Genomic DNA, 111,337 nt, shown 5'->3' with positions numbered 1-111,337 from the left:
CCCCGTCGACGAGGGCCAGCACCAGCACCGTCACCGTCACGGTGCCGCCGCCCAGCGTGACGATTCCCAATCCACCGCCGGTGCCGGCTGTGCCCGGACCCATGGGCCCCGGGCGGTAGGGAATTACGTGGGTCGGTGGCCCAGCAGCGCGCCGATGGCCTGCTCGGCCTTGCCGACCTCCAGCGGTTCGCCGGTGATGATGTCGGCGTAGAGGAACGACTCCACGATGCGGACGATGAGGAACGCGAGGTCGCGCGGGGGCAGCGGCGGGTCTAGTTGACCCGCGGCGATCTCGTCGTTGAGTAGCTCTTCGATCGCGCCGACGAGGCGGCCCTGCAACGTCCCGGCACGGGTGGCCAGAATCCGTAGGGCGCGTTCGGGTTCGCGCCGCAGGAACGCCTGGAAGAAGCCGGCTTCATCGATCACGGTGGCGAAGTGGCCGACGGCCCGCGCGATGTGCGCGGCGCCGTGCCCGGGTGCCGCGTCGATAGAGGCCTGGAGTGTCGGCTCGGCCAGCGACCACAGGATTTCCGCGATCAGTTCGTCACGCCCGCCGACCCAGCGGAACAGCGTGGCCCGGTTGATGCCGAGTTCGGTTGCCAGTTCCTGCATTTCGATGCGGCGACCCTCGATGAACCAGCGGCGCGCGATGCGGAACGCCTCGAGTGGATCGGGGCGCCGGTCTGTCGACGCGAGCATGCGACCCAACGGTGTCTCGCTGATGGCGCACCTCCTGTTCATCTCGCAGTCTCCGCATCATGGTAGCGGCTGATGTCTGAGTGAGATATATCTCGATCAGTCTCGTCTGTGCAACGTATCTGGATATGATGCACGAGTGACCCAGAGCGACGCAGCTTCGATCCTTGATCTCTTCCGTCTCGATGGCCGCGTCGCGGTAGTCGCCGGCGCCTCGAGCGGCCTCGGCGTCGGATTCGCGCAGGCATTGGCGCAGGCCGGCGCCGACGTCGTGCTCGGTGCGCGTCGAGAAGACCGGCTGGCCGAGACCAAGGCGTTGGTGGAAGCCGCCGGTCGCCGGGCCGTCGCCGTGCGCACCGACGTCACCAATCCGGACGACTGCAAGGCCCTCGTACAAGCTGCGGTCGATTCCTTCGGACGGGTCGACATTCTGGTGAACAATGCGGGAGTGGGCACGGCCGTCCCGGCGACGCGCGAAACGCCCGAGCAGTTCCGGTCCGTCATCGACCTGAACCTGAACGGGTGTTACTGGATGGCGCAAGCGTGTGCCACCCACATGCAGCCCGGCAGCTCGATCATCAACGTCAGCAGCATTCTCGGCCTGACCACCGCGGGCCTCCCGCAGGCGGCCTACGCGTCATCGAAGGCGGGCCTGATCGGCCTGACGCGCGACCTCGCCCAGCAGTGGACGGGACGCAAGGGCATCCGCGTCAATGCCCTGGCGCCGGGATTCTTCGCCTCCGAGATGACCGATCAGTATGCGGACGGCTACTTCGAAACCACCGTCCTGCCCCGGACCCTGGCCGGAAGGCTCGGGCGCACAGAGGAACTCAGCGCCGCACTGATCTTCCTGGCCAGCGACGCCAGCAGCTACGTCACCGGAATCACCCTGCCCGTCGAGGGTGGCTTGCTCACCAGCTGAGCTGGAAACCCAACAAGGAGAAGAACACTCGTGAAGCAGCTCAGCGGCATGGACGCCACCTTCCTCTACCTGGAGACGCCGACGACGTTCGGTCACGTCACCGGGCTGATGATCTTCGAGCGGCCCAGCGAGGAGTTCGACCCCTACGCGGCCGTGCACGCCAAGTACGCGTCGCTCATCGGTGAGCTCGAACCACTGCGGCGGCGACTGGTCGAGGTGCCGCTGGGTCTCGACCATCCCTACTGGGTGGACGACCCGAACTTCGATCTGGACTTCCACATCCGCGAAATCCATTTGGCCCGACCGGGAATGGTCGATCAGCTGGCAGACCAGGTGTCGCGCATCGTCGGCCGCCCGATGGACCGGAGCCGGCCGCTGTGGGAGGTCTACGTCATCGATGGCCTGGACGACGGGAACTGGGCGATGCTGACGAAGTATCACCACGCCACCATCGACGGCGCCGCCGGGCAGTTGATGCTCAACATCCTGACCGACACCGATCCGAACGCCACGCCGCCCGCTCCCGGCCGGGCGTGGGAAGCCGAGCCGCTACCCAGCGATATCGATCTGCTCCGCCGCGCCGTCATCAACCTGGCGGGCCATCCGGTCAAGGCATTGCGGTTCCAGACCCGGCTGGTCGGCCAGCTCGCCGACGCGGCCGGCATCGACAGCATCGGCAGCGCCGCCAGCAAGGCCGGTTCGGCCATCAAAGCCATTGCGCGCCTTGGCAAAGAAGACGGCCCGAAGATTCCGCTGCCCACCTCGGCGGCGCCGCCGACGCCGTGGAACAAGCCCATCACCGGGCATCGCCGGTTCGCCATGCGCACCGCGTCGCTGGAAAACGTCAAGCAACTCAAGACCGCAACCGGCGGCACGGTCAACGACATCGTCATGGCGATCTGCGCCGGCGGCCTGCGCAGCTACCTGCTCGCCCACGACGCGCTGCCCGACGGTCCGCTGCGCGCCATGGTGCCGGTGTCGATCCGTACCGGCGACGAGGAGGACCCGTGGACCAACCGGGTGTCCGCGATCTTCCCCGAACTGCCGACCGACTGCGCGGACCCGCTCGAGCGCGTGGCCCGCTGCCGCGAGGCCATGCTCGACGCCAAGCGTCTGCTGGACCTGGTGCCCGCCAGCCAACTCGGCGACATGGCGCAGGTCTCGGCACCGGTGCTGTCGACGTCCGCCATGCGGCTGGCGTCCCGCTTCGGGCTGGCGCACCGGATCGCGGCCACGCCGTTCAACCTGGTGATCTCGAACGTGCCCGGTCCGCGCAAGCCGCTGTACTTCGCAGGCGCGCAGCTGGTCCATCAGTTCCCGGTGTCGATCGTCACCGAAGGACAGGGACTGAACATCACCGTGGTGAGCTATCTGGACCGGCTGGACTTCGGCTTCATCGTCGACCGCGAGCTGGTGCCCGACGTGTGGGACCTGGCCGACATGCACATCGATGAGATCGGCCGGCTGATGGCGGCCAGTGGCGCCGAATGGGTGCAGGAGCCGCAACCCCCGGCGCCGCGGCGTGGACCGGTCCGCATCGTGCAACCCGGCGACGCCTACTGACGGGCTCTAGTGTTCAGGGCATGAGTGGATCGGACGACAACAGCTTCCTCACGGTGGTCGTCGCACTCGGTGCCAACGCCCTGATCGCGGTGGCCAAGACCGTCGCCGCCGTCGTCACGGGCAGCGCGTCGATGCTCGCCGAGTCCGCGCATTCCTGGGCGGACACCGGTAATGAGGTGTTCCTGCTCATCGGCACCCGCCAGTCGGACAAGCCGGCCGATGCCCAACATCGGCTGGGTTACGGCCGCGCGGGCTACATCTGGTCGATGTTCGCGGCTTTCGGCCTGTTCACCGTCGGCGCCGTGGTGTCGATCTGGCACGGCATCCAGTCCCTCAAGGCGAAGCCGAGGCGACGTCCTACGGCTGGGCCTATGCGGTGCTCGCGGTTTCGTTCGTGTTGGAGGGATCGTCTTTCCTGCAAGCGTTTTCGCAGACGAAGTCCGGCGCTCTCGAACGGCGGATCCATCCGTTGCGCTATATCCGCGTCACGTCGAACCCCATGCTGCGGGCCGTCTTCGCCGAGGACCTCTCGGCCCTCATCGGCATCGTGCTCGCGACGTGCGGCATCTTGGCGCACCAGCTCACCGGCAACGCGGTCTGGGACGCCATCGGCTCGATCCTGGTCGGTCTGCTGCTCGGGGGCGTGGCGCTGTTCCTCATCGAGCGCAACATGGATTTCCTGACGGGGGAGACGGTCACGCCGCTTGCGCGCAACAACGCGCTGCTGGCCCTGCTGGACCATCACGACATCGAGCGGGTCAGCTATCTGCACATGGAATGGGTTGGGGCGAACCGGATCTACCTCGTCGCCGCCGTCGACCTCGTCGGTGACGCGGCCGAATCGAACGTCGCCGCACGGCTCAACGCCATCGCCGACGCGTTGGCCGCGCGCCCCGAGATCGTGCGGGCCGTGCTGACCCTGACCCGGCCGGGGGACACCACCGATCTGCGTCCCACCGAGTTGCCCGGTTGGTACCGCTAGTCGGGCTTCATCGGCGCGCGGTGCGCCGTCGCGACCAATGCGCGCGCCAGCACCGAACCGGGTTCGGCAGCGCTGGTGACCAGCGCGACCGTCGCCGTCACCTGAGGTTCCTCCAGCGGCACCACCCGCACGCCGTCCGGCGGGCGCAACGTGTGCAGCCAGGTCTGGGGGACGATGCTCGCCCAGCGGCCACCGCTGACGTGCGCAAGCAGGGACACCACCGAGTCGGCTTCGAGCCGCGGTGTGGCCGTCAGGCTGTGCGCCGCCAGGACATCGTCGAGCAGCTGCCGGCCCCGCATCCCCGTGTTCAGCAGGCACAGCGGGAGTTCCAGGGCGTCGGACCAGGTCAGCGGATTCGGCTGGCTGGCAAGCAGTTCGGCGCCCGCGATCAGCACCTGCCGTTCTTCGTAGAGCGGTGTGACCGTCAGGCCTGTGGTGTCGACGCCGTCGGGGTAGATGATGCCCGCGTCGAGTTCGAAGCGGCGGATGCGCTCGACGATGCCCGCCGAGCGCAGGCTGCTCTCCAATTGCACTCGTACCAAGGGGTGTTCGAGGCAGAACGGATCGGTCAGCAGGGCCACCGTGCCCGACGCGGCCGGGATGACGCCGAGCCGCAGCTCGCCCGTCAGACCCGTCTGTAACGCGGTGACCTCGTGGATGAGGGCATCGTGATCGGCCAGAATCCGGCGCGCCCACAACACCAGCCGTTCACCTTCGGGCGTGAGGCCCTCGAAGCTCTGCCCGCGCCGCACCAGTGGGACCTTGAGTTCGTTCTCGAGCTTGCGGATGGCCTCGGACAACGCCGGCTGCGAGACGTAGCAGGCGGCAGCGGCGCGCGCGAAGTGCTTCTCGCGGGCGAGCGCCACGAAGTATTCGAGCTGGCGAAACAGCATGGACTATTCGACCACGGTCGATAGGCGATGCCTATCAGGCTCACGGAAATTGCCCTTGGACTCAGGCGTCGGTTTCCGAGCAGACTTATCGCATGACCGACCGGAGCATTGAGCAGCGAGTCGATACCGAGGGACACGGCGAGCCCGAGTTCCATCCCTACCACCATCCCGCGGCCGGCTGGGGCGCGGCGATCAGCGTCACGAAGTTCCTGGCGCGCGAGCGCGAACCCATCAGCGGACCGCACGCGATCATGAAGATGAACCACGAGGACGGTGGCTTCGACTGCCCGGGCTGCGCCTGGCCCGACGACATGAAGGGCCTCAAGCTCGACATCTGCGAGAACGGCATCAAGCACGTCACGTGGGAGATGACGCACAAGCGCTGCGGGCCGGAGTTCTTTGCCCAGCACACGGTTTCGGAACTCGCGGAGTGGAGTGACTTCGCGCTCGAAGACACCGGCCGGCTCACCGAACCGATGGTGTACGACGCCGAGACCGACCGCTACAAGCCCATCAGCTGGCGCGACGCCTTCGACCTCGTCGGCCGGGCGCTGGCGGAACTCGACGACCCGAACCAGGCGTCGTACTACACGTCGGGCCGGCTCGGTAACGAGGCGACGTTCCTCTATCAACTGATGGCCCGCGAGCTGGGCACCAACAATCTGCCCGACTGCTCCAACATGTGCCACGAGGCCAGTGGCCGTGCCATGCAGGCGGCCCTCGGCACCGGCAAGGGCACCGTCGACCTCGAGGATTGGGAGACCGCCGACGCGCTGTTCGTCATCGGCGTCAACGCCGCCTCGAATGCGCCCCGTATGCTCACCGCGCTGTCGGAGGCCTATCGCCGCGGCGCGCAGATCGTGCACATCAACCCACTGGTCGAGGCCGGCGCCACCAAGACCATCATCCCGCATGACTTCCTGCGGATGGCGACCTTCAAGTCCACCAAAACCAGCACGCTGAACCTGCAGCCCCGGATCGGCGGTGACATGGCCCTGATCCGTGGTATCGCCAAAGCTGTTCTGGAACAAGCAGAAACGGATCCGAAGGCGCTCGACATCGAGTTCATCGAGCGGTACACCACCGGGTTCGAGGCCTATCGGGCCGCGGTCGAGGCGACGTCGTGGGACGAGATCGTCTACAAGTCCGGGGTGTCGCAGCGCGATATCCGCAGGGCCGCCAAGATTTACCGCGACGCGGACCGCAGCATCATCAGCTGGTGCCTCGGTGTCACCCAGCACGAACACGGTGTCGACAGCGTCCGGGAAATCGTGAATCTGCTTCTGCTGCGCGGCAATTTGGGCCGTGAGGGCGCCGGACCGTCGCCCGTGCGCGGGCACAGCAACGTGCAGGGCAACCGCACGTGCGGTATCGACCACCGGCCGACCGAGGAGTTCCTGGACCGGCTGGCCGAGGTCTGCGGCATCGACCCGCCCCGCGCGCACGGGCTCGACACCGTCCACACCATCGAGGGCATGCACAGCGGTGACGTCAAGGTGTTCATCGGGATGGGCGGCAATTTCGCCAGTGCCGCACCGGATACCGCGTACACCTTCGAGGGCCTGCAGAAGTGCGACCTCACCGTCCAGGTCAGCACCAAACTCAACCGCAGCCACGTGATTCACGGCCGGCAGGCCCTGATCCTGCCGTGCCTGGGCCGCACCGAGAAGGACCATCAGAAGGAGGGCATCCAGTCCACGTCGGTCGAGGACTCGATGAGCATGGTGCACCTGTCGGTCGGCATGAAGAAGCCGGCCTCGCCGCACCTGCTGTCCGAGCCGGCGATCATCGCCGGTATCGCCGCGGCCGCGCTGCCGAACAGCCAGACGCCGTGGCACTGGTACGTCGAGGACTACGACCGCATCCGCGACACGATGGCCAAGGTGCTCAACGGTTTCGAGGACTTCAACCGCCGGGTCCGGTTGCCGCTCGGCTTCCGGATCAAGCAGCCCGCACGGGAACTGATCTTCCTGACCCCGTCGGGCCGCGCGGAGTTCTCGGCCGTCGAGCTGCCCGACGACACTGTCAGCGAAGGCACGCTCATCCTGGCGACGCTGCGCTCGCACGACCAGTGGAACACCACCGTGTACTCCGACAACGACCGGTACCGTGGCATCAAGAACCTGCGCACGCTCATCTTCATGAACGAGCGCGACATGGCCGACCGCGGCATCAAGGAGTTCGACGACGTCGACATCGTCGCCACCGCGCGCGACGGCAGCGTCCGCTCACTGCGCCGCTACAAGGCCGTGCCCTACGGCATCCCGCGCGGCAACGCGGCCGGCTACATGCCGGAGATGAATGTGCTCTGTGCCATCGGCGATTTCAGCTCGCAGAGCGACCAGCCCATCATGAAGAACGTCAAGGTGACCTTGACGAAGTCTGCCTAGTCGAACCTGAGCTTGTGTGCCAGATTCCTCGCGCGACTGGCGCACAAGCTCAGGTTCGCGCTACTCGCGGGCACCCGGTAACAGCATCGCCACCGCGATCGCCGCGGTGACGCCGATGATCGTGTCGACACCACGGGCGGTCAGCAGCACCAGCGGTTCGGTGGGCGCGGCGAGGTCGGTCATCAGCATGATCAACGGGGTGAAGAAGCCCAGCGCGACCGCGTGGTGGTGGGCCATGAACAGTTCGGTTGGGAACAACAGGACCATGACGCAGATCGCCAGCACATACTCGCTGGGCCCCGGCACGAGCAGTGCGGCTGCCACGGCCAGGCCGATGAAAGTGCCACCCAGGCGGTGGATTCCGCGCCTGATGCGACCACTGGCGTCGGCGGCCGCCAACGGTCCGGCCGCGGCCGCGATGGCCCAGTTGGCGTGGTCGACGCCCAGCGCCAGGCCGGCGGTGCCGGCGGCGGTGATGGCCAGCGCGTAGCGGCCTGCGTGGATCAGCACATCGCGCCGGTTCGGCAGGGAAAGCCGGGCGGGTGGCGTCACGGCTCGCGGCGCGTCGAGCACACCCAGCAGGACGCACAACAAAGCTGTTGCGGCGCAGAGCAATATCGCCGATGAAGGCGTGACGCGGCCGGCGGGCACCGTGGCAATGGCACCCAGCGCGAAGACACCGTAGAACGGTCCCTCTGGCTTGAGCGCGAGGTAGTCGGTCACCACCGAGCCGATGGATGCGAATGCCACGGCGGCGATGACCAGGACCGCCGGTGGCACATGGGAATTGGCGAGTGCCACGCCGATGGCCACGCCGAGGACCAGGATCACGCCGCCCTGGGTCTGATGCGCGAACCGCCGGCCGCGCGTTTCCGTGCGGCCGTACATGCCGGTGATCGCACCGAACACCGCGTAGATGATCAGGTCGGGGCGTCCCGCGGCCAGCAGCGCGACACCCGGGATGGCCAACCCGAGCGCGACCCGTAACGCGGGCCGGTGGTCTTCCGTCGGTGGGGTCATGGCCCGGCGCACGCGCAGGTAGACGGTGCGCATGGGCCCACTCCGATCGATGACGATGTCAGCCCCACCAAGGTTTCCGCAGCGGGGAACGGCCGTCAAAGTGGAAGTTCCGAGCACGTGATCGGCGGCGCCTATCGAGGACGCCGCCGCACTGCGTCAGCCCAGCACAGGGAAGCTGCGGCGCTTGGCCAGCCGGTCCATGCCGGACTGGATGGCGAACTGCACCTCGTCGTACACCTTGTCGACGTAGGCGGCATCGTTCGCGCGCTCCGGGTCGGTATCGACGTAGATGGGGTCGAGCAGCTCGGTGCGGATTTTCGCGGGCAGCGGCAGGTGCATCGGCAGCACCTCGACGGCCAGCGGGAACGGGAAGCCGGCGATGATCGGCATGTTGGCGCCGCGCAACCGCTTTCCGAGGCCGCTCCACTTGGCCAGGAACTTGCCTTCGTTCAGCACGAAGACGGTGTCGTGCCCACCGATGGTGGCCACGGGGACGATCGGCACACCGGACCGGATCGCCTGCTTCACAAAGCCTTTGCGGCCGGCGAGGATCGCCTTGTCACGGTCGCGCCAGGTGCGCATCGCGTCGAGCTCACCGCCCGGCCACACCACGACGTCGCGGCCCGCAGCCAGCGCGTTGGTCACCCCGTCGCGCGACGCGGGTATGACGCCGACGGCACGGAAGTAGTCACCGAGGCCGGGGGCACCCATCAGCACGTCGTGCGCGGTGCCGTGCAGGATGCGCTGCCCGTCGAAATGCCGGTACCAGGAGTGCACCAGGGTCCAGGCGTCCATGGTCAGGGAGCCGCCGGAGTGGATGCCGATCAGCAGCGACGGCTCGTCGGGCACCTTGTGCCAGCCGTCGATCTCGAGCCGGAAGTAGTGGTCGCACAGGAAGTTCCAGATCGGGTTCTGGACGTACCGCATGAACGTCGGGTTGGGGACGGCGGGCGGGGCGGCGGTCAGCGTGGTCATGAGTCCTCGTTTGCGGGGTCTGGCCGTCCGCGGCGCCTACCGATCGCGCGGACTATGGCGTTGATCGCGGCAAGGGTCAGAACGGGGAGCAAGGTGACGACGATGTAGGCCACACCACCGATGGCAGTCATTCGACCGGTTACCTCTCTGGTGCGGTTTGTCGAGCCTGTTATAGCAGGTAGGAACCTTGCCGCTGGGGTCGATGGCTACGCTACGGAGCTCGGGGAGGGGTTTCGACATCCCCGGCAGCCGAAGATTCGGCACGGATCCGGCGATATGTTGTCGCGAGAAGCCAACGTCCACGGCCCGGGTTGACAGGCCGGGCGAATGTTGCTGCTCGCGTTGATCGTGCGCCCAGGATCCTCGCTACTCGAACTTTGTCTGCGTGAGCGCACGCTCGACGCCCACAAGGCATTTGCTTGTCGAGTGCCCAGCGGCAGAGGCTCGCGACTGTGCCGCCAGCGCGTCTCAAGAGTGGACCTGACGATCTGTACGCACCCTCGACGCGAACCTCGCTGCCGCGCACAGGCGTAAGCCCCCAAATCCACAAAGATCTGGGGGCTTACGACTGGTCGTGCAGTAGTTAGACGATGTAGCTCGTCGCAGCCTGCAGGTGGGCGATGGCCTCGTCGGCGATCCGCGGCACCAGCTCGGCGCACGACGGCAGACTGTCGATGATGCCGGCCACCTGGCCCGAGGCCAGCACGCCCGCCTCGGTGTTGCCTTCCACCAGACCGGCTTTCAGCAGCATCGGGGTGTTGGCGGCCATGACGACCTGTGACCAGGTCAGGTCCTTGCCGTGGCGCATGGCCAGGCCGTCCTTGATCATCGACCGCCAGGTCATGCCCGACATCTTCTTGAACTTCTGCGCGTTGCCGACTGCGGCGACGAAACCGCGCACCGGAGAACCACTTTCGAGCTTCTCGACCAGACCCGTGCGCAGCACCCGGTGCGGCATGCCGTCGACGCGGGTCGACACCACGGTGCCGTCCAGTGCGGCTTCCAGGTAGCGCTGCTTGACGGCGTCCGGCACGGTCGAGTCCGAGGTCAGCAGGAACCGCGTGCCCATCGCGACGCCGGCGGCGCCGTAGGACAGCGCGGCCGCCAGGCCACGACCGTCGAAGAAACCGCCCGCGGCGATCACCGGCATACCGGTGTCCTTGACGGCGTCGAGCACCGACGGCAGCAGCAGCGTGGTGGCGATCGGGCCGGTGTGGCCACCGCCTTCGCCGCCCTGCACGATCACCGCGTCGGCACCCCAGCTCGCCACCTTCTTGGCGTGCTTGGCCAGGCCGACCGACGGGATCACCACGACGCCCGCATCTTTCAGCTTGGCGATCAGCTCGGGCTTGGGAGCCAGGGCGAAGGAGGCGACTTTGACTCCTTCGCGGATCAGGAGGTCGCAGCGGGCATCGGCATCGCCGGCGTCGGCTCGCATATTGATGCCGAAGGGCTTGTCGGTGGCCGCCTTGACCTTGGTGACGGCGGTCTGCAGCTCTTCCAGTGTCATCGTCGCCGACGCCAGAATGCCGAGACCACCGGCGTTGGAGGTGGCCGCGACCAGTCGCGCGCCGGCCACCCAGCCCATGCCGGTCTGCACGACCGGGTACTCGATGCCGACCAGTTCGGTCAGCGGTGTCCTGAGCTTGCCCATGACTTAGGCCTTGACCTCTTTGTCCCGCAACGACTTCGGGTCGATGACCTCACGCAGCAGCTGCAGTTCCTCGGCGGTCGGCAGGCGGGTCTCGCCGGCGGCGTCGAGGCCGTGCACCTCGAACGAGGTGTTGTCGGCGACCTCGTCGGCCGTCACACCCGGGTGCAGCGACACGGCGCGCATCTGGTGCTCGGGTCCGTTGAAGTCGAACACACCCAGGTTGGAGACCACCTGGTATACGTTCAGGAAGCGGTATGCCGGGTTGGCCGGATCGACCTTGTCCCAGCCGATTCCGGAGACGATGTCGACGGACTCGGCGAACACGCGCTTGGTGTGGTTACCCACGAAGTAGCTCGTGGCGTGGTTGATGCTGTTGCCGGGCGCGCCGCGGACACCGAACATCTGGCGCGTCGGCTGCTGGATCGGGCCGAAGGCCGACAGGTTCTGGTTGCCGTAGCGGTCGATCTGGTTGGCGCCCATGACCACATGGCGACGGCCCCAGGCCAGCGTCTCGAAGACGCGGTTGAACGGCATCCAGCCCTCGACGGCGAACGGGGCGCCGATCGCCGGGGTGTCGGCCAGCATGCGGGCCTCACCGTCGGTGATCACGATGTCGGGGGAGAAGGTCAGCCGGGCCAGGCGGGCGCCGATCTGCACGACGGTCGTCATGGGACTGGCCATGATTTCCCCTGCGTCACGGAACAATTCGGCACAGGCGACGGCACAGACCTCGGCGCGGGTTGCGTCACTCACTTGGCGGCCTCCTTCTGGGCTGCTTGGGCCTCGGCGAACTTACGGACCGCGGCCTGGTAGTCGGCCTCGGTTCCGGACAGGTAGGTCTTCACGAACTCGGCCCACGTCTCGTCCGAGCCGGCGGCCTCGGCGTAGTGGCGCTGGAACTTCTCGTCGCGCCGGTAGTCGGGCTCGTTGGTGGTGAAGTGGGCGCCATTGGGGGCCTCGACCACGGTGTCGACCATCATGCGGTTGATGATCTGCTGCTGCGGCACAACCGATTTCACCAGTTCTTCGGTGGAGACGATCTTCTCGACCGACAGGTGGCGGCGCTTGGCCGACATCAGGAACAGGTCGTCGAAGTAGGGATCGATGCCGGTGTAGGCGGCATTGCCCTTCACGTCACCGAGGTTCATGTGCACGAAGGCGGCGTCGAGGTTCAGCGCCGGCATGGCGATGAGTTCCTCGTGGGCACCGTCGGTCTCGTACGGCGAGGTGACGGTCTTGAGTTCGTCACCCCAGAAGGCGCGGACGTCGCTGCCCAGGCCGGCACGGATCGGCAGGAACGGAAGACGTTGTGCGGCAGCCTGCAGGCCACAGCGCAGCATGCCCTCGTCCATCTCGCGGGCCTCGATGGCGCCTTCGGTGCGGCGGCGCGCGAACCACGGGTCATAGAACGGCGGCGAGTCGAGCGACACGAAGCCGTAGTAGACGCGCTTGACCTTGCCTGCGGCACAGAGCAATCCGAGATCCGGGCCGCCGTAGGTGACGACGGTCAGGTCGGTCACGTCGGTGCGCAGCAGCGCCCGCACGAACGCCATCGGCTTGCGGCGCGAACCCCAGCCACCGATGCCGATGGTCATGCCGCTTTCGATCTCGGCTACGGCCGCATCGAGAGTTGTTGTCTTGTCTGCCATATTATTTCGACCCCTTGTTGGTCCCCGCGAACTCGTCGCGGTGCTCGTCGGACACGCCGGACAGATTCAGTTCGAAGGTGAAGCCCTGCTCCATGCGGTAGCGCGCGTTGACGGGCTGCACGTCGATGAAGTTCAGTGCCTCCTTGGCGGCGCGGATGACGCGGGTGTCCTTGCTCGCGATGTCGCGGGCGACGCGCAGCGCGGCCTCGTCGAGTTCTTCGCGCGGGACGACCTCGTGCACCGAACCGAAGTGCTGCAGCGTCGAGGCGGGCACGGTCGCGGCGGTGAAGAACAGCCGGCGCATCATGTGCTGGGGGACCAGGCGCGACAGGTGGGTCGCCGCGCCCAGGGCGCCGCGCTCGACCTCGGGGAGACCGAACTTCGCATCGTCGGACGCGACGATGACGTCGGCGTTGCCGACCAGGCCGATGCCGCCACCGACGCAGAAGCCGTTGACGGCCGCGACGACCGGGACCTGGCATTCGTACACCGCGCGGAACGCCTCGTAGCAGCCGCGGTTGGCGTCGATCAGCGCGCCGAAGCCCTCGGTGTTCTGCATTTCCTTGATGTCGACGCCGGCGTTGAAGCCGCGCCCCTCGGCCCGCAGGATCACCACGTGGGTGCTCTTGTCGCGCCCGGCGGCGGTGATCTGGTCGGCCAGCTCGAACCAACCGGCCGACGGGATGGCGTTGACCGGGGGGTAGTTCACGGTGACCGAGACGATGCCCGGTTCGACTGTCTTGGTGGTGATGGTCATCAGTCACTTCCTGGGGGACGGGTACCTAAGCAAGCACTTGCTTGGTACGCTAGCACAGTGACTGCTGGAATCAATCTGCAATTGGCCGGTCGCGTGGTGCTGGTCACCGGCGGTGTGCGCGGCGTCGGCGCCGGCATCAGCGCGGTGTTCGCCGAGCAGGGCGCCACCGTGATCACCTGCGCGCGGCGCGAGGTCGAGGGCTTGCCCTACGAGTTCCACGCCTGCGACGTTCGTGACGACGCGGCGGTCAAGGCCATGATCGACGCCATCGTCGCCAAGCACGGCCGGCTGGACGTCGTCGTCAACAACGCCGGTGGCTCGCCGTTCGCGCTGGCCGCCGACGCGTCGGCCAAGTTCAGCACCAAGATCATCGAGCTCAACCTGATTGCGCCGCTGCTGGTTTCGACGCACGCCAACGCGGTGATGCAGCAGCAGGACGCCGGCGGCGTGATCGTCAACATCTCCAGCGTCAGCGCCCACCGACCAACTCCGGGCACCGGTGCGTACGGTGCCGCCAAGGCCGGCATCGACAGCCTGACCACGACGCTCGCCGTCGAATGGTCGCCCAAGGTCCGGGTGAATTCCGTCATCGTCGGCATGGTCGAGACCGAGCAGTCCGAGCTGTTCTACGGCGACGCCGAGTCGGTCGCCGCCGTGGCCGCGACGGTGCCGCTGAAGCGGCTGGCCAAGCCCACCGACATCGGCTGGGCCGCAGCATTTTTGGCCTCCGAGGCCGCGTCGTACGTCAGCGGCGCGTCCCTGCAGGTCCACGGCGGCGGCGAGCCGCCGCACTACCTCGAAGCGTCAAGCGCCAACAAGTAAAGGGAGAGATCAAATGGGATTGCTCGACGGCCGCGTGGTCATCGTGACGGGTGCCGGTGGCGGAATCGGGCGTGAGCACGCGCTCGCGTTCGCCGCGGAAGGTGCCCGCGTCGTGGTCAACGACATCGGTGTCGGCCTGGACGGTTCGCCCGCCGGTGGCGGCAGCGCCGCGCAGAACGTGGTCGACGAGATCGTCGCCGCCGGCGGCGAGGCCGTCGCCAACGGCTCGAACGTCGCGAACTGGGCGGAGGCCGAGGCCCTGATCCAGCAGGCCGTCGACACGTACGGCACCCTCGATGTGTTGGTGAACAACGCCGGCATCGTCCGCGACCGCATGTTCGCCAACGCCACCGAAGACGAATTCGACGCCGTCACCGCGGTGCACCTCAAGGGGCATTTCGCCACCATGAAGCACGCCGCCGCGTACTGGCGGGCCAAGTCCAAGGCCGGCGAGACCGTCGATGCCCGGATCATCAACACCAGCTCGGGCGCCGGCCTGCAGGGCAGCGTCGGCCAGGCCACCTACAGCGCCTCCAAGGCCGGCATCGCGGCACTCACGCTGGTCGCCGCGACCGAGATGGGTCGCTACGGCGTCACCGCCAACGCCATCGCGCCGTCGGCCCGGACCCGCATGACCGAGACGGTCTTCGCCGACATGATGGCCACTCAGGACCAGGCCTTCGATGCCATGGCGCCCGAAAACATCTCGCCCCTGGTGGTGTGGCTGGGCAGTGTCGAGTCGCGTGACGTCACGGGCAAGGTGTTCGAGCTCGAAGGCGGCAAGATTCGCATCGCCGAGGGCTGGGCGCACGGCCCCGAGATCGACAAGGGTGCCAAGTGGGACCCGGCCGAGCTGGGCCCCGTCGTCGCGGATCTGCTGGCCAAGGCACGTCCCGCGGTGCCGGTCTACGGCTCGTAACCGCCACGATTGCTGAAGCGTCCCCGCAACCAATCATGTTGCGGGGACGCTTTTTTGGTCTGCTTCACAGCGCGGCGGCGACATCCCAGATCGGTTCGAGCGCTGCGATGCCCGTGCGGACGAGGGGACTGAGCACGACATCGGTCGCCCCTGCCGCGAAGTAGCGGCGGAGTTGAGTCGACACCTGCGCGGCAGTACCGACGGCCGCGAGATCGATGACCGAGTCGACGCCTTCGCGTTCGATCACCTTCGCGTACGACGGGATGGTCGCGTAGAACTCGAGGGCCTCCGCGGCGGTGGTCCGGCCTTCGTCGACGTCGTCGGTCACCAGGACGGGTACCGCGGCAATCACTTTGGGCGCGGGCCTGCCGGCTGCGCTGGCCGCTTCGGAGATGGTCGGCACGATGAATTCCTCGATGGTGCGCGGCCCGGCCAGATAGGGCAGCGTGCCGTCCGCCAATTCTCCTGTCACACGTAATGCCTTGGGTCCCATGGCCGCGACGTAGACCGGCAGGGGCGTGCCGCCGGCGACCGTCACCGGAAACTCTGGGGCGGCGGTGAATTCGTCGCCGTGGAAGTCGACGGTGCCGGTGTCGAGGATCGACCGGAGCACCTGCAGGTGTTCGCGCAGCCGGCCGATGGTGTTGGGCCATGCGGTGCCGAAAGCCACCTGTTCGGGGCCGTGCGCTCCCAAACCCAGACCGAGGCTGAAGTTCCCGCCGGTGGCCGCTTGGGCGGTCAGGGCCTGCGAGGCGAGCGTCAGTGGGTGGCGCGGATTGATCGGTACGACGAAGGTGCCGACGGCAAGGCCGGGTACCGCGGCGCCGACGTATCCGGCGAGCGAGATGGCGTCGTGATCGAACTGCTGGGCGATCCACACCTGGCCCACGCCGGCGTTGTAGGCGCCGCGGGCCTGGTCGATCGCGGCAGCGACATGATTGGGGGAAGTACGGTCGGGGTCCAGCACAACTCCGGTTGGCATATCAACGACAACGACCGCGGCCGAGGCACTCATTCCGTCTCGGAAAGAAAAACTCCCCCAGAACGAAACTCGTTCTGGGGGAGCCTCTTTGCTGTTGTTACTTGGCGGCCTCGGCCTTGGCGGCCTTGTCCTTCTTCTGCTTCTTCGGCTTTTCGACCTTCGGCTTTTCAGCCTTCGGCTTGTCGGCCTTGTCGGACTTGTCCTTCTTCGACTTGTCCTTCTTGACCTTGGTGCCCTGACCTTCGGTGCCCTTGTCGTCGGCTTTGGTGCCGCCCGCGGTCGCGTCGTCGGCCTTGGTGTCGCCGGCCTTGACGTCGTCAGCCTTGGTGGTGTCGGCCGGGGTGTCGTCGACCTTGGTGGTCTTGACGGTCTTGTCCTTGGCGCCAGTGGTGGCCGGCTTCAGGGCGGAGACCTGCTTGGCGAGCGTCGGCGTCACCGCAGGCTTGTCGGTGCTGTCGGATTCCTTGGCCGCGGCCGCATTCGGGGTGACGGCCTGCACCGACGAAGGCGGCGGTGCCGCCTTGAAGACGGTGCCGGTCTGGACGGACTTCACGACGCTCTTGACCATGTTGACGGGGAGGTTCACGACGGCCTTGGCGGTATCGAACACGCCGTCGCGAATGGCGTTGGCGATGTTGGAGATGTTGCCGGTCCGCAGCGCCTTCGCCACGTTGTAGAGCGCCATCTGCGGCACCTTGACGGCGTCGCGGACGTTGACGAACAGCTTGGTGGGCAGCGCCGGGTTCTGCGTGACGGCGATACCGCCCCAGTTCTCCAGGGTCCAGCCGTCTTCGGGGTTGCCGGTCACGGTGACGATCTCGGTGTTGCCCAGCGGGTGCTTCAGCATCAGCGTGAGGTCGGGGTTCTCGACGTTCATCAGCGTCCACGCCATGATCGACATGCCGTGCGCGAAGGCCACCGGGTTCTGTGCGCCGCTGTTGTAGATGTCGTCGACCGCGCCGTTGAATCGGTCCTGGAAGACCATGCCGTTGGCGTCGGGCGAACCGGGCATCGGCATCAGGAGGTTGCCGGTGGCCCACGACAGCGGGATCAGCGCGTAGAGGATGCGGGCGAAGCCGGAGTCCTGCGACTGGCCTTCGAAGATGCCGGCCTGCACTTCATGGAGACCGCTGAGCACCGTCACCGGCATGCCGGTCGCGGTGGCGTACGGCGCGGCGGTCTGCTGGGTGCGCACCATGTCCGAGGCGAAGATGGCGTCGTGCGCCAGGCCGTCGTTGGCGAGGACGCCGGCGACGGTCTGGGCCTGTGTCTGGCCCGTCGCCGTCAGGTCGGGGCCCGGAATCTTGGTGTCGATGAGGCCCGAGGCGTTGCCCGCCGATTCGCCGTGCCGGACGAACGTGATGGTGATGTTGGTTGCGGCCCAGGCCGAGAAGGCCGAGGTGAGGAACATGAACACGGCCGCGACCAGGACGGCCGCGCCTCGTGCTCCGCGTTTGAATGTCCGGCTGTGCGACAGCCCCCGACGGAACATTGATGACATAGACGGCTCCATAGTGTTGCCCTGGATGTGTGCAGGGCCACACTATGTACACATCTATGAATCTGTCTAGTCCGTTCCGTCAATTAACTGAAGAACTTTGCTGGCGCGATCGCCGGGCCTGATCGGTTCACCGCCCACGAAAAACTCCCCTGGACAACGGGCGTCCAGGGGAGTTCTTCGGTCGGTGCTCAGGCCGGATCGAGCAGGATGATCGGAATCTTCCGGTCGGTGTGCGAGCGGTAGTCGACGAAGTCCGGGTACATGGCGTCGAGCTTGGGCCAGTACTCGTCGCGTTCGGCATCGGTGGCCTCACGGGCGATCCGCTGCAGCTTCTCGCCGCGCACCTGGAACGTCACCTTCGGGTTGGCGACCAGGTTCAGGTACCACATCGGATGGGTGTCGCGACCGCCCTGCGAGGCGACGACGACGATCCGGTCGCCTTCACGCAGGTACAGCAGCGGGCTGTCGCGCGGCTCGCCGGATTTGCGGCCGATCGTGGTCAGGATCCCGACGGGCGGGGGCGTGGCGACGGGCTTGGAGCCCAGCCGCCACTTGGCGCCGATCCGGCCGTCGGTGGCCCGGAATGCCCAGGTGTTGATCCGCGACATCCACTTGAAGCCGACCTGCATTCCCTTGGAATTCAGGATCTTCAGCTGCCTGTCGCTCATTTCCCCGTCGGCCATGGCGGCGACCCTGCTCCTCGCTCTAGATGCGCTCGATGATCGTGCCGGTGGACAGCGCACCGCCGGCGCACATCGTGATCAGCGCCGTCGACTTGCCGGTCCGTTCCAGCTCGTGCAGCGCGGTCGTGATGAGCCGCGAGCCGGTGGAACCGACCGGGTGGCCCAGCGCGATGGCGCCGCCGTTGACGTTGACCCTATCCATGTCGGCTTTGTGCACCTGAGCCCAGGACAGCACGACGGATGCGAACGCCTCGTTGATCTCGACCAGGTCGATGTCGGCCATCGACATGCGCGCCTTCTCGAGCACCTTGGCGGTGGACTGCACCGGGCCGTCCAGGTGGTAGTAGGTCTCGGCGCCGACGTTGGCCTGCGCGATGATCCGGGCGCGGGGCTTGAAGCCGAGGGCCTTGGCCTTGTCCTCGTCCATCCAGAGCACCGCGGCGGCACCGTCGGAAATCTGCGACGAGGTGCCGGCGGTGTGGATGCCGCCTTCGATGACCGGCTTCAGCGCGGCCAGGCCCTCCAGGGTGGTGTCGCGCAGGCCCTGGTCCCGGCTGACCAGGTTCAGCTCGGCGGTCGGCTGCTTGTTCTCGTCGATGACCGGCGCCTCGATGGGCGAAATCTCGCGGTCGAAGCGGCCCTCGGCCCAGGCCTGCTTGGCCTTGGCCTGCGAGGCGAAGCCCAGCGCGTCGATGTCGTCGCGCGTGATGCCCCGGCGCTTGGCGATGCGCTCGGCGGCCTCGAACTGGTTGGGCAGGTCGATGTCCCACGACGCGGCGCGTGCGCCACCGCCGTTGGCGCCCAGGGGCACCCGGCTCATGGCCTCGATGCCGCAGGCGATGCCGATGTCGATGGCGCCGGTGGCGATCAGACCCGCGATGAGGTGGTTGGCCTGCTGGGCACTGCCGCACTGGCAGTCGATGGTGGTGGCGCCGACGTGCTCGGGCAATCCGGCGACCAGCCAGGACTGGCGGGTGATGTTGTTGCCCTGCTCGCCGTACTGCGTGACGCAGCCGCCGATGAGCTGCTCGACGTCGCCGGCATCCAGCCCGGCCTTCTCGACGAGAGCCTTCTGCGTGGCGCCCAGAAGTTCGGTCGCATGCAGGCCGGACAGCCAGCCTCCCCGCTTACCGATGGGGCTGCGAGTGGCTTCAACGATGACAGGATTACCCATGAGCTCAGGCTAGAACACGTTTCATTACTCTGACAAGCAATCATCGGGACGTGCCTTTTATCTGCGGTGAAGGCGTGTTTCAATGGTCGCAACGCCGAACTAGAAGGATTTGTCTCGGAACCCTGTTCTGAGGCGTTGGATTCCCCAAGGAGACACCATGCCCTGCCCCATCCCGTCCGATCTGGACCTGTTGGACGCGAACCTCAACCTGGAGCGGCTGCCTGTCGAGGAACTCGCCGCGCTGCGCAAGTCGGAGCCCATCCACTGGGTGGACGTGCCCGGCGGCACCGGCGGCTTCGGTGACAAGGGCTACTGGATCGTCACCCGCTACGACGACGTCAAAGAGGTGTCGAAGCGCAACGATATCTTCGGCAGCGCACCCGATGGCGCGATTCCGGTGTGGCCGCAGGCCATGACGCGTGAGGCCGTCGACGTGCAGCGCGCGGTGCTGCTGAACATGGACGCCCCGCAGCACACCCGCCTGCGCAAGATCATCTCCCGTGGTTTCACCCCGCGTGCCATCGGCCGGCTGCAGGCCGAGCTGAACGAGCGGGCGCAGAAGATCGCCGAGACCGCCGCCGCGTCGGGCACCGGTGACTTCGTCGAGCAGGTGTCCTGCGAGCTGCCGCTGCAGGCCATCGCCGGACTGCTCGGCGTGCCGCAGGAAGACCGCGACAAGCTCTTCAACTGGTCCAATGAGATGACCGCCGGCGAGGACCCGGAGTACGCCCACATCGACCCGGCCGCATCGTCGTTCGAGCTGATCACCTACGCCATGAACATGGCCGCCGAGCGGGCCAAGAACCCGACCGACGACATCGTCACGCAGCTGATCGAAGCCGACATCGACGGCGAGAAGCTGTCCGACGACGAGTTCGGCTTCTTCGTGGTGATGCTGGCCGTCGCCGGTAACGAGACCACCCGCAACTCGATCACGCACGGCATGATCGCCTTCTCCCAGAACCCCGATCAGTGGGAGCTCTACAAGAAGGAGCGCCCGGAGTCGGCCGCCGACGAGATCGTCCGTTGGGCCACGCCGGTCACCGCGTTCCAGCGCACCGCGCTGGAGGACACCGAGCTCGGTGGCGTGAAGATCAAGAAGGGCGAGCGGGTCGTCATGTCCTACCGTTCGGCCAACTTCGACGAAGAGGTGTTCGAGGACCCGCACACCTTCAACATCATGCGGTCGCCGAACCAGCACGTCGGCTTCGGCGGCACCGGCGCGCACTACTGCATCGGCGCGAACCTGGCGCGCATGACCATCAACCTGATGTTCAACGCCATCGCCGACCACATGCCGGACCTGACCTCGATCGGCGAGCCCGAGCGGCTCATGTCGGGCTGGCTCAACGGCATCAAGCACTGGCAGGTTGACTACACGGGTAAGTGCCCCGTCCAGCACTGACGGCGACTGACTGCAGTAGTCCGGTAACACGAATCAAGGAGGATTCGGGTGGATTTCACACCGAGCCCTGAGCAGCAGGCTGTCGCCGATGTGGTGACATCTGTGCTCGAGCGGGAAAACACTTGGGACGCACTGGTTTCCGGTGGCGTCGTGGCACTGGCAGTGCCGGACCGCTTGGGCGGTGACGGGCTGGGGCTGCCGGAGGCGGCCACCGCACTGACCGAGATCGGTCGGCGCGGCACCACGGGGCCGGCCCTCGCCACCATCGGGCTCGCCCTGGTCCCGCTGGTCGACCTGGCCACCGAAGCGCAGCAGGACCGGTACCTCGCGGGTGTCGCGCAGGGCACGGTGCTGTCCGCGGCCCTGAACGAAGCCGGGAACCAGCTGCCGGAGAAGCCGTCGACCAGCTACGCCGGCGGCAAGCTCAACGGCACCAAAATCGGTGTGCCGTATGCCGAGTCGGCGCAGTGGCTGCTGGTCACCACCGACAGCGGTGTGGTCGTCGTGTCGCCGAAGGCCGCCGGTGTGACGGTCGAGAAGACCCCGACCGCCAACGGTTCGGACGAATACGTCGTCACCTTCACCGACGTGGCAGTGGCCGACGATGACGTGCTGGCCGGCGCCACGGTGGCGCGGGTGAACGAGCTGGCGCTGGCCATGATCGGCGCGTTCGGTGCCGGTCTGGTCGCCGGTGCACTGCGGCTGACCGCCGACTACACCGCGACGCGCGAGCAGTTCGGCCGGCCGCTGTCCACCTTCCAGACGGTGGCGGCTCAGCTGTCCGAGGTCTACATCGCCTCGCGGACAATCGATCTCGTCTCCACCTCGGTGGTGTGGCGGTTGTCCGAGGGACTCGACGCATCCGAGGACCTGGCGATCCTGGGCTACTGGCTGACCTCGCAGGCCCCGCCGGCCATGCGGCTGTGCCATCACCTGCACGGCGGCATGGGCATGGACATCACCTACCCGATGGACCGCTACTACTCCTCGATCAAGGACCTGAACCGCCTGCTCGGTGGTCCGTCGCACCGTCTCGATCTGGTGGGAGCCTGATGTTTATCGACCTGACCGCGGAACAGCGCAAGCTGCAATCCGAACTGCGCGAGTACTTTTCGACGCTGATCACGCCCGAAGAGGCGGCGGCGATGGAGACCGACCGGCACAACGAGGCCTACCGCGCCGTCATCAAGCGCATGGGCAGCGACGGCAAGCTCGGTGTGGGTTGGCCCAAGGAGTACGGCGGCCTGGGCTTCGGGCCCATCGAGCAGCAGATCTTCATCAACGAGGCCAACCGCGCCGACATCCCGCTGCCGATGGTCACGCTGCAGACCGTGGGACCGACCCTGCAGCTGCTGGGCACCGAGGAGCAGAAGAAGAAGTTCCTGCCCGGAATCCTCTCCGGCGAGGTGCATTTCGCGATCGGTTACTCCGAGCCCGAGGCCGGCACCGACCTGGCATCGCTGCGGACCACCGCCGTGCGGCACGGTGACGAGTACATCGTCAACGGCCAGAAGATGTGGACCACCGGTGCCCACGACGCCGACTACGTGTGGCTGGCCTGTCGCACCGACCCGACCGCGGCGAAGCACAAGGGCATCTCGATCCTGATCGTCGACACCAAGGACCCGGGCTACTCCTGGACCCCGATCATCCTGTCCGACGGCGCCCACCACACCAACACGACGTACTACAACGATGTGCGGGTGCCCGCCGACATGCTGGTCGGCGAGGAGAACGGTGGCTGGAAGCTCATCACCACTCAGCTCAACCACGAGCGTGTCGGCCTGGGACCGGCCGGTCGCGTGGCGGGCATCTACGAGCAGGTGCACGGCTGGGCCTCCCAGCCCGGCTCCGATGGCGTTGTCCCGCTGGACAATCCGGAGGCCAAGCGGCTGCTGGGGCAGATCAAGACGATCATGCGGCTCAACGAACTGCTCAACTGGCAGGTCGCCTCGTCCGGTGAGAACATCGCCGTCGCCGATGCGGCCGCGACGAAAGTCTTTTCCACCGAGCGCATTCAGGAAGTGAGCCGGCTGGCGGAAGAGGTCGTGGGACGCTTCGGCAACCCTGCCGACCAGCACACCGCCAAGGTGCTGCAGTGGCTGGACACCATGGCCAAGCGCAACTTGGTCATCACGTTCGGTGGCGGGGTCAACGAGGTCATGCGCGAGATGATCGCCGCATCGGGCCTCAAGGTGCCGCGGGTCTCGCGGTAGGAGGGCGATCGATGACTGATCTTCAGGCCGGTATCGACGAGATCGTCGCATCCGGGCGCAGCAAGCCGACCCTGAGCCGGGATCCGGTGAACCAGCCCATGATTCACCACTGGGTCGACGCGATCGGCGACAAGAACCCGATCTACGTCGACGAGGAGGCCGCCAAGGCCGCCGGGCACCCCGGCATCGTGGCGCCGCCCGCCATGATCCAGGTCTGGACCATGATGGGCCTGGGCCGCACCCGGTCCGACGACGATCCGCTGGCCCGGATCATGAAGTTGTTCGACGACGCCGGGTACGTCGGCGTCGTCGCCACCAACTGCGACCAGACCTATCACCGCTACCTGCAGCCAGGCGAACGCGTCAGCATCAGTGCCGAGGTCACCGACGTGGTCGGTCCGAAGCAGACGGCGCTGGGCGAGGGCTACTTCGTGAACCAGAAGATCCGCTGGCATGTCGGTGACGAGGAAGTCGCCGACATGGACTGGCGCATCATGAAGTTCCTGCCGGCCAACAAGCAAGGTAAAGAAGCAGCCGAAACTGGTTCCATCCCAGCCGATCTGGACCCCGACAAGCTGATGCGCCCGTCGTCGTCGCGCGACACCCAGTTCTTCTGGGACGGCGTCAATGCGCACGAACTGCGGATTCAGAAGCGGCCCGACGGCTCGCTGCAGCACCCGCCGGTGCCCGCGATCTGGCAGGACAAGGATGCCCCGATCGACTATGTCGTCTCGTCGGGCCGGGGCACGGTGTTCAGCTACGTCGTGCACCACGCGCCGAAGGTGCCCGGCCGCAGCCTGCCGTTCATCATCGCGCTCGTCGAACTCGAAGAGGGTGTGCGCATGCTCGGTGAGCTGCGCGGCGTCGAGCATGACGACGTGAAGATCGGAATGCCGGTCAGCGCAACGTTCCTCGACTTCCCGGACAGCGATGTCAGTCCGGCCTGGAGTCTGTACGCCTGGGAGGCCGCCAAGTGACCGCCGCCGCTGTGAACACCGCCGTGGGCACCAAGCTGCCCGAACTCTCGATCTACGGCGACCCGACGTTCATCGTCTCGACGGCGATCGCCACGCGGGACTACCAGGACGTGCACCACGACCGGGACAAGGCGCAGGCCAAGGGCTCCAAGGACATCTTCGTCAACATCCTGACCGACACCGGTCTGGTGGGGCGTTACGTCACCGACTGGGCGGGCCCGAACGCCATCATCAAGTCGATCAAGCTGCGCCTCGGGGTGCCGTGGTACGCCTACGACACCATCACCTTCCGTGGTGAGGTGACCGCTGTCGAAGGCGACCTGGTGACGCTGAAAGTGGTGGGCAGCAACAGCCTTGGTGATCACGTCATCGCCACCTCCGCGCTGACGATGGGAGCCGCGCAGTGAGCATCTCCGGCAAGGCCGTCATCGCCGGTATCGGCGCGACGGACTTCTCCAAGAACTCCGGCCGCAGTGAACTGCGGCTGGCCGCCGAGGCGGTCACCGACGCACTGAACGATGCGGGCCTGTCGCCCGAGGACGTCGACGGTCTGGTGACCTTCACCATGGACTCCAACCTGGAGACCGCGGTGGCCCGCTCCACCGGCATCGGGGAGCTGAAGTTCTTCAGCCAGATCGGCTACGGCGGCGGCGCCGCGGCGGCGACCGTGCAGCAGGCCGTGCTGGCGGTGGCGTCCGGTATCGCCGAAGTCGTTGTGGCATACCGCGCTTTCAACGAGCGTTCGGAGTTCCGCTTCGGCCAGGTGATGACGGGTCTGACCGTCAACGCCGACTCCCGCGGTGTCGAGTACAGCTGGTCCTACCCGCACGGGCTGAGCACGCCGGCCGCCTCGGTGGCCATGGTCGCGCAGCGCTACATGCACGAATACGGCGCCACGAGTGCCGATTTCGGTGCTGTGTCGGTGGCCGACCGCAAGCACGCGGCGACCAATCCGAAGGCGCACTTCTACGGCAAGCCGATCACCATCGAGGACCACCAGAACTCGCGGTGGATCGCCGAGCCGCTGCGCCTGCTGGACTGCTGCCAGGAGACCGACGGCGGCGTGGCGATCGTCGTCACCACGCCCGAGCGCGCCAAGGACCTCAAGCAGCGCCCGGTCGTCGTCGAGGCGGCGGCACAGGCTGCTGGTGAGGATCAGTTCACCATGTACTCGTACTACCGTGACGAGCTCGGTCTGCCCGAGATGGGCCTGGTCGGCAAGCAGTTGTGGGGTCAGAGTGGCTTGACGCCCAATGACATTCAGACCGCGGTGATCTACGACCACTTCACCCCGTACACGCTGATCCAGCTCGAGGAGCTCGGTTTCTGCGGCAAGGGTGAGGCGAAGGACTTCATCGCGAACGGTGCGATCGAGCTCGGTGGCAAGCTGCCGATCAACACGCACGGTGGTCAGCTCGGTGAGGCCTACATCCACGGCATGAACGGCATCGCCGAGGGCGTCCGCCAGCTGCGCGGCACGTCGGTCAACCAGGTGCCCGATGTCGAGCACGTGCTCGTCACCGCCGGCACCGGTGTTCCGACGTCAGGCCTGATCCTGGGCTGAATCACCCCGCTCGCGAACTGCCCCTTTTCGACAGGAGAGGGGCAGTTCTGCGTCAATAGGGGTAGTCCTACTCATCCGAACTCGCGTGGCTCGGCGCGATGATGACCTGCATGACCGAACCGCAGCGGGCGATGGTTGCCCGGCTCTCGCAGGATGTCGCAGCGATCTCCCATCACCTGGCATGGGTCTCGGCCTGCCTCACCGAGCTCGATCGGTCGATGGCGTACCAGCAGCCGGCCGCGCAGCCCGTCGGATACGCCGCGCCGCAGCAGTATTGGCAGCCGGCTCAGGCCGCGCCGCCGCAGCCCCAGCAGCAGCCGCCGCGGCCCGAGCGCTCGGACAGCTGGATCGGCAAGGCGCTGGCGGCCGCCGGCGTCGCGGTGACGTTGATCGGCGTCGCCCTGCTGCTGGTGCTCGCCGCGCAGGCCGGGCTGTTGCGGCCCGAGTTCCGGGTCGGCGCAGGGGCGGTCCTGGCGGCCGGTCTGGTGGTCGGGGCGACTCGCCTGAAGACGCGGCCCGGCGGCACGGTGGGCGCGGTCGCCCTGGCCGCCACCGGCATCGCCGCGGCGTACATCGACGTCGTCGCGGTCACCACGATTTACGAATGGCTTTCTGCGCCGGTCGGTTTGGTGCTCGCGGCGGTGATCGGCGGCGGCGGGCTGACCCTGGCGCGGCGCTGGGATTCGCAGCAACTCGCGCTGTTGGTGCTGGTGCCGCTGGCCGTGCTGGCGCCCGTGGTGGCCGACGGCGTCTCGCTGCTGCTGATCGGGTTCATGCTGGCGCTGTCCGCGGCGTCGCTGCCGGTGCAAATCGGCAAGGATTGGGTCGCGATGTTCGTGGCCCGGACCGCCGTCTGCACCTTTCCGTTGTTGGTGGCACTGGCCTCGGCGTCATTCGGCACCCACCGGAATCCGGGTCTCGCCGGTGCCTGCGCGGCGGCAGCCGTGCTGGCCGTCGGGGGCGCGTTGACCCTGTTGCCCAAGACCGCCAACCGCTCGCTGCTGGCCCTGGCCACGGCGGGCGGCGCGGTGCCGGTGCTGTTCATCTCGGCGGTGGTCCGTCCGGTGGTCGCCGCGTCGATCATCGCCGCGGTGGCGGCCCTGTTCCTGGCCGTCGTGCTGGCCGGCAACCGACTGCCCGGCGTCGCTGATGTGGTGCGGCGGATCTGGGCGGCGACATCGGCCGTCTGCGCGCTGGTCGCGGTATTGGTGGCCTTCGACGGTAGGACCGGCGGCGCGGTGCTGCTCGCGATGTCCGTCGTGGTGGCCGTCGCCGGGCGTCGCGACGCGATCGCCCGCTGGGTGGCTGCCGGATTCGGCGCCGTCGGTGGGGCCGTCTACCTCAGCTACTCGCCGCCGGACCTGCTGTTCCGCGCGGTGGAGCTGAACACCCACAGCGCGGTGTCCACCGTCATCTCCAGCATCCTTGCGATCGCCAGTGCGGTCGCCGTCGTGTGGTCGTGGACCGGCCGGCGTGACGACGACGAGGTGCGGCTGATGTGGGCAGGCGCGGTCGTGGTCGCCGCGTACGCGTCCACCATGGCGACCGTCACCGCCGGCGCGCTGATCGGCGGCGTCAAGGGCGGGTTCTTCGCGGGTCACATGGTCGCGACCATCGGCTGGATCGCGGTCGCGGCGGCGTTGTTCGGGTACGCGGCCCGCCGGCCGAAGGCGCAGCGATCACTGCCCATCGGCGGCGGGCTGGCGCTGGTGGCCGCGGCGATGACCAAGCTGTTCTTGTTCGATCTCGGGACCCTGAACGGCATGTTCCGGGTGGCGGTGTTCATCGTCGTGGGCCTGGTGCTGCTGGCCATGGGAACCGGCTATGCCCGGTTGCTCGCCCGGCAGGATCAGCCGAATCCGGACCGTCAGTTCGCGTCGGGTGGGTAGCCGTCGGGGCGGTAGGCTCGAACCGACGCGGTATGTCTGGGGAAGGGGGCCGTGTCTATGGGGATTCAGCCGGACAGCAGTCCGTTCGGATCGCAGACGGTCACGGGGCCGGGATGGCCCAACGTCAATGAGGAACAGCTCGAAGAAGCGGCCGCCCATTACACGAAGCTGGCCACCAAGATCAGCGGATCCGTGGTGCCGCAGCAGACCAGCCAGCTGATGAATCTGACCGATCAGTGGCAGGGCGCGGCGTCGCTGGCGGCCGCGGGTGAGGCCGGCACCATCATCGGCGGTCATGAGGCCAACGGCGCGCAGGCGGCGGCCATCGCCGCCAAGCTGCAGTCCATGGTGGCCGCGGTCATCAAGACCAAGAACCTGGTCAACGCCACCGCCGAGGAAGTGCAGGCGGAGTGCATGGCCCTGTCGGCGGCGCCGTTCCCCAACGTGCAGGAGCTGATCCAGAGCCGCATCAAGATGGGCCTGTCACAGAACATCGCCGCGGTGACGGCCAGTGCCACCGAGGTGGCCAACTTCGTCGGCGCACCGCCGAGCATCCCGACGGCCGGCGTGCCGCCGCAGGTGGCGCAGACCGCGCAGAAGACCGCGGAGTCGGCGGGCAAGGGCGGCGACCAGATGGGCCAGATGATGGGCCAGATGATGCAGATGGCCGGTCAGCTCCCGCAGATGCTCGGGCAGCTGCCGCAGCAGGCAATGCAACCGCTGCAACAACTTTCGCAGCCACTGCAGCAGTTGACGTCCCTGTTCCAGGGCGGCGGGCAGGGCAAGGCCGGCCTCGGCGCCTCGCCGTTCGGTGCGTTCTCGAACCATCCGCTGGCCGGCGGTTCCGGCGCGGCTCATGGCGCGGGCCTGATGAAGGGCGGCATGCCCGGCGGTGGCGGTGGCGGTGTGGGTGCGGCCTCCGTGCAGACGCCGCTGCTGGCCAAGATGGTCGGCCCCGGCCCGGCTGGGCCCGGCGTGATGCCGGCCAGTGCCGCGGGCGGCATGGGCGCCGGTGGCTTGGCTCCGGTCGCCGCCGCCGCAGGTGCCGGTGGCGCGATGGGCGCCATGGGCGGCATGGGGCACCGCGAAGGTGGCGGCGGGGGCCGCATCACCCAGCTCGCGGTACCCGAGGCACTGGACCACGGTTCCTATGACGAAGACATCGACGACGACTGGTGAGTAGGGGGGATATCTGATGTCGATGATGCAGACACCGGACAACATCAGCTGGAACACGGCTTCCGTCGAGCTGCCTGACATGCCGATGATCCAGCCCGGCGAGGACGCCATGAGCGCGACCATCGCCGCGATCCTGCCGGCCATGGCAGCCGACATGACCGCCAATGTGGCCTCGTTGCAGGCCAAGGAGGGCATGTTCTCCGGCAAGGTCGGCATGGCCCAGTCGGCTTACGACAACGCCGACAGCAAGGGCGGGGAGGGCGTCGGCCAGATGGGTCAGATGCTCGGCCAGCTCGGGCAGATGGGTCAGCAGGCAGGCCAGATGGCCGGCCAGGGTGGCGGTCTGGGCCAGATGGGCCAGCAAGCGGGCCAGTTCGGTCAGATGATCCAGCAGGCCATGGGCAAGGGCGGCGGCAAGGAAAGCGGCATGCCCGGCGGGGAGCCTCCGGAGGGTCAGCCCGGCGGGCCGGCCGGCGGCGGTGCCCCCATGTCGCCCGAGCAGCGTCAGGCGCAGCAGGACGCCCGGGAGAACCAGCAGAACGACCGGCAATCCCAGCAGGACGCGCGCCAGCAACAGCAGGACAACCGGCAGTCTCAGCAGGATCGCCGGGAGGCCCAGCAGGACGCCCGCGACTCCCGTCGGCACACGTCCGCTCCGGCTCCGGCGGCGCCGCCGGTGGCCGGTCCCAGCGCGGGTTCGCACACCGCGGGGCCGGCGCCCGTCGCCCCCGTGGCTCCGCCGCCGCAGCGCGGCGGCGACGTCGGCCGTCAGATGTAGTTACTGAATAACAAGCCGGACAACGAAATTGGGGCCAGTCGCGATGATCGCGACTGGCCCCAATTTCGTTGTCCGTCAGGAGGCCGGTGCCGGTGCCGGGGTCGGGGTGACCGGCGCAGCAGGCGCAGCCGGCGCGGCCTGCTGGTTACCGGCCGGGGTGGCGGTGCCCTGACCCGCGCTGGAGGCGGGCTGGCCGGCGATGGCCTGGCTCGGTGCCGGAGCCGGCGCCGGGGTCAGCGGAGCCTGCGAGACGGCGCCACCGGCGGTGGCAGCGGTGCCCGGGCCGCTTTCGGCGGCGGTGGGAACCGGAGCCGCCTCGGGAGCCGGGCCGGCGGCCGGAGCCGTCGCCGGGGTGCCCGCGGGGGTACCGGCCGGGGTGCCCGCCGGAACCTGGGCACCGGCCGGAGCCGGAGCGTCGGCGCCCGGGGTGCCGGCCGGAGCCGGAGCAACCGCCGGAGTACCAGCCGGAGCCGGGGTGCCGGCCGGGGTGGCGGCAGGCGTCTCACCGTTCGGCGTCGCCGCCGGGACCGCACCGGTGGTGGTGCCGGCCGGAGGCTGCGTGCCGGTGGCGGCCGGAACAGCACCGGCCGGGGTGGCGCCGGGCACGGCGCTGCCGAGACCGGCGGGAGCAGCCGCCGGGGCGGCAGCAGGAGCGGCGGCGGGGGCGGCAGCCGGGGCCGGCGTGGTCACCGGCGCAGTGCCACGAGCGGGGGCGGCGGCCGGCGCGGTACCCGTGGCGGGTTCAGTGCCCTGCCACTTGATCACTTCGCGGTCCCCGTCGGTGTACACGACGCTGGTCGGCGCGGCGCCCGTCACGTCGAAGTAGATCTTGCCCTTGGACTCTTGCCCTTCGGCGAGGCCGGCGGGGTTGATGCCCTGCGGAGTGGCAGCGCCCCACAGCACGCGGTAGTTCTCGCCGGTCGCGGTGCGGGCGTTCAGGTTCGGCACGAACGGCTGCGAGTTGCCGCGCTCGGCCTTGTACTCCGCTGTGGCTTCCCACAGCGTGCCGTTGAGGTGCTGCGAGAGCACATCGGTGCTGGGCTTGAGGTTGCTGATCTGCCATTCCGCGACGGTGTTCCCGTCTACGAGCTTGCCGTCCGAACCGAACGCCACCGTGGTGGGGGCGGACGTCACCCCTGCGGGCTGGGCGGGGTCGGCCACTGCGAACGGTGTCGCGATCAGGCCGAATGCGGCGGCTGCGCCGATGGCGATGGTGATCTTGCGGGTACTCATGATGATGTGGCTCCTTTGTCTCCAAGTCGTCCGACGGGCGGCTTCCCCCACGGAAGTTGAGTCACGAGTAATTGGATAATTACTGACTACTACGAAAGCTAGCAGGTTAAGCGTCAGCTGTGGATAGAGGTTGACGCGCCGTCGGCGACCCGACCGCCGGCCCTGGTTTGCCGGAATCGGCCGCCGAATAGGCGGCCGATTCCGAATACGTCCTGGTCAGGACGCGGTGAGCTCGATTCCAGCAAGCACGACGACGTTGTCTCGGCTCGGCGCCGTCAGCACGCCGGTGATTCGTTCACCGTCACGCCAAAGGTTGGCCTGCAAGGTTTCACCCGGGATCACGGTGCCCGCGAAGCGCGCGCCGTAGGACCGGACGCGGCCGGCGTCGCCGTCGAGCACGTTGTCGACGATGGCCTTGCAGCCGATGCCGTAGGTGCACAGGCCATGCAGGATCGGGCGGTCGAAGCCGGCGGCCTTGGCGAATGCCGGGTCCGAGTGCAGCGGGTTGCGGTCACCGCAGAGCCGGTACAGCAGAGCCTGCTGCGGCAGCGTCGGCAGCGAGATCTGCAGGTCCGGTGCCCGGTCGGGCTCGGCGGCCGAGGTCGACGGGCCACGATCGCCGCCGAAGCCGCCCTCGCCGCGGGCGAAGATGGACCGCTTCTGCTTCCACAGGGGAGCGCCGTCGAGGGTGGTCACGGTGGTCTCCGACCAGATGACCGCGGCCTTGCCCTTGTCCCAGATCTCGGTGAACTTCGTGACGGCGCGGCCCGTGCCCGACGGCGGGATGGGAGCGTCGGTGTAGATGGCCTCACTGGCGTGCAGCACCCGGCTCAGCTCGATGTCGATGCCGGGGAACTTGACGGTCGGCGCTTTGGTCTCGTGGAAGCTCTGCGCCACGTTGCCGAAGGTCGGCAGCACCTGCGGCTTGTCGTCGATCAGGTAGCGCAGCTCGCGCTCGCTCATCGGATCGGCGCCGGCGCCCAGGCCGAGGTGGTACAGCTGCACATCGCTGCTGCTCCACGAGAATTCGACGGGTGCGAGTTCGGCCCCGATGGCCTCGTCGAGATTGATCGGCATGTCAGCCCTTTCCTGCCACGTGCAGTGCCGCGAGGTATCCGAAGGTCATGGCGGGGCCGATGGTCCCGCCGGGGCCGGGGTAGGTGTGGCCCATCACCGGACCACTGACATTGCCAGACGCGTACAGGCCCTCGATCACCGAGCCGTCCTCGCGCAGCGCGCGGCCGTGGATGTCGGTGACGATGCCGCCCTTGGTGCCGAGATCGCCGGGCACCATCTTGGCCGCGTAGAACGGGCCGTGCTTGATCTCGCCCAGGTTGGGGTTCGGCTTGTTGGTCGGGTCGCCGTAGTACCGGTCGTACGCGCTGTTGCCGCGACCGAAGTCCTCGTCGACACCGCTGCGCGCGAAGCCGTTGAAGCGTTCGATGGTGGCCTTGAGTTCGTCGACGGGCAGGTTGGTGAGCTCTGCCAGTTCCTCGATGGTGTCGGCCTTGACGACGACGCCGGCCTCGGTCCACTTCTTCGGGATGCGTTGTCCCGGCTGCAGACCCGCGAAGATGTAGCGGTTGCGGTACTGCTGGTCGAAGAGCAACCACGCCGGCACGTTCTCGCCCGGGCCCTCGCCCTGGCCGTACTGGCCGCCGTACATGTGGTGGCAGGCCTCCACGTACGGCATGGACTCGTTCATGAACCGCTTGCCGTTCATGTTCACGATGATGGAGCCGGGGGAGTTGCGCTCGGACAGGGCGAACCACGGGTTGTCGGGCAGCGGCACCGTCGGCCCCCACCAGGCGTCTTCCATGATTTCCAGTGCGGCGCCGAGCTTTTCGGCGGCCAGGATGCCGTCGCCGGTGTTGGCCTTGGCGCCCACGGTCCAGTCGGTGGTGATCGGCTGGCGCTGGTACTTGGTGCGCATCTCCTGGTTCTTCTCGAAGCCACCGCTGCCCAGGATCACCGCACGACGAGCCCGGATCAGTTGCGGCTCAGCGCTTTCCGGAGCGTTGGTGTCACGGACGTAGATGCCGGCAACCCGGCCGTCCTCGTAGTACAGGTCGGTCAGCGCGGTGTTCAGTTGCACTGGGACGCCGGCCTTCTGCAGGCCGATGCGCAGCGGCGCGATCAGGGCGCGGCCCATACCGACCAGGTTCTTGCCGGTGGCGCCGGCCCAGGTGGCGCGGATGCCGACCTTGAGGCTGCGCAGCACGCCCCGCGGGTGGCGCTTGAGCTGGTTGAGCCGGACGTAATCCTGTTGCATCACAACCATGTTCAGCGGGACCTTGCCGTACGCCGGCTCCAGGCCCTTTTCGTCGACGCCGAGCTTCTTGGCGTTGAACGGCTTGGGCTCGACGGACCGTCCGCCGGCGCGGCCGCCCTCGACCTCCGGGTAGTAGTCGGAGTAGTTCGGCACCCAGCACAGCTTCAGCGGCGAGTTCTTCAGAACGAAGGACAGCATCTCGGGGCCGCGCTGCAGGTAGGTGTCGATCTTCTCTGCGGGCACCACGTCGCCGACGATCTTGTGCAGGTAGGTGCGGGCTGCTTCCGGGGTGTCTTTTACCCCCGCACGCTGCAAAATCTCATTGTTCGGGATCCAGACGCCGCCACCTGACCGCGCAGTGGAACCTCCATAGTGTGGGGCCTTTTCTACGACTACTGTCGAAAGGCCCTGATGGGCTGCGGTGAGGGCGGCGACCATACCGGCTGCACCGCTGCCGACGACGACAACGTCGTACTCCTGTCCAGTCATGTAGAACACGTTATAGAATTGCCCGGCCTGTGGACAACTGCGCCGGTCCATGAAGTTAGGGGAATTCACGAATGCTGTCCGACAACGTGCGTGCCGAGCTCGCCGCCGCGCTGGCCCAAGCTGAGCGCAGCCGGGTCGCGATGTCGCCGATGACCGACACCTACGCCGACATCGACGTCGTCGACGCGTACGAGATCCAGCTGCTCAACATTCGTCAGCGGGTCGCGGAAGGTGCCCGCGTGGTGGGACACAAGGTTGGCCTGTCCAGCGAGGCCATGCAGAAAATGATGAATGTGGATGAACCCGACTACGGGCACCTCCTCGACGACATGCAGGTATTCGAGGACAAGCCCGTGCTGACCTCGAAGTACCTGTTGCCGCGGGTCGAGGTCGAGGTCGGGTTCGTGCTTGCCGATGATCTGCCCGGCGCCGGCTGCACCGAGGACGACGTGCTGGCCGCCACCGCTGCGTTCGCGCCGGCCATCGAGCTGATCGACACCCGCATCACCAACTGGCAGGTCAAGTTGTGCGACACCATCGCCGACAACGCATCCTCGGCCGGCTGGGTGCTGGGCAAGGAGCGGGTGTCCCCGAAGGACATCGACATTCGGAACATCGACGCCGTGCTCAAGTGCAACGGCGAGGTACTGGGCGAGGGCCGCAGTGACGCGGTGCTCGGCAATCCGGTGACGGCGGTGGCCTGGCTGGCGCGCAAGGTCGATCAGTTCGGCGTGCGTCTCAAGGCCGGTGACGTGGTGCTGCCGGGTGCCTGCATGCGGGCGTTCGATGCCAAGCCGGGGGACGACTTCGTCGCCGAATTCGCCGGATTGGGTTCTGTCCACCTGTCTTTCGCGTAATACCCAAAGTTTCTGTAGAGGAGTGAGCATGCCGTCCAAAGCGAGCGTCGCGATCGTCGGCTCGGGAAACATCAGTACTGACCTGCTGTACAAGCTGCTGCGGTCGGACTGGCTCGAGCCGCGCTGGATGATCGGTATCGACCCGGAGAGCGAGGGCCTGGCCCGCGCCCGCAAACTCGGGCTGGAGACCAGCGCCGAAGGAGCGGACTGGCTGCTGGCGCAGAGCGAGAAGCCGGACTTCATCTTCGAGGCCACCAGCGCCTACGTGCACAAGGCGTACGCGCCGCGGTACGAGGAAGCCGGCATCCGGGCCATCGACCTGACGCCGGCCGCCGTCGGCCCGGGCGTCATCCCGCCGGCGAACCTGCGGGCGCACCTGGACTCGATGAACGTCAACATGGTCACCTGCGGTGGCCAGGCCACCATCCCGATGGTCTACGCGGTGAGCCGTGCCGTCGAGGCACAGGGGGGCGTGCCCTACGCCGAGATCGTCGCGTCGGTGTCGTCGGCCTCGGCCGGCCCCGGCACCCGGGCCAACATCGACGAGTTCACCAAGACCACCAGCGCCGGCGTGCGCGACATCGGTGGGGCGCGCGACGGCAAGGCCATCATCATCCTGAACCCGGCCGAACCGCCGATGATCATGCGCGACACCATCTTCTGCGCCATCCCCGAAGATGCCGACCACGCCGCCATCACGCAGTCGGTCAAGGACGTCGTCGCCGATGTACAGACCTACGTGCCCGGCTACCGGCTGCTGAACGATCCGCAGTTCGACGAGCCGTCGGTGGTCAACGGCGGTCAGCACGTCGTCAGCATCTTCGTCGAGGTGGAAGGTGCCGGCGACTACCTGCCGACCTACGCTGGAAATCTGGACATCATGACCGCCGCGGCCACCAAGGTGGGCGAGGAGATCGCCAAGGAAATCGTGGGAGTTAAGGCATGAGCACCGCACTGCAACCCGGAGACATCTTCTTCGACGCAGCCTGGGACGTCCGGATGACGGACACCTCGCTGCGCGATGGCTCGCACCACAAGCGGCACCAGTTCACCGGTGACGAGGTGCGCGCGATTGTCGGTGCCCTCGACAACGCCGGCGTCCCGGTCATCGAGGTCACGCATGGCGACGGGCTGGGTGGTTCGAGCTTCAACTACGGGTTCTCCAAGACCCCGGAGCAGGAGCTCATCACCATCGCGGCCGAGACCGCGAAGAACGCCAAGATCGCCTTCCTGATGCTGCCGGGCGTCGGCACCAAGGAAGACATCCGGATCGCGCAGGGCAACGGCGGCTCGATCTGCCGCATCGCCACGCACTGCACCGAGGCCGATGTCGCGATCCAGCACTTCGGCTTCGCCCGCGAGCTGGGCCTGGAGACCGTCGGCTTCCTGATGATGAGCCACACCATCTCTCCCGAGAAGCTGGCCGCGCAGGCCCGCACCATGGCCGACGCCGGCTGCCAGTGCATCTACGTGGTGGACTCCGCGGGTGCGTTGGTGCTCGAAGGTGTCGCCGACCGCGTCGGCGCGTTGGTCGCCGAACTCGGCAACGACGCGCAGGTCGGTTTCCATGGCCATGAGAATCTCGGTCTGGGCGTTGCCAATTCGGTCGAGGCCGTGCGTGCGGGTGCCAAGCAGATCGACGGTTCGTGCCGCCGGTTCGGTGCTGGTGCCGGTAACGCGCCGGTCGAGGCGCTGGTCGGCGTGTTCGACAAGATCGGCGTCAAGACCGGCATCGACTTCTTCGACATCGCGGACGCCGCGGAAGAGGTTGTCGCCCCGGCGATGCCGGCCGAGTGCCTGCTGGACCGCAACGCACTGGTGATGGGCTACGCGGGCGTGTACTCGAGCTTCCTCAAGCACGCGGTGCGCCAGGGCGAACGCTACGGCGTGCCCGCCCACGAGCTGCTGCTCCGTGTCGGCCAGCGCAAGCTGATCGGTGGCCAGGAGGACCAGCTGATCGACATCGCTCTCGAGATCCAGCGCGAGCGGGCTGAGGGTAAGGCCTGAGTTACTTCCCGCGAGCGGCCGTGTTTGTACGGCGACACACCGTGTTTTGCGTGCATTTTCAGGCCGCTCGCGGCGGGTGAGGGTGACGTAATTGCCCGCCACGACCACAACAAAACGCCGGTCGTCCCGAAAGGGACGGCCGGCGTTTTGCGTAGCCGGGTCAGCTGATGACGGAATCCGTCGCGGCCTCGCAGCGGGCCACCAGCTCGGCCAGTGCCGCCGGCAGCCGGTCGGCGATGGCCTGCGGATCCTTGACCTGATCAGTACAGGTGAGCACGCAGATCTGCATGCCGCCTTCGTAGCTCCAGCCGGTGATGTTCATGCCCATCGGGAAGACCAGCGGGCCGGTCGAGATCAGCTTCTCGACCGGGGCGCCGCCGAAGTACAACGTCTGCTGCGGGCCACGCATGTTCGACGCGATCATGCTGAACATCGGGCGCTTCTTGACCTTCGCCCCGATGGTCGGCAGCACCCGCGAGTAGACCTTGAACAGCGGCCAGTACTCCATCCAGTCGTGCTGTAGCCAGGCGTCGCGCTCGCTCTGCACTTCGCGGGCCGTGGCGGTGTTCGCCGAGATGGCTTTCAGCCGCGCCACCGGATCGGCGACGTTGGTCGCGAGTTCGACGTTCCAGCGGGCGACCTTGTTACCCCACCGGTCGCCGTCCTGCGGGCGCATCGACACCGGGACCACGGCGGTCATGGTGTCATCGCCGACGGGGCCGCGAGACGCCTGGTACTCGCGAAGGACGGTGCTGCACATGGCGAGAAAGACGTCGTTGACGCTCACGCTGAACGCCTTCGACACCCGCTTGATCTGATCCATCTCGACATTGACGAACGCAAAGCCGCGCCGGGCGGTCAGCGGCTCGTTGAACGGCAGGGCCGGCGGGATGAAGGCCTCGGCGTAACCGGGCTTGCCCGCCTTCTGCCGGTTCTGGATGGTGCGCGTGACCTTCGCCGTGCGCGCCAGGACCTTCGGGAATTTGGTCAGTGACCTGACCTGCTGGCGCGCCACCATCGGCAGCCACTCGGCGGTCGGTGGCCGGTGCTCGTCAGGCGCCGGGCGGGCCGACGGTTCGGGCAGCCGGTCGGTGGGGTCCTGGCTGTAGAACTGCTCGAGCAGGTTCAGCGACGCCATGCCGTCGGCCACCGCGTGGTGGATCTTCAGCACGAGCGCGACGCGGCCGCCCGCCAGACCGTCGATGTACCACATCTGCCAGGCCGGGCGGTCCCGGTCGAGCGGCTCTTCGAATAGTTTGGCGATCTCCGCGCCGAGCTCGCGATCGGTTCCCGGTGCGGCGGCGGTGGCGCGCTTCATGTGGTAGTTCAAGTCGCCGCGGGCGCGGGTGATCCACCACGGCCGGCCGGCACCGAACCGCGGCGACATCAGCTGCCACTGCAGGGGTTCGACGCGGTCGACGAGACCGGGCAGTGCGGCGCGCACGGCCTCGAAGGTGATGGGCTCGTGGCCCTGGGCCGGATCGAGTACGACGGCCTTGATGGTGTGCTGCGGCTGGACGGCACTCTCCCACGCCAGGAAGCTGTTGTCCTCGCCCGATAAACGTCGCATACATCACTATGAGGCCAAAAATGTGAGCCAGCGGACATGTTGTCTCGTTGATCGGGAACTACCTCTGAATTTCGGCTCACACCCCGTTTAGCGTGCTCACCATGAGCTGACTCGGCGTCGCGACGCGGAGCCCGAGGGCTCCGCCGGGTCGGTGTCTGACTGAATGGAGTAGGGATATGCAACTGAGGAACAGCCGGGTTCTGGTCACCGGTGCCAGCCGTGGTCTGGGCAGGAACATCGCGCAGGCGATGGCGCGCCGCGGTGCCGACGTCGCACTCGTCGCGCGCAACGCCGAGCAGCTCGAAGAGCTCGCAAAGGAGTTGGGCGGCAAGGCATATCCCGCCGACCTGATGGATCCGGCGGCGGTCGAGCAGCTGATCGGCCGTGTCGAGGCCGACGGGCCCGTCGACGTCATCATCAACAACGCCGGTGTGGACCGCGTCGGGCGCTTCTACGAGGCGTCGTCGGCGGACGTGCGAGACCTGTTGCAGGTCAACCTGATCGCCCCCATGGAGCTGTGCCGCCAGGCGATGCCGCTGATGATCAAGCGCGGCCGCGGCCACATCGTGAACGTGTCCTCGATGGGCGCCATCTCGACCGGGCCCGGCGTCACCCTGTACGGCGCCTCCAAGGCCGGGCTCAGCCACTTCACCGCCGGTATCCGCTCCGAGCTGCGCAACAAACCGGTCAACACCACGCTGGTGCAGATCGGTGAGGTCAAGACCGACATGATCGATCACATCCGGTCGTTCGGGCCGGCGCGCCGCACCATCGAACGGTCGCTCAAGTTCCGGATGATCCCGCAGGAGCCACTGGACGCCGACATGGTCGCCGAGGCCATCGCCGATGCCGTCGAGAAGGAGAAGAAGCACGTCATCCTGCCCAAGCGCATCGCGGCCATGGCATACCTCACCGAGACCCCGCGCCGGGTCTCCGAGCTCATGCTGACCGGCATCGACCAGGACAGCGACTAGTCATGAACCTGGCCGGCAAGGTCGCGATCATCACCGGCGCAGCGCGTGGTCAGGGTGAGGCCGAAGCGCGGCTGTTCGCCGCGCTGGGCGCGCAGGTGGTGCTCACCGACGTCCTGGTCGACGAGGGCGAGGCGGTCGCCGCGTCGATCGGCGCCGCCGCCCGCTTCCAGCGGCACGACGTCGGCAGCGAAAGCGATTGGCGGACAACGGTGGAGCTCGCCCTGTCTGAGTTCGGCCGCATCGACGCGCTGGTGAACAACGCGGCGATCTGCACCGTCGAACCGCTCCTGGACCACACCGCCGAATCGTGGGAGCGGCAGCTGCGCGTCAACCTGATCGGTCCGTTCCTGGGCACCAAAGCCGTCGTCGAACCCATGCGGGCCGCCGGCGGCGGCTCGATCATCAATGTGTCCTCACAGGCCGGCCTGCAGGGGCTGGCCGGCTACAGCGCCTACGGCGCGTCCAAGTGGGGTCTGCGCGGCTTCTCCAAGGTCGCCGCAATCGAATTGGGCCCCATGGGGATTCGGGTCAACACCGTCTACCCCGGCATGATCGACACCCCGATGGTGGCGCACCTGCCGATCGAACGCGGGCTCGGCGGGCACCCGGGTGCGCCGCTGACCCGCGTCGGTGCGCCCGAGGAAGTCGCCGAAGTGGTGGCTTTCCTGGCGTCGGACGCGTCGTCGTACATGACGGGCGCGGATCTGGCGGTCGACGGCGGCGCGAGCGCGGGCCGGATCCCGGTCGTCCCGACCCAGCCACAAGCGACGTAGCGAGCGACTTGTCAGACTTCCCCGGCAAGATGGGCGCATGGCCGGGGACGAATCCACACTGGCGCCGGAGCGCCGGCGGCGGGCCGGGTCGATGGAACTGTTGCTCATCGCCCTCACCGCACTGGCGCTGTCGGGTTCCTGGGTCAGCGGTGTCCTGACCGACCATGCCCGCCTGGCCGCCGCGGCCACGGTGTTCTGCGGCGTCTTCGTGCAGGCCCTGCCGTTCCTGGTGCTGGGCGTCATCGTCAGTGGCCTCGTGGCCGCATACCTCACCCCGGAGCGGCTGGCCCGCCTGCTGCCGCGCCGGCCGGCGCTCGCGGTGGCGGTGGCGGGTGTCGGCGGTGCCGCGCTGCCCGGTTGCGAATGCGGCTCGGTGCCCGTGGCGCGCCGGTTGTTCAGCGGGGAGACGGCCGGGGCCGCCCTGACGTTCATGCTGTCCGCACCGGCGATCAACCCGGTGGTGCTGGTGGCGACGGCCGTCGCCTTCCCCGGCCAGCCGCAGATGGTGGTGGCGCGGTGTGTGGCATCGCTGCTGACCGCGGTGGTGATGGGGCTGCTGTGGCAGCGCTGGGGCCGCGCCGAATGGGTGACCCGCACGCTGCCCGCCCACCACGACGAGGACGCATCGCGCTTCACCGTCTTCACCGAGGCGGCCCGGCACGACTTCCTGCAGTCCGCGGCCTATCTGGTGGTCGGCGCCGGTGCGGCGGCGGTGCTGCGCGCGGCCGTGCCGTCGTGGGTGTTCGAGCAGGTGGCCGGCAACCTGGTGGTCGGCGTCGTGACCATGGCGCTGCTGGCCGTCGTGCTGGCGCTGTGTTCGGAGGCCGACGCGTTCGTCGCGGCGAGCCTGACCATGGTCCCGCTGGTGCCGCGCCTGGTGTTCCTGGTGGTCGGCCCCGCGGTGGACGTCAAGCTGTTCGCGATGCAGGCCGGCGTGTTCGGCCGGCCGTTCGCCGTGCGATTCGCGCCGGTGACGCTGGCGGTCGCCACTGCCTGTGCGACGACCGTCGGGCTGCTGCTGCTCGGGGGTGCGTCGTGAGCCGGGAAACCCAGAACATCCTGATGCTGTTGATCGGGCTGAGCACGGGCCTGATCGCGGTGAAGGGCACCTACCTGAATTTCGTGAAACCCGCGCTGTTCCCGTGGCTGGTCCTGGCGGCCGTCCTGTTGGTGGCGCTCGCTGTGGTGTGCCTGGTGCGGGACCTGCGCCACGGGCCGCCGGGTGGACATCACCACCGCGGACTGCTGGCATGGCTGCTGCTCATCCCGGTGGCGCTGACCGCGTTCGTCAGCGTGCCGCCGATGAGCGCCGTCGGTGCCGAGACCGTCACCGCAGCGGTGGCCCCGCCGAAGCGGGCCTTCCCACCGCTGCCGGCCGACGGCGCGGTGTCGCTGCCGGAGGTCGTGCTGCGGGCGGCCGCTGATTCCACGAAAAGCCTTGAGGGGCGGACCATCACCGTAACCGGGTTCACCATGGGCGACGACCTGGCCCGCGTCGTGATCGTGTGTTGCGCCGCCGACGCGCAACTGGCCCGCATCCACCTGACCGGCGCCCTCGGATCGCACCCGAAAGACACCTGGCTGAAGGTGCAGGGCAAGGTGGTACCCGGGACCTCCAATCCGTCCACGAATTTCGTCCCGACCATGGAAGTGACCAGTGCCGAGCCAATCCCCAAGCCCCGCAACACCTACGCGTACTGACGCGCAGGCCCTGCTCGAACAGCTCGCCGGCCCCGGCGCGGTGCTGCGCGACGACCAGTGGGTGGCCATCGAGGCCCTGGTGGTCCAGGGCCGCCGAGCGCTGGTGGTGCAGCGCACCGGGTGGGGCAAGTCCGCGGTGTACTTCATCGCCGCCAAGCTGCTGCGGGCCGCCGGCCGCGGCCCGACCGTCATCGTCTCGCCGCTGCTGGCCCTGATGCGCAACCAGGTGGCGTCAGCCGAACGCGCGGGCGTCCGCGCCGCCACCATCAACTCCAGCAATGTCACCGAATGGGACGAGGTGCACCAGCGGGTCGCCTCCGGCGACCTCGACGTGCTGCTGGTCAGCCCGGAGCGGTTGAACAACCCCGATTTTCGCGACGCTGTCCTGCCCGCGTTGGCCGCCGATGCCGGCCTGGTCGTCGTCGACGAGGCGCACTGCGTCTCCGACTGGGGCCACGACTTCCGGCCCGACTACCGGCGCATCCGCACCCTGATCGGTGAATTGGGTTCGGGCATACCGGTTCTCGCCACCACCGCGACCGCCAATGACCGCGTGGTGCAGGATGTCGCCGCGCAGCTGGGCGTCGGGGGCGGCGATACCCTGGTGCTGCGCGGTGGCCTGGACCGGGAATCACTGCGCCTGTCCGTAGTGCACGCCGGGGGACCGGCGCAACGGGCGGCATGGCTTGCGGCGCATCTGGATTCGCTGCCCGGCTCGGGCATCGTCTACACCCTGACGGTGTCGCAGGCCCACGACATCGCCGCGCTGCTGCGCGAGCAGGGCCACACCGTCGCCTCCTACACCGGTTCCACCGAGGCCGCCGAACGCGAACAGCTGGAAGCCGACCTGCTGAACAACCGGGTCAAGGCGCTCATCGCCACCTCGGCGCTGGGCATGGGCTTCGACAAACCGGACCTGGGCTTCGTCGTGCACCTGGGCGCGCCGTCGTCACCCATTGCGTACTACCAGCAGGTCGGCCGTGCCGGCCGCGCCACGTCCAGCGCCGAGGTGATCCTGCTGCCGGGCAAAGAGGATGCCGACATCTGGCGGTACTTCGCATCGGTCGCCTTCCCGTCGGAAGCCTTGGTCCGCAAGGTGATCGGTGAACTCGAGCCGGACCGCGCACTGTCCACCGCGGCCCTGGAACCGTTGGTCGACCTCAACCGGTCGCGGCTCGAGATGGTGCTCAAGGTGCTGGACGTCGACGGTGCGGTGCGCCGCGTCAAGGGCGGCTGGATCAGCACCGGCGAGCCGTGGTCGTACGACGAGGAGCGCTACCGCAACCTGGACGCCGCGCGGCAGCGCGAGCAGCAGGCCATGCTGGACTACCAATCGACCACAGAGTGCCGAATGGTGTTCCTGCGCAGCCAACTCGACGATCCCGAGCTCGACGGCCGCGGCTGCGGCCGGTGCGACAACTGTGCGGGTGCGCGCTACACCGCCGACGTCGATGCCGAGGCGGCGTCGACGGTGCGCGATCAGCTCATGCGGCCCGGCGTGGAGATCGCCCCGCGCAAACAGTGGCCGACGGGCCTCGGTTCCCTGGGAATCGGGTTGTCCGGCCGCATATCCGGCGGTGCCGAGCCGGGGCGGGTCATCGGGCGACTGACCGACCTGGGGTGGGGTGCCCGGCTGCGCCAGTTGCTCGACGGGACCGACGGTGAAGTGCCCGACGCCGTCGTGCAGGCGGCCGTGGCGGTCCTCAAGGCCTGGAACTGGAAAGAACGTCCGGTGGCGGTGATGGGTCTGGACTCCGAGCGCCGTCCGCAGTTGATCGGCTCGCTGGTCACCCGGCTGGCGGAGCTGGGCCGGCTGCAGAACCTGGGCACGCTGTACTACCGGCCGCAGCGACGTCCGGTGACGGCGGCGAACTCGGCGTATCGGGTTGCGGCGCTGGTGGATTCGTGGGAGGTGCCCGCGCTGGACGTGAACGGTCCGGTGCTGCTGGTCGACGATCTGGTCGACACCGGGTGGACCATGACCATGGCGACGCAGGTGTTGCGCACCGCCGGCGCACCCGCAGTGCTGCCGTTCGCCCTGGCGTCGGTCAGCTGACCTGCCGGCGCAGCCCGAGCTGGTCGACCACAGGGTCGACGCCGACCAACTCGATATCGTTGCGGCGCAAGGTCTTCCACTGGTCGCGCGTCATGGTGAACTCCAGCATGGTGTCGAAAACCCCGCGCCGTGATTGCCGAGACGAGCCGGTCTGTACGTAGGGCAGCGACCGCGTGACGCCGAGTGACGCTGCGTTGTCGTGCCATGCGGCGGTGCGGGCGACGTCGGCGTCGAAACCGGCGAAGATCAGCTGCAGCGCGGCCGTGCGCATCTCCCGGCCCAGGCCGCGGCCCTGATGGCGGCGGCCCAGCCACGAGCCGGTGGACACGGTCCGGCGGGCGGGAAAGCCGTCGGCGGTCACCGTGCAGACGCCCACGGCGTCGTCGCCGACGATGACGGCCATCGGCACGTCCCAGTGCTCCGTCGACACCTCGGCGCGGGTCTGCCGGAAGTACTGGACGGTGTTGCGTTCCAGTTCGGGGGAGACCGCGTCGGTCCACGGGACCGAGAACGGCATGGTGGCCGGATCGTGGATGCCCTGGGCGGCCAGCCGGGCGAGTTCGTCGGCCAGTTCGTCGGTCACATGGCAGAGCCGCAGAACCGGAGTGATCACCTCCAGTTCCGCCAGGGGCCAGGGCGAAGGGCGCATGCCCCAATACCAGCACAGCCGAGCTAATTCACGAAAGCGAATATTTGCCGCTTCAAGCCACGCTGACCTGCAACTTTCGTCGCTTGTGTAACAGCTGCACCGGGTCGAGCGAAACACCCCCAGAGGCCGGGGAAGACGGATGCGGCCAGGACAAAGGAGGATTCCATGACTCGTGCCGTGACGTTCGGCCGTTCCACCCTCGGCTTCATCGCCCTGGGCGCCGCCTGTGCCGCCCTTGTCGTGCCGCGGGCATCGGCCGATCCCGTGAGCCCGACGTCGCCGACGACGTCGGCCACCGCGTCGCCGACCACGACCGCGACCACCGCCGCGACGCCGACCACCTCGGCGACGCCCACCACGTCCGCCACGGCGCCGTCGACCACGACGACCACCACCGTCGCCCCGGCCGCCACCGTCGCCGACTGCAGCACCGCGACGCTCGCCAAGACCATCAGCTCGGTCACGCTGCAGTTGTCGGACTACTTCGCCGCGCACCCGGATGCCGACGCCGCGCTGCTCGACGCCACCCGGCAGTCGGCGTTCGCCGCCATGAGCCAGTTCGACAACTACTTCAAGGCCCACCCCGACGAGGCCGACGCGCTGCGCGGCATTCAGGCTCCGCTGGCCGCCTTCAAGGACCGCTGCGGCCTGCAGGTCGCGCCGACCGACGCGCTGGCCGTCCTCAACGGCGTCTAGCCGTCACTGGCCGAACTCACGTCCGGCCGGGCTGGGAGCCGCCGAGTTGCGCCGTCAGCGTCGCGGCGGCGGCCACCAGCCCGCGTGCTCGCTTACTGATCTCCGCGTCGGTCAGGGCATGGCCGATCTGCAGTGACAGCACCATCACCTGGCGTTGGTGGTGGTCGAACACCGGCGCTGCGATGACGCTGATGTCGTGCTTGGCGCGCCCGCCCGTCGCCGCGCTCGATTCGCTCGGCAGGTACACGCGCTCGCCGATGTCGGAGACGAGTTCGCCCAGCAGCACCCGTAATTCGTCGGGCAGGTTGCTCGACATGCCGGCCATCATGGCGTACAGCCGCCTGCCGCCCGGTGTCAGCCGCTCGACGAGATAGCCCGATTCGCGGCACTCGGCGATCACCCGTTCCAGTCGCGCGCTGTCGGTGCGCAGCGGGATCGTCGGCTCCTTGGCGAGCCAGTCGCGCACCGCGCGCTCATCCCACAGCACGAACATCAGGCCGACCGGCGGCGCGAACGGGTAGCTCTGCCCGACCTGTACCGGCTCCGGACTGCCGTGCGGGGCAACGAGTTCCAGTAGCGTGATGCGGTCATCGACGACAGCCGACAGGGCCGCCGTCGCGTTGAAGGCCTCCGACAGCCGGCGCAGTTCCGCCCGCGCGGCCGGACTGATGCGCATGGACTCCTGTGCGGTGTGGCCCAGCGTGATCAACCGCGGGCCCAGCCGGTAGGTCTTCTCGGCCGCATCACGTACCAGGTAACCGGCGTCGGCGAGCGTGGTGACGATGCCCAGGCAGGTGGGCTTGCTGAGGTCGACGCGGCGCGCCAACTCGGACAGCCCGAATTGTTCCTGGGGGTGACTGGCCAGGAAATCCAGCACCGCGACGACGCGGGCGGTGGGCGGCGACGCGCGGCCGGTGTCGGTCATGGCTAGGAATGTACGACATCGGTCCAAATATGGACCGTTGTGTCGGGGCGGGGAGTCGGGGGGAGGATCGAGGCGAAGCCGCAGGTCGAGCGGCACGACGGTAGTGCGCGGCATTGACGACAACTGGAACACGTTCTACTCTTCAGTCGGAATATCTACCGATGCGTTCCAATATTGGAACGGAAGGGTGTTGACCGTATGTTCACGCAGTCGTTCGTCGACGCCGTCGCCGAGGCGGAGCGCCTCGTCGCCGCGGCGCCGTTCATCGAATCCGAGGCCGATCTGCTCGAAGGCCTGCAATACCTCGCCGGTTGTATCGCGTCGTGCACCCACGTTGCGTTCGACTACGACAAGGACCACCCGTTCCTGCACAGCGGCACCGGCCCGTTCGAGAAGATGGGCCTCGACAACCCCGACACCATGTACTTCGGCACTCGCGTGCAGCCGGGTCACGAGTACGTCGTCACCGGTCGTCGCGGCACCACGACCGACGTGAGCTTCCAGCTGCTCGGCGGTGAATACACCGACGCCAACGTGCCGGACAGTGAGACGGCGTTCGACGACCGCAAGCTCGACATCGCCGCCGACGGCACGTTCGAGTGGCGGTTCACCCCGGCCACCCCGGCGCAGCTGGTGATCCGCGAGGTCTACAACGACTGGTCGGCACAGCGCGGTTCGTTCGCGATCTCCCGCACCGACACCGCGGGCACCGCACCCGAGCCGTTGACCCGTGAGCTGATCGAGAAGCGGTACGCCGTCGCCGGCAAGCAGCTGGTGCAGCGCGTCAAGACCTGGCTGCAGTTCCCGAAGTGGTTCTACGACAACCTGCCGGTCAACACCCTCACCGCGCCGCGGCTGACCCCGGGTGGGCTGGCCACCCAGTACTCGTCCGTCGGGCACTACGACATGACGCCCGACCAGGCCATGGTCATCACGCTGCCGGTGACGGACGCGCCCTACCTCGGCTTCCAGCTCGGCAGTCTCTGGTACATCTCGCTGGACTACATCAATCACCAGACGTCGCTGAACGGCACTCAGGCGCAGGCGGATCCGGACGGCAAGATCCGGATCGTGGTGTCGGAGAACAACCCCGGCGTGACCAACTGGTGCGAGACCCTCGGCCACGCCAGGGGCTACCTGCAGTTCCGCTGGCAGCGGGTGTCGCGCGAGCTGACGGCCGAGGACGGCCCGACGTGCGAGGTCGTGGGTCTCGACGAGGTGGCCTCGAAGCTGCCGTTCTACGAGACCAACAAGATTTCCGAAGAAGATTGGCGCGCGCGGATTGCACTGCGCCAGAAGCTTATTGGCGAGAGGATGGTGGGCTGACCGTGAGTGGACTGCTCGATGGAAAGGTCGTGGTGATCAGCGGTGTCGGGCCTGGGCTCGGAACGACGCTGGCGCGCCGATGTGCGGAGAACGGTGCCGACCTGGTGCTGGTGGCCCGCACGGTGGAACGGCTCGAGGTCGTCGCCAAGGAGGTGACGGAGCTGGGCCGGCGCGCGCTGGTGGTGGGCGCCGACATCACCGACGAGGAGCAGGTCGCCAATGTGGTGGCCCGTACCACGGAGGAGTTCGGTAAGGCGGACGTGTTGATCAACAACGCGTTCCGGGTGCCGTCGATGAAGCCCTTCGCGAACACGACCTTCGAGCACATGCGCGATGCGATCGAGCTGACCGTGTTCGGTGCGCTGCGCATGACGCAGGGCTTCACCCCGGCGCTCGAGACGGCCAAAGGCTCTGTGGTGAACGTGAATTCGATGGTCGTGCGGCATTCGCAGGCCAAGTACGGCGCCTACAAGATGGCGAAGTCGGCGCTGCTGGCCATGTCGCAGACCCTCTCGACCGAGCTGGGCGAGAAGGGCATCCGCGTGAACTCCGTGATGCCGGGCTACATCTGGGGCGAAACCCTGGAGGGTTACTTCAGCCATCAGGCGAAGAAGTACGGCACCACCGTCGAGCAGATCTACGCGGCGTCGGCCGCCGGCTCCGACCTGAAGCGGTTGCCGACCGAGGACGAGGTGGCTTCTGCCATCCTGTTCCTGGCCAGCGACCTGGCCAGTGGCATCACCGGTCAGTCGCTCGACGTCAACTGCGGGGAGTACAAGGCATGAGCGCACTTCGGACCAACGTCGGCACTGTCGAGGACCTGCACGCCTCGGCCGTCAAGGCCTGCGGCCTGGACGACTTCGGTGGCGACGACGACAACTATCTGGAAGCCCTTGGCGTGCTGCTGGATTCGTACCAGCGCGAGGCCGACCTGACCGAGCTCGGCAGCAAGATGCAGCGGTTCTTCACCCGCAACGCGCTGGTGGCCCGCCTGGTGTCCAACGCCGCGTTCAAGCAGTACCCGCAGCACGCCGATGTGCCGATCGAGCGGCCGATCTTCGTCACCGGCCTGCCGCGCACCGGCACGACGGTGATCCACCGGCTGCTGACGGCCGACCCGCGACACCAGGGCCTGGAGATGTGGCTGGCCGAGTTCCCGCAGCCACGGCCACCGCGCGAAACCTGGCCGGACAACCCGGTTTTCAGTGCCCTCGATGCGCGGTTCAAGCAGGCTCACGAGGAGAACCCGGACTACACGGGCCTGCACTTCATGACGGCCGACGAGGTCGAGGAATGCTGGCAGCTGCTGCGTCAGTCGCTGCACTCGGTCTCCTACGAGACGCTGGCGCACGTCCCGTCGTACGCGCAGTGGCTGGCCCGGCAGGACTGGACGAAGTCCTACCAGCGGCACCGCAAGAACCTGCAGTTGATCGGGCTGAACGAGCCCGAAAAGCGTTGGGTGCTCAAGAATCCCAGCCACCTGTTCGCGCTGGATGCGCTGTTCAAGGTGTACCCGGACGCGTTGGTGGTGCAATGCCACCGGCCGGCCGAGACCATCATGGCGTCGATGTGCTCGCTCGCGCAGCACACGACGGAGGGTTGGTCGAACACGTTCACCGGCAAGGTGATCGGTGACGACTCGATGGAGACGTGGTCGCGCGGCCTCGAGCTGTTCAATGCCGAACGGGCCAAGCATGATCCCAAGCAGTTCTGCGACGTCGACTACTTCGAGTTCATCAAGGACCCCGTCGGCGCCGTCGAGGGCATCTACCGCACGTTCGGCATCGAGTTCACCGATGCCGCACGCCAGGCCATCACCGAGAGCCACGCGCAGAGCCAGCAGGGTCCGCGCGCGCCGAAGCACACCTACTCGCTGTCCGACTACGGGCTGACCGAGGAGCAGGTCAAGGAGCGCTTCGCCAATCTGTAGCGGCCGGACGATCGCGAAAACCCCCTGAATCAACCGATTCAGGGGGTTTTCGCGTTTCTGTGCGAGAGAAACTCAGCCGTCGCCGGGGGAGGGCGCGGTGGAGAACTCCTCCAGGCATCCCTCGGCGACCGCGTGCTTGATGCTGTCGGACATCTTGGGGCACGAGCGGCTGCGACTGGGATCGCCGCCTTCGGCGCGGATCTCGCTGAAATATGCGCACCGCTGCGTCGCCTCCGAATTCCACTGCACCGCAGTGTGTTCCGGACCCAACTTCTTCACCGAGACCGTCGAGTGGCAGAACCGGCAGTCGACCGGAGCCAGACCCGAGGTCAGGTACCGCTGCCGGTCGGCCGCGGTGGCTTCACGAACCGCGGCCAGGCGCACCGGGTCACCGGCGAAATCCGGTGCCTTGGACCAGGATCCGTTCGCCGGCGCATCGGATGCGGGATGGGCATGGTCGTCGTCTTCGCCGTGACCCATCAGCTGCAGCATCGAACGGGCCAGGCTCTCGGCTTCGTCGGCGGTGCCGACAAATGGGCTCCGAGCCTGATCCCGCTCGCTGTGCTGGGGCATCAGCTGGACTGCTCTGCTGATTCCTTGGCCTCGGCCTGCAGGCGCAGGTTCTCGGCCACTTCGCCCTGCCACTTCTCGTTGGCGACCGTGGTGTCGATCTCCAGCTCGAAGCGGTCGGTCATGTCCGGGGTGATGTCGGCGACGTCAACGTAGAACTGCTGGTACCAGCGGCGCATCTGGTAGACGGCGCCGTCTTCTTCGACCAGCAGCGGGTTGTCGATGCGGGTCTTGTGCTTCCAGATTTCGACGTCCTGCAGGAAGCCCTTGCTGACCCCGTCGGTCATGGCGTCGGCCAGCTTCTGGGTGGTCTTTTCGTCCATGCCCTTGGGCTTTTCGACGATGACGCCCCACTGCAGCACGAACGCGTCCTGGCTGACCGGGTAGTGGCAGTTGATCAGGATCGACTCGGCCTTGTAGCCGCTGTAGTTGTTGTGCAGCCAGTTGATCATGAACGACGGCCCGAAGTACGAGGCCTCCGAATCCAGGTGCGCCTCGCCGTACTGGGTGCCCATGCCACCGATGTCCGGCCGGCCCACGTTGTGCAGGTACTGGCTGGCGATGTGGCCTTCGAAGACGTTCTTGAAGTACGTCGGCAGGCCGTAGTGGATGTAGAAGAAGTGCGCCATGTCAGTGACGTTGTCGATGATCTCGCGGCAGTTGCTGCCCTCGATCAGCAGCGAGTTCCACTGCCAGTCGGTCCAGTTGTCACTGTGGAATTCGGGGATCTCGGGGATCCGCACCTCTTCCTGAGGCGGGTTGCCCTCGTGGTCGTGCCACACGAAGAGCAGGCCGCCACGGACGTCGGTGTGCCAGGCGCGGGTACGGGCCAGGCGCGGCGTGCGCTTGGCGTAGGGCACCAGCTGGCACTTGCCGTCGCCGCCCCAGCGCCAGTCGTGGAACGGGCATGCGACCGCATCCCCCTTGATGGTGCCCTGCGACAGGTCACCGCCCATGTGGCGGCAGTAGCCGTCCAGGATTTTCAGGTCACCCTTCGAGTCCGCGAACACCACCAACTTGGTGCCGAACGCCTCGAACGAATGCGGCTTGCCGTCCAGGAAGTTCTTCACAGGACCCACGCAGTGCCATCCACGGGCAAAGCGGTCCGGCAGCACGCCGGTATCGATCTCGCGAACCCCCGCGGTTTCGGTGCTCACCTTGGCCTCCCAATCTGTGCCTAGTAACTAGAACACGTTACAGTTTTTCCTCGGTGCAGCGCAATGCAAGCGTCCCCACCTGCGGTGTATTGCGAGGGCGAGCGAAGCGACGGGGTAGGTTCTGTCCATGCCGCTTTACTCCTTCGAGGGCCGGAGCCCGGTCGTCGACCCCACGGCGTTCATCGCCCCCACCGCCGTGCTGATCGGCGATGTTCGTGTCGAAGCCGGGGCCTCGGTGTGGTTCAACGCGGTTCTGCGCGCCGATTACGCGCCCGTCGTCATCCGCAACGGTGCAAACGTGCAGGACGGGTCGGTGCTGCACGCCCCTCCCGGCATTCCGGTCGACATCGGGCCCGGCGCGACCATCGCACACCTGTGCGTCGTGCACGGCGCACACGTCGGTGCCGAAGCACTCATCGCCAACAACAGCACCATCCTCGACGGCGCGGTGATCGGCCGCCGCAGCCTGGTCGCAGCCCATTCGCTTGTGGTCGCCGGAACCAAGATCCCCGACGAAGTGCTGGTCGTCGGCTCGCCGGCCAAGATTCGCGGCCCGATCTCCGGAACCGGCGCCGAGACGTGGATCAACACCAATCCGCAGGCCTACCGCGAGCTCGCCGAGCGCTACCTGACGGGTCTCGAAGAGCTGTAGCGCCCGTATTTCGTGGAAATCTGACATTCGGGCCGACGTTCGGCCAAGACTGGGCGCATGAAGCTGCCGCTCGTCGTCCTGGCCGGTGCCTCCATCGCGCTGACGGCTCCGTCCGCGCACGCCGCGCCGCCACCCAACTTTCCCGACTTCACGGGCTTCAACGTCGTCACGTCGACCCATTTGGCGACGTACCAGCGCACCGATCAGCAGGTGGTGAAGTTCTCGACACCCGACGGCCTGGCATGCCTCATCAGCGCGCTGGGCGGCGTGGCGCCGAGCGTGCGGTGCTACGGCCCGGTGCCGGGGACGACGGGCCTGCCTGTCACCGCCGATCCCAACGCCAAGGCGCCCCGTGATTTCGGGGTGGCGCAGCTGCACGCGGCCAACGAGGGCACGATCAGCAACTACCGCGGCGACTACCCGACCGATCTGGCCGGCGCACCACTACTCGCGCCGGGGGAGAAGGTCACTCTGACGACGATGACGTGCGGCGTGGTGGCCGGTGGCGTCACCGCCTGCATCGACTCCACCGGCGGCGGCCACGGTTTCGTCCTGCAGCCGTCGGGCTCCTGGACCTTCTAACGAGCGATTTGTGCACGATTTTCCGCGGCCAGCGCGGAAAATCGTGCACAAATCACGAGGTACGCGGCGCTTCCCAGAAGGCGCGCAGCGCCAGGAGTTGCCCGGCTTCGTTGGCGCGGTACGTGAAGACGCCGTGGGTGGTGAAGTCGTGCCCGCCGATGGTGGTCACGATGTTGCCGACGTTGGCTTCCTCGTCACCGCACTGGTAGGTGGTCTCGAAGTTGAACACGAGACTGTCGGTGGGCGCGATCGCCTTGTCCCAGAAGGCCGAGATGGCTTCCTTGCCGCGGTGCCCCTTGCCCTCGGGATCCAGGAACGACGGCCCGATCGGGTCCTGCACGATGGCGTCGTCGGCGAAGTTGGCCAGCCAGGCCTCCTTGTCGCGGGCGGCCACGGCATCGCGGGACCGCTTGCCGGCCAGGTGCGCGGGGTGATTCGGATCGGAAACCGTCATGTCAGTTCTTTCCGGGCTTGTCGCTCGAGACGACCCACATCGAGTAGTACTGTGCGCCACCGCCGTACGCGTGGCCCAGCGCCTTACGGGCGCCCTCGACCTGGTGGTCACCGGCCTTGCCCATGACCTGGATGGCCGACTCGGCGAAGCGGATCATGCCGGATGCGCCAATGGGATTCGACGACAGCACACCGCCGGAGGCGTTGAACGGAATCCGACCACCGATGGCCGTCTCGCCGGCCTCGGTCAGCTTCCAGCCTTCGCCCTCGGGCGCGAAGCCCAGGTTCTCCAGCCACATCGGCTCGTACCAGGAGAACGGCACATAGACCTCGGCACAGTCGATTTCGTCGATCGGGCTGGTAATCCCGGCGTCGCGCCAGAGGGCAGCGGCCGCGTCGCGGCCGGCCTGCGGGTTCACCTGGTCACGGCCCGAGTAGGCCAGCGGTTCGGTGCGCAGCGCGGTCGCGTGGATCCACGCCACCGGGTGCCCCTCGGCGACGCGGGCGTCGGCCACCTCCTCGTTGCCGATGACCAGGGCGGCCGCGCCGTCCGACGACGGGCAGGTCTCATCGAAACGGATTGGGTCCCACAGCATCTGCGACGACATCACCTTCTCGACGGTGATGTCGGGCTGGTGCAGGTGCGCCAGCGGGTTCTTGGCGCCGTTGAGCCGGTCCTTGACCGCCACCATGGCACCGATGTGCTCCGGCGCGCCCGACCGGCGGATGTAGGCGCGCACGTGCGGGGCGAAGTAACCGCCCGCGCCGGCGCCGACGGGCTTGGTGAACGGCACCGGAATCGACAATGCCCACATGGCATTCGACTCGGACTGCTTCTCCCACGCCATGGTCAGGACACGGCGATACTTGCCGGACTTGACCAGGCTGGCGGCGACGATCGCGGTCGAGCCACCCACCGAACCGGCGGTGTGCACGCGGATGAGCGGCTTGTTGGTGGCGCCGGTGGCGTCGGCCATGAACAGCTCGGGCATCATCACGCCCTCGAAGAAGTCCGGTGCCTTGCCGACGACGACGGCGTCGATGTCGGCCATCGTGCAACCGGAATCCGCGAGCGCGCGGTCGATGGCCTCGCGCACCAGGCCGTTCATCGAGACGTCGGAACGCTTGGCGACGTACTTGGTCTGTCCCGTACCGAGGACGGCAGCTTTGTTCGCCATCAGTTCTTACCCTCCAGGACGGCAATCAGATTCTGTTGCAGCGCAGGACCACTCGTGGCGTGGGCCAGGACGCGGTTCGCCGAGCCGTTGAAGATGTGCTCGGCGGCGAAGCCGATGCGCTCCAGGCCGGCGGAGAACATCGGGTTCGCGGCCAAGGCGCCACCCGACGGGTTGATCTTGGTCGAGTCCTTCAGCCCGATCGCCTCGGTGAGGATCAGCTGCTGGTGGCTGAACGGCGCGTGCAACTCGGCGATGTCGATGGAACCGGTGTCGCCACCGGTGGCGGCGGCGGCCGAAGCGGCGGTCGACGTCGACACCGTGAGATCACGGGCACCCAGGATCGGCGTCTCGATGCGGTGCTCGAAACCGGTGATCCAGGCGGGGTTTTCGCGCAGCTCGCGCGCCTTGTCGGCCGAGGCCAGCACGATCGCCGACGCGCCGTCGGTGATCGGCGCGATGTCGTGACGGCGCAGCGGGTCGGCGAAGAACGGCCGCGACAGCAGCTCGCTCACGCTGGCCGCGGACTCGAGGCGGTCGACGCGCTCGGCGACGGCAAACGAGTCCAGCGCCACCTGCGCCATCTGCTCGGCGGTCCACTTACCGGCGTCCAGGCCGAACCGGGCCTGCAGGCCTGCCATCGAGACGGCGTCCGGCCACAGCGGCGAGACGGTGTACGGGTCGGTCTGCAGGGCCAGCACCCGGCGCAGGTTGCCGGCGCTGCCCTTGCCGAAGCCGTAGACCAGCGCGGTGTCGACCTCGCCCGTCAGGATTTTGATGTAGGCCTCGTACAGCGCCCAAGCGGCGTCCATCTCGACGTGCGACTCGTTGATCGGCGGCACCGCGCCGATCGAGTCGATGGCGGAGATGAACGAAAACGCCCGGCCGGCAAGGTAATCCGAGGAGCCCGAGCACCAGAAACCGATATCGGTCTGCTGCAGGCCCAACTCGGTGAACAGCTTGGCAAAGCACGGCATCAGCATCTCGACGCCGTTCGTGGTGCCGTCGGTGCGGCGCACATGCGGGGCATGCGCGAACCCGACGACCGCTACTTCACTGGAAGTCATTGTGGCCCTTTACAGGTGGTGCTTGTACGAGTCGTAGTCGGCGTCGGGTTCGCCGGATGGTTTGAAGTGCGAGATGTTGTCGATGCCCAGCCCCCACTCCTCGCGGGGCTTCCACACCGCCTGGACCCGCATGCCCATCCGGACGTCGGCCGCGTCGATCTCGGTGACCAGGTGCAGGAACGGGATGTCGGCACCGTCGAGCAGCACGTAGGCGGCGACGTACGGCGGCTTGATGCGCTGACCCGGGAACGGGATGTTGATGATCGCGAAGGTGGTGACGGTGCCGCGGTCGGGCAGCTCGACGAACTCGTCGAGAACCATGCCGGTGGCCGGGTCGGCCTCCTTCGGCGGGAACAGCACCGGGCCGGGCTTGCCGTCGCGGCCGACCTTGGTGCGGCCACCGAGCAGCTTGCCCTCCTGCAGACCGCGCAGGAAGGTGCTCTCGGGAAGTGAAGCGGTGTGCTGGATTTCGATGGACGACGGCGAGACCAGCATGGTCACCGGGTCGCGGTCGTCGGCCGGCAACGGTTCTTCGGCGTCTTCACCGGGCACGAAGTACGCGATGTCCGTGATGGCGCCGACGGGCTCGTCGACCCAGTGCGCGCGGACGCGATCGCCGGACTTCAATGACCCCTCAGGCGCGTCGACGGCGTGCAACAGCGGGGTGTCCGCGCCGTCGAGCTTGATGAGCGCCCAGGCGAATGGGCGCTGCAGGGGCTGGCCTTCCAGCGGCTCGGGCTGCCAGGTCCACGACACCACGGTGCCGACACTGGAAACCGGAACCACCTCGGTCAGGGCCTCGTACGTGACAGGGTCATACTCGGCGGGCGGGACGTGTACCCGGCCGTCCGAACCGCGGGTGCCGACGATGCGTCGTCCGCGCAGCGCGGTGAAGAACTGACTCAGGACCGGACCGACTGAACGGGTGTAGTCGAATGACAGTTTCAGCGGAGCCGAAAGGGGCGGCTCATGGCCTGTCATCTGGGCTGGGCTGCTTTGGCTAACGCTCACGGCATCGAGTAGAACAGGTTCTAACAATCGTGGCAAGCACGTTCGGAAAGGCGACCCCATGAAACTCGGTTTGCAGCTCGGATACTGGGGCGCCAAGGCGCCCACCGACCACGCGACGCTCGTCGCCGCCGCGGAGGAAGCCGGTTTCGACACCGTCTTCACCGCGGAGGCCTGGGGCTCGGACGCCTACACCCCGCTGGCCTGGTGGGGCCGGGAAACCACGCGGATGCGCCTGGGCACCTCGGTGATCCAGATGTCGGCCCGCACCCCCACGGCGTGCGCCATGGCGGCCCTCACGCTCGACCACCTGTCGGGCGGTCGGCACATCCTCGGCCTCGGCGTCTCGGGGCCGCAGGTCGTCGAGGGCTGGTACGGCCAGAAGTTCCCGAAGCCGCTGGCCCGCACCCGCGAGTACATCGACATCCTGCGCAAGGTATGGGCCCGCGAGGCCCCGGTGACGAGCGACGGCCCGCACTACCCGCTGCCGCTCTCGGGTGAGGGCACGACGGGTCTGGGCAAGCCGCTCAAGCCGATCACGCATCCGCTGCGCGCGGACATCCCGGTGATGCTGGGCGCCGAAGGCCCCAAGAACGTCGCGCTGGCCGCCGAGATCGCCGACGGGTGGTTGCCGATCTTCTACTCGCCCCGGATCTCCGGCATGTACAACGAATGGCTCGACGAGGGCTTCGCGCGCGCCGGCGCTCGCCGGACCCGCGAGACGTTCGAAATCTGTGCCACCGCACAGATCATCGTCACCGACGACCGGCCGATGGTCATGGAGATGATGAAGCCGCACCTGGCGCTCTACATGGGCGGCATGGGTTCGGAGGACACCAACTTCCACGCCGAGGTGTACCGCCGCATGGGCTACTCCGAGGTCGTCGACGACGTCACCAAGCTGTTCCGCAGCGACCGCAAGGACGAGGCGGCCAAGGTCATTCCGGACGAGTTGGTCGACGACTCCGCGATCGTCGGCAACCTGGACTACGTCAAGGAACAGATCAAGGCCTGGGAAGCCTCGGGCGTGACGATGATGGTCGTCGGGGCCAAGTCGGTCGAGCAGATCAACCAGCTGGCTGAATTGGTCTAGTTTCCCTCGCGAACAGACGTAAAACTGTCGTTTTGGGCTGTCGACGTGCAGTTTTGCGTCTGCTCGCAAAGTTGGCAGTAGACACTTATTGCAAAGTGTCTATAACGTGTTCTAGATTTGTGCTGTGACAGACGCCACCGAGTCCGCACCGTCGCAGCATGTCATTGCCGGCACCGTGCTGACCATGCCCGTGCGCGTCCGTAAGGCGACGCAGCACATGGCGATGTTCTCGGTGGACGCCGATGCCGCGCAACGCATGATCGACTACAGCGGCCTGCAGGTGTGCCGGTTTCGCCCGCGCCGGGCGGTGGCCGTGCTGATGCTGATGCACTACGTCGACAGCGACCTCGGCGAGTACTACGAGTACGGCACCAACATCATGGTGAACCCGCCCGGCTCGAACGCCTCGGGCCTGCGCGCCCTGCAGTCCGCCGGCGCCTTCATCCATCACCTGCCCGTCGACCAGGCCTTCACGCTGGAGGCCGGCCGATCGATCTGGGGCTATCCGAAGGTCATGGCGGACTTCGCCGTCCGTGACGGGAAGAACTTCGGCTTCGACGTCACCATCGACGGCCGGTTCGCCGTCGGGATGGACTTCCGGCCCGGCCTGCCGGTGCCCGCGCCTTCGAAACCCCAGGCGCCCCCGACCTATTCGCACCTCGACGGTGTCAGCCGCGAGACCGTCGGCGTGATGAGACCGTCCGGCGTGCGCTATCGGCCCGGGGGCGTGACGGTGCGCCTCGGTGACCACCCGTACGCCCGGGAATTGGCGGCCCTCGGATTGCCGAAACGCGCCATGCTCTCGGGTTCCGCTGACAACGTAGACATGACCTTCGCCGACGCTCAGGAGATCAAGTGACCAGTGTTATCACCCGCCCCGACGTTGACCTGGCCGACGGCCGGTTCTATGCCGACCGGGCAGCCGCGCACGAGGCGTACCGGTGGATGCGGGCCAACGAGCCGGTGTTCCGGGACCGCACCGGACAGGCCGCGGTGACGACCTACCAGTCCGTCCTCGACGCCGAGCGCAATGCCGAGCTGTTCTCCAACGCCGGCGGCATCCGCCCCGACCAGCCGGGGATGCCGTACATGATCGACATGGACGATCCGGCACACCTGTTGCGGCGCAAGCTCGTCAACGCCGGCTTCACCCGCAAGCGCGTCATGGACAAGGTGCCGTCGATCGGGCGTCTGGTCGATGCGCTGATCGACAACGTCTGCGAGAAGGGCGAGGCCGACTTCGTCCGCGACCTGGCGGCCCCGCTGCCCATGGCCGTCATCGGCGACATGCTCGGCGTGGTGCCCGAAGAGCGCGAGATGTTGCTCGACTGGTCCGATGAGCTGGTGTCGGGGCTGTCGTCGCACCTGGACGAGACGTCGATCCAGAAGCTGATGGAAACCTTTGCGGCATACACCGCTTTCACCATGGACGTCATCAAGGACCGGCGGGCCAACCCGACCGACGACCTGTTCTCGGTGTTCATCAACTCCGAGGTCGAAGGTCAGCGGCTGAGCGATGACGAGATCGTCATGGAGACACTGCTGATCCTGATCGGCGGCGACGAGACCACGCGGCACACGCTGTCCGGCGGCACCGAGCAGCTGATGCGCAACCGCGACCAGTGGGACCGCCTCGTCGCGGATCCGTCGCTGATGCCCGGCGCGATCGAGGAGATGCTGCGCTGGACCTCGCCCATCAAGAACATGTGTCGCACGCTGACCGCGGACACCGTCTTCTACGGCACCGAGCTGAAGAAGGACGAGAAGGTCATGCTGATGTTCGAGTCGGCGAACTTCGACGGTGACCAGTTCGAGAACCCGGACGAATTCCACATCGACCGGAATCCCAACAGCCACTTGGCTTTCGGCTTCGGCACCCACTTCTGCATGGGCAACCAGCTGGCCCGGCTGGAGCTGCGCCTGATGACCGAGCGGCTGCTCCAGCGGCTGCCCGACCTGCGTCTGGCCGACGGTGCGGACATTCCGCTGCGCGCCGCCAACTTCGTCAGCGGCCCCGAGGCCATGCCGGTGGTCTTCACCCCGACTGCGCGGGTGCTCTGAACTAGCCGCTCTCGGTGCTCGTCGCGGGCACCGAGAGCGAGATGACGGTGCCGGGTGCGCCCGTGACAGTGAATTCGCCGCCGGTGGCAAGCACTTTCGTGCAGATCGACGCGAACCCGATGTGCCCGTCCTCGACGCTCTGGGAGAGCCGGTCGGGCGGGATCCCGACGCCGTCGTCGGCGATGCACAGCTCGGCACGGTTTCCCTTGTGCGCCAGCGTGAATCGCAGATTGTCGGCGTGCGCGTGCTTGATCGCGTTGGTCGAGAACTCCCGGGCCGCGCTGTAGAGCAGATGGTCGGCGTCGGTGCGCAGGCTGTCGGGCCAGTCGTCGGCGTCCAGATGAACCGTGATGCTGGTCCGTGCGCCGATGCCGTCGGCCAGCGCGGTGATCGCGGCCTTGAGGCCGGAGCGGGCCAGCACCTCGGGATGTAGTTCGCGCACCACGTCGCGCAGCAGCCGGGAAGATTCCGCGAGCGCGAAGTCGACGCGGTCCATGCCCTCGACCGACCCGTCACGGACGTCCTCCATGTCGTGCCGCGCCACCAGGACGTACTGCAGCGCACCGTCGTGCAGGCGCTCCGAGAGGGATTGACGTTCGCGCTTCTCCAGGCTGATCACCTCTTCGAGCAGACGGGTCCGCTCCTGGGCCAGCCCGGCGATGGTCCTGGTCTTGGACTGCTGCACCCACGACAGCGCGACCGAACCGGCGGCCAGGCCGAACACGATGGCGGTCCGCAGCAGGATCGAGCCCCAGGGTTCGTCGCCGTTGGCCTCCCGGTCGATCCAGTTGACGACGAAGAACGTGGCGACGGTGGGAATCGCGATCATGGCGCTGACTGCGGGATCGAGCTGAGCCGCCGCGATCAGCGGGATCAGGAACAGCCCGTGCTGCAGGACGTCGGACGTCCAGGTTTCCGGGGAGCTGAGCCCGCTGTCCACTGAAATGACTGCCACCACAGTCAGATCCGCGCACAGCATGAGCAGTGCCACCACGCGCTGGGTGCGCCGGTCGGACTGGTCGGCCGAGCGCCGTCCCCACCAACCCCATGCCGCGACCATCGCGACGTAACAGGCGAAGACGCCCCAGTGCAGCGGCAGGTTGGCGTTCGGGGGCTCCAGCAACAGGCCGAACCCGACGAACACCACCAACAGCGCCCGCAGCGCGAACTGCAGCAGCAGACCACGCACCAGCGAGGTGTCGGTGGTTGGCATCCTGGTCCCCCGGCGTTCGTGATTTGTGCACGATTTTCCGCGATGGCCGCGGAAAATCGTGCACAAATCACGCAAAAGATTCGACGATCGACTCTCGGGGGTCGCGCCAGGTGAGGTTCAGGTCGGACAAGGTCAGGCTGTCGTCGGTGGGTACGGCGGCCGTCAGCAGCAGGGCGGCTTCGTAGCTGAGCCCCTCCGCCAGCGGCAGCCAGCGCCCGGCGAAGTCCGACACCCGGCCGACGCCGCGAAACAGGCCGGGCGACAGGGGAATCCGCCGGATCGGCCGGCCGAGTGCCGACTGCAGCGCGTCGACCATCTGATCGAACGTCAGCAGGACGCCGCCGCAGACATAGCGCTTCGGGCCGCGGCCGGGCCGCATCAGCGCCGTGTGTACCCGCGCCACGTCACCGACATCGATCATCTGCATGCCGCCGCGCAGCCGCGGGGCGACGCGGTACCGCACGATCGGGTCCCAACCACGTTGTGTCACACCGACTGCCGTGTGGAACGCCGGGCCGACGACCGACGACGGGTACGTCACGACGACGGGCGCGCCCGCGGCCTGCAGCCGCCGCGCGGCGTTGTCGGCGTAGGCCTTGGTGCGGGCGTAGTCGCTGCGGCCGGGCGCCGGGGGAGTGTCGGGGCCGATGACGCCGTCGGTCGGCGGGAACAGCGAGCTGTAGGACGACACCGACACGATCGGGTCGAGCCCCAACTCGGCGGCCCGCGTCAGCAGGGCCTCGGTCGCGTAGGCGTTGATGTCCCACATCAGCTGTGTGCGGCGGCTGTCGGTGCCGACGACACCGGCGGCGTGCAGCGCGGCGTCGCAGCCGGTCAGCAGCTCGGAAACTGTTGCGGGATCACGAATGTCGCCGGTCAGGACCTCGAGCGGACCCAGCCGGCCCAGCGCGTCGAGTGCGACGTCGTCGCTGCCGCCGGGAACCACCAGCAGCCGGACCGTGTGCCCGGCCGCCAGCAGCGCGCGGACGGTGTGGGCACCGACGTAGCCGGTGCCGCCCGTCACTGCGATGTGCATCAGCGCATCTTGAACTGCGGCGCGCGCTTCTCCTTGAACGCCCGCGGGCCTTCTTTGGCGTCCTCGGACAGGAACACCGGAATGCCGTTGGCGGTGTCGGGCTTGAAGGCGTCCAGCTCGTGCATGCCCTCGGTCTCGCGGATGGTCTTCAGGATGGCCTGCACGGCCAGCGGGCCGTTGTTGTTGATCACCTCGGCGATCTCGAGCGCCTTCTCCAGCGCGGTGCCGTCGGGCACCACGTAGCCGATCAGCCCGTAGTCCAGCGCCTGCTGCGCGGTGATGTGGCGGCCGGTCAGCAGCATGTCGCACGCGATGGTGTACGGAATCTGGCGCACCAGCCGCACCGCCGAACCGCCCATCGGATACAGGCTCCACTTGGCCTCGGAGATGCCGAACTTGGCGCTCTCGCCGGCGACGCGGATGTCGGTGCCCTGCAGAATCTCGGTGCCACCGGCGATGGCCGGGCCCTCGACCGCGGCGATCAGCGGCTTGGTCAGGCGGCGGCCCTTGAGCAGACCGTCGATGCGCGACGGGTCGTAGCTGCCGTCCTTGAACGAATCTCCCGGCGGCTTCTTGGCGGCGCCCTTGAGGTCCATGCCCGCGCAGAAGTAGCCCCCGGCACCCGTCAGGATGCAGGTGCGGATCTCGGGATCACTGTCGACGCGGTCCCACGCCTCGACCATTATCGAGAGCATCTCGCCAGAAAGGGCGTTGCGGGCCTCGGGCCGGTTCAGGGTGACGATCAGCGTGTGTCCGCGCTGCTCAATGAGGGCGTCGGGGCCTTTTTCGGGTTCGCTCACGGGTACCAACTTCCGGTCTCGAGATCGTTAGACTTGTCACAAAATGTAACACGTTCTAGTTTATGTAACGTGGCTCTGAACATCGCAGATCTCGCCGAGCACGCCATCGATGCTGTGCCGGACCGCGTCGCACTCATCTGTGGCGACGAACAGCTGACCTATGCCCAGTTGGAGGAGAAGGCCAACCGCCTCGCTCACTACCTCCAGTCGCAGGGCGTGAAGAAAGACGACAAGGTTGGGCTGTACTGCCGCAACCGCATCGAGATCGTGATCGGCATGCTCGGCATCATCAAAGCCGGCGCCATCCTGGTCAACGTCAACTTCCGCTACGTCGAGGCGGAGCTGAAGTACCTGTTCGACAACTCGGACATGGTGGCGGTCATTCACGAGCGCCAGTACTCCGACCGGGTCGCCAACGTGCTGCCCGAACTGCCGCTGCTGAAGACCAAGCTGGTGGTCGAAGACGGCAGCGACCTGGACTACAAGCGCTACGGCGGCGTCGAGTTCTACTCCGCCATCGCCGACTGCTCGCCCGAGCGCGACTTCGGTCCGCGCAGCGAGGACGACATCTACCTGCTGTACACCGGCGGCACCACCGGATTCCCCAAGGGCGTCATGTGGCGCCACGAGGACATCTACCGAGTGCTGTTCGGCGGCACCGACTTCGCCACCGGCGAGCCCATCGCCGACGAATACGACCTGTCCAAGCAGGCCGCCGCCAACCCGCCGATGATCCGGCTCCCCATCCCGCCGATGATCCACGGCGCGACGCAGTCCGCCACCTGGATGGCGCTGTTCACCGGCCACACCGTGGTGCTGATGCCGGAGTTCGACGCCGACGCCGCGTGGCGAATGATCCACGAGCACAAGGTGAATCTGCTGTTCTTCACCGGTGACGCCATGGCCCGGCCGCTGCTGGACGCGCTGCTGGCGCACCAGGAGGCCGGCAACGAGTACGACCTGTCGTCACTGTTCCTGCTCGCGAGCACCGCCGCACTCTTCTCGACCAGCCTCAAGGAGAAGTTCCTCGAGCTGCTGCCGAACCGGATCATCACCGACTCGATCGGCTCGTCGGAGACCGGCTTCGGTGGCACCAGCATCGTGGCGAAGGGCCAGTCGCACACCGGCGGCCCGCGCGTCACGATCGACAAGAACACCAAGGTGCTCGACGAGGACGGCAACGAGGTGGTTCCGGGTTCGGGCGTGCGCGGCATCATCGCCAAGTGCGGCCATATCCCGGTCGGCTACTTCAAGGACGAGAAGAAGACCGCCGAAACCTTCAAGACCATCAACGGCGTTCGGTACGCGATCCCCGGTGACTTCGCCGAGGTCGAGGCCGACGGCAGCGTGACGATGCTGGGCCGCGGCTCGGTGTCGATCAACTCCGGCGGCGAGAAGATCTACCCCGAAGAGGTGGAGGCCGCACTCAAGGGGCACCCGGATGTGTTCGACGCCCTGGTCGTCGGCGTTCCGGACCCGCGCTTCGGTCAGCACGTCGCAGCCGTCGTGCAGCCGCGCGAGGGCACGAAGCCGGCGCTGGCCGACCTGGACGCGTTCGTCCGCAGCGAGATCGCCGGCTACAAGGTGCCGCGCAGCCTGTGGCTGGTCGACGAGGTCAAGCGGTCTCCGGCAGGCAAGCCCGACTACCGTTGGGCCAAGGAGCAGACCGAGGCGCGTCCCGCCGATGAGGTGCACGCGAAACACGCAGGCGCACAAGCCTAGTCAGGAACGAGAAATGAAAACCGAACTCTGCGAACGCTTCGGGATCGAATACCCGATCTTCGTCTTCACACCGTCCGAGAAGGTGGCTGCAGCCGTGACCCGCGCCGGCGGCATGGGTGTGCTGGGTTGCGTCCGGTTCAACGACGCCGACGACCTCGAGAACGTCCTGCAGTGGATGGACGCCAACACCGACGGCAAGCCGTACGGCGTCGACATCGTGATGCCGGCGAAGGTCCCCACCGAGGGCACCAGCGTCGACATCAACAAGCTGATCCCGCAGGGGCACAAGGACTTCGTCGCCAAGACCCTCGCCGATCTCGGCGTGCCGCCGCTGCCGGCGGACGAGGAGAAGAACGAAGGTGTGCTCGGCTGGCTGCACTCGGTGGCGCGCAGCCACGTCGAGGTGGCGCTCAAGCACCCGATCAAGCTGATCGCCAACGCGCTCGGCTCGCCGCCCAAGGACGTCATCGACCAGGCGCACGCCGCGGGCGTCCCGGTGGCCGCACTGGCCGGCTCGGCCAAGCACGCGGCGCGGCACGTGGAGAACGGCGTCGACATCGTCGTCGCCCAGGGGCACGAGGCCGGTGGCCACACCGGTGAGATCGGCTCCATGGTGCTGTGGCCGGAAATCGTTGACGCCCTTGGTGGTTCGGCTCCAGTGCTGGCCGCCGGCGGCATCGGCACGGGACGACAACTGGCCGCCGCACTGGCGCTGGGCGCGCAGGGCGTCTGGATGGGCTCGGCGTTCCTGACGTCGGCCGAATACGACCTCGGGGTTCGTCTGGAGTCGGGCGTTTCCGTTGTGCAGCAGGCGATGCTGAACGCGACCTCGGCCGACACCGTCCGCCGCAAGATCTACACCGGCAAGCCGGCCCGGCTGCTCAAGAGCCGCTGGACCGACGCCTGGGACGCCGAAGGTGCGCCCGACCCGCTGCCGATGCCGTTGCAGAACATCCTGGTCAGTGAGGCACACCAGCGGATGAACGAGTCGGGTGACCCGACCGCGGTCGCGATGCCCGTCGGTCAGATCGTCGGCCGGATGAACGAGATCCGTCCGGTCGAGGTCATCATCGCCGAACTCGTCGCCGAGTTCGAGGCCGCCACCAAGCGACTGGACGCCATCCGCGAGGACTGAGTCTCGCCGCGGGCGGGCTACGGCGTGATCTTCACCTGCTTGGCCACCACATCGGTGGCCGCCTGAATGATGGGCGTCTGGTCCGCCGCGCCGTCTGAATTCAGTTGCAGGACATAGGTGGCCCCGTCAGACGGGAAGATCACCGTCTGCTGCGCGACGAACTTCTTCTTGCCGTCGGACACCCAGGTGCCGGCGATCCGGTAGGCGGGGTAGTCGCGCACCTTGGTCTCGGTTCCGGGGCCGGACGGCGTGAAGCCCGGCAGGTTCTGAATCTCGCCGGGCGCGGTGGCCATCAGCGCCTTGGCGTCGACGTCACCGGTCAGCTTCGACAGCAGCGCGACGACGCTCGGCGCGTAGTTCGCCGCGTCGACGGGTCCGTTGTAGATGATCGAGTCGTACGCCCACGACGGATTGTCGTCGCCGGTGGCCCGCCAACCGTCCGGCTTCGGCAGGTCGACCTTCGGCTCTCCCGGATCGGTGCGGTGCACCTGCTGTTCGGTGATCTTGTGCTCTTTGATGTAGCTGGCGATCGTCGGGTTGGGCCCGTCGGCGGCCTTGTTGCCGGCGTCCGCCGCGGTCGGCGCAGCGCTTGTCGCGGTGTCGGACGCTGCGCTCGCATCTTTGCCGGAGTCGCAACCGGCCAGCACCACAGACAGTGCGGTCGCTGCCGCGACGAGGCCGGTGATCGCGGACGTTCTCATACGGCCGAGACTAATCGACAATGCCCGGGCTGATCCTGTGAGCCGCACCCGCGCCGCCGCGAAATCGGCTCTAGCGTGGGTGTTAGCTGTGGCATTACTGTGTGGCCGTGGCAAACATGCAGAAACCGCCGCCCGCCTGGCTCATGGACGGCATCGGCCGGGTCCGTGACGGCTTGAGCCAGTTGCGTCAGGTCGTGGTACCGGCCAACCTCACCGTGTTCGAGATGGTGCAGGGCGGCTGGCTGACCCAGGCGATGTACGCGGCATCGAAGCTCGGCATCTTCGATGCGCTGGCCACTGCCCCGGCAACTGCCGAGGACATCGCGGCCCGGGTCGGCTCCCATCCTGGTGCCACCTTCCGCTTGATGCGGGCCTTGGCGAGCAATTCACTGCTCAAGCAGGAGCGCGACGGGCGGTTCGCACTGACCCGGTTGGGCGAAGCCCTGCGGTCCGATGCGCCGGGATCGATGGCGCCCATGCTGCAGTTCGCCGGCCATCCGAAGCACTGGGAGCACTGGGGACAACTGCTGTATTCGGTGCAGACCGGGAAAACCTCGCTGGAGATGCTGCGGGGCATGCCGGCCTTCGAATACCTCGAGACCGATCCCGAACTGGCCGCGGTCTTCAACAACGCCATGACCGGACTCTCGGACATGGTGGTCGACACTCTTTTGCCCGCTTACGATTTCAGCAAATTCAGCACCATCGTCGACGTCGGTGGCGGCCACGGCAGGCTGCTGGCCGCGGTGCTGCAGCAGGCGACCGCGGCGCGGGGCGTGCTGTTCGACCTGCCATCGGTGGTCGCCGGTGCGGGTCCGGTGCTGGAGGCGTCCGGCGTGTCCGACCGGATCACCGTCACGGGTGGCTCGTTCTTCGAGTCGGTTCCCGAAGGTGCGGATGCGTATCTGCTGAAGACGATCATCCACGACTGGGACGAAGACAGCGCCGTGGCGATCCTGCGGAACATCCGGAAGGCGATGGCCCCGCACGGCACCGTGGCACTCATCGAGATGGTGCTGCCGGAAGGCACGCCATACCACCCCGGGATGCTCCTGGACCTGGAGATGCTGGTGGCCGCGGGCGGCCAGGAACGGACCGCCGCGGAGTACGCGGAACTGTTGGCGCGCGCGGGTCTTCGGCAGAGCCGGGTGGTACCGACGGCCGGACCGTTGTCCCTCGTCGAGGCCGTCCCGGTCCACGACTAGCGGGCGATCGCGAAAACCGGATCGGCGCAGTCGGTGCCCTCGGCCGACAGCTGGCGCTTGATGACCTTGAAGGTCTCGGTGCGGGGCAGGTTCGTGGCGACGCGGACGAACCGGGGCCACTGCTTGGGGCCCAGATCCTCTTGCGCGGCAAGGAAAGCGCTGAAGTCGTCGGCGGAGAATGTCGCGTCGTCGAGCAGGACGAGTGCCGACATCACCTGATCGCCGACGGCGGGGTCGGGGATCGGGTAGACGGCCGCTTCGACGACGTCGGGGTGCCGCAGCAGCACCTGCTCGATGGGCGCGGTGCCGAGGTTCTCCCCGTCCACCCGCATCCAATCACCAAGGCGCCCAGCGAAATAGATGAATCCCGCTTCGTCCCGGTAGGCCAGGTCACCGGTGTGGTAGATACCGCCTGCCATGCGCTCGGCCTCGGCGGCCTCGTTGTTGTAGTAGCCGCGGAACCAGCCGCGGCCCGTCGGGTTCACCAGTTCGCCGACGACGCCGGGCGGGCACGGCAGGCCGGTCTCCACGTCGACGATGGACACCTCGTCGGTCAGCGGACCGAGCGCACCGGGCGGGGTGTCCGGCGTCCGGGCGATCGCGACGCCGCCCTCGGTGGAGCCGAAACCGTCGACGACGACGACGCCGAAACGCTGTGTGAACCGGTTCAGGTCACGTGGGGCACCCTCGTTGCCGTACATGAACTTCAGGGGATTGTCGGTGTCGTCCGGCCGGGCCGGGGTGGCCAGGATGTATGACAGGGGCTTGCCGACGTAGTTGGCGTAGGTGGCGCCGTAGCGGCGCACGTCCCGGAGGAATCCGGACGCGGAGAACTTGCGGCGCAACGCGATCGAGCCCTGCGCCGCCAGCGCCACGGCCCAGCCGGCCATCACGGCGTTGGAGTGGAACAGCGGCATCGACAGGTAGAAGGTGTCGTCGCGGCCGAGGCCGAAACGGCCGGCCAGCATCTGCCCCGGAAACGCCACCTTGTCGTGTGTGACCCGCACGGCCTTCGGATCACCGCTGGTGCCCGAGGTGAAGATCAGCATGAACAGATCGTCGGGATCGACGTCGGCGAACTCCACCGGCGTACCCGCAAATCCGGCGAGTTCGGTTGCCCACGAAGCGGATTCGACGTCGATGACGTCGATGCCCACGGCGTCGAGACCGGCCGGTACCAGGTCCGGGTTGTCGGCGAGTACCAACTGGCAGTCGGAGCGTTCGGCGTCGCCGACCAGCGCCGCCCCGCGCCGGGTCGGGTTGAGACCGACCGGGACCAGCCCCGCCAGCGCGGCGGCCACCAGCAGCGACGAGAAGAACGTCGTGTTGCTCAGCAGCACTCCGATGTGCGGCGGTTTGGCCGGGTCGAGTCGTGCCTTCAACGCCGCGGCCAACTGTGCGCCCGCCGCGATGTGGTCGGCCCAGCTGATGAGATCAGCCGAGCCGACCGGAGCATCGCCGGCGGAGCAGTCGTACAACCCGCGGTCGGTGACGCCGACCAGCGGGCGCAGCAGGTCGCTGACAGTCGGACGGGTGGACATCGACTAGACGGGCGTCTCGGCCAGTTCGCGCCCGATCTGCAGCAGCTGCCCGGTGGCACTGCCGACCGCGAACTCGGTCTGCTTGGCCGCCAGGAAGTACCGGTGCACCGGGTGATCCATGTCGATACCGACACCGCCGTGCACGTGTACCGCGGTGTGCGCCACCCGGTGTCCGGCTTCGGCGGCCCAGAACGCCGCGGTGTTGACGTCGATCTCGGCCGGCAGACCCTCGGCCACGCGCCACGAGGCCTGCGTCAGCGTCAGGCGCAGCGCCTTGACGTCGATGTAGCCGTCGGCCAGCCGCGACGACACGGCCTGGAAGCTGCCGATCGGGCGGTCGAACTGCTCGCGCTCACGGGCGTACAGCGCGGTGAGTTCCAGCGCGCGTTCCACCACGCCGAGCTGGAATGCGCTGCGGCCCAGGGCGCTCCGCAGCTGCAGCCAGGCCAGCACCTCCGCGCCGCCGACGACACGGTCGGCGGCGACGGTCACGCCCTGCAGATCCAGGTGGGCGACGCTGCCGTGCCCGGTGGTGTCCAGCGAGGTGACGGTGACACCCGCATCGGCCGCGGCGACGAGGAAAACCTTGACGCCGGAATCGCTTTCGGCCGGGACCAGGAAGGCGTCGGCGACCGGACCGTACGCGACCTGCGTACGCGTGCCGGTCAGTTTGTATCCGGTCTCATCGGATCCGGTGGCCTGCGCGGGGCCCTGGCCCATCTCACCGTCGAGCGCGGGCACGACGATCTTGGTGCCGGCGACTGCCGGGGCGGCCCAGTCGGATTGCAGCGCGGCCGAACCGAATTCGGCGATGGCGCCGGCGGCCAGGATGGTCGACTCGAGGTACGGCACCGCCGCGAGCTGACGGCCCAGTGCCACGAGCACGGCGGACTGCTCCAGCGGACCGAACCCGCCGCCGCCCACCGACTCCGGTGCGGTGGTGGACAGGATGTCGGAGTCGATCAGCTTGGCCCACAGCTCACGGTCGAACCGCTCGTCGAGCTTGTCCAGTTCCTTCTGGCGCTCCGGGGTCACCACCGATTCGGTGATCGACCGGACCAGGCCGCCGAGGTCCTCGGATGCTTCGGTTGTCTTGAAGTCCATTTCTCGCCGCTCTCTCTTAGCGATTCACTCGGGGCAGGCCGAGCGCGACCATGCCGATGATGTCGCGCTGAATCTCGTTGGTGCCGCCGCCGAAGGTCAGGATCAGGCACGACCGGTGCCAGCGTTCGATCCGGCCGCGCAGCAGCGCGCCGGGGGTGTCGCGGCGCAGCGTCGCGGAGGTGCCGAGCACCTCCATGAGCAACCGGTAGGCCTCGGTGGCCAGCTCGGTGCCGTACACCTTGGCCGCCGACGCGTCGGCGGGGGAGGGCGCGGCGTCGGTGGCCGAGGCCAGCTCCCAGTTGATCAGCTTCAGCACTTCGGCCTTGGCGTGGACGCGGGCCAGGTTCAGCTGCACCCACTCCGAGTCGATCAGGCGCTTGCCGTGGTGGTCCTTGGTGTTCTGGGCCCATTCCCGGACGCCGTCCAGCGCAACGAAGATCGGCTGTGCCGACACCAGGGCCACGCGCTCGTGGTTGAGCTGGTTCGTGACCAGCTTCCAGCCGCCGTGCTCCTCGCCGACCAGGTTGGAGGTCGGGACGCGGACGTCCTGGTAGTAGGTGGCACTGGTGTCCACGCCGGACATGGTGTGCACCGGCGTCCAGGAGAAGCCCTCGGCGGTGGTCGGCACGATCAGCATCGAGATGCCGCGGTGCTTCTTGGCCTCGGGGTTGGTGCGGGCCGCCAGCCAGACGTAGTCGGCGTAGGCGATCAGCGACGTCCACATCTTCTGGCCGTTGATGACGTAGTCATCGCCGTCGCGGACGGCGGTCGTGCGCAGCGACGCCAGATCGGTGCCGGCGCCGGGCTCGGAGTAGCCGATGGAGAAGTGCAGCTGGCCCGCGGCGATCTTGGGCAGGAAGAACTTCTTCTGCTCCTCGGTGCCGAAGTGCATGATGGTCGGCGCCACCGAGTTGATGGTCAGGAACGGCACCGGGACGTTGGCGATGGCGGCCTCGTCGTTGAAGATCAGGCCGTCCATCGGGGGGCGGGCCTGGCCGCCGTACTCCTTCGGCCAGCTCAGCGTCAGCCAGCCGTCCTTGCCCATCTGCTCGACGGTCTCGCGGTAGACGTTGCCGCGTCCCATCTCGCCGTCGTTGGACGCCAGCGCCTCGGCGCGCTCCGGGGTCATGAGCTTGGTGAAGTACGAGCGCAGTTCGCGCCGCAGCTCCTCCTGCTCGGGCGTGTAGCCGATCCGCATCGAACTCATCCTTTATCAGTTGAATTGGGCTAGGTCTTCGGTCCGTTTGTCACGTTGCTGGGGCCGCTTTCGGCGACCCATGCCTACTCAAACTTGTAACACGTTCTAGTCTTGCGGTCCAGAGCGTGCCACACTGGCATCGCCATGGCGGGGTCGTTATGTTGGCCTCACCGTCGAAATCCGGGCTCTCAGGAGGGTGTCATGCGGGTTGAAGTTGATCACGATCGCTGTGAAGGAAACGCGGTTTGCGTGGGAATTGCGCCGGACCTTTTCGATCTGGACGACAACGACTATGCGGTAGTCAAGGCTGATCCGGTGCCTGCCGACCAGGAAGCACTGGCCGAGCAGTCCATCGCGGAATGCCCGCGTGCCGCCCTTCTCCGCAAAGACTAGAGGTATTCATAAAATGACGCCGCGCACGCGAGGAGCAAGATGACGGAAGCAATCGACTCGACAGATCTTTCCGGCAAGGTGGCCGTGGTCACCGGTGCCGCCGCGGGCCTGGGCCGCGCCGAGGCCATCGGCCTGGCGCAGGCCGGCGCCACCGTCGTGGTGAACGACATGGCCGGCGCGCTGGACAAGTCGGACGTGCTCGCCGAGATCGAGGCTGCCGGCTCCAAGGGCATCGCGGTGGCGGGGGATATCAGCGCCCGCAGCACCGCCGACGAACTCGTCGAGACCGCCGACAAGCTCGGTGGGCTGAGCATCGTGGTCAACAACGCGGGCATCACCCGCGACAAGATGCTGTTCAACATGACCGACGAGGACTGGGACGCGGTCATCGCGGTCCACCTGCGCGGCCACTTCCTGCTGACCCGCAACGCCGCGACCTACTGGCGCGCCAAGGCCAAGGAGTCGGCCGATGGCAAGGTGTACGGCCGGATTGTCAACACCTCGTCCGAGGCCGGCCTGGCCGGTCCGGTGGGGCAGGCGAACTACGGCGCCGCCAAGGCCGGCATCACGGCCCTGACCCTGACCGCGGCCCGCGGTCTGGAGCGCTACGGCGTCCGCGCCAACGCGATTGCGCCGCGGGCGCGTACCGCGATGACGGCCGATGTGTTCGGTGCGGCTCCTGGTGAAGGAGAGGTCGACCCGCTGTCGCCGGAACACGTTGTGAAATTGGTGCGTTTCCTTTCCTCGCCCGCGTCGGAAAACGTGAATGGCCAGCTCTTCATCGTTTATGGTCCGACTGTGACCCTGGTAGCAGCCCCGACCGTGGAGAGCCACTTCACGGCGTCGTCCGCTGAGTGGGACATGACACAACTGAGTGCCACGTTGCGCGGATATTTTGCTGACCGCGATCCGGAGCGGAATTTCTCGGCGACTGCCCTGATGGAGTCGAGGGACTGAACGTCCCGGATCGAGTGCTGACGCGGCGTAGAAAGCGCCGCGTAGGCACTAGAACTTGTTACAGTGACGGCAACGTCAAAATATATCCTGAGCTGCGATTATATGTCGTTTCTCAGTGATTTTGCTGTTCTTTTGCCAGTGCGAACATGTTCTAGCTACTAGGAGCCGGCTCACAAGAGCCATGCATTGCAACGTGGTGATCAGGCCGCTGTGGAAGAGGGAAACCCCACTCTTCGCCGTGACTGCTCAGCCCGGACCGAGAATGGAGTCGAAGGTTGATCGAACAGCTTGCGGCTCCGGCCCGGGCCGTCGGCGGGTTCTTCGAAATGGCCCTCGACACATTCACGAAGATGTGGCGTCGCCCTTTTCAATTCCGGGAGTTCTTCGAACAGACCTGGATGATCGCCCGCGTATCGCTCGTGCCGACCCTGCTCGTCGCCATTCCGTTCACCGTGCTGGTCGCCTTCACGCTGAACATCCTGCTGCGTGAGATCGGCGCCGCCGATCTCTCCGGCGCCGGCACCGCGTTCGGAACGGTCACCCAGCTGGGCCCCGTCGTCACGGTGCTGGTGGTCGCCGGCGCCGGCGCCACCGCAATCTGCGCCGACCTGGGTGCCCGCACCATCCGCGAAGAGATCGACGCGATGCGCGTGCTCGGCATCGACCCGATCCAGCGGCTGGTCGTGCCCCGCGTTCTCGCGTCGACCTTTGTCGCGGTGCTGCTGAACAACCTGGTGTGCGCCATCGGCATCTCGGGCGGCTACGTCTTCTCCGTCTTCCTGCAGGGCGTCAACCCGGGTTCGTTCATCAACGGCCTGACGGTGCTGACCGGCCTGGGCGAGCTGATGCTCGCCGAGATCAAGGCCGTGCTGTTCGGCCTGCTGGCCGGCATGGTCGGCTGCTACCGCGGCCTCACCGTCAAGGGCGGCCCCAAGGGCGTCGGCATCGCGGTGAACGAGACCGTGGTCTACGCCTTCATCTGCTTGTTCGTCATCAACGTGATCATGACCGCCATCGGCGTCCGAGTACTGGTGAGGTGATCCGGCCATGAGCTACGACGCGACACTCCGATTCAAACGCATGTTCCGGGCACTGCCCGGCATCGTCGACGGCCTCGGCGAGCAGGCCCTGTTCTACGGGGAGTCCTTCCGGTACATCCCCAACGCCCTGACCCGCTACCGTCGCGAGACCATCCGGCTCATCGCCGAGATGACGATGGGAACCGGTGCGCTGGTGATGATCGGCGGCACCGTCGGTGTCGCCGCGTTCATGACGCTGGCCTCCGGCGGCGTCATCGCCGTCCAGGGCTACTCCTCGCTGGGCAACATCGGTATCGAGGCGCTGACCGGCTTCCTGTCGGCCTTCCTCAACGTGCGCATCGTCGCGCCGATCATCGCCGGCATCGCGCTGGCCGCGACCATCGGCGCCGGCTGTACGGCGCAGTTGGGCGCCATGCGCGTGGCCGAGGAGATCGACGCCGTCGAATCGATGGCCGTGCACTCGGTGTCCTACCTGGTGTCCACGCGCATCATCGCGGGCCTGATCGCCGTCATCCCGCTGTACGCGCTGGCCGTCCTGGCGTCATTCTTCGCGGCGCGGGCCACCACGGTGTACATCAACGGCCAGTCGGCTGGTCTGTACGACCACTACTTCAGCACCTTCATGGTGCCCACCGACCTGCTGTGGTCATTCCTGCAGGCCATCGTCATGTCCGTCGCGGTCATGCTGGTGCACACCTACTACGGCTACAACGCCAGCGGTGGACCCGTGGGCGTGGGCATCGCCGTCGGTCAGGCCGTGCGGACCTCGCTGATCGTGGTCGTCACCATCGTCCTGCTCATCTCCCTGGCCGTGTACGGCGCGTCCGGCAACTTCAACCTCTCCGGATAGGGGGTGCACGACGATGTCTTCCGGCGGTCCTAAACGCAGCCATGTGAGGCTCGCGGCAGCGGTGCTGATCAGCATCATGCTGGCCGCCGTGGTGTTCACCTATTTGTCGTACACCGCGGCCTTCACCCCCACCGACACCGTCTCGGTCATGGCGCCCCGCGCCGGTCTGGTCATGGACCCTGATGCCAAGGTCAAGTACCGCGGCATCCAGGTCGGCAAGGTCGAGCAGATCGACTACGCCGGTGACCAGGCGAAGCTGAAGCTGGCGGTCCTGAGCGACCAGATGCGCTACATCCCGTCCAACGCCCGCGTCCGGCTCGGCAGCACGACGGTGTTCGGCGCCAAGTCGGTCGAGTTCCTGCCGCCGGAGCATCCGTCGAAGGAGTCACTGCGTCCCGGTGCCCAGGTGCAGGCCAAGGACGTCCAGCTGGAGATGAACACCGTCTTCCAGACGCTGACCGACCTGCTCGACAAGATCGATCCGGTCAGCCTGAACGCCACCGTCACCGCGCTCGGTGAAGGCCTGCGCGGCCACGGTGACGACGCCGGCGCCGCGGTGGCCGGGTTGAGCAAGTACCTGGAGTACTTCAACCCCAAGCTGCCCACGCTGCAGCAGGATTTGAAGGACACCTCGACGGTCGCCGGCATCTATGGCGACGCCGCGCCCGACCTGGCGAAGGTCCTGGACAACGCGCCGACCGTCAGCAAGACGCTGGTCGACGAGAAGGACGACCTGAACGCCGCGCTGCTCGCGTCCACCGGGTTCGCCAACAACGCGTACGCGACCATCTCACCGGCCGCCGACGACTACATCGCCGCAATCCAGCGGTTGCGGGCCCCGCTGAAGGTTCTGGGTGACTACTCACCGGAATTCCCATGCCTCATCCAGGGCTTGTCGAAGGCCGTCGACCGCTTCGGCCCGGTGTTCGGTGGCGTCAAGCCGGGCTTGTTCGTCTCCTCGAACTTCTTCCCGGGTGCGCCCAACTACACCTACCCCGAGAGCCTCCCGATGGTGAACGCCTCGGGTGGTCCGAACTGCCGTGGCCTTCCGGACGTGCCGTCCAAGCAGTACGGCGGCTCGTGGTATCACACGCCCTTCTTGGTGACCGACAACGCCTACATCCCGTACCAGCCGAACACCGAGCTGCAGTTCGACGCGCCCTCGACGCTGCAGTTCCTGTTCAACGGTGCCTACGCAGAGAAGGACCGCTACTGATGTCCGCGAGTGAGTGGGGCCGCCCATGAGACACAAGCGCGCAATGATCAACGTCACGGTGTTCACCGTCGTGATGTTGCTGGTCGCCGCCGGTCTGGTGGTGGTGTTCGGCCAGTTCCGCTTCGCCTCGTCGAACACCTATCACGCCAACTTCACCGACGCGTCCCGGCTCAAGGCCGGCGAGGACGTCCGCATCGCCGGTGTCCAGGTCGGCTCGGTGAAGAGCGTGAAACTCAAGAGCGACAACACCGTCGACGTCAAGTTCACGCTGAACGATCGCTACCAGCTGTACACCTCGAGCCGCGCCGTCATCCGCTACCAGAACCTGGTCGGTGACCGCTACATGGAGATCACCTCCGGCCCCGGCGAGCTGCGCAAGCTGCCCGCCGGCGGCACCGTTGCCCTCGCCAACACCCAGCCGGCGCTCGACCTCGACGCACTGCTCGGCGGTCTGCGCCCGGTCGTGAAGGGTCTGGACGGCAAGAAGGTCAACGAGATCACCGCCGCCATGATCGAGGCCCTGCAGGGGGAGGGCGGTGCGCTGAGCGACCTGCTGTCCAACACCGGTTCGTTCAGCCAGACGCTGGCCGAGCGCGACCAGCTGATCGGCGACACGATCACCAACCTCAACACGGTGCTCGGCACGGTCGACGCCAAGGGTGCTCAGTTCAACACCAGCATCGACCAGCTGCAGCAGCTCATCACCGGCCTGGCCAAGGGGCGCGACCCGATCGCCGGTGCCATCGGCCCGCTGGCCTCGGCCGAGAACGACCTGACCGAGATGCTGCAGAAGTCGCGGCGCCCGGTGCAGGGCGTCATCGAGAACGCCCGGCCGTTCGCGCAGCGTATGTACGAGCGCCGGGCGGAGGTGAACCCGGTCATCGAGAACCTCGCGGAGGACTACCTGCGACTCAACGCCCTCGGTGCCTACGGCGCGTTCTTCAACATCTACTACTGCTCGGTGAAGATCAAGATGAGTGGCCCCGCGGGTAGCGATCTGATCGTTCCGTTCGGTGGTCCCGCGGATCCGTCGAAGGGCAGGTGCTCCGAAAGTGGCTAAGCCAGAAAAGGATCCGGTTCGCACCGGCATTCTCGGTGTGTTCATCGTGGTGTGCCTGGTGCTGATCTCGTTTGGCTACACCGGCCTGCCGTTCTGGCCGCAGGGCAAGAACTACTCCGCGTACTTCGGCGACGCCGGTGGCATCACCCCGGGCAGTGACGTGCGCGTCGCGGGTATCAAGGTCGGCAAGGTCGGGGACGTGGAGCTCGCCGGGACCTCGGCGAAAGTGAACTTCACCGTCGACCGTCAGATCGTGGTCGGCGACCAGTCGCTGGCATCGATCAAGACCGACACGGTGCTGGGGCAGAAGTCTCTCTGGGTCACCCCGAAGGGCACGAAGGAAGCCACAGTTATCCCGTTGGGCCGCACCACGACTCCGTACACCATCAGCACCGCGCTGCAGGACCTGGGCCAGAACACCAGTGAGCTGGACAAGCCGCAGCTGCAGCAGGCGCTCCAGGTGCTGACCGACACGCTGCACGACGCGACGCCGCAGCTGCGTGGCGCGCTCGACGGGGTAGCTGCCCTGTCGCGCAGCCTGAACACGCGCGACCAGGCGCTCGAACAGCTACTCGGGCACGCCAATAAGGTGTCCGACACCCTGGCGCAGCGCGCCGACCAGGTGAACAAGCTGGTCATCGACGGCAATCAGCTGTTCGCCGCGCTGGGCGAGCGGCGTCAGTCGCTGGGCACGCTGATATCCGGTATTCGCGTTGTCTCGCAACAGCTTTCGGGATTTGTGGCGGACAACAAGCGCGAGTTCGGTCCGGCCCTCAAGCAGCTGAACCTGGTGCTGGACGAATTGCTGAAGCGCAAGGAACACATCAGCGAGGCGCTCAAGCGGCTGCCGGGTTACGCCACCACACTCGGCGAGGTGGTCGCTAACGGTCCGGGCTTCAACATCAACCTGTACGGCCTGCCGCCCTCGACGATGTCGGAAGTCGCACTCGACGCGTACTTTCAGCCGGGCAAGCTGCCGGCCAGCCTCGGCGACATGCTGAAGGGCTACATCTCTGAACGGATCGTCGTGAGGCCGAAGTCGCCATGATGAAGAACATGAACTCGCGGGGCGCGATCCTTGCGGTCGTAGCCGTGGTGGTCGCGCTGGTGGCTGCCGGCGCCTATCTGCTGTGGCCGTCACATGGCGGTCACAAGGTGGTCGCTCACTTCACCAACGCCGTGGGCCTGTACGCCGGCGACGAGGTGCGAGTGCTGGGGGTTCCGGTCGGCACCATCGATTCGGTTGAGCCGCAGGCTAATTCGGTCAAGGTCAGCATGACCGTCAAGGACGGCGTGAAGATCCCGGCCGACGCGCGGGCGATCATCATCTCGCCGAACCTGGTGGCGGCGCGGTTCGTGCAGTTCACCCCCGTCTACAACGGCGGAGCGGCGCTGGCCAACGGCGCCGAGGTGCCGCTGGCCCGGACCGGTGTCCCGGTCGAGTGGGACGACGTCAAGAAGCAATTGACCCAGCTCAGCGCTCAGCTCGGCCCGCAGGACGGTGCCCCGCAGGGTCCGCTCGGTGCGTTCATCAACCAGGCCGCCGACACCCTCGATGGCAAGGGCGATTCGTTCCGCAACGCCTTGCGTGAACTGTCGCAAACCGCTGGGCGCCTTGGTGATTCGCGTGGCGACCTGTTCGGCACCATCAAGAACCTGCAGATTCTGGTCAACGCGCTGTCCGGCAGCAACGAGCAGATCGTGCAGTTCACCGACCACGTCGCGTCCGTCTCGCAGGTGCTGGCGGAGAGCTCGGCCGGTCTGGACCAGACCCTTGGCGCCCTGAACCAGGCGCTGGGTGACGTCAAGGGCCTGCTGAAGGACAACAACGCGGCGCTGATCGACCAGGTCGGCAAGCTGGCCGAATTCACCCAGGTGCTGACCGACAACAGCGACAATATCGAGCAGGTTCTGCATATCACGCCGAACGGTCTGGCCAACTTCTACAACATCTACAACCCGGCGCAGGGCTCGCTGGACGGTCTGCTGTCGCTGCCAAACTTCGCGAACCCGGTGCAATTCCTGTGCGGCGGCAACTTCGACATCGGTGCCTCTCCGGACAACTACAAGCGGGCGGAAATCTGCCGTCAGCGCATGGGTCCGGTGCTGCGCCGGATCGCGATGAACTACCCGCCCGTGCTGTTCCATCCGATCAACAGCATCACGGCATATAAGGGCCAGGTCATCTACGACACCCCGCAGACTGAAGCCAAGGCGCAGACTCCGGTGCCGTACCTGCAGTGGAACGCCGCCCCTGGCGTCGTCCCGCCGAAGGTCCAGCCGGACGGGACGCTCAGCGACCTAATCCTGCCGCCGCCGGCCATTCCGGGTCAGATTTCGCCGGCCACGCCGCCGGTGGGACCGGGCTCGACGCCGCTGAACGGTTCTGGTCCGCTGCCCGGCCCCGCCCCGGCGCCCGCAGCCCCGGTGGGCGCACCGCTGCCCGCTGAAGCCGGAGGCAACTGATGAAGACGGTTGGAAAAGTCCTGGCACTCGGATCGAGTGCCGTGGTGCTCGCCGGTTGCCAGTTCGGTGGCCTGAACTCGCTGGACATGCCGGGTACCCAGGGCCACGGCGCCGGTTCCTACACCGTCACGGTGCAGCTGCCGGACGTCGCGACGTTGCCGCAGAACTCGCCGGTGATGGTCAACGACGTCACCGTCGGCAGCGTGTCGGGCCTGGACGCGGTCCAGCGTGCGGACGGCACGTTCTATGCCGCGGCGAAGCTGTCGATCAACGGCGATGTGAAGCTGCCGGCGAACGCGCGGGCGAAGGTCGCCCAGACCTCGCTGCTCGGCTCGCAGCACGTGCAGCTGTCGGAACCTGTCGGGGAAGCGCCGCAGGGCCGGCTCAAGCAGGGCTCGGAGATTCCGCTGGCGCACACCGGCCGGTATCCGACCACCGAAGAGGTGCTGTCGTCGCTGGGCCTGGTGGTGAACAAGGGCAATCTCGGTGCGCTGCAGGACATCACCGATGAGGCCTATGCCGCGGTCGCCGGCCGGGCGGGGCAGTTCGTCGACTTCATCCCGCGGTTGGCCGAGCTCACCCAGTCCCTGGACAAGCAGACCACCGACATCATCGGGGCCATGGACGGGCTGAACCGCTTCGCCTCGATCCTGACCAAGAGCAAGGACAGCCTGGGCCGCACGCTCGACACCCTGCCGGGGGCGATCAAGGTCCTCAATGACAACCGCAAGAACATCGTGGATGCGTTCACCGCGCTGCGGAAGCTCGCGGTGGTCGGTGCCAAGGTCATGGCCGCAACCAAGGATGACTTCGCGGCCGACTTCAAGGACCTCTTTCCTGTCATCAAAGCGCTCAACGACAACGCCGACGACTTCATCCACGACCAGGATCTGATGGCGACGTTCCCGTTCTCCAACAAGTACTTCAAGAACGCGGTGCGCGGTGACTACCTGAACGTGTACGTGACGTTCGACCTGACGCTGCGCCGCCTCGGTGAGACCTTCTTTGCGACCTCGGGGGGTCTCGACCCGAACATGAGGCGCCTGGACGAAGTGGTCAACCCGCCGGACTTCCTGTTGGGCGCACTGGCGAACCTGTCCGGACAGGCCGCCGATCCGTTCAAGATTCCGCCCGGCACAGCGACGCAACATGGAGGGGTGAAGCCGTAATGTTGTTGCCCCGTCTTGCGCGTTTCCAGCTGGCGATCTTCGGTGTCGTCACCGTCATCTGCCTCGCGCTGATCACGACGTCCTACCTGCACCTGCCGGCGGCGGTCGGCCTGGGAGTCTACAACGTGGACGCCAAGTTCGTCGTCGGCGGCGGCATCTACCAGAACGCCAACGTCACCTACCGCGGCGTGACGATCGGCCGGGTGATGAACGTCGGTCTGAACGACAACGGCGTAACGGCCCAGATGCGGCTGAACACCGACAGCCCGGTGCCGGACAACGTCACCGCCACGGTCAAGAGCGTCTCCGCGATCGGTGAGCAGTACATCGATCTGGTGCCGCCGCCGGCCGACCCCTCGAAGAACATGCTGAAGAACGGCGCCACCATCGGTGTCGACCGGACCGCGGTCGGCCAGGACATCGTGGACCTGCTCAACCAGGCGCAGTCCCTGGTCAGCAGCATCAGCAACACGCGCTTGCAGGACCTGCTCCGCGAGTCGTTCAAGGCGTTCAACGGATCCGGTCCGGAACTGGCGCGCATGATCCGGTCGTCGCGGCTGTTGGTCGATGAGGCCAACGCCAACACGAACGAGATCGACAAGCTGATCGACCAGGCCGGCCCGCTGCTGAAGGCACAGATTCGTGCCGGCGCCGACATCAAGACCATGGCGAGCAGTCTCGCGACGCTGACCGGCGAGGCCGCCCAGGCCGCCCCGCAGCTCCGTGCGGTGCTCAAGACCGTCCCGGGCGCTGTCCAGACCGTCAACGAGACGTTCGACGGCATCCGCCCGACGTTCCCGATGCTGGCGGCCAACCTGGCCAACTTCGGCCGGATCGGCGTCATTTACCACAAGTCCATCGAGCAGGCGCTGGTGATCTTCCCGGCGCTGATCGCGGCACTGCTGACCGACGCCGGTGGCGTGCCCATCGACGAAGGCGCGAAGCTGGACTTCAAGATCAGCCTCGGCCAGCCGGCGTGCTCGACGGGCTTCATCCCGGCTCCGGAGAACCGCACACCGGCCGACACCACCGTGCGCGATCTGCCGAAGGACCTGTACTGCAAGACCGCGCAGAGCGACCCGAGCACCGTCCGTGGTGCCCGCAACTACCCCTGCATGGAGTACCCGGGCAAGCGCGCCCCCACGGTGCAGATCTGTCGTGACCCGCGTGGTTACGTGCCGATCGGCAGCAACCCGTGGCGCGGTCCGCCAGTGCCGTACGACACCCCGGTCAACGACCCGCGGAACATCACCCCGCCGAACCGGTTCCCGATGATTCCGCCGGGTGCCGACTATGACCCGGGCCCGCCGTCGGTGCAATTGCCGCCGGGGGTGCCCGCCGGGCCGGGACCTGCGCCCAATGCGCCGTTCCCGCTGCCGTACCCGCCGAGCGATCCGGGTCCGCAGCCGCTGCCCTGGCCGTTCTTCGCGCCGCCGGATCAGGTGACTCCGCCGTACGCGATCAACAACCCGCCGGCGCCCGGCCCCGAGGGCCAGCCGCAGGCAAGCGGGCCGAAGGGGCCGCAGAGCACGACGTACGATGCGAATACCGGGGTCTTCGCTGACCCTGCCGGCGGTACTGGAGTGTTCAACGCCGGCTCGAGTAACGGCGACGCAGGCGAGTCCTGGGTCGACCTGATGAAGGATCCAAGGCAGGTTTGATGAGTGACGAACCGGCTGCGACGGACGAGACGTCGAAGCCGCCGGTGACCCGTGCGCGTCGGCGGGCCTCACGGCCCGCCGGCACCGCCGGTTCAGCAGAGGCAACAGTGCTCGACGTGGCGATCCCGTCGACAGCGAGCAAGACATCAGCAACCGAATCGGTGACCACCAAGGCGCGGCCCGCGGTCCAGGTGCCGCGACGGCAACCGCACCGGTCGCTGGTCATGACCATCGGCCTGGCGGTCGTTGCCGTGCTCGTGGCGGCGCTGGCCGGCGGCACCTGGTTCCTCCGGCACGGCAACGGGCAGATCGAGGCGACACAGGACCGCGATCAGCGGTTCGTGGACACCGCGAAGCAGACCGTGGTCAACATGTTCAGTTACACGCAGAACACCGTCGATGAGAGCGTGAACCGCTTCGTCAATGGCATCGGCCCTGGCCCGCTGCGCGACATGATGAACCAGAGCAACAACGCCGACAACCTGAAGTACCTGTTCAAGCAGACGCAGGCCAACTCGGAGGCCGTCATCACCGCGGCGGCGCTGGAGAGCATCGACAACACCTCCAACATCGCGAAGGTGCTGGTGACGGTCCGCGTGACGCTGTCCGACATGAACGGGGTGAACCAGCCGTCGACGCCGTACCGGCAGCGGGTGTTCATCCGCGAGGACGACAGCGGTCACATGGCGGCCTACGACATCAAGTACCCGGATGGAGGCAACTGATGAACCGGTTGCTGGTGGCGCTCGGCGCACTTTTGGCGGTCGCCGTGGTGGCACTCGGGGCGCTCGGCGGGTCGGCGTTCTGGAACCACGTGGAGCTCTCCGGAGAACAGGCGACGGCCGACGAGTTGCCGAGCCTGGCCAGGTCCCAGATCCCACAGATCCTCGGCTATGAGTACAGCAGCGTGCAGCGTTCCACGACGCAGGCACTGACGCTGATGACTCCGGCGTTCCGCAAGCGGTACGAGGAACTGACGGCCAAGAACAACATCTTCAACGACGCGGTGAAGCGCAAGCTCATCAGTCAAGTGAATGTCGTTGGCGCGGGCATGATCTCGTCGCACCGCGACTCGGGGACGGTTCTCGCTTTCGTGAACCGGGTCATCACCGATGAGCGCAAGCAGCCCAACTACGAGGGCAGCCGGCTGAAGGTCGACTACCGCAAGATCGACGGCAAGTGGCTGATCGACGAGATGACGCCGATCTTCTAGTACCCCAACCTGATTCAGGCCCCGGAGCACTGCTCCGGGGCCTGAATTCTTGGTCGGTCAGTCGCGGGTGTGCGACAGGGCGTCGAGGAACGCCCGGGCCCAGCGGTCGACGTCGTGGGCCAACACCTGCCGACGCAGCGCGCGCATGCGACGTCGGCCCTCTTCCGGGGACTGGGTGAGGGCGTCGGCAATGGCGTCCTTGACCCCGTCCAGGTGATGCGGGTTGGTCAGGTATGCCTGCCGCAATTCCTCTGCGGCGCCGGTGAATTCGCTGAGCACGAGGGCGCCGCCGAGGTCGCTGCGGCATGCCACGTACTCCTTGGCCACCAGGTTCATGCCGTCGCGCAGCGGCGTCACCAGCATGACGTCGGCCGCGACGAAGAACGCGATGAGTTCCTCGCGGCCGATCGCCCGGTGCATGTAGTGCACCACCGCGTGACCGACCTCGCTGTACTCGCCGTTGATGTGCCCGACCTGGCGCTCGATGTCTTCGCGCATGACCTTGTAACTGTCCACGCGCTCGCGGCTCGGAGTGGCCAGCTGTACCAGCACGGTGTCGTGCCGGTTGGCCCGGCCCTCGGCGAGCAGCTCCGAGAACGCGCGCAGCCGCACGTCGATGCCCTTGGTGTAGTCCAGCCGGTCCACGCCCAGCATGATCTTGCGCGGGTTGCCCAGCTCATCGCGGATCTGACGGGCGCGCTGCCGGATGGTGCGACTGCGGGCCTGAGCGTCCAACGCCGCCGAGTCGATCGAGATGGGGAACGCGCCGACCTTGACCGTGCGGCCGTCGTGGCTCACCTCGCCGAGCCGGGACCGGACACCGATGGTGTGGCGCGATGTGTTGGCATCGAGCAGTCGACGGGCCAGCACCAGGAAGTTCTGCGCGCCGCCGGGCAGGTGGAAGCCCACCAGGTCGGCGCCGAGCAGGCCTTCGATGATCTCGGTGCGCCACGGCATCTGCATGAACAGCTCGACGGGCGGGAACGGGATGTGCAGGAAGAACCCGATGGTCAGGTCGGGCCGGAGCTCCCGCAGCATCTTGGGGACCAGCTGCAGCTGGTAGTCCTGCACCCAGACGGTCGCGCCCTTGGCCGCGGTGCGGGCCGTGGCCTCGGCGAAGCGCCGGTTGACCGCGACGTAGGCGTCCCACCAGTGCCGGTGGTAGATGGGCTTGACGATGACGTCGTGGTACAGCGGCCACAGCGTCGCGTTGGAGAAGCCCTCGTAGTAGTCGGCGATCTCGTCGGCCGACATGCTGACCGGGCACATCGTGAGCTCGTCCTGGACGATCGGGTCTTCGTCGCTGTCGGCGACGCCCGGCCAGCCGATCCAGGCGCCACGCTGCTTGCGCAGCAGTGGCTCCAACGCGGTGACGAGCCCGCCGGGGCTGCGCTTCCAGGTGACCGAACCGTCAGGGAGCCGCTCCATGTCGACGGGCAGCCGGTTGGCGACCACGACGAAGTCGGAGTTGCCGACGGGCTTCACGGCGGACTTACCGCCCTTGGAGGATTTGGGACTCGCGGTGGACGCCGCAGAAGCGTCGTTGCCTCCGCGGGCCGTCACGCGTCGAGCTTCGTGGGCCCGATACCCAGCATGGACAGGAACATGCGACATTCGTCGGCATCGTTGGCGTACGCGGCCACGACGCGGCGGGCCTGACGGGCGGTGCTGTCGGCCAGGGGCTCCACGTCGCCGATATCGGCGGGATCAGTTTTTGCAGGCATTACACAACCTTAGGCGACTGTTGTTACGGGCTGGAACTCACCGACGAGTGCGGGTGCACCTCGGGCACCTGTTCTTCCGAGAGGCCGATGCATTCGCCGGTGTTGTGGCCGGTGCACGGGATGCCGTCGACCTGGCCAAGCTGGTTCGGTGCCGCTTCGACAGGGCCGGGTGCCTGCTCGTTGCCGCTCTCGAAACAGGACCCGCTGATGGGGTTCGCCGTCATGCCGGGCGGGCAGCTGGTTTCCCCGAGTAGTGCGGGGGACGCGGGGCCGCTCAGCGCGAGTACGGCGGGCGCGGCGACCGTCGCGACGGCGAAGCCGCCGGCGACCAGGAGACGTCGATGGATCGGGATGCTCATGGCGTCACCGCTTTCGTCGGGGAAAATTTCAGCGTACGCCCAGGTGCTGTGTAGCGAACGGGGAAATTGGCCGCCCGACCAGCATTGTATACAACTTTTGAAAAGTGTATACAGGACGTGTCCCCGTCGATCTGTCCAGAGGAGTACGTCGGTGCAATTTTCAGTCCAGGGTTGGCTGACGGACCGGACGGTGTTGATCACCGGCGGTGGCAGCGGCATCGGTAAGGCCATCGCCCAGGGCGTCGTGGCCGCCGGCGGCAACGCGCTCATCTTCGGCCGTACCGAGGCCACGTTGCAGTCGGCAGTCGACGAGATCTCGGCCGCCGGGGGACCGGGCGCCATCCGCTTCCAGACCGCCGACGTCACCAACGAGGACGACGTCGCCGCCGCTGTCGCGACCGCCGCCGCGTGGAACGGCAAGCTCTCCGGCGCCGTGCACTGTGCCGGTGGCTCGCTGACCGTCGGGCCCGTCACGCACCTGGATTCGGAGATGTGGCGCCAGACCGTCGACCTGAACGTCAACGGCAGCATGTACGTCGTCAAGCACACCGCGCGGGAAATGGTGCGCGGCGGCGGCGGCTCGTTCGTCGGCATCTCGTCGATCGCGGCGAGCAACACCCACCGCTGGTTCGGGCCGTACGGCGTCACCAAGTCCGCGCTCGATCACCTGGTCCAGCTGGCGGCCGACGAACTCGGCGCCTCTTGGGTGCGCGCCAACAGCATCCGCCCCGGCCTGATCCGCACCGATCTGGTGGCGGCGAGCATCTTCGAATTCGAGCCGCTGCGAGAGGATTACCGGCAGTGCACGCCGCTGCCCCGGGCCGGCGAGGTCGAGGACGTCGCCAACCTGGCGCTGTTCCTGCTCAGCGACGCATCGCAGTGGATCACCGGCCAGCTGATCAACGTCGACGGCGGCCAGAAGCTGCGCCGCGGCCCCGACTTCTCGGCCATGATGGAGCCGATGTTCGGCGCCGACGCCATGCGCGGGGTTTTCGCCGACTGAGGCCGTGCGCTGCGCCTACTTCGGCGCGACCACGCCGTGGTCGTACGCGTAGACGATGGCGGCCGCGCGGTCCCGTAGGTCCAGCTTGGTGAAGATCCGTCCGATGTGGCTCTTCACCGTCACCTCTGAGATGACCAGTCGGCCGGCGATCTCGGCGTTGGTCGCGCCCGACCCGATCAGCTGCAGCACGTCGAGCTCGCGGGCGGTCAGCCGGTCGGCGACGTCGTCCGACGGGGCGCCAGGGGCGCGCCGGTAGCCGTTCAGCACGCGCGCGGTGACGGCCGGGTCCAGGTACGCCTCGCCGCGTGCGACGGCGTGCACGGCCCGGATCAGTTCCTCGGCCGGCGAGTCCTTGAGGACGAAGCCGGACGCCCCGGCGCGCAGCGCCGCGGACAGCAGGTCGTCGTCGTCGAATGTGGTGAGCGCCAAGGCCGGTGGGCCGCCGCCGGCGCGCAGCGCGCGGATCGCGTCGACGCCGCTGACGCGCTTCATCCGCAGGTCCATCACCACCACGTCGGGACTGCACCGGAGCACTTCCCGCGGCACCTCGTCGCCGTCGGCGCATTCCCCGACGATGGTGAAGCCGTCCTTGCGTCGCAGGATCCGGCGCAGGCCCGAGCGGACGAGTTCCTGATCGTCGACCAGCAGGACGTCGACGGTTGAATCATCTTTCGGGATGGCGCCGTCAGGCATTGGAAATCCCGTTGCGTGACAGCCGGATTCGGTGCATGGCGCAGTGCGCGGTGGTTGCCGTGGTGACCGGCACGCGCGCCCGCACCGTCCAGCCCTGCGGTCCGGGACCGGCCTGGAATTCGCCGTCGAGCAACGCGATGCGCTGACGCATCCCCGGGAGCCCCGCACCCGGTGTCCCGCCGGCCACAGGTCGCGGCAGCTCGTTGTCGACCGACAGGATGGCGGTGCCCTTCTCCACGTACAGCCGCAGCCGCGCCGCCGAGGACGGGGCGTGCTTGGCGACGTTCGCCAGAGACTCCTGCGCCACCCGGTACAGCGCCAGGCCGATCCCGGGAGTGACCGACGCCGGGTCGACTTCGATGCTCGACTCCACGTGCAAGCCCGCGTCGGCGAAACTCGTCACCAGATCGGGTAGGTCGGACAACCCCGGCTCGGGGGCCAGCCGCAACGGGGCGGCGTCGCGCGCGCCGAGCAGACCGACCGTCTGACGGATGTCCGACATTGCCTGCCGGCCGAGACGCTCGGCGTCGAGCAGGCCGTCCACCGCCTCGTCGACGTCGTTGTCTTCCTGCAGGGCGCGCCGGGCGCCCGTCAGGTGCAGCATGGTCACCGACAGGGAGTGGGCTATCACGTCGTGCACTTCGCGGGCGATGCGTCGGCGCTCGTCGGCTGCGGCCTGTTCGGTGAGGACGTCCTGGCGTGCGCGTTCCTCGATGACGAGACGCTGTTGCAGTTGCAGGATGTGCCCCATCATCGCGGCGATGGCCAGGAAGAACAGCAGGTAGGGCACGAACGTGCTGAGGTGTCCCGTGCGGGACGCGCCGAGTAACAGCAGCGCGCTGGCGAGCAGACTCACGAGGCCGATGCGCATCGGACCCAGCGCGAACGCCTCTCCGAGCATGAACATCAAAAGGAATGGCGCTGCGTCGAGGAAGACCGGTGGCCAGCACAACAACAGCAGTGCCACCCCGGCGAGGACCGACGCGCCGCTGACGGCAGTCGACGGTTTGTAACCGCCCACGATGAACGCGAGGATCGGCGCGAACACGAGGCCGACGGCGACGAACAGCAGCCACGGCTTGGTGAAATCCCGCTGCGTCGCGGCAGTCGCCGCGACCACGAGCGTGCCGGTGTACATCACGATGGGGACCGTGAAGGGGTACTGGTAGGCCACGAGGCTGCGCCGACGCAGCGCGAAGTCACGGAGCCAAGCCATAGTGCCAGCGTAGAGCCGGTACCGGGGTTTACACATCATTCGCGGGACGGCTCGGGCCTCCTACCACGGTAGGAGGCCCGGTCTCGTCCGCAGCACGACGTTTACGGGCCCTGGTCGCTCGTAGTTTCGGACGCATGTGGGACGTCATCGCAAGATTCTGCAGCCGCTTCGCGGTCCTGATCATCGGATTGTGGGTGCTGGCCGCGGCGGCAGGCAATCTGCTTGTCCCGCAGGTGGAAAGCACGGCGCACAATCACGCGCGGGGCTTCCTGCCCGCCGATGCCCCGGTGAACCTCGCCGGCGTCCAGATGGACGAGCAGTTCCACGACGGATCCGGCGGCAATCTCAATTACCTGGTGCTGGAGGGTGATCGCCCGCTCGGTGCGCCGGAGCGGGCCTACTACGACCGCCTGCTGAGCACGTTGCGCGCCGACACCGAGGATGTGGATTCGGTGATGGACCTGTGGTCCGACCCGGTGACGGCGGCCGGCGCGCAGAGCACCGACGGCAAGGCTGTCTACACGATGCTGCGGATTCGCGGCGAGCTCGGCGCCGCCAAGGCGAACGCCGCGCTGGATGCGGTGCGGCGGATCGTCGCGGCTGCGCCGGCACCCGCGGGCCTGCACGCCTACGTCACCGGACCCGGCGCCACCATCGCCGACGAGCTCAGCGCGATCGACAAGCAGATGCTGATGATCACCGGTGTCACGGTGGTGCTGATCGCGGTGCTGTTGTTCGTCGTCTACCGCTCGGTGATCACGTCGGCGATCCCGCTGTTGACCGTCGGCCTGGGGCTCGGGGTCGCGCGGGGTGTCGTGGCGTTCCTGGGGGAGCGGGACGTGATCGAGGTGTCGATCTTCTCGGTGTCGCTCCTGGCCGCGATGGTGCTCGGGGCGGCAACGGATTACGGCATCTTCCTGCTGGGCCGCTACCACGAACAGCGCCGCGCCGGGGTCGACCACGAGGACGCGCTGGTGATCGCGAACCGCAGCGTCGCGCCGGTGATCGCCGCGTCAGGTCTGACCATCGCGGCGGCGCTGTCATGCCTGCTGTTCGCCCAGGTCGGCATGCTGCGCAGCGCCGGATTACCCTGCGCCATCGGCATTCTCACCGGGATGTTCGCATCGCTGACGTTGTTGCCGGCGTTCATTGGGCTGGCCGGCCGGCATGGCCTGGCGCAGCCGCGAAGCCGTGCCGCGGCCAAGGTGCCCGGCCGGAGCTGGCGCCGGGTCGGGACGGTCGTCGCCCGGTGGCCGGGACCGGTACTGGTGGCCTCGTCGGTGATTCTCCTGGTCTGCGCCATCCCGCTCGCCGGTATCCGGCTGGGCTTCGATGAGCTTGCCGCACAACCTGATTCCACCCACGCCAACCGGGGCTACCAGGCCATGGACCGGCACTTCCCGCCCAACCGGCTGCTGCCCGAGATCGTGTCCATCGAGACCGATCACGACCTGCGTAACCCGGCGGGCGTCATCGCGGTCGAACGGGTGACGCGGAAGATCATGGAGATTCCCGGCATTCGCATGGTGCAGTCGGCGTCACGGCCGGCGGGGTCGGTGCCCGAGCAGGCAGCGTTGACCGACCAGGCCGGCACCATCGCCGACCAGCTCGACGACGGGGTGGCCCAGCTGAGCAAGCGGCTCGGCGCCGTCAACCAGCTGTCCGCGACGTTGGACCAGTTCTCCTCGGCGATAACGCAATTGCAGAACGGGCTGGGCGGCAGCGTCCGCGGTCTCGGGCAACTCGGCTCGGGGATCGACGCCATGCACGGCGGCATGCAGCAGTTGCGGGACAACGTCACCTCGGTGTCGCAGTACATGGATCCGTTGCGCGGCTTCACGAACGCCAACCCGAATTGCGCGGCCGATGCCATCTGCTCGCTGGTGCTCAAGGTGGTCGAGCCCATGGATTCGGTGGTGGCGGCCACCGGCACCCTGACCGACAGCACGCGGCAGTTCGGCGCCGGGACCACGGACATGGCCAGGTCGCTGACGGGTGCGCAGGCGTCGGTGCGCTCGATGCGCGCCGCCGTCGACCAACTCGGCGCCGTCACAACACAATTGACCAAGACGGTGGGCGAGACCCGGGGCATGTTCTCCGGGCTGACGGACTACCTGCGCGGGGTGCGGGCCGACTTCCAGGACAGTGGCTCGGGCGGCTTCTACCTGCCGCAGCGCGCGTGGCAGGACCCGCGGTTCCAGCGCGCGGCCGGGTTGTACTTCGCGCCCGACGGCCGGTCGACGCGCCTGCTCGTCTACGGTGACGGCAAGGTGTTCGGCACGGACGGCGCGCTGCGCTCGCCCGAAATCCTGACCGCGGTCCGGGAGGCCACGAAAGAGGGCACGCTGGTCCGAAACACGGTCTTTGTCACCGGTTTCGGCACCGGCACGGCGGAGCTTCGCGGCTATGTGTCGGACGACTTCCTGTTGCTCGCGGCTGTCGCGTTGGCGCTCGTGTTCTTGATCATCCTGATCATGCTGCGCAGCCCGGTGGCGGCCGCGGTGGTGATCGGCACCGTCGTGGTGTCCTACGCCTCGGCGCTCGGGGTCAGCAGCTTCATCTGGCAGGACCTCTTGGGCAAAGACCTCCACTGGGCGGTGCCGTCGATCGCGTTGATCGCGTTGGTGGCCGTCGGCGCGGACTACAACCTGCTGCTGACCATGCGGCTGCGCGAAGAGGTGAGTCGGCCGGACGCGGGTTTGAAGACGGGCATGATCCGGACGTTCGGCGGTACCGGCGGCGTGGTGACCACGGCCGGAATCGTCTTCGGCATCACCATGTTCGCGATGCTGTCCAGCGACGTGCTGAGCATCGAACAGGTCGGCACCACCATCGGCGTCGGACTGCTGATCGACACCCTGATCGTGCGGACGTTCGTGGTGCCCGGCATCGCGGGGCTGCTCGGGCGGTGGTTCTGGTGGTCGCCGGTTCCGCTGGTGCGTGGCGTGGTGTCCCGGACGTTCACGCGCCGGCCGTCGCGACCGCGGCGGGACGTGCCGTTGATCGCCGGCACGGCGCCGGGCCGAGAAGTGTTGCAGGGCGCGGCGGGCTGAGTTCAGCCGGCCACTTTCGCGGTCAATGTGATCAGCTGGTCGAACAGCCCTGCCAGTTCTCCGGCACGCCGCTCCAGCGGGGTGAAGCCATCGGCGCCGAACTCGGTGAACAGCGACAACGACACCTGGGCACGGACGTCGAGCATCTGGAAGTTGGCGACGATCTGTCGCCACTGCTCCACGGCGCGCACCCCGCCGTCGGCGCCGTAGGAGACGAAACCCACTGTCTTGCCGAACCATTCAGAACCGAGGGAGTCCACAGCGTTCTTGAATGCGCCCGGGACGCCATGGTTGTACTCCGGGGTGACGAAGATGAACCCGTCGCAGGCGTCGATCGCCGCGCTCCACCGCTGCACGTTCTCGGACTCGTACTGTTTCTTGGCCGCGGCCGGCACCGTCGCAGCCGTGAGCAGCGGCACGTCGAAGGTCTTCAGGTCGATGAGTTCGAACTGGGCGTCGTCGCGGTGGGCGGCCTGCTCGGCCACCCAGTCGCCGACGCCGGCACCGCTGCGCCCATCCCGAATCGATCCCACGATGATGCCGATCCTCATGAAGTGCTCCTCTTCTGCGTCGTGACCCCGACCCCGGCTCCTGACAGCCTGCCGAACTCGGAGTACCCGCGCGGAAGAATCGCAACCACTCACATGATCAGTGCCCGGCGTCGAACTCCACCGGCAGCGTCTGCGGCCCACTGACCGCCATCAGCGGCTTCCATGGCGCCGGACCCGTGCGGCGAATGTTCGGCATCCGCTGCGTCAGCACCGTGAGCGCTCTGACCAGTTCCAACCGCGCCAGATGCGAGCCGAGACAGTAGTGCACGCCGCCGCCGAAGGTGAGCATCGGCTGCGCATCACGCCGGGTGATGTCGAACTGATCGGGATTTTCGTATACCTGCGGATCCCGGTTCGCCGCAGCGGTATTGGCGACGACGAGTGAGTCCCGCGGGAAGAAGTACCCCGCCAGCTCCACATCTTCGGTGACATATCGCGGCACATTGAGGACGATCGGCGCGAACCGCATGACTTCATCGACTGCCTGGGGCACCAACTCGGGATGCGTGGCGAGTAGCGCCCATTGGTCGGGGTGATCACAGAAGGTGTCCACGGCAGCGGCCAGTTGATTGCGCGTGGTATCGGTGCCCGCCGCAAGGATTCCCATGGACAGCATGAGCAATTCGGGATGGCTGAGCCGGTCGCCGTCGTCCTCCGCGCGGATGAGGGCGGACAGCAGGTCGTCGGTCAGCGTGGTGCGACGCTCCGTGATCATCGCGTCGATGTAGTCGTCGAATTTCTGCCAGGCCGTGAGGATTTCCGATTCGTGTGCGGCCACATCCCACCAGAACATCTTGAAGATGTCGTCGGTCCAATCCGAGATCATCCGCCAGTCGGTGCGCGGCACGCCGAGCAGCGCGCAGATCACCGGGATCGGGTACGGCTGGGCGACGTCGGCGACGATGTCGCAATTGCCCACGGCGGCAACGGGATCGACCAACTCGGCCAGGACGGCGTCGATCAGCGGATCCAGCCGGCCGACGGCCTTGCTGGTGAAGGCCTTGCACACCAGCTTCCGGAGCCGCGTGTGCTCTTCGCCGTCGAGACTGAGCAGCGCACTGCCGATGCGGTCCCAGAGCGGACCGCCGGTGACGCCGCGCGGGACCAGCCCGCGCACGCCGGGCTCATGAAAGCGCGCGTCGCGCAGCACCGTACGGACCAATTCGTAGCTCAGTACCTCAGGTGCGTGCGGGCCGGTGGCCACGGCTCCCTGCCGGCGGACCTCTTTGATCATCCGGTGTGCGGTTGCCGGGTCGTCGACGGCTTCGTAGTCGATGACCGGAAGGCCGGCGTCCAAGACGCTGACAGGATGGCTGGCGGCGATGGTCATCGATGTCTCCCTCGGTTTCGATAGAAGTCACTATCGGGCCGAGGAGGGCGACAACACATCAGCCGAACGGCGTAATTGACTACCTAGTCGAGCTGCACTGTCAGCTCGGCGCCGGTCGCTGCGATGACATCGTCGACGCTCACGCCGGGGGCGGTCTCGCGCAGGATCAGCGTGCCGTCGCCGGGCACGTCGATGACGGCCAGGTTGGTGATGATCCGGTCGACCACACCCTGACCCGTCAGCGGCAGTGTGCAGACCGGGACGATCTTGGGGTTGCCGGCCTTGTCGGTGTGCTCCATGAGCACGATGACGCGCGAGGCGCCGTGCACCAGGTCCATGGCGCCACCCATGCCCTTGACCATCTTGCCGGGCACCATCCAGTTGGCCAGGTCACCGGTGCGCGAGACCTCCATGCCGCCGAGCACCGCGGTATCGATGTGGCCGCCGCGGATCATCCCGAACGACAGCGACGAATCGAAGTACGCCGCACCGGGATTCACCGTCACGGTTTCCTTACCGGCGTTGATGAGGTCGGGGTCGACGTTGTCGTCGGTGGGGTAGGGGCCCGTACCGAGGATGCCGTTCTCCGAGTGCAGCGTGACGTGGACGTCGCCCGTCAGGAAGCCGGGGATCAACGTCGGCAGGCCGATGCCGAGGTTGACGTACTCGCCGTCGATCATGTCGGCCGCGGCCCGCGCGGCCATCTGGTCACGGTTCCAGCCGGTCATTTGGCATCCTCTCGCACCGTGCGCTTCTCGATCTGCTTGTCCTGCGGTCCGGTGTGCACGATGCGCTGCACGAACACGCCGGCCAGGTGGACGTCGTCGGGGTCGATCTCCCCGGGCTGCACCAGTTCCTCGACCTGGACGATGGTGATCCGGCCGGCCATCGCGGCCAGCGGGTTGAAGTTGCGTGCGGTCTTGTTGAAGACCAGGTTGCCCGCGGTGTCTGCGCGCAGCGCGTGCACCAGCGCGAAGTCGGCGTTGATCGACTCCTCGAGCACGTAGCGCTTGCCGTTGAATTCGCGAATCTCCTTGGGCGGCGAGGCAACAGCGACGGAACCGTCGGCCGCGTAGCGCCACGGCAGACCGCCGTCGGAGACCGGGGTGCCGACGCCGGCCGGGGTGTAGAACGCCGGGATCCCGGCACCGCCGGCGCGCATGCGCTCGGCGAGCGTGCCCTGCGGCGTGAGCTCCACCTCGAGCTCGCCGGACAGGTACTGGCGGGCGAACTCCTTGTTCTCCCCGACGTATGACGCGGTGACCCGGCGGACCTTGCCGAGGCCCAGCAGCACGCCGAGGCCGACGCCGTCGACGCCGCAGTTGTTCGAGAACACCTCGAGATCGGTGGCACTCGACGCGGCGATGGCATCGATGAGTTGGTCGGGGATGCCGCATAGACCGAATCCGCCGACAGCCAGCGTGGCGCCGTCACCGATGTCGGCGACCGCTGCGGCAGCCGAGGCGTACACCTTCGAGGTCATGACACTCCGTTCATCCAGTAAACGCGTGACCCACTCAACACGGCACGCCGCTGACAAGGCAAGTCTCTGCTCGAAGCAGGTCGAAAGTGTTCACATGGCGAGCATTGACGCTGTGTGCGTTCACTGAATGAACGCCTAGGATGTGGTGATGACCGGTCCGAATGTCGTCGCCCGCGTGGGGGCGATGCTGCGGGCAGTGGCCACGGCCGAACCCGAAGGCGCCTCCACCACCGAGCTCGGAAAACTGGCGGGGCTGGCCCGGCCGACGGCACACCGGCTGCTCACGGCGCTGGCCGACGAACATCTGGTCAGCCGGGATCAGAAGACCGGCCGCTGGTCACTCGGACCCGAGCTGTATCTGCTCGGGGTCGGTGCGGCCCAACACCACGACGTGACCGATCAGGCGCGTGCGGTGGTGACGCGGCTGGCACGCGAGACCGGCGAGAGTGCGTTCTTCTCGGCCCGTCGCGGCGATCAGACCGTGTGCGTACTGAGCGAGGAGGGCAGCTTCCCGTTGCGCTCGCACGTCCTGCAGGTCGGTATCCGGTTTCCGCTCGGGGTGGCCAGCGCCGGGCTGGCGATCCTCAGCCACCTACCGGCCGCCGACGTCGACGACTACTTCTCCCGCGAACAGCCGGAAACCAATTGGGGGCCAAATCATTCCGAAGCGGCCATCCGCAAGCGCATCGAGCAGACCCGGCGCGCCGGCTATGCCGTCAATCCCGCGCTCCTGGTGGAAGGCAGCTGGGGCATGGCGGCCGCGGTGTTCGACCGACGCGGCCTGCCCGGCTGGGCCCTGAGCCTCACCGGTGTCGAGACCCGGTTCCGTGCCGGGCGTCGACGTGAACTGGGGCGGCTGCTTCTCGAGCAGGCTCACGAGCTGTCGGGCCGGCTGCAGGGGTGACCCCGCGTCGCCGCCCGCGTGGCGGTAGGCGATTGTGGACTGGTGACTGAACGCGCGCGCATCGACTTTCCGTCCCGCATCGGCGTCTGGTGGGCCAGCGACAGCTGGGCCATGCCGGAAGCTCAGGCCGTGGCCCGCGACATCGAAGCCATGGGCTACGGCTCGTTGTTCCTGCCCGAAACCGTCGGCAAGGAATGCCTCACCGAATCGGCGGCGTTCCTCGCGGCCACCGACCGGCTGGTGGTCGGTACGGGCATCGCCAACATTCACGTGCGCCTGCCGTCGGCCGCCGAGGCCGGTGCCCGCACGCTGACCGCGCTGTACCCGGGACGGTTCGTGCTGGGCCTCGGCGTCAGTCACGGCCCGCTGGTGGAGCGGGGGATGGGCGGCACCTATGAAAAGCCGCTCGCGACGATGCGCAGCTACCTGGAGCGCATGGCCGCCGTGCCGGAGGCCATCGAACCCGGGGTGGGCCGGCCGCCCCGACTGCTTGCGGCATTGGGCCCCAAGATGATCGAGCTGTCGGGCAGACAGGCCGACGGTGCGCATCCGTACCTGGTCGTGCCGTCGGCCACTGCGACGACGCGGGAAATCCTCGGGCCGGACAAGTGGATCGTCTCCGAGCAGGCCGTGGTCGTCGGCGGTGATGACGCTGAACAGCTGCGCCGCGCGCACGATCACCTGAACGTCTACAGCGGCCTGCCCAACTACCGGAACTCGTGGCTGCGCCAGGGCTTCGACGAGAGCGATCTGGTCCGTGGCGGGTCCGAGCGACTGGCCCGCGCGCTGGTCGGGATGGGCAGCGTCGAAGACGCAGCGGCGAAGGTGAAGGCGCACCTCGATGCCGGCGCCGACCACGTCGTGGTGCAGATGCTCGCGGAGCATCCGACCGCCGACCCGCGGCCGAGCCTTCGTGAACTGGCGGGTGCGCTGGGCCTGTAGGCCGGCCGGCAGCGCGGCGCGGCGAGGCGTCGTGGATGAACGGCGCCGTTGTGCGCCGGGTCAGCTTGTGGGACTGTCTGTTTCACCGTCGTCACTATCTCCGCTCTCGGCCGGGTAGCGGGTGGGGTGGTGATACTGATTCGTCCTAGGTTGGCCGACATCCAGTAGTGGTGGTGGGGTCCAGTGGGTTCTGCCGTCGGGGCCCATGGTGGTGTGCCAGCCGCCGGTGTCGGCCAGGCGGTTATCGCGGCCGCAGGCCAGGGTCATGGTGTCGATGTTGGTCAGGCCGTCATCGCGCCAGTTGGTGAGGTGATGGGCCTGCGAGCGCGAGGCGGGTGCGGTGCAGTTCGGGCGGGTGCACCCCAAATCCCGCCCGAACAGCGCGAGGCGCTGCGCGGTGCTGGCCGTTCTGGCCGCCCGACCCAGATACAAGGGTTGGCCGGTGTGCTCATCGAACACCGCGAGGTAGTTGTCCGACCCTTGGGCGGCCATCCGGATCAGGTCTTTGATAGGGAGTTTGGTCCCGGTGTGGGTGAGCGCCGTCCCGGCACGTTTTTCCAACTCGGCCACCGTGCAGGTGGCGACCACCGCGACGGGGAAGCCGTTGTGCACCCCGGAGGAGGAGGCCAGCATCATCCGGCCCACGAATTTGAAGGCGTCGTACTGGCGCTGCGCGAGGGTGCGGGTGTCGTTGTCGATCTGTTCCTGCGTCGGGATCCCGGCGTAGCAGGGGTGTGGGTCGGCGGGGTTGCACATGCCGGGGGCGGCGTATTTGTCGAACAACACTTGCCAGTAGGCCCGGCCTTCGGGGTCGAGTTGGGCGGTGACGTCGGTGCGGCCGTCGGGCCGCTGCTTGCCCATGGTGAAACTGCGTTTGGGGTCGGGTTCGTCGTCGTTGGGTTCGGGCCCGTCCTGATCCAGCCGATACAACAAATCCGCCGCGACCTTACGAAGGTCTTCGGGGGTCTTGACCCGCGCGTCGGCCACCAGATCCGTCTCGCACTGCGTCAACGTGATGGGGTCGGCCGCCCACAGCGGCAGCTTCTGGAAGAACCAGGTGATCACCGCGACGTGCTCACTATTGATCGCACCCTCGGCCAGCGCGGCGGCGACCAGTTCCCACACCGGGCCCAACGCCTCCCCGGTGATGGCCGAGCGCGGGCCCAGGTGGTCGCAGTCGCGCACCCGGCGACGGGCTTCTTCGCGGCTGATGCGGTGCCGCACATGCAGCACTTCGGGCCAGTCTTTTGCGCCGATGTCTTTGGCGGTGGCTTGGGTTTGGGCGGCGGCCAGGATCTGGTGATCGACCGCTTCGGCGGCGCATTTCAGGGTTTCGCGGCGCGACTGCAACGCCAACAACGCCCGCACATCCAGGCCGGTGTAGTCCAGGGACGCAACCTGGGCCGCCGCGGCTTCGTAGGCGGCGTACGCCGCCTCGACAGCGGCCGGATCGGTCAATCCCATACATCGAACACTAGTTCGAGCCGCCGACAAGAAGCCGCGGGAAATGTGACGCTAGTTGCCCACTGTTACCAGCGCAAACAAAGTGACCAAAGTTTTTCGAACCCGTTTGCCGAGGCGGCTCAGCCTTGCGAGGCGGCGGCCTTGCGGCGCTGGTACCAGTGCCAGATCATCGGCGTCACCGACGCGACGACGATGACGATGAAGATCGGCTCGATGAGCTTCTGAATGATGGCGAACTGGCCCAGCCAGTAGCCGAGCAGTGTCAGCCCGACGCCCCACACCACAGCACCGAGGACGGTGTAAATGGTGAACACGGCGAAATTCATCTTTGCCGCCCCGGCCGTCAGCGGTGCCAGCGTGCGCACGATCGGCACGAACCGGGCGATGACGATCGCGAAGGGACCGCGCCGCTCGAAGAAGGCGTGCGCCTCGTCGAGATACTTCTGCTTGAGGAACCGCGCATCGGGCTTGAACATCTCGACGCCGATGAACCGGCCGACGAAATAGCCGACGAGGCCACCCAGAACTGCTGCGATCGGGATGAACACGAGCAGCTGCCAGAGCTGGAAGTTGGCCTCCTGCATCTTGTCATCGGCGGTGCCGGCGGCCAGTTTTGCGGCGAACAGGCCGGCGACGAAGAGCAGTGAGTCGCCGGGCAGTACCGGGAACAGCACGCCGGACTCGATGAAGATGACCACCAGCAACCCGACCAGCGCCCATGTCCCGAAGTAGCCGATCAGCGTCATCGGGTCCAGGAAACCCGGCATGGCGGAGATGGTGGTCGTCATGGGGCCCAAAGATACCGGTGTCTGCAGGTGGTTCCGTCAACCGCACATCCCTCGTAGGGTCGGCGCATGGCCACTCACAGGGCAGTTCACGTTGCGCAGGCCGACGGCCCGCTCGCACTTGCTGACGTCGACACCGTCTCGCCGCCACGCGATCACGTCCGCATCGCGGTCGCCGCGTGCGGGGTATGCGGCACCGACCGGGAGTTTCACGCGGGGCACTTCCCGGGACTCTCGTGGCCGATCACCCTCGGCCACGAGATCGCGGGCACTGTCGCCGAACTGGGCGACGGCGTCGAAGACTTCGCCGTCGGGGATCGCGTCGCGGTGGGCTGGTTCGGCGGCAACTGCAACCGGTGCGTGCCATGTCGCCAGGGGCATTTCATGCAGTGCGTCCGCATGGAGGTGCCGAGCTGGCACTATCCCGGTGGCTACGCCGAATCGGTCACGGCGCCCGCGACCGCACTGGCCCGAATCCCGGACGGATTCTCGTTCGCCGAGGCGGCCCCGATGGGCTGCGCGGGCGTGACGACGTTCAACGGCCTGCGCAAGACGCGCGCCAAGGCCGGTGATCTGGTCGCGGTGATCGGCATCGGTGGCCTCGGCCACCTGGGCGTGCAGTTCTCCCGGGCCATGGGCTTCGAGACTGTCGCGATTGCTCGCGGGCCGGAGCGCGAGGCCGCCGCCAAGGAACTCGGCGCCCAGCACTACATCGATTCGACCGCCGCGGATGTCGCCGCCGAACTGCAGCGTCTCGGCGGGGCAGTCGTGGTGCTCGCGACCGCCGCGAGCGCGACGGCGATGGCCGCGACCGTTGCTGGTCTCGCACCGGAGGGGCAACTCGTGACGGTCGGCGTAACGCCCGAGCCACTGCCGATCAGCCCGCTCGATCTCATCAACGGCGGTTTCTCGGTGATCGGGCATCCGTCGGGCACCGCGCGCGATATCGAGGAGACCTTGCACTTCGCCGCGCTGACGGGCGTGCGGGCCGTCATCGAGGAACGGCCGCTCGCGCAGGCCGCCGAGGCCTTCGAGCGGATGAACAGCGGGCACGCGCGTTACCGAATGGTCTTGACCGTCTGACCGGGTGTCCCCGGGTGCCGCACTTCAGCTTCACGTGGCTGACATACTGGCCCAGACTGCAGGTTCGCCGAGAGGAAAAACATGCCCATCGCCACGCCCGAGGTCTACGCGGAGATGCTGGCCCGCGCCAAGGAGCACTCCTTCGCGTTCCCGGCCATCAACTGCACGTCGTCGGAAACCATCAACGCGGCGATCAAAGGTTTCGCCGACGCGGGTAGCGACGGCATCATCCAATTCTCCACGGGCGGTGCCGAATTCGGCTCCGGTCTCGGTATCAAGGACATGGTGACCGGCTCGGTCGCGTTGGCCGAGTTCGCTCACGTCGTCGCCGCCAAGTACGACATCACCGTCGCGCTGCACACCGACCACTGCCCCAAGGACAAGCTCGACGGCTTCGTCCGGCCGCTGCTGGCCATCTCGGCCGAGCGCGTCGCCCGCGGCGAGAACCCGCTCTTCCAGTCGCACATGTGGGACGGCTCCGCGGTGCCGATCGACGAGAACCTGCAGATCGCGCAGGAGCTGCTGAAGCTGACGTCGGCCGCGAACATCATCCTCGAGGTCGAGATCGGTGTCGTCGGCGGTGAAGAGGACGGCGTCGAGGCCGAGATCAACGAGAAGCTGTACACCAGCTCCGAAGACTTCGAGAAGACCATCGACGCGCTGGGCTCCGGTGAGAACGGCAAGTACCTGCTGGCTGCCACCTTCGGCAACGTGCACGGGGTCTACAAGCCGGGCAACGTCAAGCTCAAGCCCGAGGTGCTGGCCGAGGGGCAGAAGGTGGCCGCCGCCAAGCTCGGTCTGCCGGCCGGTTCCAAGCCGTTCGACTTCGTGTTCCATGGCGGTTCGGGCTCGCTGAAGTCGGAGATCGAGGACTCGCTGCGCTACGGCGTCGTGAAGATGAACGTCGACACCGACACCCAGTACGCGTTCACCCGCCCTGTCGCCGCGCACATGTTCACCAACTACGACGGCGTCCTGAAGATCGATGGCGAGGTCGGTAACAAGAAGGTCTACGACCCGCGCAGCTACCTGAAGAAGGCCGAGGCGTCCATGACGCAGCGTGTCATCGAGGCGTGCAACGACCTGCACAGCACGGGCCGCAGCGTCTCGGCGGGGCTGGGCAAGTAGCCAGCACCGCTCACTGGCCGGTCATGCCGCAGGATTCGCGAAAACCTGCGTCGTGACCGGCCATGCGGCGTTCATGGCCGAGTGGCCGCGGGTGAGGAGCACCGTGCCCAGCACCGCGACGGCGGCGATGGCCGCGATCACCAACACCAGCGCGATGACCCAGCCCCAGCTGCGCCGGTCCTTCTGCGGCTTGCCGGTGCCGGGGATCACCTGCGGCGAGGCGGGGGGCATCATCTCGGTTTCCGGGTCCGGCAGCGGAGCGATGATCTGCGTCTTGCCGTCGAAGCCCGACGGCGCGGTGAAGCGCCGCACCGGGATGGTCGGGTCGGTCGCCGGGTCCGCGGGCTCGAAGATCTCGGTTGCCGCCGCCGCATCGTCGCCTGTCGAGGCAGCGCGCTGATCGGCATCGCGACGGTCGTCCGGTCCCGTCGGGTTCGACATGGCGGCTGGGTTCGACATGGGGGTGACTGTCCTCCCGAGATCAGATCGCGCACTTGGGCCTACGCATCCTGGAGCAGGCCGCGACGTCCTACCAGGAGCTTAATCTCCCGCCTGCGGGATCTGAGCGAGCGGCCGCACGGCACAATGGCGGCCATGACGCGAATGGGTGATCTGCTGGGTCCGGATCCGGTGTTGCTGCCTGCCAACTTCGAGGCCGAGGACGCTCTCGCCGCCGGTAAATCTGCGACCGACGTTGCTGCGGCGCACCCGACGGCCTCTGTCGCGTGGGCCGCCCTGGCCGAGGCCGCGCTGGCCGACGGTCAGACGATCACCGCCTACGCCTACGCCCGGACCGGTTACCACCGCGGGCTGGATCAGTTGCGCCGCAACGGCTGGAAGGGCTTCGGCCCGGTGCCGTTCGCACACGAACCGAACCAGGGCTTCCTGCGGTGCGTGGCGGTGCTGGCGAAGGCGGCGGAATCGATCGGCGAGCAGGACGAGTACCTGCGCTGCCTGGACCTGCTGGACGACTGCGATCCGGCGGCCCGTGGCGAGCTGGGTCTCTAACTAGTCCGCTTCGCAGTGGCAGCCGTCGGCCTCCGGCGGCTCCACCTGGACGGTGGCGTGGTCGAGTCCGCGAGCGGACAGCACGGCGCGCGCCGATTCCAGCACGCGGGCGGAGTCCGCGCTGGACGTCAGATGCGCGGTGGCCATGTCCTTGCCGGGCACCAGGGTCCACACGTGCAGGTCGTGCACATCGGTGACGCCGTCGACGGCGGCCAGCGCTTCGCGCAGCTCGTCGACGTCGATGTGGCTGGGGGAGGACTCGGACAGGATGCGCAGCGCGGCGCGGGCCAGCGCGATGGCGCGTGGCAGCACCCAAAGCGCGACCAGCACGGCGACGACGACGTCGGCGTACGGCCAGCCGGTCGTGACGTTCACGATGCCGGCGATCAGTACGCCGATGCTGCCGACGGTGTCGGCGACGACCTCCATGTAGGCGCCCTTGACGGCGAGGCTGCTGTCGGCGTCCGAGCGCAGCAGGAGCACCACGACGAGATTCGCGAGCAGTCCCGCGAGGGCGACGACGATCATCGGCACACCGGGAATCTCCGGCGCGTTGCCGATGCGCTCGACGGCCTCGTAGAGGATGAACGCCGCGACGCCCATCAGTAGGACGGCATTGGCGACCGCGGTGAAGACCTCGGCTCGGTGCCAGCCGTAGGTGCGGGCGGCGGACGTCGACCCGCGGCGGGCCAGCAGGACGGCGCCCAGGCCCATGAACATCGCGACGAGGTCGGTCAGCATGTGGCCGGCGTCGGCCAACAGTGCGATCGAGTTGATCAACAGCGCCGTGGTCAGCTCGATGACGAAAAAGACGCTGAGCACGGCCGCGGCGATGATCATGCGGCTGGCGCGCGCGTTCGGGCCATGGCTGTGATCGTGTCCGGCACCCATGCCAGCAATATATGCAGAACTACGCATATGTCGCAAGGCGCCCCGGGATTTGTGCACGATCTTCCGCGGTGGCCGCGGAAAATCGTGCACAAATCCCTACCAGGCGGACCAGAAGCGGGTCAGGGCGCTGCCGATCATCGCCAGCCGCGGCGGCACGCCGGTCAGGCTGACAGCGGAGTAGACGACGTTGAAGAACATGCGGTTCAGTTCGGGGACGATCAGCAGCAGCATCAGGATCAGGAAGCCCCACTGCCGGGCGGGCAGCAGGGCACGCTGCGTGTCGGCGCTCAGGTGCGGTTCCAGCGCGCCGTAGCCGTCCAGGCCGGGGATGGGCAGCATGTTCAGGAACAGCGCCGTCACCTGCAGGAATCCGAGAAAGGCCAGCCCCGCCCAGAACACCGGATGCTCGTTGTCGAACAGCACCGCGGTCGTGACCAGCAGGATGGCGGCGAGCACCAGGTTGGCGAACGGTCCGGCCAGGCTGACCAGGGTGCGCTGCCGCGGCGTCATGTACTCGGTGCGCACGTACACCGCGCCGCCGGGCAGGCCGATGCCGCCGAGGGCGATGAACAGTGCCGGCAGGCCCAGCGACAGCAGCGGGCTGGCGTACTTCGCGGGGTTCAGCGTCAGATAGCCACGCAGCTCGACGTCGCGGTCACCGAAGCGCCAGGCGGTGTAGGCGTGGCCGAATTCGTGCAGACACAGCGAGACGGTCCAGCCGGCGATGACGAACACGAAGACGCCGGCATAGGCCAGCGGCCGCACCTCGGCGCCGCAGAACCAGGCCACGGCGCCACCGGCGGCGGTCAGGGCCACGATCGCCCAGAAGACGGGGCTGGGACGGACTGCGCGCCGGACAGGCATGGTCATGACTGCAAACTAGCCGACCCGCAGCCAACCCTGGATATGGCGGTAGAACGCCGACCGGCGCGCCGGACGGGCGGCCGCCACGCCGTCGCGCTCAACCAAAACTCCGGTGCTCCCGAGCTGCGCCGCGCGGCCGGCAACCCAGCCCCGCCCCGGTCCCGAACGGCCGCGCCCGAGGGCCCGGGCACGCAGCCCCGGCATCCCGGGCAGCGGCTCGATCACGACGCCCGTCGACGTGCCGTCGAACAGCACCGTGTCGTCGACGACGGCCTCTCCGGTGATGGCGTCGGCGCCGGACGGCAGCCAGCGCGCCGACCGGACGATCACCGCGCCGGTCTCGTCGCGGATCAGTGGAACACGTTGGGCGACACCGTCTCTGGCGCGGCGCGCGGCACCGAACCCGCCGCGGGTCAGGGGTGGGACGAAGCCGACCTCGACGTCGAGCCGGTCGTCGCGGAGCAGCCGCGCCAGGGTCGCGGAGAGGTCGGCATGGCCGCCGACGACGATCACCCGGGCGGTGCCGTCGGGGATCGTCAGATCACTCTGCGAGGGCACTGTGACGGCCGTCAGATCCGTCAGCGCACGGGGGATCCGGCGGGCGCCGAAGACCAGCACCACGACATCGCCGGAGACCTCTCTGGCGGTCAAGGCCTCTCCTCTCGTCCTGCTGGGATAAGGTTGCTCACCGGCTGCCACTGTATTCAGGCAGGTAATGCGGGAGGCAAAACGATGCCGGCAATCGTGCTCATCGGGGCCCAATGGGGTGACGAGGGCAAAGGTAAGGCCACCGATCTACTCGGTGGACGTGTGCAATGGGTGGTTCGCTACCAAGGTGGCAACAACGCCGGGCACACGGTGGTACTGCCCACGGGGGAGAACTTCGCTCTTCACCTCATCCCGTCGGGCATCCTGACACCCGGGGTCACCAACGTCATCGGCAACGGTGTCGTGGTCGACCCTGGTGTGCTGCTCAGTGAGCTCTCCGGGCTCGAGGACCGCGGTGTGGACACGTCGAAGCTCATGATCTCGGCTGACGCGCACCTGCTCATGCCGTACCACGTGGCCATCGACAAGGTCACCGAGCGGTACGCGGGCAGCAAGAAGATCGGCACCACCGGTCGCGGCATCGGTCCCTGCTACCAGGACAAGATCGCGCGCATCGGTATCCGGGTCGCCGACGTCCTCGACGAGGAGCAGCTCGCCGCCAAGGTCGAGGCCGCGCTGGAGTTCAAGAACCAGGTGCTGGTCAAGATCTACAACCGCAAGGCACTCGACCCGGCCGAGGTCGTCGAGAGCCTGCTGCAGCAGGCCGAGGGCTTCAAGCACCGCATCGCCGACGCCCGCCTGCTGCTCAACCAGGCGCTGGAGCGCGGTGAGACCGTGCTGCTGGAAGGCTCGCAGGGCACCCTGCTCGACGTCGACCACGGCACCTATCCGTTCGTCACGTCGTCCAACCCGACGGCGGGCGGCGCGGCCGTCGGCTCGGGCATCGGCCCCACTCGCATCACGACGGTGCTGGGCATCCTGAAGGCCTACACAACCCGTGTGGGCTCGGGCCCGTTCCCGACGGAGTTGTTCGACGAGTACGGCGCCTACCTGTCCAAGACGGGCGGCGAGGTCGGCGTGACGACCGGCCGGGCCCGGCGCTGCGGCTGGTTCGACGCCGTCATCGCCCGGTACGCGACCCGCGTCAACGGCATCACCGACTACTTCCTGACCAAGCTCGACGTGCTGTCCAGCCTGGAGACGGTGCCGATCTGCGTCGGCTACACCGTCGACGGCAAGCGCACCGACGAGATGCCGATGACGCAGGCCGACATCGCCCGCGCCGAGCCGATCTACGAAGAGCTGCCGGGCTGGTGGGAGGACATCTCCGGGGCCCGCGAGTTCTCGGACCTGCCGGCCAAGGCGCAGGACTACGTGCTTCGGCTCGAGGAGCTCTCGGGCGCCCATGTGTCGTGCATCGGCGTCGGTCCCGGCCGGGACCAGACGATCGTGCGCCGGGACATCCTCGGGTGACAGAAGGGGCGAGCGAAGCGACGGGGAAAAGCGAAGGCTTCATCGACCAGCACGGCGGATTCCCACGATTCGAGGTTGCCGACCCGGGGCCCGGCTTCGGCCGCTTCCTCGAGGGCATGAGGCGGCTGCAGGACCTGGCCGTCTCAGCCAACCCGGACAGCGACACCTGGGACGACGCCGCCGACCGCGTCGAGGAACTCGTCAAGCTGCTGAAGCCTTTCGAGGCGGCCGAAGGTGTCGGCCCGGCCATCCGGGTGCCGTCGCTGCCGGGCGCCGGCAGTCTGCTGATGCCGCCGTGGACGGTCACCAAGTTCTCGCCCGAGGGCGTCGAGATGGAGGTCGAGTTCAGCCGGTACCACGTGGGCGGCAACTACGCCGTGCACGGCGGGGTGCTGCCGCTGCTGTTCGACCAGGCCTTCGGCATGCTGATCCACGCCGTCAATCGGCCGATGAGTCGCACGGCGTACCTGCACGTCGACTACCGCAAGGTCACGCCGATCGACACGGTGCTGACCGCCAAGGCCCACGTCACCGAGGTCGACGGCCGTAAGACGTTCGTCGCGGCCGAACTGTTCGACCCCGAGGGCAACCTGCTGGCCGAGGCCAATGGCCTGATGGTCAGCCTCCTGCCCGGCCAGCCCTAAGGCTCGGCACGCAGCGCGGGCCACCAGATGCGGGGGCCGATGAGCGTGAACAGCGCCGGGATGATGACGGTGCGCACCACGAAGGTGTCCAACAGGATGCCCAGGCCGACGATGATGCCCAGCTGCGTCAGCACGATCAGTGGCAGCACACCGAGCACGCAGAACACCGCGGCCAGCACGATGCCGGCGCTGGTGATCACCGCGCCCGTCGCCGAGACGGCGCGCACGATGCCCTGCCGGTTGCCGAACTCGGGCGTCTCTTCGCGTGCCCGGGTCACCAGGAAGATCGTGTAGTCCACGCCCAGCGCGACGAGGAACAGGAACGCGAACAGCGGGGTCCCGTTGTCGAGCGCGGGGAAACCGAACAGGTGCACGCTGGCCCAGCCGCCGAGTCCCAGCGCAGCCAGCGCGCTGAGGACCGTCACCGCCACCAGCAGGAGTGGGGCCAGGGCCGAGCGCAGCAGGACGTACAGGACGGCCAGGACGACCAGCAGGATCGCCGGGATGACGATCTTCCGGTCGTGATGCGCTGCCGCCGCGGCATCGCGGGCCTGCGCGTCGGGGCCGCCGACGACTGCTTGCGCATCGATCTGGTGCACCGAGTCACGAAGGGCGTCAATCGTTTTGAATGCTTCTGGCGAGGCGGGCGCGGCAGCCAACACCACCGACCACTGCGTCAGGCCCGACGCCGAGCGCCCGCCCGGCGTCGCCGACACCACGCCGGGGGTGCGGGTGATGACGTCGGCGACCGCGGGGTCCGATGCGATGACGGTCGTGGGATTGGTCAGGCCACTGGGGAAGTGCGCGGCCAGCGTGTCGTATCCGGCGACCGACTCGGCCTGCACCCGGAACTGCTGGGTCTGGGACAGCCCGATGGGCAGATTCACCAGACCGACGCACAGCGCGGCCAAGCCGGCCAGCGCCACGGTGGCGACGCGACCCGGCCTGCGGGACACCCCGGCTGCGACGCGGTGCCAGACGCCGCTCTCGGTGAGCGGCATGGCGTGCGAACCGGTTTCGGGGATGAAAGGCCAGAACAACCGGCGGCCGAACAGCCCGAGCAGCGGCGGCAGCACCAGCAGGACGAAAACCGCGGCGACCACCAGGCCGGACGCGGCCTGGACTCCGAGGCTGCGGTTGCTCGGCGCCGAGGCGAGCAGCAGAGTCAGTAGGGCAAGGACCACGGTGGCGTTGCTGGCCACGATCGCCGGTGCCGCTGCGCGCCACGCCACCCGCAGCGCGTCCCCGTGATCGCTGCGCCGGCCCAGTTCCTCGCGGTACCGCGAGATCAGCAGCAGTGCGTAGTTGGTCCCCGCGCCGAACACCAGCACGCTCGTGATGCCGGCCGTCGATCCGTCCGGGTTCAGCCCCGTCGCCGCGGCCACCGCAGTGCCGACGACCGCGCCCACCTGATCGGCGAACCCGATGACCAACAGCGGGATCAGCCAGAGGATGGGCGAGCGGTACGTGACGATCAGCAGCAGCGCCACGACCGTGGCGGTCACCGCGAGCAGTGTGAAGTTGGCTCCGGCAAACGAATTCGCGATGTCGGCGCCGAATGCGGGCCCGCCCGTCACCTGAGCCCGCAATCCGTCGGGCAGCGCAGCCGATACCTGCGATCGCAGCTCGTGGACCGCGTCGCGGAGATCGAAGCCGGACAGGTCGGTCGCCAGCGGGGCTACTCGCACCGCCGCCTTGCCGTCCTCGGACACTCGAGCGCCCGGTCCGGCCGCGGTGACATCGGCCGGGCTCAAGGGCGCGCCGTCCGTGCGGGTGACGACGATGATCGCCGGCGCGGTCTCGCCGCCGGGGAACTGTGCGCGCAATGCGTCGGCACGGGCGGATTCCGCGCCGGCCGGCACGGCCACCGGCGACCGTGACGCCGAATCCCCGGCGCCGAGCAAGGCCATGGCGGCGCCGGAGAGCATCAGGACGATGAGGGCCGCTGCCCATGCGACTCGAGTGGACACTCCCAAAATATTTCAGATACTTAAACATTAAGCAACTGAACTTCATGGGCGCTATGCTCTCCGCGTGCCAACGCCGCCGGACCGCGCCGACCTGGAGGCGCAGATCGCCGCCGACGTGCGGGCACTGACGGCCGAATCCGACCAGATCGGACGGGCGTTCGCGGCACAGAACGATCTGGGCGCCAATGATTTTCGTGCGCTGCTGCACGTCATGGTCGCCGAGTCCGCGGGCACACCGCTGACTGCGGGCGAGCTGCGCAAGCTGATGGGCACCTCGGGGGCGGCCATCACCTACCTGGTGGAGCGGATGATCAGCTCGGGCCATCTGCGCCGCGATCCCGATCCCACCGATCGGCGCAAGGTGATCCTGCGCAACGACGACAAGGGGCTGGCCGTCGGCCGGGAGTTCTTCAGGCCGCTGGCTCAGCTCAACACCCAGGCTTTGGCCGACCTGCCCGACGCGGACCTCGAGGCGGCGCACCGGGTCTTCGTGGCGCTCACCGGTGCGATGCGGGCGTTCCGCGACGAACCCGCCCCCGGCGGGCGCTGATCACACGGCCGACGAGGCCTTGAGGGCGTCGACGTCCGCCCTGAGCGCGGCCAGTGCGTCCACCACTGTCAGGTTCTGCCCGGCAGCGTTGTGACCGAGCTGCGGCCAGCCGTTCAGGTTCGGGCCGCGCAACTGGGTCTGGATGTCCTGCACGATGGCCAGGATCTGATTGAGAGTCGCGGTGGTCGGGTCCGGCTGAGTCACGGTTCCTCCGTTCAGCAGTGCGATGAGTTGGTCGAGCGTGCCCTGGAATGCGTTGCAGTCCACCGACAGATTCCCGACCAGTGCGGCATCGGTGAATTGCAGGATCTGCGGCGTGGCACCACCGTAGGGGAACCAGTAGCGCTGATTGTCGTTGCCGGGATAGAGGTTTGACGCGTAGCCGGTGCCGTTGACGTAGTTCGACGCGATGAGGCCCGGTACCTGAGAGATGTCGGGCGAGCCGATCTGTTGCCAGTACCAATGCGGGATGTACGACAGCGAGATCGTCACCCCGACGGCATTGAAGGCATTGACCACGGCCCAGAAGTTGTGGATGTCACCGGAATTCGCCTCGAAGTCGAGCATCGCATACTGGCCACCGTTATTGCTGAGCCACGTCTGGGCCTGCGCCGCCGGGCTGTTGGTGGTGACGTAGTGATAGCCGATGTGCGGAAAGTGGTTGTCCCGGCACCACTGTGCGATCACCGGCCAGTACGGATCCCGGTAGTAACTGCCTTCGGACACCTTCTGCTCGATCCAGGAGAAACCCTGGCCGGGTAGCTGGGAGACGAAGGCGATGGCATCGGCCGCCGAGCGGAAGTTGTTGTTCGACGTGTCCGGTCCGTAGAGCGTCACAGCACCGTCTCCGGATTCACCGGCGTCCAGCTCGTCGTGCTCGCCAAAGCCTTTGTGTCGGCGCTGGATCCGTCGTGAGACTGCACCGTCCACTGCAACCGGCCGTCGGCGTCGTGCGTCGCCGTGGCGATCGCACCCGCCTGCTCGTACACCTCGCCGAGGGCTTCGGGTTTGCCCGCCGCGTTCATAGCGAATCCTCGCCTTCTACCGTAGAGGTATTGTCCCGCTTCGATTCTCGTTCTCGGCGGGCACTTTCCACGATAGCGCGATCCTCACGGCCGGGTCGGGTCAGGCGTTCTCCAGTTCGGCGATCACGATCTTCTTCTGGCGCATCATCGTCTGGATCTGCTCGGGGCGGCCCAGTAGCTGATCCATCTTGGCGGGGATGATCTGCCAGCTGATCCCGAATCGGTCCTTGCACCAACCGCATTGCTCGGACTCGGGCACGTGCGAGAGTTTTGACCAGTAGTGGTCGATCTCGTCCTGGTCTGCGCATTCGACGACGAACGAGATGGACTCGTTGAAAGTGAACAGCGGTCCGCCGTCGAGGCAGACGAAATCGACGCCGTTCAAACTGAACCGGCCGTTGAGCACCTTGCCCGACATGCCCTTGAAATGTTCATCAAGTGCCTCGTCCGGGTACTCCTCGACCGAGATGATCCGGGAGTTCGGAAACACCTCGACGTAGTAGTTCATGGCCTCGCGGGCCTGGTCGTTGAACCAGAGACATGGCTGGATGGCTGTCGGCACGTCGTTCTCCTTGTCTTTCAGTCGTTTTCGGTCAGGCAGCCAGCAGCGCGTCGATCTGGCCGAGGGCGCCGGTCATGCCCTCGACCATGCCCATCGCGGTCACCTTCTCGAGTTGTTCGAGGTCGGTGAACCTGGTGACGATCGTCATCCGGGTACCGGTGTCGATCGCGTCGAACGACACCTCGAGGCGCATCGTGGGCATCTCGGGGTCGGGCTCGCCGTCGGGCTGCGAGAAGCCGTCTTCGATGAGAAGGCGCGACGGTGCGTCGACCTCGAGCGTCGTCCACCAGCCCGGTGCCTTCTCGCCCTCGGGTCCGGTCATGTGATAGCGCGACTGCCCGCTCGGGGTGAGTTCATGCCGGGTGAACGTGGCCGGCCACGTCGGCGGACCCCACCAGCGTTCCAGCTGCCGCGGGTCTTCCCACACCTGCCAGACCCGGGCCGGCGGCGCGGCGAACTCGGCCACGAAGGTCATGGTGAGGGCTTGCGGGTCGGCGGCGCTGCTGATCACCGTCATCGGTGGTCCTTTCGTTTTGTGCTGCTTGATTTTTCGTGTGGTGGGTAACCGTCTTCGGCGAGGATCGCCTCGATGCTCGCGGCACGGTCGTGCCAGAGCGCCGCGTACCGCTCCAGGAGCACGCCCGCTCGGTGCAGGGTTTCGGGCACCGCACGCACGAGTTGTTCCCGGCCGCGGCGCTCTTTATGCACCAACGCGGCACCGGCCAGTACCGCGACGTGTTTCTGCACCGCCGCGAAGCTCATGTCGTAGCCGCGGGCGAGCGCGCTCACCGACTGGTCGCTGCGCATCGTGCGGGCGACGATGTCGCGGCGGGTGGCGTCCGCCAATGCGTGGAAGATCCGGTCGATCTCCGCATCGGTGAAGGCCTCAGGGGAAGCATTTACAACCATTTGGTTGTAGGTTAGGTGGTGTTGCGAGACAGGTCAAGAGTCCCTTGCCGAGAAGGACCAAATGGCGGCTGTGGCGTGCTTGTCAGCGACCATTTGGTCCTTCCCGAGCTAGGGCAATCCTGACCATCCCCGCTCGAGCAGCGCCGTGCGGGCGTCTTCGACGATCGCGGGCCCGGAATCTTCCTTGATGACGTGGATGACGTGCCACTTCAGCCTCAGCAGTTCCCGGTTGGCCCAGATGTCCATCGAGTACTGGCGTCGATCAGTCAGGTGCTGGACGCCGTCGTACTCGGCACCTACCTTGAATTCGTCCCAGCACATGTCGATCCGGCGGACGTAGCGCCCGAACTCGTTCCGAACCACGTACTGAGTTGTGGGCCTGGGCAATCCGGCGTCGATGAACAGCAACCGCAGCCGGCTTTCGCGTGGTGATTCGGCGCCGCCGTCGACCAGAGGCAACGCCTTCCGCAGGCGAGCCAATCCCCGCGCCCCACGGTGCCGCTTCGTGAGCAACTGGACGTCTTCGTGCCCGAACGGCGCAGCGTTCATCAAGGCTAAGTCCCCTGGGGTGGTGGGAATTCGGGGACGGGGCTGAGGTGGGCGGAGATGTTCAGGCCGTGTCGGTGCC

Annotated in this window: 110 protein-coding genes and 1 pseudogene (1 of these 111 cut by a window edge); 57 read left to right on the top strand and 54 right to left on the bottom strand. The window is 67.5% G+C overall.

Annotated features, from left to right (window positions below; translation table 11 throughout):
• Positions 1-103, bottom strand: the beginning of a protein-coding gene (locus ACJH6J_RS06365; RefSeq protein WP_406803699.1) for a hypothetical protein. 266 nt of this gene lie to the left of the window's left edge; 103 of the gene's 369 nt are visible here — the first part of the coding sequence; the start codon lies at positions 101-103; the stop codon falls past the left edge of the window.
• Positions 104-123: 20 nt separating this feature from the next.
• Entirely contained in the window at positions 124-699 is a 576-nt protein-coding gene (locus tag ACJH6J_RS06360; protein WP_406774115.1) for a QsdR family transcriptional regulator, read from the bottom strand.
• Positions 700-835: 136 nt separating this feature from the next.
• Between ACJH6J_RS06360 and ACJH6J_RS06355 the strand changes: the two genes are divergently transcribed.
• The 3 genes and pseudogenes from ACJH6J_RS06355 (at position 836) to ACJH6J_RS06345 (ending at position 4,163) form a co-directional block, all read left to right on the top strand.
• Positions 836-1,618: an SDR family NAD(P)-dependent oxidoreductase gene (locus ACJH6J_RS06355; protein WP_406774116.1), complete on the top strand. Its 783-nt coding sequence runs from the start codon at positions 836-838 to the stop codon at positions 1,616-1,618.
• Between the two features lie 30 nt (positions 1,619-1,648).
• A complete protein-coding gene (locus tag ACJH6J_RS06350; protein WP_318985436.1) occupies positions 1,649-3,181 on the top strand; it encodes a wax ester/triacylglycerol synthase family O-acyltransferase in 1,533 nt (510 codons plus the stop codon).
• Between the two features lie 20 nt (positions 3,182-3,201).
• Positions 3,202-4,163: pseudogene (locus ACJH6J_RS06345) on the top strand (cation diffusion facilitator family transporter).
• Here the strand turns inward: ACJH6J_RS06345 and ACJH6J_RS06340 are convergent.
• Complete coding sequence (locus tag ACJH6J_RS06340; protein WP_212807234.1) at positions 4,160-5,056, bottom strand: LysR family transcriptional regulator; 897 nt, start codon at positions 5,054-5,056, stop codon at positions 4,160-4,162. The pseudogene ACJH6J_RS06345 and the gene ACJH6J_RS06340 overlap by 4 nt on opposite strands.
• Positions 5,057-5,148: 92 nt before the next feature.
• Here ACJH6J_RS06340 and ACJH6J_RS06335 point away from each other — a divergent pair, with 92 nt between their 5' ends.
• Positions 5,149-7,446: an FdhF/YdeP family oxidoreductase gene (locus ACJH6J_RS06335; protein WP_406801614.1), complete on the top strand. Its 2,298-nt coding sequence runs from the start codon at positions 5,149-5,151 to the stop codon at positions 7,444-7,446.
• 60 nt (positions 7,447-7,506) lie between these two features.
• Here ACJH6J_RS06335 and ACJH6J_RS06330 read toward each other — a convergent pair whose 3' ends face one another.
• The 6 genes from ACJH6J_RS06330 to echA20 form a co-directional block, all read right to left on the bottom strand.
• Complete coding sequence (locus ACJH6J_RS06330; RefSeq protein ID WP_406801613.1) at positions 7,507-8,499, bottom strand: FUSC family protein; 993 nt, start codon at positions 8,497-8,499, stop codon at positions 7,507-7,509.
• Positions 8,500-8,622: 123 nt separating this feature from the next.
• The gene (locus tag ACJH6J_RS06325) at positions 8,623-9,441 is read right to left on the bottom strand and encodes a lysophospholipid acyltransferase family protein (RefSeq protein WP_212807231.1); all 819 of its coding nucleotides are present in this window, start codon (positions 9,439-9,441) and stop codon (positions 8,623-8,625) included.
• A gap of 583 nt (positions 9,442-10,024) precedes the next feature.
• Positions 10,025-11,095: a (3aS,4S,5R,7aS)-5-hydroxy-7a-methyl-1-oxo-octahydro-1H-indene-4-carboxyl-CoA dehydrogenase gene (ipdC, locus tag ACJH6J_RS06320; RefSeq protein ID WP_212807230.1), complete on the bottom strand. Its 1,071-nt coding sequence runs from the start codon at positions 11,093-11,095 to the stop codon at positions 10,025-10,027.
• A 3-nt stretch (positions 11,096-11,098) separates the two neighbouring features.
• Positions 11,099-11,848, bottom strand: a complete 750-nt coding sequence (gene ipdB / locus ACJH6J_RS06315) for a cholesterol ring-cleaving hydrolase subunit IpdB (protein WP_212807229.1) — start codon at positions 11,846-11,848, stop codon at positions 11,099-11,101.
• Complete coding sequence (gene ipdA / locus ACJH6J_RS06310; protein ID WP_212807228.1) at positions 11,845-12,744, bottom strand: cholesterol ring-cleaving hydrolase subunit IpdA; 900 nt, start codon at positions 12,742-12,744, stop codon at positions 11,845-11,847. Before ipdA ends, ipdB begins: the two co-directional genes overlap by 4 nt.
• A 1-nt stretch (position 12,745) precedes the next feature.
• The gene (gene echA20, locus ACJH6J_RS06305) at positions 12,746-13,501 is read right to left on the bottom strand and encodes a (7aS)-7a-methyl-1,5-dioxo-2,3,5,6,7,7a-hexahydro-1H-indene-carboxyl-CoA hydrolase (protein ID WP_212807227.1); all 756 of its coding nucleotides are present in this window, start codon (positions 13,499-13,501) and stop codon (positions 12,746-12,748) included.
• A 57-nt stretch (positions 13,502-13,558) separates the two neighbouring features.
• On the opposite strand from echA20, the gene ACJH6J_RS06300 reads away from it, so the two are divergent.
• Both ACJH6J_RS06300 and ACJH6J_RS06295 read left to right on the top strand, forming a co-directional pair.
• A complete protein-coding gene (locus ACJH6J_RS06300; RefSeq protein ID WP_226519803.1) occupies positions 13,559-14,323 on the top strand; it encodes an SDR family oxidoreductase in 765 nt (254 codons plus the stop codon).
• Positions 14,324-14,336: 13 nt separating this feature from the next.
• Entirely contained in the window at positions 14,337-15,242 is a 906-nt protein-coding gene (locus tag ACJH6J_RS06295) for an SDR family oxidoreductase (RefSeq protein ID WP_212807226.1), read from the top strand.
• 64 nt (positions 15,243-15,306) lie between these two features.
• Here ACJH6J_RS06295 and ACJH6J_RS06290 read toward each other — a convergent pair whose 3' ends face one another.
• The 4 genes from ACJH6J_RS06290 to ACJH6J_RS06275 form a co-directional block, all read right to left on the bottom strand.
• Positions 15,307-16,224, bottom strand: coding sequence for an LLM class F420-dependent oxidoreductase (locus tag ACJH6J_RS06290; RefSeq protein WP_212807225.1), 918 nt, complete (start codon positions 16,222-16,224; stop codon positions 15,307-15,309).
• 97 nt (positions 16,225-16,321) lie between these two features.
• Complete coding sequence (locus ACJH6J_RS06285) at positions 16,322-17,725, bottom strand: histidine phosphatase family protein (RefSeq protein WP_244872756.1); 1,404 nt, start codon at positions 17,723-17,725, stop codon at positions 16,322-16,324.
• 188 nt (positions 17,726-17,913) lie between these two features.
• On the bottom strand, positions 17,914-18,408 hold the full coding sequence (locus ACJH6J_RS06280; RefSeq protein WP_305798793.1) for a nitroreductase family deazaflavin-dependent oxidoreductase: 495 nt from the start codon (positions 18,406-18,408) through the stop codon (positions 17,914-17,916).
• Positions 18,409-18,430: 22 nt separating this feature from the next.
• Complete coding sequence (locus ACJH6J_RS06275) at positions 18,431-19,582, bottom strand: steroid 3-ketoacyl-CoA thiolase (RefSeq protein WP_212807224.1); 1,152 nt, start codon at positions 19,580-19,582, stop codon at positions 18,431-18,433.
• Between the two features lie 157 nt (positions 19,583-19,739).
• Between ACJH6J_RS06275 and ACJH6J_RS06270 the strand changes: the two genes are divergently transcribed.
• The 9 genes from ACJH6J_RS06270 to ACJH6J_RS06230 all read left to right on the top strand — a co-directional run bounded on the left by ACJH6J_RS06270 (position 19,740) and on the right by ACJH6J_RS06230 (position 29,590).
• The gene (locus ACJH6J_RS06270; RefSeq protein ID WP_318985444.1) at positions 19,740-20,987 is read left to right on the top strand and encodes a cytochrome P450; all 1,248 of its coding nucleotides are present in this window, start codon (positions 19,740-19,742) and stop codon (positions 20,985-20,987) included.
• 48 nt (positions 20,988-21,035) lie between these two features.
• Positions 21,036-22,040, top strand: coding sequence for an acyl-CoA dehydrogenase family protein (locus ACJH6J_RS06265; RefSeq protein WP_406803698.1), 1,005 nt, complete (start codon positions 21,036-21,038; stop codon positions 22,038-22,040).
• The gene (fadE29, locus tag ACJH6J_RS06260; RefSeq protein ID WP_318985446.1) at positions 22,040-23,203 is read left to right on the top strand and encodes an acyl-CoA dehydrogenase FadE29; all 1,164 of its coding nucleotides are present in this window, start codon (positions 22,040-22,042) and stop codon (positions 23,201-23,203) included. Before ACJH6J_RS06265 ends, fadE29 begins: the two co-directional genes overlap by 1 nt.
• A gap of 11 nt (positions 23,204-23,214) precedes the next feature.
• Positions 23,215-24,180: a bifunctional MaoC family dehydratase N-terminal/OB-fold nucleic acid binding domain-containing protein gene (locus tag ACJH6J_RS06255; RefSeq protein ID WP_346416063.1), complete on the top strand. Its 966-nt coding sequence runs from the start codon at positions 23,215-23,217 to the stop codon at positions 24,178-24,180.
• Positions 24,181-24,191: 11 nt separating this feature from the next.
• Entirely contained in the window at positions 24,192-24,587 is a 396-nt protein-coding gene (locus ACJH6J_RS06250) for a MaoC family dehydratase (protein WP_406803737.1), read from the top strand.
• A 2-nt stretch (positions 24,588-24,589) separates the two neighbouring features.
• Positions 24,590-25,744, top strand: a complete 1,155-nt coding sequence (locus tag ACJH6J_RS06245) for a lipid-transfer protein (RefSeq protein WP_318985495.1) — start codon at positions 24,590-24,592, stop codon at positions 25,742-25,744.
• 110 nt (positions 25,745-25,854) lie between these two features.
• Complete coding sequence (locus ACJH6J_RS06240; protein ID WP_406803697.1) at positions 25,855-27,633, top strand: DUF2339 domain-containing protein; 1,779 nt, start codon at positions 25,855-25,857, stop codon at positions 27,631-27,633.
• 57 nt (positions 27,634-27,690) lie between these two features.
• Positions 27,691-28,812: a hypothetical protein gene (locus ACJH6J_RS06235; RefSeq protein ID WP_064861048.1), complete on the top strand. Its 1,122-nt coding sequence runs from the start codon at positions 27,691-27,693 to the stop codon at positions 28,810-28,812.
• Positions 28,813-28,828: 16 nt separating this feature from the next.
• On the top strand, positions 28,829-29,590 hold the full coding sequence (locus ACJH6J_RS06230; RefSeq protein ID WP_318985450.1) for a hypothetical protein: 762 nt from the start codon (positions 28,829-28,831) through the stop codon (positions 29,588-29,590).
• 75 nt (positions 29,591-29,665) lie between these two features.
• On the opposite strand, the gene ACJH6J_RS06225 is transcribed toward ACJH6J_RS06230, so the two are convergent.
• From ACJH6J_RS06225 to kstD, 3 genes are all read right to left on the bottom strand, one after another.
• The gene (locus ACJH6J_RS06225; RefSeq protein WP_318985451.1) at positions 29,666-30,823 is read right to left on the bottom strand and encodes a DUF1942 domain-containing protein; all 1,158 of its coding nucleotides are present in this window, start codon (positions 30,821-30,823) and stop codon (positions 29,666-29,668) included.
• Between the two features lie 216 nt (positions 30,824-31,039).
• Positions 31,040-31,900 carry a MaoC family dehydratase gene (locus tag ACJH6J_RS06220; protein WP_064861051.1) on the bottom strand — a complete coding sequence of 287 codons (861 nt, stop codon included), beginning with the start codon at positions 31,898-31,900 and terminating at the stop codon, positions 31,040-31,042.
• Between the two features lies 1 nt (position 31,901).
• On the bottom strand, positions 31,902-33,584 hold the full coding sequence (gene kstD / locus ACJH6J_RS06215; protein WP_133426438.1) for a 3-oxosteroid 1-dehydrogenase: 1,683 nt from the start codon (positions 33,582-33,584) through the stop codon (positions 31,902-31,904).
• A 71-nt stretch (positions 33,585-33,655) separates the two neighbouring features.
• Between kstD and ACJH6J_RS06210 the strand changes: the two genes are divergently transcribed.
• From ACJH6J_RS06210 to dmpG, 3 genes are read left to right on the top strand one after another with little or no spacing between them, the layout of a single operon-like run.
• On the top strand, positions 33,656-34,441 hold the full coding sequence (locus tag ACJH6J_RS06210; protein WP_020100790.1) for a 2-keto-4-pentenoate hydratase: 786 nt from the start codon (positions 33,656-33,658) through the stop codon (positions 34,439-34,441).
• Between the two features lie 28 nt (positions 34,442-34,469).
• Positions 34,470-35,387, top strand: a complete 918-nt coding sequence (locus ACJH6J_RS06205) for an acetaldehyde dehydrogenase (acetylating) (protein ID WP_133426440.1) — start codon at positions 34,470-34,472, stop codon at positions 35,385-35,387.
• The gene (gene dmpG / locus ACJH6J_RS06200; protein WP_406803696.1) at positions 35,384-36,448 is read left to right on the top strand and encodes a 4-hydroxy-2-oxovalerate aldolase; all 1,065 of its coding nucleotides are present in this window, start codon (positions 35,384-35,386) and stop codon (positions 36,446-36,448) included. The genes ACJH6J_RS06205 and dmpG overlap by 4 nt, the downstream gene beginning before the upstream one ends.
• Before the next feature lie 160 nt (positions 36,449-36,608).
• Here dmpG and ACJH6J_RS06195 read toward each other — a convergent pair whose 3' ends face one another.
• Positions 36,609-38,018: a wax ester/triacylglycerol synthase family O-acyltransferase gene (locus tag ACJH6J_RS06195; RefSeq protein ID WP_406803695.1), complete on the bottom strand. Its 1,410-nt coding sequence runs from the start codon at positions 38,016-38,018 to the stop codon at positions 36,609-36,611.
• Positions 38,019-38,194: 176 nt separating this feature from the next.
• On the opposite strand from ACJH6J_RS06195, the gene ACJH6J_RS06190 reads away from it, so the two are divergent.
• Genes ACJH6J_RS06190 through ACJH6J_RS06170 form a run of 5 tightly spaced genes read left to right on the top strand, consistent with a single transcriptional unit; the run spans position 38,195 to position 43,522 of the window.
• The gene (locus ACJH6J_RS06190; protein ID WP_318985455.1) at positions 38,195-38,992 is read left to right on the top strand and encodes an SDR family NAD(P)-dependent oxidoreductase; all 798 of its coding nucleotides are present in this window, start codon (positions 38,195-38,197) and stop codon (positions 38,990-38,992) included.
• A gap of 2 nt (positions 38,993-38,994) precedes the next feature.
• Positions 38,995-39,765 (top strand): glucose 1-dehydrogenase, encoded by a 771-nt coding sequence (locus ACJH6J_RS06185; RefSeq protein ID WP_406803694.1) that lies wholly within the window; start codon positions 38,995-38,997, stop codon positions 39,763-39,765.
• Between the two features lie 37 nt (positions 39,766-39,802).
• Complete coding sequence (locus tag ACJH6J_RS06180; RefSeq protein WP_406803693.1) at positions 39,803-40,804, top strand: permease; 1,002 nt, start codon at positions 39,803-39,805, stop codon at positions 40,802-40,804.
• Positions 40,801-41,466 (top strand): TIGR03943 family putative permease subunit, encoded by a 666-nt coding sequence (locus ACJH6J_RS06175; protein WP_406803692.1) that lies wholly within the window; start codon positions 40,801-40,803, stop codon positions 41,464-41,466. Before ACJH6J_RS06180 ends, ACJH6J_RS06175 begins: the two co-directional genes overlap by 4 nt.
• Positions 41,423-43,522, top strand: a complete 2,100-nt coding sequence (locus ACJH6J_RS06170; protein WP_406803691.1) for a RecQ family ATP-dependent DNA helicase — start codon at positions 41,423-41,425, stop codon at positions 43,520-43,522. Before ACJH6J_RS06175 ends, ACJH6J_RS06170 begins: the two co-directional genes overlap by 44 nt.
• Here the strand turns inward: ACJH6J_RS06170 and ACJH6J_RS06165 are convergent.
• Entirely contained in the window at positions 43,515-44,171 is a 657-nt protein-coding gene (locus ACJH6J_RS06165; protein ID WP_406803690.1) for a GNAT family N-acetyltransferase, read from the bottom strand. The two genes, ACJH6J_RS06170 and ACJH6J_RS06165, sit on opposite strands and share 8 nt — an antisense overlap.
• A 165-nt stretch (positions 44,172-44,336) precedes the next feature.
• Between ACJH6J_RS06165 and ACJH6J_RS06160 the strand changes: the two genes are divergently transcribed.
• Positions 44,337-44,867, top strand: coding sequence for a hemophore-related protein (locus ACJH6J_RS06160; RefSeq protein ID WP_141772274.1), 531 nt, complete (start codon positions 44,337-44,339; stop codon positions 44,865-44,867).
• Positions 44,868-44,883: 16 nt separating this feature from the next.
• Here ACJH6J_RS06160 and ACJH6J_RS06155 read toward each other — a convergent pair whose 3' ends face one another.
• Complete coding sequence (locus tag ACJH6J_RS06155) at positions 44,884-45,792, bottom strand: IclR family transcriptional regulator (protein WP_406803689.1); 909 nt, start codon at positions 45,790-45,792, stop codon at positions 44,884-44,886.
• 198 nt (positions 45,793-45,990) lie between these two features.
• On the opposite strand from ACJH6J_RS06155, the gene ACJH6J_RS06150 reads away from it, so the two are divergent.
• The 3 genes from ACJH6J_RS06150 to ACJH6J_RS06140 are packed head-to-tail and all read left to right on the top strand — an operon-like array spanning position 45,991 to position 49,048.
• A complete protein-coding gene (locus ACJH6J_RS06150) occupies positions 45,991-47,118 on the top strand; it encodes a hypothetical protein (RefSeq protein WP_406803688.1) in 1,128 nt (375 codons plus the stop codon).
• A 2-nt stretch (positions 47,119-47,120) separates the two neighbouring features.
• Entirely contained in the window at positions 47,121-47,903 is a 783-nt protein-coding gene (locus ACJH6J_RS06145) for an SDR family oxidoreductase (protein WP_406803687.1), read from the top strand.
• On the top strand, positions 47,900-49,048 hold the full coding sequence (locus ACJH6J_RS06140; RefSeq protein ID WP_406801596.1) for a sulfotransferase family protein: 1,149 nt from the start codon (positions 47,900-47,902) through the stop codon (positions 49,046-49,048). Before ACJH6J_RS06145 ends, ACJH6J_RS06140 begins: the two co-directional genes overlap by 4 nt.
• Before the next feature lie 72 nt (positions 49,049-49,120).
• Here ACJH6J_RS06140 and ACJH6J_RS06135 read toward each other — a convergent pair whose 3' ends face one another.
• Positions 49,121-49,621 (bottom strand): hypothetical protein, encoded by a 501-nt coding sequence (locus ACJH6J_RS06135; protein WP_406803686.1) that lies wholly within the window; start codon positions 49,619-49,621, stop codon positions 49,121-49,123.
• The gene (locus tag ACJH6J_RS06130; RefSeq protein ID WP_346416046.1) at positions 49,621-50,775 is read right to left on the bottom strand and encodes a Rieske 2Fe-2S domain-containing protein; all 1,155 of its coding nucleotides are present in this window, start codon (positions 50,773-50,775) and stop codon (positions 49,621-49,623) included. Before ACJH6J_RS06130 ends, ACJH6J_RS06135 begins: the two co-directional genes overlap by 1 nt.
• Positions 50,776-50,902: 127 nt before the next feature.
• Between ACJH6J_RS06130 and ACJH6J_RS06125 the strand changes: the two genes are divergently transcribed.
• Both ACJH6J_RS06125 and ACJH6J_RS06120 read left to right on the top strand, forming a co-directional pair.
• Positions 50,903-51,427 (top strand): gamma carbonic anhydrase family protein, encoded by a 525-nt coding sequence (locus ACJH6J_RS06125; protein WP_318985468.1) that lies wholly within the window; start codon positions 50,903-50,905, stop codon positions 51,425-51,427.
• A 57-nt stretch (positions 51,428-51,484) separates the two neighbouring features.
• The gene (locus ACJH6J_RS06120; RefSeq protein WP_406803685.1) at positions 51,485-52,009 is read left to right on the top strand and encodes a hypothetical protein; all 525 of its coding nucleotides are present in this window, start codon (positions 51,485-51,487) and stop codon (positions 52,007-52,009) included.
• A 52-nt stretch (positions 52,010-52,061) separates the two neighbouring features.
• Here ACJH6J_RS06120 and ACJH6J_RS06115 read toward each other — a convergent pair whose 3' ends face one another.
• From ACJH6J_RS06115 to ACJH6J_RS06100, 4 genes are read right to left on the bottom strand one after another with little or no spacing between them, the layout of a single operon-like run.
• Positions 52,062-52,463: a nuclear transport factor 2 family protein gene (locus ACJH6J_RS06115; RefSeq protein WP_020100770.1), complete on the bottom strand. Its 402-nt coding sequence runs from the start codon at positions 52,461-52,463 to the stop codon at positions 52,062-52,064.
• A gap of 1 nt (position 52,464) precedes the next feature.
• Entirely contained in the window at positions 52,465-53,640 is a 1,176-nt protein-coding gene (locus ACJH6J_RS06110; RefSeq protein WP_406784561.1) for a thiolase domain-containing protein, read from the bottom strand.
• Positions 53,640-54,704 (bottom strand): thiolase domain-containing protein, encoded by a 1,065-nt coding sequence (locus ACJH6J_RS06105; RefSeq protein WP_406803684.1) that lies wholly within the window; start codon positions 54,702-54,704, stop codon positions 53,640-53,642. The genes ACJH6J_RS06110 and ACJH6J_RS06105 overlap by 1 nt, the downstream gene beginning before the upstream one ends.
• 9 nt (positions 54,705-54,713) lie before the next feature.
• Positions 54,714-55,715, bottom strand: a complete 1,002-nt coding sequence (locus ACJH6J_RS06100) for a Zn-ribbon domain-containing OB-fold protein (RefSeq protein ID WP_406803683.1) — start codon at positions 55,713-55,715, stop codon at positions 54,714-54,716.
• A gap of 58 nt (positions 55,716-55,773) precedes the next feature.
• Between ACJH6J_RS06100 and ACJH6J_RS06095 the strand changes: the two genes are divergently transcribed.
• The 3 genes from ACJH6J_RS06095 (at position 55,774) to ACJH6J_RS06085 (ending at position 58,866) form a co-directional block, all read left to right on the top strand.
• Positions 55,774-56,805 (top strand): LLM class F420-dependent oxidoreductase, encoded by a 1,032-nt coding sequence (locus ACJH6J_RS06095; RefSeq protein WP_406784564.1) that lies wholly within the window; start codon positions 55,774-55,776, stop codon positions 56,803-56,805.
• 184 nt (positions 56,806-56,989) lie between these two features.
• Positions 56,990-57,664: an acetoacetate decarboxylase family protein gene (locus ACJH6J_RS06090; protein WP_212814568.1), complete on the top strand. Its 675-nt coding sequence runs from the start codon at positions 56,990-56,992 to the stop codon at positions 57,662-57,664.
• Positions 57,661-58,866 (top strand): cytochrome P450, encoded by a 1,206-nt coding sequence (locus ACJH6J_RS06085; RefSeq protein ID WP_406775237.1) that lies wholly within the window; start codon positions 57,661-57,663, stop codon positions 58,864-58,866. Before ACJH6J_RS06090 ends, ACJH6J_RS06085 begins: the two co-directional genes overlap by 4 nt.
• Position 58,867: 1 nt before the next feature.
• Here the strand turns inward: ACJH6J_RS06085 and ACJH6J_RS06080 are convergent, their stop codons facing one another.
• The 3 genes from ACJH6J_RS06080 to ACJH6J_RS06070 all read right to left on the bottom strand — a co-directional run bounded on the left by ACJH6J_RS06080 (position 58,868) and on the right by ACJH6J_RS06070 (position 61,915).
• Positions 58,868-60,079 (bottom strand): sensor histidine kinase, encoded by a 1,212-nt coding sequence (locus ACJH6J_RS06080; RefSeq protein ID WP_406801592.1) that lies wholly within the window; start codon positions 60,077-60,079, stop codon positions 58,868-58,870.
• Between the two features lie 67 nt (positions 60,080-60,146).
• A complete protein-coding gene (locus ACJH6J_RS06075) occupies positions 60,147-61,115 on the bottom strand; it encodes an NAD-dependent epimerase/dehydratase family protein (protein WP_212807201.1) in 969 nt (322 codons plus the stop codon).
• Positions 61,115-61,915, bottom strand: coding sequence for a crotonase/enoyl-CoA hydratase family protein (locus tag ACJH6J_RS06070; protein ID WP_406803682.1), 801 nt, complete (start codon positions 61,913-61,915; stop codon positions 61,115-61,117). Before ACJH6J_RS06070 ends, ACJH6J_RS06075 begins: the two co-directional genes overlap by 1 nt.
• A 69-nt stretch (positions 61,916-61,984) precedes the next feature.
• On the opposite strand from ACJH6J_RS06070, the gene ACJH6J_RS06065 reads away from it, so the two are divergent.
• On the top strand, positions 61,985-63,637 hold the full coding sequence (locus tag ACJH6J_RS06065) for an acyl-CoA synthetase (RefSeq protein ID WP_212807199.1): 1,653 nt from the start codon (positions 61,985-61,987) through the stop codon (positions 63,635-63,637).
• A 13-nt stretch (positions 63,638-63,650) separates the two neighbouring features.
• Positions 63,651-64,772 carry an NAD(P)H-dependent flavin oxidoreductase gene (locus ACJH6J_RS06060; protein ID WP_406803681.1) on the top strand — a complete coding sequence of 374 codons (1,122 nt, stop codon included), beginning with the start codon at positions 63,651-63,653 and terminating at the stop codon, positions 64,770-64,772.
• A gap of 17 nt (positions 64,773-64,789) precedes the next feature.
• On the opposite strand, the gene ACJH6J_RS06055 is transcribed toward ACJH6J_RS06060, so the two are convergent.
• Entirely contained in the window at positions 64,790-65,473 is a 684-nt protein-coding gene (locus ACJH6J_RS06055; RefSeq protein WP_406803680.1) for an LpqN/LpqT family lipoprotein, read from the bottom strand.
• Between the two features lie 116 nt (positions 65,474-65,589).
• Here ACJH6J_RS06055 and ACJH6J_RS06050 point away from each other — a divergent pair, with 116 nt between their 5' ends.
• Positions 65,590-66,678: a methyltransferase gene (locus ACJH6J_RS06050; RefSeq protein WP_406803736.1), complete on the top strand. Its 1,089-nt coding sequence runs from the start codon at positions 65,590-65,592 to the stop codon at positions 66,676-66,678.
• Here ACJH6J_RS06050 and fadD17 read toward each other — a convergent pair.
• The 3 genes from fadD17 to ACJH6J_RS06035 are packed head-to-tail and all read right to left on the bottom strand — an operon-like array spanning position 66,675 to position 70,521.
• Positions 66,675-68,219, bottom strand: a complete 1,545-nt coding sequence (gene fadD17 / locus ACJH6J_RS06045) for a long-chain-fatty-acid--CoA ligase FadD17 (protein WP_406803679.1) — start codon at positions 68,217-68,219, stop codon at positions 66,675-66,677. The genes ACJH6J_RS06050 and fadD17 overlap by 4 nt on opposite strands.
• Positions 68,220-68,222: 3 nt before the next feature.
• Positions 68,223-69,323, bottom strand: a complete 1,101-nt coding sequence (locus ACJH6J_RS06040) for an acyl-CoA dehydrogenase family protein (RefSeq protein WP_406803678.1) — start codon at positions 69,321-69,323, stop codon at positions 68,223-68,225.
• 16 nt (positions 69,324-69,339) lie between these two features.
• Positions 69,340-70,521 carry an acyl-CoA dehydrogenase family protein gene (locus tag ACJH6J_RS06035; protein ID WP_406803677.1) on the bottom strand — a complete coding sequence of 394 codons (1,182 nt, stop codon included), beginning with the start codon at positions 70,519-70,521 and terminating at the stop codon, positions 69,340-69,342.
• A 201-nt stretch (positions 70,522-70,722) separates the two neighbouring features.
• Between ACJH6J_RS06035 and ACJH6J_RS06030 the strand changes: the two genes are divergently transcribed.
• From ACJH6J_RS06030 to ACJH6J_RS05975, 12 genes are all read left to right on the top strand, one after another.
• Positions 70,723-70,914, top strand: a complete 192-nt coding sequence (locus ACJH6J_RS06030; protein WP_029105068.1) for a ferredoxin — start codon at positions 70,723-70,725, stop codon at positions 70,912-70,914.
• 39 nt (positions 70,915-70,953) lie between these two features.
• On the top strand, positions 70,954-71,871 hold the full coding sequence (locus tag ACJH6J_RS06025; protein ID WP_406801582.1) for a 3-oxoacyl-ACP reductase: 918 nt from the start codon (positions 70,954-70,956) through the stop codon (positions 71,869-71,871).
• A gap of 275 nt (positions 71,872-72,146) precedes the next feature.
• Positions 72,147-72,911 carry an ABC transporter permease gene (locus ACJH6J_RS06020; protein WP_029105067.1) on the top strand — a complete coding sequence of 255 codons (765 nt, stop codon included), beginning with the start codon at positions 72,147-72,149 and terminating at the stop codon, positions 72,909-72,911.
• A 7-nt stretch (positions 72,912-72,918) separates the two neighbouring features.
• On the top strand, positions 72,919-73,761 hold the full coding sequence (locus tag ACJH6J_RS06015) for an ABC transporter permease (RefSeq protein ID WP_138250776.1): 843 nt from the start codon (positions 72,919-72,921) through the stop codon (positions 73,759-73,761).
• A 13-nt stretch (positions 73,762-73,774) separates the two neighbouring features.
• Entirely contained in the window at positions 73,775-74,977 is a 1,203-nt protein-coding gene (locus ACJH6J_RS06010) for an MCE family protein (protein WP_406775244.1), read from the top strand.
• 25 nt (positions 74,978-75,002) lie between these two features.
• A complete protein-coding gene (locus ACJH6J_RS06005; protein WP_406775245.1) occupies positions 75,003-76,037 on the top strand; it encodes an MCE family protein in 1,035 nt (344 codons plus the stop codon).
• Positions 76,030-77,085, top strand: a complete 1,056-nt coding sequence (locus tag ACJH6J_RS06000) for an MCE family protein (RefSeq protein ID WP_406775246.1) — start codon at positions 76,030-76,032, stop codon at positions 77,083-77,085. The genes ACJH6J_RS06005 and ACJH6J_RS06000 overlap by 8 nt, the downstream gene beginning before the upstream one ends.
• Positions 77,085-78,503, top strand: a complete 1,419-nt coding sequence (locus tag ACJH6J_RS05995; protein ID WP_043984610.1) for an MCE family protein — start codon at positions 77,085-77,087, stop codon at positions 78,501-78,503. The genes ACJH6J_RS06000 and ACJH6J_RS05995 overlap by 1 nt, the downstream gene beginning before the upstream one ends.
• A complete protein-coding gene (locus tag ACJH6J_RS05990; protein WP_406801581.1) occupies positions 78,503-79,672 on the top strand; it encodes an MCE family protein in 1,170 nt (389 codons plus the stop codon). The genes ACJH6J_RS05995 and ACJH6J_RS05990 overlap by 1 nt, the downstream gene beginning before the upstream one ends.
• A 2-nt stretch (positions 79,673-79,674) precedes the next feature.
• The gene (locus ACJH6J_RS05985; RefSeq protein ID WP_406801635.1) at positions 79,675-81,333 is read left to right on the top strand and encodes an MCE family protein; all 1,659 of its coding nucleotides are present in this window, start codon (positions 79,675-79,677) and stop codon (positions 81,331-81,333) included.
• On the top strand, positions 81,333-82,058 hold the full coding sequence (locus tag ACJH6J_RS05980) for a DUF6445 family protein (protein WP_406801580.1): 726 nt from the start codon (positions 81,333-81,335) through the stop codon (positions 82,056-82,058). The genes ACJH6J_RS05985 and ACJH6J_RS05980 overlap by 1 nt, the downstream gene beginning before the upstream one ends.
• Positions 82,058-82,546 (top strand): mammalian cell entry protein, encoded by a 489-nt coding sequence (locus ACJH6J_RS05975; protein ID WP_043984613.1) that lies wholly within the window; start codon positions 82,058-82,060, stop codon positions 82,544-82,546. The genes ACJH6J_RS05980 and ACJH6J_RS05975 overlap by 1 nt, the downstream gene beginning before the upstream one ends.
• A gap of 57 nt (positions 82,547-82,603) precedes the next feature.
• Here the strand turns inward: ACJH6J_RS05975 and ACJH6J_RS05970 are convergent, their stop codons facing one another.
• Genes ACJH6J_RS05970 through ACJH6J_RS05960 form a run of 3 tightly spaced genes read right to left on the bottom strand, consistent with a single transcriptional unit; the run spans position 82,604 to position 84,629 of the window.
• On the bottom strand, positions 82,604-84,109 hold the full coding sequence (locus ACJH6J_RS05970; RefSeq protein ID WP_293017893.1) for a trehalose-6-phosphate synthase: 1,506 nt from the start codon (positions 84,107-84,109) through the stop codon (positions 82,604-82,606).
• Entirely contained in the window at positions 84,106-84,270 is a 165-nt protein-coding gene (locus ACJH6J_RS05965; RefSeq protein ID WP_090562895.1) for a hypothetical protein, read from the bottom strand. The genes ACJH6J_RS05970 and ACJH6J_RS05965 overlap by 4 nt, the downstream gene beginning before the upstream one ends.
• Positions 84,271-84,293: 23 nt before the next feature.
• Entirely contained in the window at positions 84,294-84,629 is a 336-nt protein-coding gene (locus ACJH6J_RS05960) for an intersectin-EH binding protein Ibp1 (RefSeq protein ID WP_293017889.1), read from the bottom strand.
• A gap of 151 nt (positions 84,630-84,780) precedes the next feature.
• Between ACJH6J_RS05960 and ACJH6J_RS05955 the strand changes: the two genes are divergently transcribed.
• Positions 84,781-85,632: an SDR family oxidoreductase gene (locus ACJH6J_RS05955; protein WP_293017887.1), complete on the top strand. Its 852-nt coding sequence runs from the start codon at positions 84,781-84,783 to the stop codon at positions 85,630-85,632.
• Positions 85,633-85,647: 15 nt separating this feature from the next.
• Here ACJH6J_RS05955 and ACJH6J_RS05950 read toward each other — a convergent pair whose 3' ends face one another.
• On the bottom strand, positions 85,648-86,325 hold the full coding sequence (locus ACJH6J_RS05950; protein WP_406803676.1) for a response regulator: 678 nt from the start codon (positions 86,323-86,325) through the stop codon (positions 85,648-85,650).
• A complete protein-coding gene (locus tag ACJH6J_RS05945) occupies positions 86,318-87,541 on the bottom strand; it encodes a sensor histidine kinase (protein ID WP_406803675.1) in 1,224 nt (407 codons plus the stop codon). Before ACJH6J_RS05945 ends, ACJH6J_RS05950 begins: the two co-directional genes overlap by 8 nt.
• Before the next feature lie 134 nt (positions 87,542-87,675).
• On the opposite strand from ACJH6J_RS05945, the gene ACJH6J_RS05940 reads away from it, so the two are divergent.
• Positions 87,676-90,594: an RND family transporter gene (locus ACJH6J_RS05940; RefSeq protein WP_212807183.1), complete on the top strand. Its 2,919-nt coding sequence runs from the start codon at positions 87,676-87,678 to the stop codon at positions 90,592-90,594.
• A 2-nt stretch (positions 90,595-90,596) separates the two neighbouring features.
• Here the strand turns inward: ACJH6J_RS05940 and ACJH6J_RS05935 are convergent, their stop codons facing one another.
• From ACJH6J_RS05935 to ACJH6J_RS05920, 4 genes are all read right to left on the bottom strand, one after another.
• Positions 90,597-91,145 (bottom strand): NADPH-dependent FMN reductase, encoded by a 549-nt coding sequence (locus ACJH6J_RS05935; RefSeq protein WP_212807182.1) that lies wholly within the window; start codon positions 91,143-91,145, stop codon positions 90,597-90,599.
• Between the two features lie 97 nt (positions 91,146-91,242).
• Complete coding sequence (locus ACJH6J_RS05930) at positions 91,243-92,475, bottom strand: cytochrome P450 (RefSeq protein ID WP_212807181.1); 1,233 nt, start codon at positions 92,473-92,475, stop codon at positions 91,243-91,245.
• Positions 92,476-92,558: 83 nt separating this feature from the next.
• Positions 92,559-93,203 (bottom strand): 3-oxoacid CoA-transferase subunit B, encoded by a 645-nt coding sequence (locus tag ACJH6J_RS05925; protein WP_260936586.1) that lies wholly within the window; start codon positions 93,201-93,203, stop codon positions 92,559-92,561.
• Positions 93,200-93,958: a CoA transferase subunit A gene (locus ACJH6J_RS05920; protein WP_020100731.1), complete on the bottom strand. Its 759-nt coding sequence runs from the start codon at positions 93,956-93,958 to the stop codon at positions 93,200-93,202. The genes ACJH6J_RS05925 and ACJH6J_RS05920 overlap by 4 nt, the downstream gene beginning before the upstream one ends.
• 148 nt (positions 93,959-94,106) lie before the next feature.
• Here ACJH6J_RS05920 and ACJH6J_RS05915 point away from each other — a divergent pair, with 148 nt between their 5' ends.
• Both ACJH6J_RS05915 and ACJH6J_RS05910 read left to right on the top strand, forming a co-directional pair.
• A complete protein-coding gene (locus tag ACJH6J_RS05915) occupies positions 94,107-94,862 on the top strand; it encodes an IclR family transcriptional regulator (RefSeq protein ID WP_346416019.1) in 756 nt (251 codons plus the stop codon).
• 42 nt (positions 94,863-94,904) lie between these two features.
• On the top strand, positions 94,905-95,804 hold the full coding sequence (locus ACJH6J_RS05910; protein ID WP_406803674.1) for an LLM class F420-dependent oxidoreductase: 900 nt from the start codon (positions 94,905-94,907) through the stop codon (positions 95,802-95,804).
• A gap of 60 nt (positions 95,805-95,864) precedes the next feature.
• Here ACJH6J_RS05910 and ACJH6J_RS05905 read toward each other — a convergent pair whose 3' ends face one another.
• Both ACJH6J_RS05905 and ACJH6J_RS05900 read right to left on the bottom strand, forming a co-directional pair.
• Complete coding sequence (locus ACJH6J_RS05905) at positions 95,865-97,268, bottom strand: HNH endonuclease signature motif containing protein (RefSeq protein WP_064857290.1); 1,404 nt, start codon at positions 97,266-97,268, stop codon at positions 95,865-95,867.
• A 119-nt stretch (positions 97,269-97,387) separates the two neighbouring features.
• Positions 97,388-98,056 (bottom strand): DedA family protein, encoded by a 669-nt coding sequence (locus ACJH6J_RS05900; protein ID WP_053855402.1) that lies wholly within the window; start codon positions 98,054-98,056, stop codon positions 97,388-97,390.
• A 66-nt stretch (positions 98,057-98,122) separates the two neighbouring features.
• Between ACJH6J_RS05900 and ACJH6J_RS05895 the strand changes: the two genes are divergently transcribed.
• Positions 98,123-99,136, top strand: a complete 1,014-nt coding sequence (locus ACJH6J_RS05895; RefSeq protein ID WP_293017864.1) for an alcohol dehydrogenase catalytic domain-containing protein — start codon at positions 98,123-98,125, stop codon at positions 99,134-99,136.
• 81 nt (positions 99,137-99,217) lie between these two features.
• The gene (gene fbaA, locus ACJH6J_RS05890; RefSeq protein ID WP_406803673.1) at positions 99,218-100,264 is read left to right on the top strand and encodes a class II fructose-bisphosphate aldolase; all 1,047 of its coding nucleotides are present in this window, start codon (positions 99,218-99,220) and stop codon (positions 100,262-100,264) included.
• A 21-nt stretch (positions 100,265-100,285) separates the two neighbouring features.
• Here fbaA and ACJH6J_RS05885 read toward each other — a convergent pair whose 3' ends face one another.
• Positions 100,286-100,723 carry a hypothetical protein gene (locus tag ACJH6J_RS05885; protein WP_406803672.1) on the bottom strand — a complete coding sequence of 146 codons (438 nt, stop codon included), beginning with the start codon at positions 100,721-100,723 and terminating at the stop codon, positions 100,286-100,288.
• Between the two features lie 135 nt (positions 100,724-100,858).
• Between ACJH6J_RS05885 and ACJH6J_RS05880 the strand changes: the two genes are divergently transcribed.
• The gene (locus ACJH6J_RS05880; RefSeq protein WP_064857299.1) at positions 100,859-101,272 is read left to right on the top strand and encodes a DUF3151 domain-containing protein; all 414 of its coding nucleotides are present in this window, start codon (positions 100,859-100,861) and stop codon (positions 101,270-101,272) included.
• On the opposite strand, the gene ACJH6J_RS05875 is transcribed toward ACJH6J_RS05880, so the two are convergent.
• From ACJH6J_RS05875 to ACJH6J_RS05865, 3 genes are all read right to left on the bottom strand, one after another.
• The gene (locus tag ACJH6J_RS05875) at positions 101,273-102,163 is read right to left on the bottom strand and encodes a cation diffusion facilitator family transporter (RefSeq protein ID WP_064857288.1); all 891 of its coding nucleotides are present in this window, start codon (positions 102,161-102,163) and stop codon (positions 101,273-101,275) included.
• Positions 102,164-102,259: 96 nt separating this feature from the next.
• Complete coding sequence (locus ACJH6J_RS05870; RefSeq protein ID WP_406803671.1) at positions 102,260-103,033, bottom strand: site-2 protease family protein; 774 nt, start codon at positions 103,031-103,033, stop codon at positions 102,260-102,262.
• A 9-nt stretch (positions 103,034-103,042) separates the two neighbouring features.
• Positions 103,043-103,678 carry a hypothetical protein gene (locus tag ACJH6J_RS05865; RefSeq protein WP_061010737.1) on the bottom strand — a complete coding sequence of 212 codons (636 nt, stop codon included), beginning with the start codon at positions 103,676-103,678 and terminating at the stop codon, positions 103,043-103,045.
• 81 nt (positions 103,679-103,759) lie between these two features.
• On the opposite strand from ACJH6J_RS05865, the gene ACJH6J_RS05860 reads away from it, so the two are divergent.
• Positions 103,760-105,049 (top strand): adenylosuccinate synthase, encoded by a 1,290-nt coding sequence (locus tag ACJH6J_RS05860; protein ID WP_020100685.1) that lies wholly within the window; start codon positions 103,760-103,762, stop codon positions 105,047-105,049.
• Positions 105,046-105,693 (top strand): PaaI family thioesterase, encoded by a 648-nt coding sequence (locus ACJH6J_RS05855; protein ID WP_406803670.1) that lies wholly within the window; start codon positions 105,046-105,048, stop codon positions 105,691-105,693. The genes ACJH6J_RS05860 and ACJH6J_RS05855 overlap by 4 nt, the downstream gene beginning before the upstream one ends.
• Here ACJH6J_RS05855 and ACJH6J_RS05850 read toward each other — a convergent pair.
• Positions 105,690-107,621 (bottom strand): MMPL family transporter, encoded by a 1,932-nt coding sequence (locus ACJH6J_RS05850; protein ID WP_406803735.1) that lies wholly within the window; start codon positions 107,619-107,621, stop codon positions 105,690-105,692. The genes ACJH6J_RS05855 and ACJH6J_RS05850 overlap by 4 nt on opposite strands.
• A 106-nt stretch (positions 107,622-107,727) precedes the next feature.
• Here ACJH6J_RS05850 and ACJH6J_RS05845 point away from each other — a divergent pair, with 106 nt between their 5' ends.
• Positions 107,728-108,213, top strand: coding sequence for a MarR family winged helix-turn-helix transcriptional regulator (locus ACJH6J_RS05845; protein WP_406803669.1), 486 nt, complete (start codon positions 107,728-107,730; stop codon positions 108,211-108,213).
• Here the strand turns inward: ACJH6J_RS05845 and ACJH6J_RS05840 are convergent, their stop codons facing one another.
• The 6 genes from ACJH6J_RS05840 to ACJH6J_RS05815 all read right to left on the bottom strand — a co-directional run bounded on the left by ACJH6J_RS05840 (position 108,214) and on the right by ACJH6J_RS05815 (position 111,258).
• The gene (locus ACJH6J_RS05840; protein WP_406803668.1) at positions 108,214-109,050 is read right to left on the bottom strand and encodes a GH25 family lysozyme; all 837 of its coding nucleotides are present in this window, start codon (positions 109,048-109,050) and stop codon (positions 108,214-108,216) included.
• Positions 109,047-109,238, bottom strand: coding sequence for a hypothetical protein (locus ACJH6J_RS05835; RefSeq protein WP_020100680.1), 192 nt, complete (start codon positions 109,236-109,238; stop codon positions 109,047-109,049). The genes ACJH6J_RS05840 and ACJH6J_RS05835 overlap by 4 nt, the downstream gene beginning before the upstream one ends.
• 100 nt (positions 109,239-109,338) lie before the next feature.
• Entirely contained in the window at positions 109,339-109,800 is a 462-nt protein-coding gene (locus ACJH6J_RS05830; protein ID WP_082981751.1) for a VOC family protein, read from the bottom strand.
• A 31-nt stretch (positions 109,801-109,831) separates the two neighbouring features.
• Entirely contained in the window at positions 109,832-110,317 is a 486-nt protein-coding gene (locus tag ACJH6J_RS05825) for an SRPBCC domain-containing protein (RefSeq protein ID WP_020100678.1), read from the bottom strand.
• Positions 110,314-110,709, bottom strand: a complete 396-nt coding sequence (locus ACJH6J_RS05820) for a helix-turn-helix domain-containing protein (protein ID WP_318986956.1) — start codon at positions 110,707-110,709, stop codon at positions 110,314-110,316. The genes ACJH6J_RS05825 and ACJH6J_RS05820 overlap by 4 nt, the downstream gene beginning before the upstream one ends.
• 108 nt (positions 110,710-110,817) lie before the next feature.
• Positions 110,818-111,258: a hypothetical protein gene (locus ACJH6J_RS05815; RefSeq protein WP_406803667.1), complete on the bottom strand. Its 441-nt coding sequence runs from the start codon at positions 111,256-111,258 to the stop codon at positions 110,818-110,820.
• Positions 111,259-111,337: the final 79 nt, after the last annotated feature.

It is taken from the genome of Mycobacterium sp. SMC-18, assembly GCF_045310895.1.
Lineage (GTDB): Bacteria > Actinomycetota > Actinomycetes > Mycobacteriales > Mycobacteriaceae > Mycobacterium.
Note: the sequence above shows the minus strand (reverse complement) of the source record. Positions and strands in the feature narration are given on the sequence as shown.

Excerpts from the sequence above, each read along its gene's own strand:
- ACJH6J_RS06360 (WP_406774115.1), bottom strand. The coding sequence starts at position 699 with ATGCTCGCGTCGACAGACCGGCGCCCCGATCCACTCGAGGCGTTCCGC.
- ACJH6J_RS06340 (WP_212807234.1), bottom strand. The coding sequence starts at position 5,056 with ATGCTGTTTCGCCAGCTCGAATACTTCGTGGCGCTCGCCCGCGAGAAG.
- ACJH6J_RS06335 (WP_406801614.1), top strand. The coding sequence starts at position 5,149 with ATGACCGACCGGAGCATTGAGCAGCGAGTCGATACCGAGGGACACGGC.
- ACJH6J_RS06330 (WP_406801613.1), bottom strand. The coding sequence starts at position 8,499 with ATGCGCACCGTCTACCTGCGCGTGCGCCGGGCCATGACCCCACCGACG.
- ACJH6J_RS06325 (WP_212807231.1), bottom strand. The coding sequence starts at position 9,441 with ATGACCACGCTGACCGCCGCCCCGCCCGCCGTCCCCAACCCGACGTTC.
- ipdC (WP_212807230.1), bottom strand. The coding sequence starts at position 11,095 with ATGGGCAAGCTCAGGACACCGCTGACCGAACTGGTCGGCATCGAGTAC.
- ipdA (WP_212807228.1), bottom strand. The coding sequence starts at position 12,744 with ATGGCAGACAAGACAACAACTCTCGATGCGGCCGTAGCCGAGATCGAA.
- echA20 (WP_212807227.1), bottom strand. The coding sequence starts at position 13,501 with ATGACCATCACCACCAAGACAGTCGAACCGGGCATCGTCTCGGTCACC.
- ACJH6J_RS06295 (WP_212807226.1), top strand. The coding sequence starts at position 14,337 with ATGGGATTGCTCGACGGCCGCGTGGTCATCGTGACGGGTGCCGGTGGC.
- ACJH6J_RS06290 (WP_212807225.1), bottom strand. The coding sequence starts at position 16,224 with ATGCCAACCGGAGTTGTGCTGGACCCCGACCGTACTTCCCCCAATCAT.
- ACJH6J_RS06285 (WP_244872756.1), bottom strand. The coding sequence starts at position 17,725 with ATGTCATCAATGTTCCGTCGGGGGCTGTCGCACAGCCGGACATTCAAA.
- ACJH6J_RS06280 (WP_305798793.1), bottom strand. The coding sequence starts at position 18,408 with ATGGCCGACGGGGAAATGAGCGACAGGCAGCTGAAGATCCTGAATTCC.
- ACJH6J_RS06275 (WP_212807224.1), bottom strand. The coding sequence starts at position 19,582 with ATGGGTAATCCTGTCATCGTTGAAGCCACTCGCAGCCCCATCGGTAAG.
- ACJH6J_RS06270 (WP_318985444.1), top strand. The coding sequence starts at position 19,740 with ATGCCCTGCCCCATCCCGTCCGATCTGGACCTGTTGGACGCGAACCTC.
- fadE29 (WP_318985446.1), top strand. The coding sequence starts at position 22,040 with ATGTTTATCGACCTGACCGCGGAACAGCGCAAGCTGCAATCCGAACTG.
- ACJH6J_RS06255 (WP_346416063.1), top strand. The coding sequence starts at position 23,215 with ATGACTGATCTTCAGGCCGGTATCGACGAGATCGTCGCATCCGGGCGC.
- ACJH6J_RS06240 (WP_406803697.1), top strand. The coding sequence starts at position 25,855 with ATGACCGAACCGCAGCGGGCGATGGTTGCCCGGCTCTCGCAGGATGTC.
- ACJH6J_RS06235 (WP_064861048.1), top strand. The coding sequence starts at position 27,691 with ATGGGGATTCAGCCGGACAGCAGTCCGTTCGGATCGCAGACGGTCACG.
- ACJH6J_RS06230 (WP_318985450.1), top strand. The coding sequence starts at position 28,829 with ATGTCGATGATGCAGACACCGGACAACATCAGCTGGAACACGGCTTCC.
- ACJH6J_RS06225 (WP_318985451.1), bottom strand. The coding sequence starts at position 30,823 with ATGAGTACCCGCAAGATCACCATCGCCATCGGCGCAGCCGCCGCATTC.
- ACJH6J_RS06220 (WP_064861051.1), bottom strand. The coding sequence starts at position 31,900 with ATGCCGATCAATCTCGACGAGGCCATCGGGGCCGAACTCGCACCCGTC.
- kstD (WP_133426438.1), bottom strand. The coding sequence starts at position 33,584 with ATGACTGGACAGGAGTACGACGTTGTCGTCGTCGGCAGCGGTGCAGCC.
- ACJH6J_RS06210 (WP_020100790.1), top strand. The coding sequence starts at position 33,656 with ATGCTGTCCGACAACGTGCGTGCCGAGCTCGCCGCCGCGCTGGCCCAA.
- ACJH6J_RS06205 (WP_133426440.1), top strand. The coding sequence starts at position 34,470 with ATGCCGTCCAAAGCGAGCGTCGCGATCGTCGGCTCGGGAAACATCAGT.
- dmpG (WP_406803696.1), top strand. The coding sequence starts at position 35,384 with ATGAGCACCGCACTGCAACCCGGAGACATCTTCTTCGACGCAGCCTGG.
- ACJH6J_RS06195 (WP_406803695.1), bottom strand. The coding sequence starts at position 38,018 with ATGCGACGTTTATCGGGCGAGGACAACAGCTTCCTGGCGTGGGAGAGT.
- ACJH6J_RS06190 (WP_318985455.1), top strand. The coding sequence starts at position 38,195 with ATGCAACTGAGGAACAGCCGGGTTCTGGTCACCGGTGCCAGCCGTGGT.
- ACJH6J_RS06185 (WP_406803694.1), top strand. The coding sequence starts at position 38,995 with ATGAACCTGGCCGGCAAGGTCGCGATCATCACCGGCGCAGCGCGTGGT.
- ACJH6J_RS06180 (WP_406803693.1), top strand. The coding sequence starts at position 39,803 with ATGGCCGGGGACGAATCCACACTGGCGCCGGAGCGCCGGCGGCGGGCC.
- ACJH6J_RS06165 (WP_406803690.1), bottom strand. The coding sequence starts at position 44,171 with ATGCGCCCTTCGCCCTGGCCCCTGGCGGAACTGGAGGTGATCACTCCG.
- ACJH6J_RS06160 (WP_141772274.1), top strand. The coding sequence starts at position 44,337 with ATGACTCGTGCCGTGACGTTCGGCCGTTCCACCCTCGGCTTCATCGCC.
- ACJH6J_RS06155 (WP_406803689.1), bottom strand. The coding sequence starts at position 45,792 with ATGACCGACACCGGCCGCGCGTCGCCGCCCACCGCCCGCGTCGTCGCG.
- ACJH6J_RS06150 (WP_406803688.1), top strand. The coding sequence starts at position 45,991 with ATGTTCACGCAGTCGTTCGTCGACGCCGTCGCCGAGGCGGAGCGCCTC.
- ACJH6J_RS06140 (WP_406801596.1), top strand. The coding sequence starts at position 47,900 with ATGAGCGCACTTCGGACCAACGTCGGCACTGTCGAGGACCTGCACGCC.
- ACJH6J_RS06135 (WP_406803686.1), bottom strand. The coding sequence starts at position 49,621 with ATGCCCCAGCACAGCGAGCGGGATCAGGCTCGGAGCCCATTTGTCGGC.
- ACJH6J_RS06125 (WP_318985468.1), top strand. The coding sequence starts at position 50,903 with ATGCCGCTTTACTCCTTCGAGGGCCGGAGCCCGGTCGTCGACCCCACG.
- ACJH6J_RS06120 (WP_406803685.1), top strand. The coding sequence starts at position 51,485 with ATGAAGCTGCCGCTCGTCGTCCTGGCCGGTGCCTCCATCGCGCTGACG.
- ACJH6J_RS06115 (WP_020100770.1), bottom strand. The coding sequence starts at position 52,463 with ATGACGGTTTCCGATCCGAATCACCCCGCGCACCTGGCCGGCAAGCGG.
- ACJH6J_RS06110 (WP_406784561.1), bottom strand. The coding sequence starts at position 53,640 with ATGGCGAACAAAGCTGCCGTCCTCGGTACGGGACAGACCAAGTACGTC.
- ACJH6J_RS06105 (WP_406803684.1), bottom strand. The coding sequence starts at position 54,704 with ATGACTTCCAGTGAAGTAGCGGTCGTCGGGTTCGCGCATGCCCCGCAT.
- ACJH6J_RS06095 (WP_406784564.1), top strand. The coding sequence starts at position 55,774 with ATGAAACTCGGTTTGCAGCTCGGATACTGGGGCGCCAAGGCGCCCACC.
- ACJH6J_RS06090 (WP_212814568.1), top strand. The coding sequence starts at position 56,990 with ATGCCCGTGCGCGTCCGTAAGGCGACGCAGCACATGGCGATGTTCTCG.
- ACJH6J_RS06080 (WP_406801592.1), bottom strand. The coding sequence starts at position 60,079 with ATGCCAACCACCGACACCTCGCTGGTGCGTGGTCTGCTGCTGCAGTTC.
- ACJH6J_RS06075 (WP_212807201.1), bottom strand. The coding sequence starts at position 61,115 with ATGCACATCGCAGTGACGGGCGGCACCGGCTACGTCGGTGCCCACACC.
- ACJH6J_RS06060 (WP_406803681.1), top strand. The coding sequence starts at position 63,651 with ATGAAAACCGAACTCTGCGAACGCTTCGGGATCGAATACCCGATCTTC.
- ACJH6J_RS06055 (WP_406803680.1), bottom strand. The coding sequence starts at position 65,473 with ATGAGAACGTCCGCGATCACCGGCCTCGTCGCGGCAGCGACCGCACTG.
- ACJH6J_RS06050 (WP_406803736.1), top strand. The coding sequence starts at position 65,590 with ATGCAGAAACCGCCGCCCGCCTGGCTCATGGACGGCATCGGCCGGGTC.
- fadD17 (WP_406803679.1), bottom strand. The coding sequence starts at position 68,219 with ATGTCCACCCGTCCGACTGTCAGCGACCTGCTGCGCCCGCTGGTCGGC.
- ACJH6J_RS06040 (WP_406803678.1), bottom strand. The coding sequence starts at position 69,323 with ATGGACTTCAAGACAACCGAAGCATCCGAGGACCTCGGCGGCCTGGTC.
- ACJH6J_RS06035 (WP_406803677.1), bottom strand. The coding sequence starts at position 70,521 with ATGCGGATCGGCTACACGCCCGAGCAGGAGGAGCTGCGGCGCGAACTG.
- ACJH6J_RS06030 (WP_029105068.1), top strand. The coding sequence starts at position 70,723 with ATGCGGGTTGAAGTTGATCACGATCGCTGTGAAGGAAACGCGGTTTGC.
- ACJH6J_RS06025 (WP_406801582.1), top strand. The coding sequence starts at position 70,954 with ATGACGGAAGCAATCGACTCGACAGATCTTTCCGGCAAGGTGGCCGTG.
- ACJH6J_RS06015 (WP_138250776.1), top strand. The coding sequence starts at position 72,919 with ATGAGCTACGACGCGACACTCCGATTCAAACGCATGTTCCGGGCACTG.
- ACJH6J_RS06010 (WP_406775244.1), top strand. The coding sequence starts at position 73,775 with ATGTCTTCCGGCGGTCCTAAACGCAGCCATGTGAGGCTCGCGGCAGCG.
- ACJH6J_RS06005 (WP_406775245.1), top strand. The coding sequence starts at position 75,003 with ATGAGACACAAGCGCGCAATGATCAACGTCACGGTGTTCACCGTCGTG.
- ACJH6J_RS05995 (WP_043984610.1), top strand. The coding sequence starts at position 77,085 with ATGAAGAACATGAACTCGCGGGGCGCGATCCTTGCGGTCGTAGCCGTG.
- ACJH6J_RS05990 (WP_406801581.1), top strand. The coding sequence starts at position 78,503 with ATGAAGACGGTTGGAAAAGTCCTGGCACTCGGATCGAGTGCCGTGGTG.
- ACJH6J_RS05980 (WP_406801580.1), top strand. The coding sequence starts at position 81,333 with ATGAGTGACGAACCGGCTGCGACGGACGAGACGTCGAAGCCGCCGGTG.
- ACJH6J_RS05975 (WP_043984613.1), top strand. The coding sequence starts at position 82,058 with ATGAACCGGTTGCTGGTGGCGCTCGGCGCACTTTTGGCGGTCGCCGTG.
- ACJH6J_RS05965 (WP_090562895.1), bottom strand. The coding sequence starts at position 84,270 with ATGCCTGCAAAAACTGATCCCGCCGATATCGGCGACGTGGAGCCCCTG.
- ACJH6J_RS05960 (WP_293017889.1), bottom strand. The coding sequence starts at position 84,629 with ATGAGCATCCCGATCCATCGACGTCTCCTGGTCGCCGGCGGCTTCGCC.
- ACJH6J_RS05950 (WP_406803676.1), bottom strand. The coding sequence starts at position 86,325 with ATGCCTGACGGCGCCATCCCGAAAGATGATTCAACCGTCGACGTCCTG.
- ACJH6J_RS05945 (WP_406803675.1), bottom strand. The coding sequence starts at position 87,541 with ATGGCTTGGCTCCGTGACTTCGCGCTGCGTCGGCGCAGCCTCGTGGCC.
- ACJH6J_RS05940 (WP_212807183.1), top strand. The coding sequence starts at position 87,676 with ATGTGGGACGTCATCGCAAGATTCTGCAGCCGCTTCGCGGTCCTGATC.
- ACJH6J_RS05935 (WP_212807182.1), bottom strand. The coding sequence starts at position 91,145 with ATGAGGATCGGCATCATCGTGGGATCGATTCGGGATGGGCGCAGCGGT.
- ACJH6J_RS05930 (WP_212807181.1), bottom strand. The coding sequence starts at position 92,475 with ATGACCATCGCCGCCAGCCATCCTGTCAGCGTCTTGGACGCCGGCCTT.
- ACJH6J_RS05925 (WP_260936586.1), bottom strand. The coding sequence starts at position 93,203 with ATGACCGGCTGGAACCGTGACCAGATGGCCGCGCGGGCCGCGGCCGAC.
- ACJH6J_RS05920 (WP_020100731.1), bottom strand. The coding sequence starts at position 93,958 with ATGACCTCGAAGGTGTACGCCTCGGCTGCCGCAGCGGTCGCCGACATC.
- ACJH6J_RS05915 (WP_346416019.1), top strand. The coding sequence starts at position 94,107 with ATGACCGGTCCGAATGTCGTCGCCCGCGTGGGGGCGATGCTGCGGGCA.
- ACJH6J_RS05905 (WP_064857290.1), bottom strand. The coding sequence starts at position 97,268 with ATGGGATTGACCGATCCGGCCGCTGTCGAGGCGGCGTACGCCGCCTAC.
- ACJH6J_RS05900 (WP_053855402.1), bottom strand. The coding sequence starts at position 98,056 with ATGACGACCACCATCTCCGCCATGCCGGGTTTCCTGGACCCGATGACG.
- ACJH6J_RS05895 (WP_293017864.1), top strand. The coding sequence starts at position 98,123 with ATGGCCACTCACAGGGCAGTTCACGTTGCGCAGGCCGACGGCCCGCTC.
- fbaA (WP_406803673.1), top strand. The coding sequence starts at position 99,218 with ATGCCCATCGCCACGCCCGAGGTCTACGCGGAGATGCTGGCCCGCGCC.
- ACJH6J_RS05885 (WP_406803672.1), bottom strand. The coding sequence starts at position 100,723 with ATGTCGAACCCAGCCGCCATGTCGAACCCGACGGGACCGGACGACCGT.
- ACJH6J_RS05880 (WP_064857299.1), top strand. The coding sequence starts at position 100,859 with ATGACGCGAATGGGTGATCTGCTGGGTCCGGATCCGGTGTTGCTGCCT.
- ACJH6J_RS05875 (WP_064857288.1), bottom strand. The coding sequence starts at position 102,163 with ATGGGTGCCGGACACGATCACAGCCATGGCCCGAACGCGCGCGCCAGC.
- ACJH6J_RS05870 (WP_406803671.1), bottom strand. The coding sequence starts at position 103,033 with ATGACCATGCCTGTCCGGCGCGCAGTCCGTCCCAGCCCCGTCTTCTGG.
- ACJH6J_RS05860 (WP_020100685.1), top strand. The coding sequence starts at position 103,760 with ATGCCGGCAATCGTGCTCATCGGGGCCCAATGGGGTGACGAGGGCAAA.
- ACJH6J_RS05850 (WP_406803735.1), bottom strand. The coding sequence starts at position 107,621 with ATGCTCTCCGGCGCCGCCATGGCCTTGCTCGGCGCCGGGGATTCGGCG.
- ACJH6J_RS05835 (WP_020100680.1), bottom strand. The coding sequence starts at position 109,238 with ATGAACGCGGCGGGCAAACCCGAAGCCCTCGGCGAGGTGTACGAGCAG.
- ACJH6J_RS05825 (WP_020100678.1), bottom strand. The coding sequence starts at position 110,317 with ATGACGGTGATCAGCAGCGCCGCCGACCCGCAAGCCCTCACCATGACC.
- ACJH6J_RS05820 (WP_318986956.1), bottom strand. The coding sequence starts at position 110,709 with ATGGTTGTAAATGCTTCCCCTGAGGCCTTCACCGATGCGGAGATCGAC.
- ACJH6J_RS05815 (WP_406803667.1), bottom strand. The coding sequence starts at position 111,258 with ATGAACGCTGCGCCGTTCGGGCACGAAGACGTCCAGTTGCTCACGAAG.